We start from the raw sequence: 115,343 nt of genomic DNA on the forward strand, positions 1-115,343 counted from the left end.
ATCGTCGGCTAATCGTCGTAAATCAACCGGCCGGCGCCTTGCAAGGTGTCGACCAGTCTCTTTTTCAATCTATATCACTTTCATCAGGGAGAATCAAAATGGCAGGAGCAATTACCGGTCTGGATACAGGTGCACAAATCGCTGAAATCGAAGCGGCAGCGGCAGCAGAAAACGCCATCAACCTGGCTAACACCCTGGCCAAGGTGCACACGATGGGTCTGAAGGCAGCCAAAGATATCGTCGGCTAATCGTCGTAAATCAACCGGCCGGCGCCTTGCAAGGTGTCGACCAGTCGCCTTTTCAATCAGCATCACTTCCGGCAAGGAGCATCAAAGTGAAACACTCAGCACTTCCAGGTGTGCATGCAGGTGCACAAATCGCTGAAATTAAAGCAGCAGCCCGCGCAGAAAACGCTATCAACCTGGCTAACACTCTGGCCAAGGTCGACACAATGGGTCTGAAGGCCTCCAAAGATGTCGTCGGCTAATCTTCAGGTACTACCGGCCGGCACTCTTCGGCGTGTCGGCCAAGCTCTTTTTTAAAATACAACGCTTTAACCTGGGAGCGTCAAAATGTCTGCAATCCACGGTCTGAATACAGATAAGCAAATGGACATAATCGAAGCTGCTGCGGCGGCAGAGAACGCCATTGACCTGGCCAATACGTTGGCCAAAGTCCATACGATGGGTTTTAAGGCTGCCAAGGATATCGTTGGCTAACGCCCCCAATGCCGGCTTGCCGCTGATGTTCCGGATACCGGCCTGCCTCCTTTGACGATATGCCATTTCCTTTTTTAAGCCATCAATCTCCAATGCCTCTCCGTGTAAATTTATGAGCATAGACCGCCGTGACGAACTGATTCGCGAACTGTGTGCGATTCGGCAAATTGCCGACGTGGATGGTGCGGTGAATTCAGGCTTGCTCGAAATTGACAGTTTCGAAGTGGCAATTGATTATTTCGACGACGACCCGAAAGCCATCTATGTCAATTTCCAACTGGGCATAGTCACGGCCGGCCGTACACTGCGTATCTTCAGATTGCTGCTGGAAGCCAACCTTGCCGTCTATGCGCAAGACCAGGCGCAACTTGGGCTCGAGGTAGATACCGGCGGCATCGTGCTGATCAGCCGGATTGCCCTGGACGATGAAATCGATGGAAAATGGCTGGTCGACCTCATCGATCACTATCTTGAGCATGGCCGTTACTGGCGCGACAATATGTTCCAGGCGCGGGACGACATGTTCGAAAATATCGCCTCTGGAGAATACGTCTGGATTCGCGCCTGACGGTTCCACTTGATGACGAATCACGCGTCAAGCAACTCCCGCCACTCCCATCGCACTGATTACGCGTTGGTGTTCCTGATAGCCATTCACGTCCCCCTATCTGACGCGTCTCGATGCGGAATTTTCTCGCCATTTTTTGCGTGACGCAGGCGTTGCACGCGCTCTTTGGCTTGAACTCAAGGAGCGCTGCTTCGAGTGAGTCGATCATAGTGATATCGCGCACTTCCGTTACCGCCATCCTGGGAAATATTGTCATCCTGTTGTCATCTGTTTCGCTATTTTCCGGATAGTTTCGCTGTCCACTTTTCAACGGCCGGCATCTAGCCGCCAGAATGTAATGTCATCACATCATGGAGTAAAAATAAAATGGAAATCACCAGAAACGCCCCCGCAACATCCCTGCATATCGATACCGAAGCTGCTTCGGAACAGCAAGGCAATGGCGCTGCACGCCGCAGCGGCAGCAGATCGCCAACCCGGGAATCGCTGCCCGGACTTGAGTCGCTTGCCGGTAGCGGCAAGAAAGCAACGAGCAGCAATGTTTTCAGCAGCAAAGGAAGCAGCGCGCTAGCGGCTCTGACAGTTGAACAGGCTCCCCGCAAGAGCGGCGGCCATAAGGGCGAAGCTAGCAATGCCGCTCTTGCAGCGCATCTGAAGAACTCATTCACCCACGCATCGCAGCTCGACGCCAAGATGGATGAAATGGTGGTCAAGGGTAAATTTACAGTCAAAGAAGCAGATACAGTCAAAGTGAAAGATACACTTGACCTGGTGAAATACGTTAAAGGCCAGGTCCAGACATGGTTGAAAAAACCGGGGACCGAAGCTGCGCTCCATACCCAGGCGACCCAGTCTTTCACCCATAAAATCGGCAAAGAAGATTTATTCCCTGGATGCATCCTGGTGCGTAAAGAAAGCATTCCGGAGTCGAAGGCGCATGCGTTTTCCCTGGGATTGCAAATGGTGCCCAATCTGAATGGCATCGAAGACAACCAAGGCGACGACAATTGTTTTCACGTCATGATGTGGGCGCACGATCAGAAAAACCCAGTCAAGACAGAGCTGGATGGAAAAGGCGAAGCGGAACAACTGGAAGCGCGCGGCGGACTCGGCACCTCGAACACCATGCGGGTGCAGGCGTCCTCGATACAGGATGGCCAATACTGGGTCTACAAGCCTACCGACAAGAATGTCGGCGATTGGGCGGCTCAGGCGGGTCAAATGTGGCAGGACGTCCCCTACAGCAAAACCATCCTGGGTACTTCGATGAAACCGGGCGACAAATTTACAAAATTTACCGAGGCGGCCCAAAAGGATATCTTGCAGGTGGCGTCGGATCCCTTCACTCATACTCCGCCGCAGGCGCAAGCGTCGGATGGCAGCCATTTCTTATCCATGACCCCGAAAGAACGTACTCCGGGGGAGATCTGCTCCAGCGTTGCCGTACGCTTGTATCAAGCGGCGCACGCCCAGATTGCGCTGGCCAAGCAGGTTGAAAAAAATCAGGAATTGCCGACGGACGACGAAGCAGAGGCGATGCTGGAAAAAATCGTTTCCGAATTTACGGGATTGATGGCGAACAACGCAGAAGGTGTTTCCCCCAAGAGCGTCGAGCATTTCTGCAAAGTCGGAAAGACGGCGGAAGGCGAACCGCAATTCAATTTCCTTGGCGTATTGACGGTGGATGCAAAGGACGTCTTATATCCTGAGGCCAGGTACGACTCTAACAACAACAGAATTCCTCCAGCGTCGCACTAATCATTGCAAGCATCGCGATCCGATCTGGCAGCCGACCGGTTTTACCGGCGACGTTGTCAGACCGGATCGTCAGTCCAATGCCTGGATTTTATCCTGCCATATATTTTTCTCCCCGATTAAAACCTGCGTGCGTGTACTCTCTACGGTGATATCTGCTCATGTATCATTTCGATGCAGCACCGGATTCAACTTGCCCAATGCCCGGGTGGATCGTTATCCGACCATTTGATTAATAAGAGGATAAAAATGCAACTAGCATGGCTGGAGGATTTTGTCGAATTGGCTCGGACACGCAATTTTTCGCGGGCGGCGGAAAATCGTTTTGTCACGTCCCCAGCCTTCGGCCGCCGCATTCGCGCACTGGAAGAATGGGTCGGCGCGCCGCTGGCGGAACGCAAACAACCGGTTTCCCTGACGCCGGCGGGCATGCTGTTTCTAGACGCGGCGACCCATTCGCTGGATGTCTTGCATGCAGCTCGCGCCCAGTTGCAAAACACCGCGCCGCACGCGGAGGAGACCCTGAGAATTGCGACAGGCCGGACGCTGGCGAAAACCTTTTTCCCGGACTGGTGTGAATCCATCAACCGGCGTTTCGGTCCTTTCCTGGTGTCTCTCAGCACCGGCGGCGCACAGGAAGGGATCATGCGCTTGTCGTCCGGCGACGTCGATTTGCTATTGAGCTACGGCAGTCCGTCTACCCGGCTGTTGATCGATCCGCATCTCTACGAATCCATCTTGCTGGATCACGAAGTGTTGCTGCCCGTCAGTGCGCCAGATGCAAAAGGACGTCCTCAATTTCGCATTTCTCCAACCGGCGATACGCCGATTCCCTGGCTGGCTTATTCTCCATCGCTGACCCTGCGCAGCGTGCTATCCCAGCACTTGGCGGGCCTGCCGCACAAACTACCGCTGCGCATGGTCTGTCAGGCCGATTCTTACGAAGCGATTCTGGAAATGGCCAAGCGCGGCGCCGGCTTGACCTGGTTGCCGCAAAGGCTGATACAGGATGAATTGAAGCAGGGCCACCTGACGGTCGCCGGCGGCGCCAGCATGCGCGTCAATTTCGATATCTCACTGTACCGCTCGCGCCGCAGCAGCAATGCGCGGGTGGATGCGATCTGGCAGGGTCTGTCAGCGGCTGCAAAAAACAATGAATAAATGACATTATCTTCATGACGCGTCGCAGCGCGCAGCGCACCAGTTACGTGCGCCACGGCACCAAATAAGCTCTTTTGCAGCGGTGCGCAGCACCAGTTGCGTGCGCCGCAAATCGGCTACGCCGAATAAGCAGCGATCGCTGCCGAAATAGCAATGAGCGCAAAAAACATCGCCCTACACTTCTCGCTCATTACAATCCCGGAGATATCTCATGTCAGCACAGTTTCATTCAACCGACATAGGCGCAATGCCGGTCGCGAGGCGCAATCCCTGGAAAGAAATTTGCGCAGCCAGCATCGGCAACGCGCTGGAATTTTACGATTTGCTGATCTACGGATATTTCGCGATTGTGATAGGCAAATTGTTTTTTCCCGCCGCGGACGAGACCACGTCTTTGCTGCTCAGCGTCGGCACATTCGGCATTTCCTTCGTCATGCGCCCGCTCGGCGCCGTCATCCTGGGTTCGTATGCCGACCGGGCCGGGCGCAAGGCATCGCTGACGCTGTCGATTCTTTTCATGATGGCAGGCACGGCGATGATTGCCTTCGCACCGACCTATTCCCAGATCGGCATCCTGTCGCCGTTGATCGTCATCGCTGCCCGTATGTTGCAGGGTTTTTCAACCGGCGGCGAATTCGGTGCGGCTACCGCTTTCATGGTTGAGCATGCGGACGCCAAGCGGCGCGGCTTCTTCGCCAGCTGGCAATTATCGACACAAGGCTTGGCCACGGTGCTTGCAGCCGGCGTCAGCGCGCTTCTCAGTTACGCATTGACGGAGAGTCAGTTGGAGGATTGGGGCTGGCGGGTCGCCTTTTGCGTCGGCTTGCTGATAGGACCGGTTGGCCTGTATATCCGCAGCCAGATCGACGAAACGCCGGAGTTCAAGAAGCTTGCCGCCGTCAAGCCGGAGAAATCGCCGTTGAGAGTAGTACTGGTCAACGATCGTTTGAATCTGTTGCTGGGGATCGGCGTGGTTGCCGGGGCGACTGCGTTCAACTACGTCCACAAAGTATACATGCCGACTTACGCGTTGAAGCAATTGCATATTCCAGCGACGTCTTCATTTCTCGGCGCAATGGTGACAGGTTTCATCCTGATGGTGACGGCGCCGATGTTCGGCACACTGTCAGATCGCTACGGACGATTCCGGGTACTGTCAATTGCGATGATGATGATCGGCGCCACTTCGTACCCGCTGTTCCTGATGTTGACCACCTGGCCGACGGTGACGACCCTGATCATGGTGCAGGCGGTAGTCGGCCTGCTGCTCGCCGCATGCCTGGGACCTATACCGGCAATGCTGTCGGACATTTTTCCGACCAGCACCCGCGGCACCGGATTAGCGCTCAGCTACAATTTTTCAGTGACCATATTCGGCGGCTTTTCGCCTCTGATCGTTACCTGGATGATTGCTTTCAGCAACAACAAGATGGCGCCCAGTTTTTATGTCATGACAACCGGGTTGATCAGCATTGTCGCGGTGCTCGCACTGGGCCGCCGGATGGCGCGCCGCAAGTCATTTTAAGATCCCGGTTTCTGTCATTGCTCTTTTATCACTACGCATTCACATTATTTCTGCCGGATCGCCGTGAGCATCCGGCTTTTTTTTCAAGCAGGAGTGGAATCTATGAATACCTTGGAACAAATTCGCGCCAAGTTGCAAGTCTATCCAATGGAGGTGACGTTTCCCGACATCCGCAGATGGCAGAGCGGAAATACCGGCGTGGATTACGTGCATGCATTTGACAGCGGCGTCGCCGGTCCGCACGTGATGATCATGGCCCTAACCCACGGCAACGAAGTCAGCGGTGCGATCGCGGTCGACCAACTTCTGCGCGCCGGATTGCGCCCGCTTAAAGGCCGCGTCACACTCGGTTTTGCGAATGTCGAGGCCTATCATCGTTTCGATAGCAAGATTCCGGACGCAAGCCGTTTTGTCGATGAAGACTTGAATCGCGTCTGGTCGGCATCCCGCTTGGACAGCGGCGGCGACTCCTTGGAATTGCGCCGCGCGCGGGAATTGCGTCCAATCATCGATAGTGTCGATTTTTTGCTGGATCTGCATTCGATGCACGAAGAAGCACCGCCATTATTGTTAAGCGGTCCAATGCAAAAAGGTATCCGCTTTGCTGAGGAAACCGGCATACCGGAACATGTGATCGTCGATGTCGGCCATCCGAACGGAAAACGGATGCGCGACTATGGCGGCTTTGGCGACGCAGCCAGCCCCAAGAATGCGTTGCTGATCGAGACCGGACAGCATTTTTCACTCCGCAGCCGGGACGTTGCACTAGATGCCGCGGCGCGCTTCCTGATCAAGACCGGAGTCGTCGCGGCCACCAAGCTGGACGATTTTTTGACGCCAGGAAAAATCTTGAACCAGCACTTCTTCCAGGTAACTCAGCCGATCGTCGCGGACACGACAGATTTTGAATTTACGCAAGACTTCCGCGGGCTGGAGTTGATCGAGCACGCCGGCACCGTCATCGCGCGCGACGGCGAACGGGAAATTTCCACGCCTTACGACGACTGCGTCATCATCATGCCGTCGCTGCGCCATCTGGCCCCTGGCGTAACGGTGATGCGCCTGGCCAAGGTGCTTGACGACAGATAGCCAGCGACGGCGGCGTTGGGAGCACGGAGAAAATTCTGGCAGATCGGCGGCGGGTTAAAAAATACGAAAAGAAACAGGCGATTATTTCCATTGTTTTGCAAGATTGGAAATCCATTCACATATTCAATGGTAAGAACTCAAAATGCGACGTAGACAGATGATTATCAGATTGGCCGCATCCGCGGCAGCGGCGCATTTATTTTTTTCGGCACATGCCGCCGAGCCGGCCGATATCGTTCTTGGTCAATCCGCTCCGTTAAGCGGGAGCTTCAGTGAAATGGGCGAAGCCTATCGAGACGGCGCACAAATCTACTTTGAAAAAATCAACAAGGAAGGCGGCGTAAATGGCCGGCGCATTCGTTTAATCACTCTGGATGATGGCTATGACATTACACGCGCTCAAGTCAACACCAGAGAATTGATCGAGCAGCACCAGGCGCTGGCGTTGTTCGGCCACATGTTCACCAATACAGTCTTCGCTTCGCTGCCGATAGCCACTGCTGCCGGCGTACCTTATGTAGCACCGTACGCTGGCAATGAGTCGCTATATGCACGGCCTGCAAATCACATCCTGTTCATGACGCGAGCCAGCTATTCCAATGAACTGGACGCTCTGTTGCGCCATGTACAGGCAATGGGATTATCGCGGGTGGCGCTGGCGCGCTACGATAGCCCCGGCGGCCTCGCCTTGCAAAAAGACCTGGAAGAAAAATTGAAAGCAATCAAGCTGGCGCCGGTCGGCGTTGCGACGATGCAGCTCAATTCACAGCAACCGGGCGACGCGGTACTCAAGATAGTAAACATGCATCCGCAAGCGATCATACTCGGCGTCTCCGGCGATGACGCCGTAGCCTTCGTGCAGCAATTCAATCAGGCTGCCAACAAGTTGCCGGTTCAATTTCTGGCGCGCAGTCTTATCGGCGGACATCAACTGGCTGTAAAGCTGGGTAAAGAAGGCAGAGGCATCGTGATATCACAAGTGGCGCCCTCGCCGTTCAATGGCGCGACCCATATCTCCCGTGAATATCAGGCTGCGTTGAAATCTGCGAATGCAGCTGGACGTAATTTGATGGCGAGCTATATCGGTTTTGACGGCTACATCGCAGCGAAAGTATTGGTGGAAGGACTAAGGCGCGCTGGCCCGAATCCCAGCAGGCCGGCTCTGACCAAGGCACTGGAAACGATGCATCACTGGGATGCTGGCGATTTCATCGTGAATTACGATGAAAGCGACCACACAGGTTCGAAATTCGTCACGGTTACGGTGATCGGCGCGGGCGGTCATTTCATCGAATGACCCGGAAAGTGCTGAAACGCCGGCCATGTTTCTGCACTTCCCCCTGGATTGCGATTCAATTCATGAAGAACGCGATGCCCTGGTTTACCGCACACGCATAGCTGATTTGCTCAGCCTTGCGGGTATACGACGGCAGCGAAAATACATCCATCGTAAACGTCACGGCTTGATCCGGCTTGACCTGATAGCGCAGGAACTGCCAGATAGGCTGGCCGTTGCGGTCAACCGTGGCGTGGCCATCGGCGAAACTGAGCGTGCCGTCCGCAAGAATCCGGTATGCGTCAATCTTGAGGCCGCCGCGGACTGTCCCGGGAGATGAGGCGCCGGCGCCAGGAATACATTTGGCAAGATCCAGCACCACCGAGATCGGCGCACCTCGGCCGAGAGCATTTTCCACGTCGGCGACACTTGATAATTGAACTGCCGGATTGGCATGGACGGAAAGCGCAAACGCCATGCCTGAAATTGCGATAAATAGACTGCGATGCATGCAAGCCTCCTCTTCTGCAAGTTATAAAAACGGATGAATCCTAGGGCCTGTTTTTTAGGCCCGTTTTCCAGGCCTGATTCCTAGACCTGTCAACAAGGTGCTGCCTTTATTGCCCGGCCTTTATGCGTCGCACGTTGCTGATATAGCTTGATGCGGCCAGCGGCACGAATCCGGAAAAGCGCGCGTAGCGGTCGCCGTTCTCGAACAGATAGCTGGCGAACGCCGTAACTTCAGGCTTGGCTAATGCCGACTGGGCGATGTACACGTACAGCAGCCGGGTCAACGGCTCATAGGCTCCCGACAGCACCGAGCTTGCATCCGGTATGACGGCCCCTTTTCCGAAATTGACTGGCACCGGACGGACATTTCCCTTGTGCTCGACCAAGGCGCCAAGAGAGACGAAGCCGATGGCGTTGATATCTTCCGATACCGCATCGATAATCTTGTCATGGTCGCTGAATATCGTGGAGTCGCCACGCAAGAAGCCGCGCATGGCATTCACGCGCTCCGTGAAGAACATGGTCGTCCCTGACTTGGTATCGGGCGATACGATTTTCAGCGGCGCATCGTTGTAGGCGATTCTCACCTGATTCCAGCGTGTTATTTTGCCGAAAGACTCGGGATGAAAAATCGATTTCAACTCTGCCATTGTCAAGTCGTTGCTCCAATTGTTCGATTTGTTGACGATCACCGCGACAGCGTCATAAGCGATGGGCAGCTCGATATAGGAAATTTTTTTATCCGCGCACGCTTTGGTTTGCTCGGCCTGTATCTTGTTCGACGCCGGCACGATATCAGCCGCGCCTCTGCAAAGGTCCTTGAATCCGACACTGGTTCCCTTGAATTCGGCCTTGATATCACTTTTACTGCCGCGCTGATATTGCGCAATGGCAGTGGTGATCAGATTTTCTTCCGTATCGGAACCGGAAATACGCACCTCGGCATGCGCCAGTGTCGACATCAGTCCAAAAACAAAAAACAGCGTAGCGCTGGCCAAGCGGAGATACTTGCTGCAAATTTTCATCTTGCCTGCTTTCGTATTATTGATATTTTTCACAAACCCATTTTCTTTTGTCGCATACGCCTGCCCCGCACCAGCCTTGCCTCGGGAGACGAGAAAACATGGGTTCGTGAGCCGCCAGCGCGATGCATAAATAAGTCAGTATGCCGTGGCGGATGTGGAAAGCTATCGGGAAAGGTAGGTTTTTGGGTAGGGGTTTTCCTACGATCTCCGCACCTGTTTGCGGCTGCACCAATCAGGTTCGTGCGCGGCGACAATTATTCGCTTTCCCACGTGCCTGTGGCCGTTCGCGCTGAATAACATGGCTGTTCGAACATTCCAACGTAGCGAAGACCAAGGAGACGCCAATGGGCGCTTGCATTTCCAGAATTTCAGCAGCGCATCAGATGGGCGATGACAGAATTTCGTCGCACGAACAAGTCGAGCGACGGGCGACGACGACCCGCGGCACGATTCGGCAAGCCAGTGTGCCGAACGGACTTCCCCCGGGCAGGAGCCTCGCTGAGCGGACTAAAGCTGCCGCAACCATCCAGGCGCACTGGCGTGGAGGGCAGCAGCGAGACCTCAATGCGAGCGAGGCACAGGGCCACGCGCCTTATCGGAACGAGACGCACTATAAAATGGCCACCAATGGCTATTCGGGTGAGGCGCTGCATGCGGATGGTCCGCATGGCCCGCGCGGCAACAACGGATGGCTGGCCTACGCCTGGGCACATACAGCTCCGCGAAATTCATTGGCGCTGCTTCACAGCTTCCAGAGAAAGGATAAGCTGGCTGAGGCGAAGCAGACCCTCTACAACGGTGTGGAACCGGACGGTGTGATCTATGCCCCGAACGGGACTCACGACATGCGCGTCAACTCGGCATGGATACTGGGATTGGCCCATAACGAGACGCCTGCCGTGATGACGGCCGAACTGGACGATGTGACCGTCGTGCGCAGCCGCGCCCGCAACCATGCGCCTGTAGAGGAGCAGACGACGGACTCGAATCTTTCGGCTCTGGCTCGGGAGGTCGTCGGAATGACGCAGAGCGGGCATTTCCGCGTCGGCGAGCCTCTGCACGAAATGCAAGTGCTCGTTCCCAATCCCAGCGCAGCCAAGGCCACGTTGAACGATTTCAAGACACCTTTCGGTATGCCGCAAGACGAATTGAAGAAAAAGCTTGACGATGCAGGCCTAAACACCAGCGGCCTGAGCGGCTGAAGGGAAGGCCATGTATCGACTTCCATGAAACAGGCGGCTCAGAGGAAGAGAACGGACCGCTGGGGGCGCTCATCGTCCCCGTTGGCGGCGTCCGGTTTGTCACCGAACTGGTCAAGCCGGCGCGCTAACAGCGGAGACCCTATCTCAAGCCTGCCCAGCCAGCGCACCCGATGCACTCATAATTTTGACCAGCATGGACTACGCTGCCGGTCCCCGATTATCCTCCGGTATGTCGATCACGTGATACTCCGCTCCTGCTGCCGTAGGCGGATTGGATTGATGAATCATGTTGCCAACCCTGTTCGCTGCCTCACCAGCTTTATCAATCGCGGTATCAGCCAGAACATCGGTCATTGTCCATGCCGCGAATACCGGTGCGCTGGTGATCGTTCCGACCGTTTCCTGGATGGCAGAGATGCCGGCTGGATCCATTCCCGCCTTTTTCGCTGCGATTCCGGCCACGGCTTTTGCTGCCGACACCCCGGCAAAACCGCCGGCCAGCACACCGTTCGTCAAGATACGCTTGGCAGTCAATAGTTCGCGCGCGCCGCTGAGCGTGTCGGTCGCGATATCCACTGGCAATCTGGCGGCGCGCTTCAATCCATTGATGCCGGCATCGGTCCATGTGGTATTTTCCAGTCTGTCGAAAAGCTCTTCCCAGTCGGGACGGCCGAGCAGATATTCAGGGCCGACACGGTGATTCCGCTCATTGAACGCATTCATGGCGGCATATGCAGCCGCGCCGGCGACGGGACCTCCAGCAGCCGCGATCCAGGAGTCAACCTCAGTTGCCACAGCCGCGCCGGCTTTCTTGGCAACCGCTGGAACGACAGCATTTCGCAGGATGTTGCGTCCGGTATAGGTCTGAAACGAGATCGAAATTTCGAGAGCTTGCTTCATCAGATCGCCTGTTGCCCCTTTTGCTTCAGCCATCACCGGCTCCAGCTGTTCCGTGTCCGCTTTCATCCATTGGGTATTGCCGGTCGATTTCTCCAGGATTTTTGCGCCCACGGTATCTGCTGCGCCAGAAAACACACCGGCAATTGCGCCGCCTTGCGCCGGGGTCTTTGCGGCTGCAGTCAATACCTGCTTGGCGTCCAGCAATCTTGATGCAATCCCGAACGGGACTGATCTCACGTAACCAACGACAACTAGCGCAATGCGATCCATGTTGGTTCCCTTGGACAGGATCTGATGGATAGTTTCAGGCGTTTTGCCCTTTTCATCGAGTCTGTTTGCTCTCTCGTTGATCAGCAATGCAAAGGCTTCATGGTTGCGTTCATTAATATGCGGCGCAAATATTTCTTGCAGCAGCAGTGAGATCGCATCCCTGTTCGAAATCTGGATTACCACCTCTCCCAGCCGAATGTTTTCAGCATCCAAAGGTGCAGTTGGTTCCGCCTCGCCTGCAAGCATGTCTCTCATTTCGATTTCGATATGGGACGCCCCGGCCATTGCCGAGCTTTCCGCGGTGGAAGAAAGAGGTGTCTTCGCAGTTGAGGACGAACCAAAAAAATGTTTTCCGGAGAAAATGGTGGATAGCTTTTTGCGGCTAGCGGCAGTTTTCGGAATCAGCGGCTGCGGAGAACCTTCCGCAATTGGAGAGCCCGCGATTCGGGAATGCGCCAACTGCTCGTCGGAAGTTATTTTTTTTCCCTTGCCTGAGAGGACCTCGATATTCAATTCACCGCTGTGACGCGGTGTCAACGAACCAGCGGTGGCCCGCCCGCTCCCGCTCCTGCTTGAGGATGCTGAAAATCGCCTGCCGCTGTCCGTGCGTCCCTCAAATCCAATACTGGAAGATACTGATATTCTGGTGCTGTCCACTCTTCCTTCATGGCCTATGCTGGAGGACACCGAATGCCGGTTACTACCGGCATTCGGCTCTGCAAGCCGGGTTAGATCGCCTGAGCTCGCCATCGGGCTGCGCGATCTCGACCTTCGGCTGGAACCGCTTGTACTCGTTTCAACATTCTGGGTAGTCTCGGTGCCTTCGGACGCAAGCGTGGGCTGGGACAGGCTTTGTATATGCATTTTTGATGCTCCATAAAAGACCGTCGAGGGTCTGGGTCATGATTTCCCGTCAAATAGTCTCGTCTCTCAATCGATATTCACCATCCGACATTCAATCGCTCGATATTTCTTATTGGAAATTTTTATTGCGTTCTCATGCTGAGACATGTGACCAGCCACCCTCTTCAAGATGCGAAGCAAAGTGGCTCTGCACGAATAGATGCTTAAGATGCCATTAGTGCTTAACAAAGCATCGGAAGCGGGGCAATTTTGAGTGATTGTCAATAATCTTCGGAACAGGCGCGTCCATTTCGCGGCGGTAAATTCCGTTGGACACTTGTTCCGGAATAATCCGCCGAAGCGCCGTGCGGGCTGCCTGGAACTCGTCTCCATAAAACGCCCAAACACCTTTTCGAGAAAAATGCAATGCAGAGCGGAAAAATCAGTGGTCATCACGTCCCCATATCGTCGGAACCGGCTATCGCTACACGGGAAGAGACCGGCACCAATGTCGGCGAGCGCTCAGGCGCACGAGACCGGGAACGCGCAGGGTCGTCGGCGGCGGCACTGGGAGAGTTAGCACGCCTGCCGGCGCGCCAGGCGCAGACGCGGCCGGCATCCTCAGGACGATCGAGGCGCACCGCGTCGCTTCCGCAGGCTCCGGCGGGTAATGCATTGACCGTCGAGGACCACGAAAAAGCGGTGAAGACTGCGCTGAAATATGGCGACACCTGGCAGGCGCTGGTGAATGGATCTATGACGCATATGCTGCAGCGATTGAAGCTCGCTGAAGCGGGTATCAAGTCCGCCGGGGCCGGCCTGGAAGGACTGAAGGGACTGAAAGGGAAAATCGCTGATGACCAATACGAAGAAATAAAAGGCGTCTTTCACGTGCGTCGCGCTCAGTCGGCCGAGTACGGCGTCAATACAAGCTCGGATCAGGTTGCTCAGTGGTCTTGGCAAGGAGCGCAACGCGCCCAAGGGTCTTCATCTCACGGTGGAGAGGAACTGATCGAAACGCAGGAAGAGCTGACCGCCATGGAGCGGGCGCTCAACGAGTTGCAGGGCTTTCGCGAGGTGGTTATGAAGCATGGCGGCATCCTGCACGAATTCGTTCGTCAGTGTGAACAGTCCAAGCCACATGAGAATATGTTGAAGCAACTGTCTGCAGTCAAATCTGGCGGGGCCGCGGCCAAGAAGGCGCTGCTGGCAATCGCCGGTCACGCGGTTACGGTCAACGTCGATCGCCTGGTCATGCTTTGCCTGCGCTCCGGCGGCGCGCAGTATTTCCATCTCATGCAGCGCGTGGTGGAACTCCTGGACGCCATATCCAATCGGCGCAGCGATACCGAGCAGGCGATAAGAACCCTTGAACGAGGTGACGAACTCAATCCAGGGCAGCGGAGCGAGTACCAGGCACTCGCCGCCGCATATGCCGACCAGCTTAACGCGGTAGGAGAGCTTTTTTGCCTGGACGCCGCCAGCATGCTGGAAATGAATGACGACTCCGGGATCTGGCAATATTCGCTGGAAATGGCCCATGCCATTTCCGCGTATCAAGCGTGCTTGCGCGAGGTATGCGAGCCGCACCGCGGTGACACTCCTGCCACAGCATTGCCGCAAGCTCCGTCCGAAAGTTCGGCGAGTTTGGCGGCGAATATGCCAGCATGGCCGACTGCGGCGAGTGCTCCCGCCCGATCGAACAAGGCGGCATCCGGCAAGGCCAGGAAGTCGCACGGACGCGGCAAGCAACTGCTGAAGCAAGCCGCTGCCCGTCCGCCAGCCGTCGCGGCATCGGTGTCTCATGCCCAAGCCAATACTGCCGTATCGGCGCCGCCTGCTGAAATTCCTGCGGAGTCTCCGGCATTGGAGCCGCGCGATGGTCTCCAAGGGATGATCGAGCGGACCTTGCGAAGGTGTCCGATCGACCTTGATGTTGCGATGAGCTTGGGTGGCGATGTCGTCGCCATTGCCCAATCGATAAAGAAGAACACGGGAGGCATTGACGCGCTGAACGGTCCGAGGGACGATCCAATGGATGCAGCTGACTTGGTCCGTTCGTCAGCGCAAAACTGGTTTGGCGACATCGCCCGTCTGCGCGCAACGAGCGACGAGGCACGCAAGTCTCCGGCTGTCGATAAGGCCACCGTCGAATTGCTCGGGAGCCGCTTGCAGGCGCTGGAATTGATCCATCAGGGCATGGACACTCGGGAAGGGGATGCGCTCAAGCGCCACAAATTTCCCAAGGGAAAACACGTGAGCCGCTTGCTGCAATTGGGCGAGATTGAAAGCGTACGCCCCCCGCTTCAATTGCCGTCGGATAAAGATACGCTCTACGAAATACGCATCCAGCCCAAACCGTTGTCTAGCAGCGAACGGGCGGCGCCAGTGTTCCTGCACTTGCATAGCGACAAATACGTCAGTGGCAAGGAGATATTGAAGCTGCCGCTCCGTGCGTTCACGGCAGCGCATCTGAAGACGGATGAACAAAAGAACCTGGGGCAGAAACACGTAGCAATGTGGCGCGCATTGCATAGATACGACAAAAATACCCATAAAGACGACGAAAAGATCCATCGCGGTTATGTCACTTCGGCGTTGCTTGACCAGCTGCGGAGCTGGGTTCATGCCTAGAAGCCGGCGAAGCCCGGTACAGCGGCAAACATGCGCGGAACCAGGATAAACCTGCCGCCGCCGGGTAATGTGGTCAGCACGGTGCACACTTGCGTCCGGGACTGCCACTTGCTCAAGAGATTGGCATTGATGCCGTGGGCCATCGCCACTGCAGCAACCGGGGCGCCTGGCTGCACAAATCCAGGACCAGGCAATATCTTCGATTCGCCCTTCCGATTTATCCTGCTCTCCCGTCACGGCATCAGCACGACGGCCTTCACCAACGAACGAAGTAAAAGCGTGGCCTGGGTGGGCGTCATCAATAGCGCGGACTCTGCATTCGACCGCTGCGACGATCTTTGAACCGATCTGAGACGTTCACTTCGCCAAACGAAACCTCGGTTCGCATTGCCGCGCGACGCTAGGGGGCGTCGACATAGGCTGTCCTTACTCCATCAGGAGATGAACCGAGAACCAGGCTTCCCGGTTTCCCGGTTTCCAGGCGGAACACGATGCGCACCAGGGAGTTCAACCTGACATGTATCCGATATTCCGTGAAAAATGTCTTGGCGCCATGTAACACCGCAACGTAAGCAGGATGTTCAGCAGCAGGCTGATGATATCTTTTCTGATCCAATACCAACGAGGAGACAAGAATGCATAAAAAAGTAACAGACTCAGTCCGATCATATTCAATGCCCCACATATCTCAGGAGGAAGCCACCTCCAGTCGAGAACAGACGCCCCAGTCTAGCCGGCAGAAGTCTCGGCAGAGCACCGATTTCCTGCGCAGCAACCTGCCGCCGGCTCCTCGCCTCAAGGAACGAAGCGATGAAGGCGAAACCAGCCGGCTCTTCGGAGGCAGGTCGTCGGCTCCTGTCTCGGCTCGGTTCGATTCGGCACGCCTCAGTAGCGTGCTAGGCCGCTCGCCCCTCGATCAGCATCAGTCGAGGTCAGAGATCGGCACCCCGGAATCTTCCCACGCCAGCACCAGCAGCACAACCGACCTGGAGTCTGGCGTCGTCGGACATCCCGCAGTCGAACATCAGACGGGGGCAGCCCCAGCTGCGGCCGCGGACGGCTCGGATCTTTCCGCGTCCGAAAAACTCAATGCCGGACTCTCGTCGGTCATGCAGCAATTCCTCGTCAGCGGCGCGAGTTGGGGTATTTCCCGCAAGCTGTTCGAGGAATTCGTTCCGGCAATCGGACAACTGATCGGCGGCAAGACCAGTGCCACCGCAGGTGCCGCCTACGGGCAGATTGCCGGTGCGGCGCTGGGCAACCTGCTTGGTGGCGTCGCACTGGGCGCCACACACTACATGACCGAGCATGGCGTGAAAAAGATCAGGCTCGCCATCGGCAAAGGCAGCGAATATGCGCCCAAGGTCTCCGGCGAAGCGATGAAACAAGCCATTTTCATCGCCACGTTCACTACCTTCATGGCTTGCAAAAGCATGGCAAGATCATCCCTTCCCAAGCAAAAAAACGGAGAAGAGGACGCCGCGCTTGCCTATGCATTGGACATCGCATTTTCAGCGTTCGGCGGCGCCGCCGCAGAGGGCATCACGCAGTCGCTAGCCAAGGGCTTCGGCAAGATCTCGGCGAATTGGTCATGGGACGAGCTCAAATCACGGGTGATCGGAGGAACTGCAGCCGGAGCGGCGAGCGCCATGGGAGACATCAGCACAGACATCACCAAGGCAAGGAGCGATCTTCCCGGCAGCTCGCTCGCCGCAGCCGGCCTGGGCGGCGCGATGAACAGCGTCATGGCGCTGGGATCCTGGTTCCTGGTCCGAAAAGTGATGAACGATCATTACGCGGCCCGAACCTCGCACAGCACTGTGGCATCTGGCGCCACCCAGCCGGAGCCGGGTCGGAACGCAGAAGCAGAGGCGGCGCCGATCAATCCACATGCAGTTTCGCCGGAAGAAATAATGCAATTGGAACAATTCATCAACAGCAGCGCTCCTCTCACGACTGTCAGCGAATCGATGGTGGCCGTCCAGATGGCGGAACAGCTCGCCCGGGAATAATGTGAGCGTCAGCGCAACCTTTCGATTACCCATATCTTTCGGACGCGTGATTGAATCCTGGGGAAGCGCTTATATGGACGGCCCTTGGAATGCAATGCATTAACATGAATGTCGACGGAGGATTGTAGTCTTACATACGGCTTGTTTGCACAGACGTTTTATCCTGCTTGCCCGAGGGTGTTATACGTTTGTGTAAACGGTCAGCCATTAACCGCCCCAAGTCAAAGGTGTGCCGGCGGCATCAATCGCAGTCGTCAGGATGGGATAAGCGGACCCCTGCCGCCATCACCTCTCCGTCTGCGTGCAAGCCGCAGCATTTGTTGTTTATGATCTCGCGCCTGGTCCAGTTCCGCACTGAGGTCGTGGGCATGGCCCTAGGTATATTCTTTCGCCGCATTCCAGACGTAGTCGTTTATCGTGCTTTGCCCAAACTGCTATCGCCGAACAGAATGATTTTTTATTCGATTGAGTAGGCCTCCTTTAGGGGGCTCGTTGAACGCAACTAACACTGGAGATGACTCGTAAGGAAATATTGATATTTCAGTAGGAAAAATGGAATTCACCGTAGGAAATACCTCAATACAGCCGTGAAGATTTGACCGTTACAAGCTTCGCCCGGAACCGCAGTAAACGATATGAATTGACCCCGCCATCATTCACAAATCATGGAGAATTTTTTTGTATGTATTCAAGAAAATTCGCTTGAAATTTAATTCGTGTTTGGTTTTCATGTGAAATAAGAGCCAGAAAGAAAATTGTTGCAAGAATGCTTCTGAATAGGTATGTTGCGCTAAAAAAACTATCAGGAGACAACCATGCTGCGCATTTCCCCTTTGCTATTGGGCCTCATTTTGAGCACCTTTAGCGCATTTTCCGCTGCCGAGAACAAGATCGTCATCGGCCAGTCGGTAGAACTATCCGGGCAGGCAACGGGCAAGGAAAACATGCTCGGTGCCCAGCTGTATTTCAACTGGCTCAATGCCCAAGGCGGTATTCTTGGGCAACAGATCGAATTTATCAGTTACGACGACCAGCGCGATCCACTCAAAACCAAAGAAAACACGCTGAAGCTGATCAACGAACACCACGCGCTGGCGTTGTTCGGCTATCGCAGCACACCGACGGTGGAGGCAATATTACCGCTGCTGGAGAAAAACAAGATTCCCCTTGTCGCCCCTTTTTCGGGTGCGCAATCACTATACAGGCCGACGCATCCCTATGTTTTCAACCTGCGCGCGAGCTATCAGGAGGAAGCGGCAAAAATGGTGGAGTCGCTGGCCACCCTGCAGATAAAAAAAGTCGCCATCCTGCATCAGGACGACACCTTCGGCAAGGACGGTTTGGCCGGATTTGAAAAAAACCTTACCGCGAAGCAGCTCAAACCGGTCATCATCGCCGAATACAAACGCAAGGATTTGAATGTCGACGCGGCGGTCGCCAGTATCGCCGCCGTTAATCCACAAGCGGTGCTGATGGCTTGCACGCCGAATGCCTGTGCCGATTTCATCAAAAAAATGCGCGCATCCGGTCATGCGCCGCAATTCCTGATGCTCTCGAACGTCAATTCGGAAGAGTTCTTTACCTCCCTTGGAAAGGATGGGCGCGGTATCGGCGTCATGCAAGTTACGCCATCGCCGAATAATGTCGGAGTAACAGTCGTACGCGAGTTCCAGCGGGCGCTGAAGACGGCGAGTCATCCGCCACTCGCCACCGATGCGGTGGAGGAAGGATTTATCGCCGCCAAACTGCTGGCCGAAGGTCTGCGCCGCGCCGGCGCCAATCCCAATGCACAAAAATTGGTGGCTGCATTGGAGGCCATGCACGATGTCGATCTAGGGGGTGTGTTCGTCAACTATAGCGCCAGAAACCACGACGGTTCGCATTTCGTTGAGCTGAGCATTGTCGGCCAAAATGGCAAATTGATCAGGTAGTCGATGTGGTCACTCCGGCTGGGATGCACGACAGTCAGGCTCCTCGCCGTTTGCTGCACGGCGCTGAAACATGGGGTATACGACGATTCGGCCTACCGTAGTCCGCCCGCACTCTCCCGTTGCACCTGCTAACGGTGCAATACCGGGGGATGAGAGGGGAAATAGCGCCTTGTTTCATCGAATTTATGATTTGCCGAGCGTTTTATCTGCACTTGTTTCAATTTGGTGGCTTATGCAGAGATTCCTTAACAATTTATTGTCTCAGGACTACATTTCCACATAGCAACAAGTGACAATATTTGACATTCCAATATTGCAAATAAACAAGACAGGCCGATATCGTCAAAAAAATGTCCACTGAAAATGACGATCGGCGTCAGTCAGTACTGACGCCGATTCATGAATGCGATTAGCGGTGCGTGCGAGATGGGTAACGATCTGGGCGCAAAACCACCGAGACAACGCAAGCAGTGCAGGCATTGCGACGGCCAGCGCACCTTCAGCACTTTGCCAAACGCGCCACGCCAGCCCAGATACTGGCACACCAATGGCCAGGATGTCAGCGCGCGCAACGCCGTCACCTGCATCGCAGGGTAATTGGTCAATAGCAATTTCATCGCTTATCCATCAGTGAAAACATGGCGACTGCGCTTGGCATGGCGTGGACGCTGCGCAAATAATACGATTGAGCTATCAAAAGAACTCCTGCTATTTTTTTGCTCCCAGCAGCGTACTGATCAGGCAGGCAATCGCGGTGAAGACGTCCTTAAAACGCCATATCGACCATGGCGGCGTAGCTCCCGCGCCCCTCCCGAGACTGCGACGTTCAATTGAACCTCCTGATCGTTAAGAAGCGCCAGGGAAACGCGCAGGACATCTTTTTAGGGAGTTCCACAGCCCCTTGTCCGCGCATGCCGAAGCAACACAAAGAGCGTTTCGGCGATCCGAAATCTTGGAGCGCCCACCTCGTGACTGCCGACGCACATGGTTTAAGCTTAAGGCGCTGTGCGGCAACCGCAAATCGAAGAATCCTACTAGCTGCACCTAATTGTTCACGACTAGCTTGTGTTTCTGTGCGGTTCACTTGGAATAATCACAGCCATCTCTATCAATCGATAAAAATAGAAACGTATTTTTTCCACGTCTTCGTTCAGTAGCTCAGCCAACTCTGAGGCGCTGGCGCCAACCACTAGCTGCTGAACAGTGCGATCCAAAAATCGCTGCAACACATAATTATCCATCGCATAGTCATTCCGATTTAAGCTAAAGCAGGTGTCGGCACGCGGCAGCAATTTTTTCATGCCGCGATGGTGAAAAACAGAAAGCAGCGGCTTTTGAAATGGCTTTTCTTCGGGGTAGGAAATATGGCTTGTGTTACCCAGATCCTTTAGATCCAGATGAAAATCTCTGCGTAGTGGCATGGCATCCACCGGCAGATAGCGAAACGTCCCGGTAAAGGAGAGGATCAGCCTGGCCACCACAGCTTTGGCCTGCTCAAGATCACTGGTATTGTCCGCATTTATTTGTAACGCGGTTAATACCTGTTCTGAAACGTGCAAGTAATATCGATTGCCATCACCGATATCGATGTGAATCACGCCAGAACGGTACTCTCCCACGCTAGTAAGTACAGCATGCAACGAAAAATCCGACAGTCGACCCCAGATTGCCATCCACACTCCGAAAATAGAAAAACATACAGACGCAACAGGCCCGGAGATAAATTTTGCTTTGAATCTTTGTCACATGCCAACGATTGAATCCACAGGGGAAACATCAATTTTTTCCGAGATTGATATCTGTGGCCGAGCCGGATTCGGGTATCGGGCATGTGGCGGGTTTTGCCAGAGGAACACCGTCCAGTTCATGCATTCCCATCCTCGCAAAGAGCACTCGAATTCAATCCCCCCTTCAGTTCAGCAATTGATAAATTACTGATTTCATGAAGAGTGATCAAAAGGGATGCGCCGACTGCAGTTCGGCTATGGCGAATTTTGCTGATCACCGGCGGCGTCACTTTTAGACAGAGTGAGAGCGCAGCATCGTTTTTCAGTCCTAGTTGGATCATGATGACATCCAGCAATCTGTTCGCACTCTTAACGTATTCACCGACGTCCTCTGTATTTTTAATGGACTGCATTTAGTTTTCAAAAAGAAAATGAATCATGTAAAACTCATAGGCGCGCCCGCATTTCTTTTCAGGAAACCTATCGCGTGTTTTTAGCCGCGGTCGGCAGACATTTCTTCCCGCAACTCTCCAAATGCATCAAGCAATATTAAAATTTCTCAATGGAAATAATAATCAATCTCAGAAATTTGGCATATAAGGAAATCACCATCTTCTTGTAAGCACAATGGGAGTTATCGTCGGAAACTCCTTATTTATCGATCTTGACCGGCAAACAGTTTCAATGCTGCCGATTCAATCTATGCATAGGTCATCGTGAATAGGAAGATCAATGCGATCAAGCCAAGGAAAGCGAGATCGGCATTCCTTGCCACAGCATCTACGACAACATGAAGACTGCCGTGGACAACGTTCATAAAGGTAAAGAACGCAGCGTGAATGCCCGCTTCGCAGCCATGTGCGGCCATTACCTTTTTGAAACGGATTTCTGTGATGTCGCTTCCGGCTGGGAAAAGGGCATTGTCGAAAAAAACGTTCCGGCGGCGACCGAGTCATGGCCCAGGTCATGATGGCCGAAAGCCAACTCTCGAAATGGTCCAGAAAATCCAGGCAGATCAGTAAATTCCATCCTGGCGCCGCCAGAAGACCGAATATGTGGATGCGTATCTGACCTTCCGCCACGGCCCCGAGTTACTACTTGCAAATTGATGGTGTCCGTATATGAACCCCTCGGGCTGGGCCAACGGAGCGGGAGGAAGTGATACGCTTGTGGCGTGAACTCTTGCTGCTGGACCAGGCGGGGTAAAGATGATGGAGAAGAATTTGCTTTTGCCCCCCTGAATGGCATGGAGTTTGCTTGCCGTGGTTCACCACCCCTTCCCGAAAAAATCAAACGAACGTCAACAAGATGCCATACAGCAACAATGTTTCTTAAGAATGCCAGAACAATCTGAAGTAATAAAGGCACTGCGTTGTTGGCTGAGAGCATTCGTATTTCTGTGCCAAATCTCTCTCCCGATGCTCGGAATTTGCCAGCAACTGCCATTGCACTACTACACCCAAGAGGATGGACTACGCAATCTGGGGGTTACCACTCTCGCGCGGCAAGCAAACGGCTATATCTGGGTCGGCACGGAAAACGGCTTGTTCCGCTATGACGGTGCGCACTTTCAGCGATTTGACATAAGCGACGAGACTGGCGCCCTGTATATCGCCGCGCTGCATGTCGATGCAAGCGACCGCTTGTGGATCGGGACATTGAAAGGCTTGTATCAGTTGCAGGGCCAACGGCTCGCGCCCATGCAGTTTAAAAATGCGGAGCTTGCCTTTCATTGGGGCCAGGTTTTTGCCCAGCTTGGCCCCGACCGTCTGCTGGCGTTAAGCCACGACAACATATGGCAGATCACGTCTGCGGACGGCGGGGTGAGCTGGCAGGCGCAACAGTTTTTCAGCGCGAAGCAGTTGTTGCAGCATCCGGAGATGCAAGCTCTTCACAGTGTCCATGTCGGGCCGAAGGGGGATTTGTGGATGGGATGCGACCATTCGCTATGCCATTACGACCAGGGCAAGCTAGTCGTCCTCGGCAAAAAGGACGGCCTGCCGGCCAAGCAATGGGGCGCCTTGCTGCACGACCGCCAAGGGACATTGTGGCTACGCGGCGAAAAACAGGTATTTGCATTAGCCCCCGACACCCGGCTGTTTCTGAATCGCTCGCCACCGCAGAACGAACAAAAGAAACAGGAACGCGTTCCTCTTCTCGCCGAAGACCACAACGGCATGATTTTGAGCCAGCAAGATAGCGGCCTGATCCGCTGGGATGGCCGGAACTGGCAATCCTTCGCCGAAGGCAATGGACTGACCGTGAGCGACGGCATCAGCGCCATCCTGGATGGGGGGAACAACGGCCTCTGGCTAGGATCAGCGGGACGCGGCCTGATTCATTGGCTTGGCTACCCCGACTGGGAAAACTGGACCTCGCGGCAAGGATTGCCTCACAACATTGTATGGTCTTTTTTGCGCGACCAGGCAGGCCGGCTTCATGTCGGCACTCGCTCCGGATCGGCCGTACTGCAGAAAACAGGCGGCTTCTCCACTTTGCAAGGCCGTTACGGCGGCAGCTCGCACGAGTGGATCAGCATGATCGAAGATGGCAAAGGGCGCGCCTGGGCCACCACGCTTTCAGGAACCCTGGTGCGTCGAGAGCCTGGCGCTACGCAAGACACGGTGATTGCCAAGCTGCCCGTGAGTAACGGCATGTTCTTCGACAGATCCGGACAGCTCTGGCTGAACACTCAGCGCGGACTATATGTCATCAGGCATCCCGATGTAAGCAGCTCGCCGCTGCAGGTGAAGGAAATATCGTCGGTGACAGGAGCCGGAGACGTCAATGTTTTCCACGGCTGCCAAAGCGCTTCCGGCGTGCTGTGGTTCGTTTCCGACAAAGGCCTGCTGCGCTTCGATGGCAAGGAATGGAGCAATCCCCGCTTTGCCGGAAACCGCTCTCCTCGGGGAGAGCTGAATACCGTTGCCTGTTCGAGTAAGGGCAATTTATGGCTGGCTAGCCTGGACGCAGGACTTTGGCGTGCTACGGAACAGGATGGCACCTTGGATATCCGTGACATTACCCCCCCGCAGCTGCAAAGGCAAAGCGTTCTGGCGCTGCTTGAAGATAGCCGCGGCTGGCTGTGGGTCTCCAGCGACGCCGGAATCGCTGTATGGAATCGCAATCAATGGCGGTTTTTTAATCAGCAAAGCGGCATGGTCTGGAACGACAGCAATACCGACGCCCTGTATGAAGATGACGATGCTTCGATATGGGTAGGAACCAGCAATGGCGCATCACATATTCTGCGACCGGAATCCCTGTTTTTACCGTTTTCCCTGAACGTATTGGTGGAAAGCATCACCGGCGACGGCCGGCAACTGCCCTCGGACAAGCCCGTTCGCCTACCATGGACATCCGGAGCGCTGAACTTCAGATTCGCAGCGCTTTCGTTTCAGAATCATGAGGCAATCGAATTTCATTATCGAATGAAAGGTCTGGAGCAGGAATGGTCGCAGACCGCCACGCCTGAAGCACGCTACTCCGCTTTGCCGCCCGGCAGTTATCGTCTTCAGGTTACGGCAGAGAACGTTGCCATGCAGACGTCTTCGCCGGCAGTGGAAATTGAAATCGTGATTCTTGCGCCTTGGTGGCAGACCACCTTTTTCTATTATGTCTGCGGCATACTTTTGCTGCTGGTGCCATTCCTGTTGCAGCGCAATCGTATCCGCCGATTGCTCGCTCGGCAGCGCTTGAAGGAACGATTGGCGCGTGAGCGCGCTTATGAACTCGAACAGTCGCGAGAAGAGGAACGCAAGCATCTGACGCGCGAAATTCACGATGAACTCGGCCAATACCTGTCGGCAATGCGCATGGGAGTTTCGGTGATCGGTATCGAGTTCGGGGAGAAAAATCCGGCATTGCAAGGAAAAGTCCAACGGCAAGTATCGCTGGTCGACAGCACCATTAAGATAGTACGTAACATTGTTTCTGCGTTGCGTCCGGCTGCACTGGATATGGGGATGGTGCCAGCGCTGGAATGGCTGGCGAATGAATTTTCGGAAAACACCGGTATTCCATGCATTTTGCACGTCGATGAAAAAACAATCGTCTTGGACGAGAAACGGGCGACGACTTTTTTTCGCATTGTGCAGGAATCCCTGACCAATATCGCTCGTCATGCACAAGCCAGCCAGGTGGAAATCCGGTTGAACAGAAAAGATGCGCAATATTTGCTCGAAGTGCGCGACAACGGCAGAGGCTTTGATACTCTCCTGCGCAAGAAAAATTCGTTCGGTCTGACCGGCATCCGGGAGCGCGCTTTTATGCTCGACGGCAGTGTCGATATCCTTAGCGTAGCGGGTGCCGGCACCACCATCCGGGTTCAGATTCCGGTCGAAGATGGCGGGAAGGCCAAATGAACGGAGTTCGTCGCCAGAAATAGTTCTTCCGAGGGGGCCCTAGCATCATGGCCTGGAAACCGACAAGGTCGACATATGACGGCCAGATACGTGCCGGCAATCAAAACGTCACATCAAGGCGGCGATTTCCATTGCACTCAAAGCGCCGCGATAGATGCGGAAATCGTCCACCAGGCCATTGAAATACGGGTCATTGGCAAACTGCGATCGCCCGATCCAGTTCTGGCCGGTACTGCCCAGGCGGAACGGTGCAAGCACCATCTCGGGGTTCTTGCCGACTACGCTACCGTTGATGTACAAAGTGCCGAGATTGTCCGACAGGGTAACGGCAACATGCACCCATTGTCCGATCGGCATTACTGCATTGCTATCGATCGCCTGCCCGCTGCTGCCGCCATTGACCGTCATCGCAAAGCGCGGGAAGCCACCGTTGCTGCGCGCCGTCAACATCATGAAGTGGCCGGTGCCGGTGCCGAAATCGAACACCCGCGCCCAGTTGCTGGATGCATTCCAATAGACCCAGGCCGCGATAGTGAAATCCGAGACGTCGGCCATGATGCCGGCCGGCAGGCTGACATAGCCGTTGCCGCCGTTAAGCGAAACCGCCCCGCCCTTCTTGCCGCTGGCCCAGGTTGCGCCGTTGACCAGCGTTCCGGTGTGTCCCTGGCCACTGGTATCGGCTGCCTTGGCGCCGCGGCCATCGTCGAACGCCAGGTGCGTTAGCAGCTGCACGGCCGTAATCGCGGTCACCTGGTTGGAGACGGCGGTTTCGCCTGACGGCGTCATTGCTGTCACGACATAGTAGTAGGTGCCGGCCGCAAGACCGTTGTCCGTGTAGCTGAGCAGATCGGTGATATCAGTCTTGACGGTCCGGTAAGGCCCGCCGGCGGTCGTGCTCCGCTTGACGTTATAGCTGGTTGCATACGCCGTCCCCCACCATGACAAAACGACCTGCCCCGGACGCGCAATCGCGGTCAGGCCGCTGGGCGCGGCGCCGCGTGCAATCGGATCGCGGGTGCAGGTCAGCGTGCCATAGCCCAATTGATCGTAACCGCCGCTGTTCGGCCCATAGTTGCCGCCGCCGCCCTCCGGCTGGATCTGCCTGGCGAATTGCGCGGAATAAGGAGCCGCCAGACCCTTACGGTTGACGTAGTGATTGACTACCAGCGCCCAACACGGCCTGACCGTGCCTCGCGCAGCCGTCGACAAGGCGGTTTGATTGACTCTGTCGACATTGTTGTAAGTGACATAGGGCACTGTATAAAACGTATTTCCTGATTCAATCAGATTGGTTTTGGCAACGTATTCGGCGCCGGCAAGGAAGCGGTTATTGTCATAGCCGTAGAGATCAACTCCCTGATTCCAGGCCATTTCGCAGATCGGCCCCATCAATGCGATGCCCATCGTGCTGTGCCCCTGGTCGCGGCCGGCTTCCTGCCACTGCCCCAGATAGCCTGGATGCACATAATAAACGGCTTGCGAGACGGCGCCGTTGCCGGCCCCGTGCTTGAAGTAATCGACCGCCTCGTTAAACATGGCATGATCGTCGCACAATACGCCGATAGCCATGATCGAGGCCATATTGCACAAGTCCCAGTTGGCCCAGTAGTGAGTAACTTCGGTATTGTTGTGACGGATCAGGAAATCATGATTGATCGGGTAAAAGACACGCCGCATCATGTTCTGGAAATTGGCAAGATCGGCAGCAGACCAAGCGCTATAAGAGCGCATGATTTCGGCGGCATTGGCGAATTCGTAGCCATAAATGCCGGCGGCCAGATCGCCATTCGAATTGCCGCCTATTCCTGTCAGCGCCGACCAGGCATTCAAGATAGCCACCGCCTTATCGGCATAGGCGGTGTCACCCGAAATTTTCCATCGCAGTGCACAGGCATAGGCAGCGGCAATGTCGTTGTACAGACGGGGGAAGTTCTGGCTATGCTCACCGTCGCCCCCGCGATAGATCACCTCCTGCGGACGAGGTATCCAGTTCAAGCTGGCATGACCGTTCTCTGTCAGGATGTTCCAGCCATCGATCCATGGCGAAGCTTTCGCCGCCACCTTTTCACGCATCCGGTCAAAGTCGGCCTGGGTATGCAGCAAGCCGGGATGTACAAATGCCTTGCTCGCGAAAGTTGTCGCCGTTCCGGTGGCAGCAGATATGCCGGCAGTACTTGCGCTGCCGGATGCGGGTGCCGCACCCACTTCTCCGTACCCAGCCAACAGCAAGACTCCAAGGCTGGAAATAAAACTGCGGCGCGACATTTCTCCGGGGGGTTTCTCGATGTCCCATTCGTTACTTGCGCTGGCAGATATTTGCTGCATTTCGCCGTTGGCGGGGATATCCGGTTTATTCATATTCTTGCCTGTCGAAGATGTCTTTTGAAAATCGCATCGGATATGAAGCTGGCGACGTCGTGGCGATGATGCTCGGCGCCGTACTCAATTCAATGCCTTGTCTGGATCGGATAATGACGAATGCCAAGGCCAACTCCAATCGGGCGATCCCGAAATGCATGTAGGCATTTCCTTCAAGGCCGCAGATACCCCCATCCCATTTCCGGCTCCCGTGCAACTATCAACATGGCATCAAATCAAAAAGTTGTTCTTCAAATTCAACATATACTCCCGTCAGCCTGTTGACAGGCCGACAGCATTATTCAACAGCCTGCAAATGCATAGCGCCAAGATCGGTCGCGGTTGAACGTGTATCGAGAATCAGTTTTCCCAGGTTTGTGGAAGAATTCGCCGCTACCATCAGAACGCCAACCATGCCCGCTCGGATCAGCAGTACTGGCCCGTGCTCTCCATCGAGAATGATCTGGCGGAGTTGTCCTCGACCAACTTCCTTTGCCGCCTGAGTCGACAGCGCAAGCAGCGACGCACACATCGCACTAAATCGATCTCCGTTAACACCTTCAGCAAAAAAAGATGCTATCAGCAGGCCATCAAACGATATCAATGCACACGACCGCACTTCAGGAGACACTGCCTGAAGATTGCGCAAATGCGTGCGCGCTGTTTTTTTTATCATATCTAATGATGCATTTTTTGTATTCATGTCATGACATTGCAAATGACCATAAAATGCTTTCCATCTCACAGAAGAGGAATTTGAAAAAATTCCTCTTCGTATTGAAAGATGCTTATAGCGACATTTCGATTTCTGGCATGGACATGCGCGCTTTGGTCAGTACCATGCCAAGATTCGCTCCTTTGCGGCATACGAAGCAAGCGACCTGTTCTTGCTTCTTTCCACGCAAGAAGACATGAATCAGATTTTCACTATTGACAATGACTTCCTGGAAATAATGCTGCCCATCTTCGGCGACGCCGCGTGCGGAACGAAACAATTTCTCAATGGCTTGGACATTTGGCCCCTGAAACAGATCGGCAGTTGCTGCTGCAAGCAGCTCAACGACAGAGTTCGGATGCGAATCGACGGATTTGATGCCCAACAACATTCCCGACGAAAGATCGACATAACCGGCAGCGACGCATTCTGGAATGGAGGTGATGGCTTTTTGCAGCATGTTGTCTAAATTACTCACAGCGAAAGATCCTTTAAAAATGGCTGGTTTGAAGTGCTAAATCCCGTGACGGGGAGTATGAAAACGGATCATATGAGGCGGACGTTTGCGGTCTTTCATTTGCGACGATCAACGCAAATTTTTCTAAAAATTCCAACTGGCGGTCGGATTGAACCCATCCTGACTCAATGCGCCTGACAAACTCGAGCGCTTGCAACGCATTGATGTTTCCTTTACCGGCCCAGATCCAGTAAGCGGCCAGGACCGTTCCGGTGCGTCCCAAGCCGGCCAGGCAGTGTATTGCGACAGTCTGAGAGCGGCTAATCAATTCATCGATCATGCGGCACAGGGAGACGGCTTGCGCTACTGTCGGCGGAGCCATATCGGGAATGGGACTGGAGAGCCAATTAATACCAAATTCACCGGCCAGTGCAGTATCAACCGCATTTTCGGTCAGAGAGACGAGATGGGTAACGCCTACCGCTTTGACGGCATCAAAATCATAACGAATGTCATGAATCAGGCCCGGACGCGGCATTCCTCCCAGGCGATCCGGCAACAGCCATCTGAAACCATTTGGGCCGCAGGCGGAACTGATTCTTCTTGTGAGAGCGGTAGCACTACTTGTTACTACTCGCCGCTCACTGAGATGAGCAGCAATAAAATTATCAGAGTGCGCGCCTTCGGGGCAAGAGCCTGTCCGTAAGAACGCTTTGGCAGATAAACTCGATGGATTCGAAAAAAATTTCCCCGATTCCGCTTGCTCTTGAATAACCCGATTGGCTAGGAGTACGATTTGTTCGCCAAGACGCCGTGCTTGCAAAAGGTTATGCAGAACAACCAGCACGGAGCGTTCTTCGCGAATCCGTTCGATAAGCGTCAGGATGGACTCTGCCTGAATCGGATCAAGATCGGCCGTAGGCTCATCGATCATTACAAGCGCCGGATTGGAGATTGTCATCCGCAGGATCCCGATCATGCGCTGGGTTTCAACGTTGAGCTCGATCATCTTCTGCGGCAACACGTCCTGTAGACGTGATAGCCCGTAACGTGCGAGTACGTCCATAAGCAATTCGATCTGCAGACTCTTTGTCAAAGACGAGCGGTTGGGTAATGCAGAGACCAAATTTTCCAGGACATTGGAAATTAACAGCGTCGACTTTTGCATCAACAGGACGGGACGATTATGCGACGTCATTGGTATCCCGTCGTATAGCGCGGTCCCCCATGTACGCAGCGCCGGATTACTGTCATTGAATCCCGCCAGGGTGCGCAACAAGGTCGATTTTCCCGTTCCAGACGGTCCAAGCAACACCGTGCAGCCTTTTGCCGGCAGAGATAAATCTACCGAATGCAATATCACCCGATCGGCAAAGGCAACGCCAAATTTTTGCAAACTCAACGTGTGCGGCAATGCAAAATTCATACGTCGACACCGCTAGGAAACCGCTCACTCATATCCACCATGGCGGTCAGCGCGAGCAATAAAGTTCTTACGTTTTGGGGGTTGCGCGCATCAATCGTCAATATTGGAAGGCCTCCCATATCGTATAAACCGGATCGGTTCTTGATCTGCTCCCGGTAAAGATCGATTGATGAATCCGACGCCACATCGGTGTGCGTCACGCCAACGACCATTGGCCGCCGCTTTCCCCCGCGGCGATCCAGCTGGTCCAGATAATGTGACAAGTCCGCGGCCGGATCGCTGCGACTGTGGTCAATGAGCAAGACGACTCCCTTCGATTGCTGCAAAAGGATATCCCACATGAAATCAAACCGGTCTTGCCCAGGTGCGCCATACAACAATATTCGGTCGCCTTCGCCGAGTTGCATTATCCCCATGTCCATAGCCACGGTCGTATGACTCTTGTACAGTGCGACCTCGTCGGTAGCTTTGGCTTCTGTAGCGACGACTTCAATGTCGCTCATCAAGCGAATCGCCTGGGTTTTACCAGCCCCTGCCGGTCCTAAAAAAAGTATGCTCCATTCCACCGTGATGTTCCTCTCAGGACCTGAACAATCGCTGCCACAATTTTCCGATCAACGAAATCGGGTGCTGCGCACTTGCCATATCTGGCGGCGATGCGCAGATGAGTTCTTTGGTAAGGTCATTTTTCTCAGGCACACCATATGCGACCAGCCTGACATGACCAAATTGCTGCAATACCTTCAATATCGCCCTCGTCTGCACGGGAGAGGCGTCAAGCACTTTGGGGACAAGATAGACCAAGGTCGGTTTGCGCCACAGCAAGGCACAAACACGTGTTACCGGCGCAATCAAGTCTTCCGGGAGGTTGATCAAATCGGGCCATGACGCAAGCTTAATCAGGTCATTCGATTCAACGGTGTCAGAGGGGGAATGACAGGCATTCTGAAACGCGATTTTCCACAGTAATTTGTTGACAGGCAAAGCCCCTTCCGGAACCTCATCGCATTCCATGGCCGAAACTACGACAGCTATGCGCTCTCGAAAATTGATGGCTTGCCAGTCTTGAATATTCGTTATGTAACGCTGCTGCTTGGGATACACGGAGATATCGCCGCAACCATCTATGCAGATTTGCATTGGCATAGTTGAGATCAGAACATCTTTGAGGGAATTGCATAAGGAAAGATGCAGATTGGGCATTGCAGAAGTAATACATCACCGGTTTATGTGATGCCTCTTTCGTTGATTAGTTGGACTGACAGAAGAATAGCCCAACCAATCGACATGAAATGTCGGGAAATCCCTATTTTTACGTAGTCCCGGCAGAGTTTGTCGCAAGTATTTTCTTGTCAATATTCCATGCTCTTAGGCGCGTATCGATATCGCGGTCAATCTGCCCCGGAGAATAGAGAATCAACTCTTGCATACAGCAATTGTCCCATTACTGACATCCAACTTTGTTCAAAGCTGACGTTCGACTATCATTCTTAACAGTTGACAAGAATTTCCCATTAAGAAAGCATGGCAAGGGATTTGTACAGAATCGCTTTTAAAGCCATAACATTGACGCCGCCCGTTTCACAATAGCTGTCGTCAGTTCAGACGAATTTACGCCATTGCATTGCGTGCGAAAATCATTCCAGGGAAACTGCCTTCATGAAAAAAATAATACTTCTTTCGCTTACAGCTATTACTTTCTCTCTGACCGGGTGTGCCTCAGGTCCGCTGAGTTCTCAGGCTGCCTCTACGGTTTCACAAGTCGAAATCTGCAAGGCAACCAATGAACAAGAGATTTCTTCGCTGTTCGACCGCTGGAATAATTCACTTCGAACAGGTGATCCACACAAGGTTGTCGCCAACTATGCCGAAAGATCCATTCTTCTTCCCACTGTGTCGAACAAGCCACGAATAACGGCAGCGGAGAAAGAAGATTATTTTCATCACTTCCTTACCAACAAGCCTGTCGGAAGAATCAACTTTAGCTTTATCGAGATTGACTGCACCACAGCGGTCGACTCCGGTCTATATACCTTCACGTTTTCCGAGACAGGGGATCAAGTCAAAGCTCGCTACACGTTCACTTATAAGTGGGATGGAAAGCAGTGGCTGATTACGAGCCACCACTCGTCCGCTATGCCGGAAAAAATGTGAGTTGCATCTCTTCATTCGAACCGACGTCCTTCGGTAATCCCCCCATTAATGACCGAGGGGTAAATGCCAGATGCAATTAAGGATAATTCATGTCTCTCCGAGAATGTATCGAGCGCATTCTTTCCGGCTGGCGAATTATTTCGAATTTGCATTTATGACCGGTATGCGCCCCGAAGAACTGATCGCGTTGCGCTGGGGTGACGTCGACCTGGTCGACAGAGCTATCGCCGTACTTCACGCGCAAAAAGCCTTCACTTATATGAAGTCGGCAGAGATCTTTGAGAATCCAGTTACCGTAAAACCGTGGCATGACGAGCGCAGCCAACGGGACCATTATTGGAAACCGACATTGAAGAGTTTGGGGAGTCGTGCGCACAGGACATATCAAACCCGCCACGCTTACGCGACAACAGCATTGATGGCCGGCGTGAACCCGACATACATCAGCCTCCAGCTGGGGCATGCAAATGCAAAAATGCCATTTACGGTGTATGCGAAGTGGATTGATTCCGCGGACGCGGCAGGGAGAAAGCAAAAATGGAAGCCGTACTGCGCTTCCATTCCACTGATATTCACTTACAAACAAATTCGAATTTGCCCCGAATTTGTCCCAGCACCCCCGCAAACGTCGAGAATACTGGTAGGCACGATTGGACTCGAACCAACGACCCCTACCATGTCAAGGTAGTGCTCTAACCAGCTGAGCTACGCGCCTAAAGAAGCGAAATTATAATAGCAAATCTCGTTCGTGGCTAGTGTCTTGTGTGGATTTTTTGCAAGATTACTTTTGCGGCAGGTTTTCCGCCGTATCAACGGCCGCCTGACGCCATATGCACGCGCCTTTGGCGTCCTTGTCCAAACCGTTGAGCAGCAATTCATGCTCAGCCAGCTCTTCCGCATTCGCCGTACGCACGACAATCTCGGCCAAAGGCGGCAATTCCATCACCGCGCCGTCGCCGTCCGTAGCACTATGCCCTGCTCCCAAATCGATGCTGAAGCTATTCTGCCCGCGCGTCATCGCCAGGTACACCTCGGCCAGCAACTCCGAGTCAAGCAAGGCGCCGTGCAAGGTGCGGTGGGCGTTGGAGATGCCGTAGCGATCGCACAGGGCGTCCAGCGAGTTGCGTTTGCCCGGGTACATTTCCTTAGCTTGCACCAAGGTATCGATAACACCGGCGATATCGCCCGAAAATGGGCCTTTGCCTAGGAATTTGTATTCGGCATCCAGAAATCCCAGATCGAAGGGCGCGTTGTGGATGATGACCTGGGCGCCGCGGGTGTACTCGCGCAACTCGTCGAATATTTCAGCAAACTTTGGTTTGTCGCTGAGGAAGGCGGTGGTCAAGCCGTGAACTGCCAGCGCGCCTTCTTCCGAGTCGCGCTCGGGATTGATATAGCGATGAAAATTATTGCCGGTCAGGCGCCGGTTCATCAATTCGACACAACCGATTTCGATGATGCGGTCGCCGGTGCGCGGGTTGAGACCGGTGGTTTCGGTATCCAGAACAATTTGTCGCATGGTCACTTAATCGTCAATTCAAACATCACAACATACATAAAAACATGCTCGCAAAAAACGCCGCCAACAACGCGGCATGCCGTTGCGGCTTTATGCAACGGTAGTTACGCCGCGATTGGCGAGCTGGTCGGCACGCTCGTTGCCGACGTGGCCGGCGTGGCCTTTCACCCAGCGCCATTCGATTTTATGCCGGGCCTGTGCAGCATCCAGCGCTTGCCACAGGTCGACATTCTTGACCGGTTCGCGCGCCGCGGTTTTCCAGCCGCGCGCCTTCCAGCCATGAATCCATTCGCTGATCCCTTTTTGCACATACTGGCTATCGGTAAACACGATCACTTCACAGGGCCGTGTCAAGGCGGTCAGCGCTTCGATCACCGCTTTCAGCTCCATCCGGTTGTTGGTCGTATTGCGTTCGCCGCCAAACAATTCCTTTTCCTTGCCATCCGCCACCAGCAACGCACCCCAGCCGCCGGTGCCGGGATTGCCTTTACAGGCGCCATCGGCAAATATTTCCACTTTATCCATACTCGATTGATTCACTTTCACTGCTTTGTTTTAGCGGCGCGCGAAACTACACAACACGCCGCTGGTTGAAGACCAGAGTTTACTACGCTGCTGCTACTCTGCCCCGTTCCGATCCGTCTTGTGAATCTTGTTGGTGGCGGGAACCCCACGCGCGGCCTTGATGACTTGCTTGCTGAAAGCCGGGCCGATCAGGTGCATGCCTTTGACGCGCTTGATCGCCTGCACAATGTATACCGCGCCAAAATACGGCCACCAGCGATTGCCTGCCTTCTCCATGAAACTGAAGCGATGCAACCATTTGCTGCTGGTATGCGGTGGCGCGTAACAGCCGAAGTGACCGCGATTGACTTCCATGTTCAACAGCTTCAGCCAGTCTTTCAGTCGCAGCAAACTGATGAACTCGGCATTTTGCGGCAAGAAATGCACGCCCGACATGCGGCCCGCGGTTTGCCGGATGCCCCACAGGCTGGCTGGATTGAAACCGCAAATGATGACTTGCCCCTCAGGGATCAGCACCCGCTCGACCTCGCGCAGAATCTGATGCGGCTCGGCCGCGAACTCCAGCACGTGCGGCAGCACCACCAGATCCAGGCTTTGCGTGGCAAACGGCAATTCAGCAAAATCATGGGTGACCACCACGCCGGATTGCACTTCCCCAGCCTCAGGCAGACGGCTGTCTGTCAGCCATTTGTGGCGCATCCGGTTCGCTTGCAGGGCCTTTATTTGCGGCACGCCGATCTGCATTGCGTTGAAGCCGAAGATATCTGCCGTCATCGCATCCAGGCGCGCCTGCTCCCACTCCAGCATGTAACTGCCGGTGGGCGTCTGCAGCCAGGGGCCGAGCGCTATAATGGACTTTTCTGATGACGGATATCCCATGCCTGCCTTATTTGATAAATCGTTGAACCAGTCAACATCATTGAACATGCGCGTATTGGCGGTACCGGCGTTTAACGACAACTATCTCTGGCTGATCCACAACGGCCGTCATGCCGCAGTCGTCGACCCCGGCGACGCCCAGCCGATTCTGGCCGCACTCGACGCCCATGGCCTGGTACTTGTCGCTATTTTACTGACACATCACCATGCTGACCATGTCGGCGGGGTACAAACTTTGCTGCAGCACTTTAACATCCCGGTATTCGGCCCCGCCGGTGAAGCCATCGCCGGCGTCAGCCAGCCGCTCAACGAAGGCGATACTGCCGCCATTCCAGAGTTGGGACTGACGCTGTCGGTGCTGGATGTTCCCGGCCATACCAGCGGCCATATCGCCTACGTGGCGCAAGGCCAGCCTTGGCTGTTTTGCGGCGACACGCTGTTCGCCGGCGGTTGCGGACGACTGTTTGAAGGCAGTCCGGGACAAATGGTCAATTCGCTGGCCAAGCTAAGCCGCTTGCCGGGCGACACCCTGGTGTATTGCGCGCATGAATACACCGTCTCGAATCTGCGGTTTGCACTGGCGGTAGAGCCGGACAATGCCGCTCTGGTGGCGCGCATGGCAAGCGAACAAGGCAAGCGCGAGCGGCAACAGGCCACCGTGCCGTCGACCATAGCGCTGGAGAACGCCACCAACCCCTTCCTGCGTTACCAGCAAGCAACCATTCTTGCCAGTCTGCAAGCCAGCGGCCGCCTCGCCGATAAACAGCGGGAAACCGATCCCGTAGCAGCGTTCGCGGCGCTGCGCGAATGGAAAAACAATTACAAATAAATTACAAATAATTCGACAAATATCTGACAAACAAGAACAGCCTATCGTCGTGATTTATTGTTATTGTTGGCAGGATAGTCCTCGCATATCGATTTATTAAAACTAATACCTGATAAATCAATCACTTATCGCATGTAACAGTACAATTTCTGCTTGACGGGAGAAAACTGCCTTACGTACACTGCAACTAATCCATTATTACCGGTTGATGACATCCGGTCACATAAATTGAACCCATGTATCAGCTAAAATTAAAGACCATCGCTTTTGCCGCACTCGCTTTTTTCGGCGCTCCGCTCTTGGCCCAGGCCAACGACATTTCGATCTATACCCCCACTTTCAGCTTAATCGACCCAAACGACCCTAGCGCCGGCATGCTCGGCATGGAGCAGGTCGATATCTGGGCCCGCATACGCAAGGGTTTCGGCATCCCGGATCTGGATAATCCGCAGGTGGTGAGCCAAACCGATTTTTACAGCGCCCGCCCGGAATATTTCGAACGCACCACGGTACGCGCTTCGCGCTATCTGTTTCATGTAGTGCAAGAATTGGAAAAACGCGGCATGCCAACCGAACTGGCCTTGCTGCCGTTCATCGAATCGGCGTTTAATCCGCAAGCCTATTCCAGCGCCAAGGCAGCGGGCATGTGGCAATTCGTTCCAGCCACCGGACGCGATTTCAATCTCAAGCAAAACATGTTCAAGGATGAGCGCCGCGACGTGCTGGCCTCCACCGATGCCGCGCTGACCTATCTGCAAAAACTGTACGGCATGTTCGGCGACTGGCAGCTGGCGCTGGCTGCCTATAACTGGGGCGAAGGCTCGGTACAGCGCGCCATCAACAAGAACCAGGCCGCCGGCCTGCCGATCGACTTCAACAGCCTGGCGCCGCTGATGCCGGCGGAAACCCGCAATTACGTTCCCAAGCTGCAAGCCGTCAAGAATATTATTGCAGCGCCCGAGATGTACAACGTCTCGCTGCCTAAGGTGGACAACCAGCCGTACTTCGTCACGATCGGCAAAACCCGCGATATCGACGTCAAGGTCGCAGCGCAGCTTGCAGAATTGTCGCTGGACGAATTCAGGGCCCTGAACCCGCAGTTCAACCGGCCGGTCATCATCGGCAGCGCCGACACCAAGATTTTGCTGCCTGAAAGCAATGCGGAAAAATTCAAACACAATCTGACCCAGTGGACGCAGACACTGTCTTCATGGACTTCGCACACCGTCAGCAGCGCCCGTGAACGGATTGAAACCATCGCCACCAGATTCGGCACCACACCAGCCGTGATCCGCGAAGTCAACCATATTCCGCCAAGAATGCTGCTGAAGGCCGGCTCCACCATCCTGGTGCCGAAAACCGAAACCGCCAACAGCGACATCACAGCCGAAGTCGCCGATAACGCCACCATGGCAGTGACGCCGGATGCGCCGGAAACCCGCCGCATTTACGTCAAGGTAGGCAAGCGCGACACCCTGGCATCGATTGCCTCGCGCTATCACGTCAGCGTGAGCCAGGTGAAGGCATGGAACGGCTTGCACCATGATGGCGTCAGCCGCGGCCAAAGCCTGCAACTGCAAGTGCCAAACCGTATGCTAGCCTCTGCCGGCGGCAAGAAAGCCGGCCACAACGTTCGCTACCATACAGCAAGCGCAGGCAGCAAGAACAAGGTTGCCGCGAAGAAAAACAGCAAACCCGTGGTTCTGGCCTCATCCAGGAACTCGCGCAGCTGATCCGAGGCTGTAGAAAATGACCCATGGCACCCGCGCGGCCGCGCCATGGGTCATTGCCAGATCCCCGTCGATATCAAAAACACATCGCCCTGAAAAAACCGGCATGGTTGCCGTCTGCGCGGCGAACCCCTACAATCTTGCCCTGTTCGATAAGAACTTCAAGCAGAATATCCGGTGCACAAGCATCACATCAACGCCCGCAATACAAACGGCGCACATCTGGAGTCAATATGGCATTCCTGCAAGGCAAAAAAATTCTGATCACGGGCTTGCTGTCTAACCGTTCGATCGCTTACGGCATCGCTCAAGCCTGCAAGCGCGAAGGCGCTGAACTGGCGTTTACCTACGTCGGCGAGCGCTTCAAGGAACGCATCACCAATTTCGCCAAAGAGTTCGACAGCGAATTGATTTTCGATTGCGACGTCGGCAGCGATGAGCAAATCAACGCATTGTTCGCCGACCTCGGCAAATCCTGGGATCAGCTGGATGGCCTGGTGCATGCCATCGGCTTTGCGCCAAGCGAGGCGATTGCCGGCGATTTCCTGGACGGCCTGTCGCGCGAAGGCTTCAAGATTGCGCACGACATTTCCGCCTACAGCTTCCCGGCAATGGCGAAGGCCGCGCTGCCGATGCTGCGCCCGAACTCGGCACTGCTGACATTGACTTACCTGGGTTCGGAACGCGTCGTCCCCAACTACAACACGATGGGCCTGGCCAAGGCGTCGCTCGAAGCCAGCGTCCGTTATCTGGCGGGATCGCTGGGTCCCAAGGGCGTGCGCGTGAACGGTATTTCTGCCGGTCCGATCAAGACCCTGGCCGCCAGCGGCATCAAGGGTTTCGGCAAGATCCTGGGCTTTGTCGCCGAGCACGCGCCGTTGCGCCGCAACGTCACGGTAGACGATGTCGGCAATGCCGCCGCCTTTTTCCTGTCGGATCTGGCCAGCGGCATCACCGGTGAGATCACCTACGTCGACGGCGGCTTCTCGCACGTGGTGGGCGGCATCGCCGAATAATCCGGCGACTGACGGCGTCGATATGCGCCAGACGCTGCTGCACGAATCTCAGCTCGAAAAACGCCCGGCATCATAGCCGGGCGTTTTTTGTTTGAATTGCAAAGAATCGGGTGTATCTGCGTATGCAAAGCCCAAAATGCACCATAAGCAACGGTACAGCTTCAAATCGGGCCCCAATTCACAGCATTCGCATGAATAAGGTGCGTCAAATGCAAAAGTAATGTATTATTCTGTGCTGCGTTGCAATAACGAGCGCAGACAGTGGATTTTCGGGATACCGATTGATGACGATTTTTGTTCATATCGATTTTCGCCAACGCTGTAAAAACAATAAGTAGCTGCGCAAGCCTAAGCGTGTCCTGGCCTCAAATTGGGACATTGCATTGTAAAAGCCCTCCCGCCTTGTGTGTCGATCCTGACACCGTCCCGGCGCAAAGCTTTTGTGCCGAAATTTCTTTGTATTTGTTTCTTAGTCATTTCGTTGGTTGGCGTTGCTTTTTTGCGTTCGCTGCATTCGTCGCATTCATCGTATACCGATTGTTTGCACGATTTTTTGCAGCTCATGACGCTGCACTTTACGAAAGAAAAAAATGACTTTTGAATCACTAGGCCTCCACACGTCCGTTATCAAAGCACTGACCGAAGCTGGCTACACAAAACCAACAAGCGTTCAAGAACAAGCTATCCCTGCCGCTATCGAAGGCCGCGACCTGCTGGTTTCCTCGCAAACCGGCTCCGGCAAGACTGCAGCATTCATGCTGCCGGCATTACACAAATTCGCTTCGGAGCAAGAAGTTGCTCCAGCTGCAGCTGGCAAGACTCCTAACCAGGAAATGCAAGCCTCCCGTGCACGCGGCGAGCGTCCACGTTTCAAGCCGGCACAACCGAAGATGCTGGTATTGACACCGACCCGCGAACTGGCTTTGCAAGTGACTACCGCTACCGACAAGTACGGTTCGCACATGAAGCGCATCAAGGCGATCTCGATCCTGGGCGGCATGCCTTATCCAAAGCAAATGCAATTGCTGGCCAAGAATCCTGAGATTCTGGTCGCGACTCCTGGCCGTCTGATCGACCATATGGAATCCGGCAAGATCGATTTCTCGCAACTGCAAATCCTGGTGCTGGACGAAGCTGACCGCATGCTCGACATGGGTTTCATCGACGACATCGAAAAAATCGTCGACGCTACGCCTGAGTCGCGTCAAACCATGTTGTTCTCGGCTACGCTGGATGGCGTTGTCGGCAACATGGCAAAACGCATCACCAAGAACCCGATGATCATCCAGATCGCCGGTTCGGCCACCAAGCATGAAAACATTCAGCAGAAGGTTCACTTCGTCGACGATCTGTCGCACAAGAATCGCCTGCTGGATCACCTGCTGCGCGATGTCACCATGGATCAAGCGGTTGTATTCACCGCCACCAAGCGTGACGCCGACACCATCGCCGACCGTCTGAACATCGCCGGTTTCGCTGCTGCTGCTTTGCATGGCGACATGCATCAAGGCGCGCGTAACCGTACCCTGGACAGTCTGCGTCGCGGTCAAGTGCGCGTTCTGGTAGCTACCGACGTTGCCGCCCGCGGTATCGACGTGCCGGCCATCACCCACGTATTCAACTACGATCTGCCGAAATTCCCGGAAGATTACGTCCATCGCATAGGTCGTACCGGCCGCGCTGGTCGTAACGGCGTTGCAGTATCGCTGGTGAACCACGCGGAAGGCGTCAACGTCAAGCGTATCGAACGTTTCACCAAGCAATTGATCCCGGTCGATGTGGTTGAAGGCTTCGAACCAAAGCGTACAGCATCTGCGCCACGCTCGAACCACAAACCAGGCGGCTGGAAACCAGGCGACAACCGCGGCGGCCCAGCTAAACCGGGTGGCCGTACTTTCAGCAAGCCAGGCGCGCCACGCAAAGAAGGCGGCGCTGGCGGCGGTTACAAAGGCAATCGTTCGAACGACAGCGGTGCGCGTCGCTCGTTTGGCGACCGCTAAGCAGCAGTCATTACGCCGGGCAATCCTGATGATCGCCTCGTAATTCCCGCAATAAATGAAAAGGCCGCTGGAAATTTCCAGCGGCCTTTTTTATTGTGCGTCTCGCAAGTCATACATCGTCAGTAATACGCCGTAATCAATACTTCATGTCGACCACCCCAGCATCACAGCCCCCAACGCGATCACCGCGCACGACAATAATCTGCGCACAGTCAGCGCCTCCCCCAGGAACATGCGGGCGATCAGTGCCGCAAACAATACCGAAGTCTCACGCAAAGCCGAAACCGGCCCCATGGGCGCCAGCGTAATCGCCCAGATCACAATGCCGTAAGCCAGCAGCGACATTGCGCCGCCGCCCAGGGCATTCCAGGTTGCGCGTTCACGCAACGCGATCCGCAAGCCGCCGTGCATCGACAGGTAAATCACCAGCAAGGGCAAGCCGTCCAGCAGGAACATCCAGCCGGCATAGGATGCGGCACTGCCGGCCAGGCGCGAACCGAGTCCGTCGACGATGGTATAGCCTGCAATGAAAAGGCCGGTGGTGAACGCCGACAACGGCGCATCCCACTGCCGGCTGCCAGCCACGCTGCTGCCCCGCGTGAACTTGATTTGCGCGAGACTGACGATACCGATCGAAATCAAGGCCACGCCAATCAGCGTCAAGGTTCCCAGCTGTTCGCCGGCAAACAAGGCCGCGCCAAGCGACACCAGCAGCGGCGAAGAGCCGCGCGCAATCGGATAAGACTGGCCGAAATCGCCAGCCCGGTAAGCGCGGACCAAAAAGAGGTTGTAGCCGGCATGCAGCACCACCGACATGAGAATGTACGGCCAGCTGGCCGGCGCCGGCATTGGCGCCCAGAGGACAATGGGAACAGCGGCCACGGCTGAACCTATGGTCATCAAGGTGATGGCCCATAAACGATCGCCGCTGCTTTTCAGCATGGCGTTCCAGGAAGCATGCAGCAAGGCTGCGCACAATACCAGAGCAATCACGCCAGCCGTCATGCGCTAGCTCCGGGGGAACACCTCGAATACCTGACCATGGATTTTGAATGACGGCGCCAGAATGATTGTGCCAAATGGCAAAGCCGTACATTGTAAATGGTATGTCAGGTCTCCGCCTGCGACATATCAGTGGTCACGCGTGCGGCCGGAACTGAGGTAGTCGGCGATCGAATCCTGGGTAACTTCGCCCAGATAGCTGTTGTCCTGGCCGATCACCGGCATCCAGCTGGTGCTGTGCTTGTACATCTTGGACAGCACCACGCGCAGATTCTCGTCGGGCGCAGCACTCACGGCAAACGGCTTCATTTTGCCGATGCAAGCACCCTGCGCGCCACGCGCATCGCGCCTTGCCACATAACCTAATGCATGATTGGCGGCATTGGTGACTGTCACATAACGGTAATCGTGCTCATCCATGATGCCGTATGCGGTCGCCATGCTGGCGTCTTCCCGCACTGTCGCGGAGTTGGCAGCGGCGTCGCCGGCGCGCACCAGCAGCAGACGCTTCAAGGTCGCATCCTGGCCAACGAAGGAACCGACGAATTCATCCTTAGGACGCGCCAGCAAAGTATCCGGATGGTCCACCTGCACCAGTTTGCCGGCGCGGAAAATCGCGATCTTGTCGCCCAGCTTGATCGCCTCGTCGATATCGTGGCTGACCATGATGACGGTCTTGTTAAGCTGGCGTTGCATCTGGAAGAATTCATTCTGGATCGATTCACGATTGATCGGATCGACCGCGCCGAACGGTTCATCCATCAGCAGCACCGGCGGATCTGCCGCCAACGCCCGGATCACGCCGATACGCTGCTGCTGGCCGCCCGACATTTCACGCGGATAGCGTGTCAGGAAGCGCTTGGGATCGAGCGCCACCATCGCCATCAATTCGGTAGCGCGTTCATGGCAGCGTTTCTTGTCCCAGCCGAGCAGGCGCGGCACCACGGTAATGTTTTCTTCAATGGTCATGTTGGGAAACAAACCCACTTGCTGGATCACATAGCCGATTTTCCGGCGCAAGCTGACTTCATCGAGACCCGAAGTATCTTCGCCGTTCAACAGCACGCGGCCGGAAGTCGGCGCGATCAAGCGGTTGATCATTTTCAGCGTGGTGGTTTTACCGCAGCCTGAGGGCCCCAGGAACACGCAGATTTCGCCTTCGGCAACCGTCAGGCTAACCTCATCCACCGCCCTGACTTTGCTACCGTCTTTTTGCGTGAATACTTTACTGAGCTGGTCGAGCTGGATCATGATTTTTGCATTCCTTTCGGTGTAAGCAGCCGCTGCAGGACTTGCAGCAGCATGTCGGCGACCATCGCCAGCAAGCTGATCAGTAGCGCGCCGACTACCAGTTTTTGCATATTGCTTTGGCTGATGGCGTGCAGGATCAGGACGCCCAGGCCGCCTGCGCCGATAATCGCCGCCACTGCCATGACGCCGATATTCATCACCACGGCGGTACGGACGCCGCCCAGGATGACCGGCACCGACAAGGGCAGATCGACCAGCCGCAGCCGCTGCCAGAAGGTCATGCCGATGCCGATGCCGGCTTCCTTGATGCCGTGATCGATGCCATCCAGCGCCAGGTAGGTGTTGCGCATGATCGGCAGCAAGGAGTACAGGAATACCGCTGTAATCGCTGGCAGCGGTCCGAGTCCCTGGCCGAAGCGGGAAAACAAGGGAATCATCAAACCGAACAAGGCGATCGACGGCAGCGTCAGAATCACGGTAGCCAGGCCCATCATCGGACTGGCCAGCCAACGATGGCGAATCATCACAATCCCGAACGGCACGCCGATCAAGATCGCTAGGCCGACGGCAACGCTCACCAGCATCAGATGCTGGATGGTGAGATGCAGGATTTCGGGCCAGGCGCTTAGCAAATAATTAAAGAATGTCATGCGGCGTCCTTATAACAAGCCTTCGGCGCGCAGGAAATCTGCGGCAACCCGGGCTATCGGCAACTGATCGATATCGACCTTTTTATTCATCTCGGTCATCTTGGCGGTATCGATCTTGGCTGACAGCGCGTTCATCTGTTCGGCGAGCTGCGGGTTGGCGTCCAGGATTTCCTTGCGCACTATCGGCACCGCGCTGTAAAAGGGAAAGAAACCTTTGTTATCCTGCAGCAGCTTCAGATTGAAGCCCTGGACCCGGCCGTCTGACGAATAGGTCAGTCCGACATGCAACTGCTCGTTATGCAAGGCGGTATACACCAGGCCCGCATCCATCTGCTTGACCTCGCTGCGGTCCAGATTGAAGCCATACAGCGCTTGCAGCGGCGCCAGGCCGTCGGGGCGCGAAGCAAACTCGAAATCGACTCCCATCAGAAATTTTTTATCGGGATCTTGCTGCCGCGCCTGGTTGATTTTGTGCGCCAGGTCTTCGATGGTATTCAAACCCTCTTCATCGGCGCGCTTCTGCGGCACCGCCAGCGCATAGGTATTGTTCAACGCAGACGGATTGAGCCAGACCAGGTTCCTGGGCGCATCCAGCGCCTTGACCCTTTGATAGGATTGGTCCTGGTCCAGCTTCTCATCTATCTTGTCGTACACAATCAAGGCGGTGCCGGTGTAATCCCAGACGATATCGATCTGCCCGCTTTCCAGCGCCTGCCGCATGATGGTGGTGCCGAGGCCGCTCTTCAGATCGACGGTGTAGCCCTTGGCGTTCAGATATTGCTGCGTCATGGACGACAGAATCAATTGCTCGGTAAAATTCTTGCCGCCGACTACCAGATTGGCCGCGCTCGCTGGCGCCACGCCGAACAGGCCAAGCGTGAAAACCAGCAACGCTGTAATACGTGACGCTGTAATACATCGATTTCTCATGTGTGCTCCCTTTTCAGAATAGGCAGGCATCAGCGCAACAGCCCGCGTTTGCTCAAGTAGGCATTGCTGCCCAGCGCGACGATCGCATCCAGCATCAGCGCCAGCACCGCGGTGGCGGTAGCGCCCAGCAGCAGTTGCCCGTGGTTGTTCAGGTAGATGCCTGGAAAGATCAGGCCGCCCAGGCTTTCGCCGCCGATCAGGATCGACAACGGTGCGGTCCCGACAATGATCGCCAATGCAGTACGCACGCCGCCGACAATGATCGGCAAGGCATTCGGCAGTTCGACCCGCAACAACACCTGCAGCGGCTTCATGCCTATGCCCCTGGCCGCCTCTTTCATGGACGGCGCGACCTGCTTCAAGCCTTCATAGGTATTGCGCACGATAGGCAGCAGCGCCGCCAGCCACAAGGCGATGACGGCCGGCTTGTCGCCGATGCCGAACAAGGCCAGCGCCAGCGCCAGGACTGCCATGGAGGGGATGGTGTTGCCGATATTGAAGATTTGCATCCACTTCTCGGCGTGCCGCGCGAAATATGGCCGGCTCAGCAAGATGCCGGCAGGAATGCCGCACAGCAGCGCCAGCGACATCGACCATCCGACCAGGACCAGGTGACGGCCGGTGTAATACATCAAGTCGCCCTGGTATTGCTGGATGACCGCAGGGCCGATCGACCAGCCGATGGCGGCCACGACCAGCATAGTGATGGCTGCGCCAACCATGGCGTTGCGATAGCTATTCGTCATGCTTACTCCCTTGCATATGCAGCGGCCAGGTCGTGGCGCCCAGGCGTTTGCCTGCGAGCGAGCAACCGGATTTCTTTTCCGCTGCGTAGTGAATGATCGGCGGGCACGGAACCGCAAAGGCGTAGCCGGAACCTGTCAGCGCGACATACAACATCAATTTTTTATGATCTCGTCCGGTCTTCCCGCGGGGAGGACATTGAACAAGCCGACTGCCGCATGGGGCGGCAAAGAATGCGAGAAACTTCTCGACTTTGATGAAACTCCGGCGTTGCCGAAGCGTGAGACAACCCGCTGAGCGAGTCACGAAACCCAACAATGTGCCGTTGAGGCAGCAACATGTTGTTGAGAGTTTGCCATTATAGCCAATTTCCTTGATGACGTCCAGTAATGGGATTGGCGAAAACTATTACCCGAATGTCTTAAGGCTACGATAGCATCGAATTTACCCGATGAATATCGGAAAAACATGGCTTTTACAACAACAAAGATGCGGGAGATAAAAAGGAAAATACCGAGAGGAAAATGCAGGGAGGAAGTACAGTGCGTCAAAAACGCTGCCACGGCTAACCGGCCGCGGCAGCGTCCTCGGGAGGGAGATAGCTTAGAGCGCCTTGCGCAACTGGCTGGCGGCCACAGCCAGTGCGGTAATGCGTGCCCAGTCGCCGGATTTCAACAGTTCTTTAGGCGTCAGCCAGGAGCCGCCGACGCAGGCAACGTTTTTGCAGGCCAGGAATTGCGGCGCGCTATCGAGCGAAATGCCGCCAGTCGGACAAAAGGTCACGTCGCCCAAAGGACCGGCAATCGCATTCAACATGCCGACGCCGCCCGCCGGCACTGCGGGGAACAGCTTCAACTGACGAAAACCGGCTTCACGCGCAGCCATGACTTCGGATGGCGTCATCACGCCTGGCAGCAAAGGCAGGCCGCTAGACTTGGCGGCAGCGATCAAGGCTGGCGTCAAGCCTGGCGAAACGCCGAACACCGCACCCGCATCGCGGGCAGCGACGAACTCGTCAGCCTGGGTCAAGGTGCCGACGCCGACAATCGCACCCGGCACTTGCTCAGCGATGGCGCGGATTGCCGGCAAACCATGCACCGTGCGCAAAGTCACTTCAAGTACGCGAATCCCGCCGGCGACCAGGGCTTTGGCCAGAGGTACCGCATGCTCGATATCGTCGATCGCAATCACCGGAATCACCGGCGATGCACGCATGATGTCTAACAGCTGATTGCCATAAAGGAGATTTGTGGATGTCATGTCGTTGCTTTCTGTGGTTGTTCAGAATGATCGGCGGATACGGTGCCATGCAAAACCGGCGGCAAGCCAAAGCTGGTGGCGCCCTCTTCGGCCGCGCTCACTGTGTGGCGGAACATCGCAAACAGCTCGCGGCCCATGCCAACCTGATTGGCTGACAAGTCGAGCGCCAGCGGCTGGCGCTGCGCCCATTCATCGGCAGGCACCAAGGCTTCCAGTATACCTTGCTCGGCATCCATGCGAATCATGTCGCCGTTCCGCACCAGGCCCAGCGGGCCGCCGGCCAGGACTTCCGGCGTCACGTGGATTGCCGCCGGCACCTTGCCGGAGGCGCCCGACATGCGGCCATCCGTGACCAGGGCCACATGGCGGCCGGCATCCTGCAAAATGCCCAGCGCTGGCGTCAGGGCGTGCAATTCCGGCATGCCGTTGGCGCGCGGGCCCTGATGACTCAATATCGCGACGAAATCGCGATCCAGTTCGCCGGCGCGGAAAGCCTTCATGAACGCTTCTTGCGAATGGAACACAAGCGCCGGCGCCTGCACTACCCAATGTTCTTTCTTCACTGCGGAAATCTTGATGACCGAACGTCCCAGATTGCCGGTCAGCAGGCGCAAGCCGCCGTCGGCAGAAAATGGCGCGGCCGCAGTCCGTAATACCGAGTCGTCGCCGCTCAATGCCGGCGCCGGCTTGAACACCACCGACTCGCCTTCAAGGAACGGCTCGGCGCAATGCGCGCGCAGGCTGTCGCCGAGGATGGTTTTGACATCTTCATGCATCAGGCCGGCATCCAGCAATTCACGAATCACGAAACCGGTGCCGCCGGCGGCGTGGAAATGATTGACGTCGGCGTCGCCATTCGGATAAATCCGGGTAACCAGCGGCACCACGGTAGACAGCGCGTCGAAATCGTTCCAGTCGATGACAATCCCGGCGGCCTTGGCAATCGCCACCAGATGCAGCGTGTGGTTGGTGGAACCGCCGGTCGCCAGCAACGTGACGATGGCGTTGACGATACTTTTCTCGCTGACCACATGGCCGACCGGCAGGTACTGATTGCCGCGGTCGGTGATCTTCAAAGCCTGGCGCGCCGCCTCGGCCGTCAAGGCATCGCGCAGCGGCGTATTCGGGGTGATGAATGCGGAGCCCGGCAGATGCAAGCCGAGCGCCTCCATCAGCATCTGGTTGCTGTTGGCGGTGCCGTAGAAAGTACAGGTGCCGGCGCTGTGATAGGACTGGGATTCGGCTTCCAGCAATTCGGCGCGGCCGATTTTTCCTTCGGCGTAGAGCTGGCGAATCTTCACCTTCTCTTTGTTGCTCATGCCGCTGGTCATCGGTCCGCCGGGGATGAACACGGCAGGCAAGTGACCGAAATGCAGAGCGCCGATCAACAGTCCCGGCACGATCTTGTCGCAAATGCCGAGATACACCGCAGCATCGAACATATTGTGCGACAGCGCAATCGCCGTCGCCATCGCGATCGCATCGCGCGAGAACAAGGATAACTCCATCCCCGGCTGGCCTTGCGTCACGCCGTCGCACATCGCTGGCGTACCGCCGGCGAACTGGGCGACGCCGCCGGCGGCGTGCACTGCATCCTTGATAATTTTCGGAAAGCGTTCGAACGGTTGATGCGCAGACAACATGTCGTTATAGGAAGACACGATCGCGATCGATGAACTTTTATCCTGTTTCAGTCTCAACTTGTCATTGCTTGGAAACGCGGCGAAGCCGTGCGCAAGATTGGTACATGACAGCGCCCCACGCTGTACATCCTGACGGCGCGCGTGCTCCAGGCGCGCCAGATAGGCGCTGCGATAAGGCTGGCTGCGGGCAACGATACGTTCGGTGACTTTGGCGACGCTGGCTTGAACAGACATGGTTTGATCCTTGAAACAGTAGAGATTTGAAATTTTACTACAAAATAACAAGGCAATGCTAACTCACCGCCCTTTTAATCATCATCGCCTGCCCGTATCTGTATTTTTGAAGCAGGCACGTCCCAACCAGGCAACTGCACCATCAGCCATACGACAAACTATAACGATTATCTTGGAGAAATGGCAAGCCATGCGGTTGCCAGAAAGCGCCGAACAATGCTAAACCGACTCCAGGCAGGTATATTACAAAATAATTTGTAGTGAAATTACCGTCAACGTTGTATAGTCGTATAAATTCCTGACCGACAATAAAGACTCCGGATATGCCACAACCAGCGCTTAATACTACCGCCAGCTTTCAAGCCTTGCATGCACATTACGCAGCAGTCAAAGATTTATCGTTGCGCGAACTGTTTTCAGCCCGGTCCCCTTCGTCGCGCTTTGAACAGTTTTCGCTCAAGGCGGCTGGCCTGTTCCTGGATTATGCAAAAAACAATGTCAGCGCGGAGACCATGGCGCACTTGTTTGCCCTGGCCCGCGAACGTCAGGTCGAAACACAGCGCCAGGCAATGTTTGCCGGCGTAAAAATCAACACTACCGAAAACCGTGCGGTATTGCACACGGCCCTGCGCGCACCGAGCCTGCCAGCCCTGGAGCTTGACGGCCAGCACATCAGCGCCGATGTGCACGCGGTCCTGCAAAGAATTCAGACCTTCACCAACGCGCTTCGTTCCGGCGCGTGGCTGGGATACAGCGGCAAGCCGATCACGGACATTGTCAATATCGGCATCGGCGGCTCAGATCTCGGCCCCAAGATGGTATGCCAGGCATTGCGTCCCTATCAGCGTGCCGACCTGCATCTGCACTTCGTCTCCAACGTCGATGGCGACGATCTTGATGCCGTGCTGAAACAAGTCGATCCGCAAACCACGCTCTTCGTGATCGCCTCCAAAACCTTCACCACCGCGGAAACCATGATGAACGCGCATTCGGCGCGCAACTGGTTTTTGCAGAATGCGGCTGGCGCCCGGGAATCCGATCTGCGCAAGCACTTCGTTGCGGTCTCCACCAATGTCGAGGGCGTCACCGCGTTCGGCATCGATGCGGCCAATATGTTCCCGTTCTGGGATTGGGTCGGCGGCCGCTATTCGGTGTGGTCGTCGATCGGCTTGCCGGTAGCGCTGGCGGTCGGCTTCGACCGCTTCAGCGAATTCCTGGCCGGCGCCCACGCCATGGACCAGCACTTCCAAAGCGCGCCGCTGGAACAGAACATGCCGGTGATCCTGGCGTTGCTGGGCGTCTGGTACCGCAATTTCTTCGATTACCGCTCCGTCTCGATTGCGCCCTACCATCAGGATCTGGGAAATTTCCCGTCCTATCTGCAGCAACTGGAAATGGAAAGCAACGGCAAGCGCGTCGGCATCGACGGCCGTACGCTTGAAGCTGCCTCCTGCCCGATCGTCTGGGGCAATGTCGGCACCAACGGCCAACATGCCTATTTTCAATTGCTGCATCAAGGCACTGACATTACGCCGGTCGATTTTATTGCGACCTTGAACGCCAGCCATCAGTTGCCCGGCCACCAGGCCGCCCTGCTGGCCAATTGTTTTGCCCAGTCGGAAGCGCTGATGCGCGGCAAGTACGCGGACGAAGTGCAAGCCGAAATGCAGGCCAAAGGCATGCCGCCGGAGCAGATCGCCGCCTTGCTGCCGCATCGCACCTTCCCCGGCAACCGCCCCAGCAACACCATCTTGATGGAAGCGCTGACCCCCGCCAACCTGGGTGCGCTGATCGCCTTGTACGAACATAAAGTATTCGTCCAGGGCGTTATCTGGGATGTCAACAGTTTCGATCAATGGGGTGTCGAGCTGGGCAAGGTTTTGGCAAGCAATATCTTGAACGAACTGACCACCGCCCCGGCCCCGCAAGGCCACGACAGTTCGACCAACGGCTTGATTGCGATGGCGCGTACGGCTTTGTCGTAACGGAGTTACATATCATTCATACATTCTTGTCGTCCCCGAGATAGCGGGGATGACGAGGGTTTTAAAAAAGCGGCAGTAATTTATAGGTCTCATTTACCATGGCTCTTGCAGAATTTGATTTGGCAATCTTTGGCGGCACCGGCGATCTGGCAATGCGCAAGCTGCTGCCGGCAATGTATGCGCGCGACCGCGCTAACGACTTGCCGCCGGATGCGCGCATCCTGTGCATCGGCCGGCATGACAGCAGCGACGAAGATTTCATCAAGCATGTAGAGCGGGATGCCAAGCCGCACGTCAGCAAGGAAAGCTTCGACGCCGCCGTCTGGCAGCGTTTTTGCAAGCGCATCAAGTACGTCGGCATGGACGCCACCGATGCGGCTGCCTACCAGGCCCTGGTCGAAGCCATGCGGCCCGACCATGCGATTACCAATGTATTTTACCTGGCGACCCCGCCTAGCCTGTTCTCGAAAATCTGCAAGAACCTGGCTGCCAGCGGCCTCGCCACTTCCAACTCGCGCGTGGTGCTGGAAAAACCGCTGGGCCGCGACCTCGCCAGCGCCAAGCAGATCAACGCCGAAGTCGGCCAGGTATTTGCCGAATCGCAGATTTTCCGTATCGATCACTATCTCGGCAAAGAGACTGTGCAAAACCTGCTGGCGCTGCGCTTCGGCAATGTATTGTTTGAGCCGCTGTGGCGCCGGGAGTGGATTTCCGACGTCCAGATCACCATCGCCGAAGAACTCGGCGTCGGCAACCGCATGGGTTACTACGAAACTTCCGGCGCCTTGCGCGACATGCTGCAAAACCATCTGCTGCAACTGCTATGCATCGTCGCCATGGAACCGCCGGTATCGATTACTCCCGATGCAGTACGCGATGAAAAGCTCAAAGTGCTGCGTTCGCTAAAGCGCTTCACGCCGACTACGCTGGCGCAAAACGTGGTGCGTGGACAATACCGCTCCGGCCATGTCGAAGGCGTCGCCGTGCCTGGCTATCGCAAGGAGCCCGACGCCAATCCGCACTCGCGCACGGAAACCTTTGTCGCGTTGAAGGCCGAAGTCGATACCTGGCGTTGGGCCGGCGTCCCGTTTTACCTCCGCACCGGCAAACGCATGGCCGATTCGCTGGCGGAAATCGTGATTCGTTTCAAGACCATCCCGCACTCGATTTTTGCCCAGCCGAACAGCAGCTTCGAACCGAACTGCCTGGTCATCCGCTTGCAACCGGACGAAGGCCTGACCCTGAACCTGATGGCCAAGACCCCGGGCGACGGCATGCGTTTGAAACCGGTTGAGCTGGAACTGAATTTCCGCGAAAGCTTCAAATCGCCGCGCATGGAAGCCTACGAGCGGTTGCTGCTGGACGTCTTGCGCGGCCAGTTGACGCTGTTCATGCGCAGCGACGAACTGGAGGCGGCATGGGAATGGGTAGAACCGATTCTGGAATTCTGGGACCAGGAAGAAGACGATCCTATTCCCTACACCGCCGGCACCTGGGGACCGGCAGCAGCCAGCGCCCTGATTGCCCGCGACGGCTTGCAATGGCGTGAAGAAGCGCTGCCAGAATTGTAACCAGGTCAGGATCTCGAATGACGATGCTACTGGATGCGATCAAGACTCAGATCGACTTGCTGTCAAAGTCGGAGAAAAAAGTCGCGCTGACCATACTCGACAATCCACAGCTGGCGTTGGCGGAAAACATCACTGCCCTGGCAAAGAACGCACAAGTATCGGAACCGACGGTAGTGCGGTTTTGCCGCGCCATCGGTTACGAAGGCTGGCATGATTTCAAGCTGAAACTGGCGCAAAGCCTGGCGGTGGCCCTGCCTGGCGCCAACGAAATGCTGGCGCAGGACGATATCGCCGCCGATCTGGTCAACAAGATTTGCAGCCGCTCGATTAACACCCTGCTCGATCTGCGCAACCATTTAAGCGCCGATGCGATCCAGAGAGCGCTGGATGTTTTGCTCAAGGCGAACAAGATCGAGTTCTACGGCCAGGGCACTTCGGGTATCGTCGCCGCGGACGCACAGCATAAGTTTTTCCGCTCCGGCGTCCCTACCGTCGCCTACTCCGATCCGCATATCCACAGCATCGCGGCCTCGCTGTTGCAACCGGGCGACGCGGTGGTCGCCATCTCGCAGCGCGGCGGCAATGCGGCTCTGTTGCGCAGCGTCCAGCTGGCAAGAAAAGGCGGCGCGGATATCATTGTGCTCGGTCCCAGCGGCACACCGCTGGCGGAACTGGCCACGGTGCTGGTGCCGATCGACCTGAGTTTCAACACCGATCCCTACACGCCGATCTCGGCGCGCCTGGCGCATCTGGTGGTGATCGATATCCTGGCGGTCGGGCTGGCGCTCAAGCGCGGCCCTGAATTCCGCAAGAAAATGCAGAACGCGCAGAAAGCCTTGCAGCAGTTCGACATGCAGTTCGATTCATTTTTTCGCTGATTTTTTTGTTTTTCGTTTTGTTAGCGGCGCCCTGGCGGCAACGACATGCCTATAAAAAATACCTACATGAGACCAGCATCTTCCCCATCCGGCAATGGCAATTACCGCGATCCTGAATTCCTGCGCGACAGGATGCGCCGCGACATCGCCTTCTTTCATCCGCGCGCGATTGATCCCGACGGCGGATTTTTCCATTACCTGAACGACGACGGCAGCGTCTACGATGGCGCCAGCCGGCATCTGGTCAACAGCAGCCGGATGGTGTTTTGCTACGCCCTGGCCTGGCGCCTCGACGGCAAGGAAGAATATCGCGCAGCAGCACGGCATGGCTTGCGCTTTTTACAGGAACGGCATTGGCAGCTATCTTACGGCGGCTACGCCTGGGTATTGGAAAACAATGTAGCCGTCGATCGCACCCAGCATTGCTATGGCCTGGCATTCGTACTGCTGGCGCACGCCCACGCGCTACGCATCGGCATCGACCAAGCAGCCGCAGGTATCGGCGCCACCTTCGATTTGATGGAAAAGCTGTTCTGGTCGGAAACCGACGGCTTGTACGCCGACGAAGCTACGCCCGATGGCGCGGTGTCCTCTTACCGCGGGCAGAACGCCAATATGCACAGCTGCGAAGCGCTGATCGCCGCATTTGAAGCGACTGGCGAAAAACGCTATTTGCACCGCGCCGAACTGCTGGCGCATAACATCACCGTGCGCCAGGCGGCGCTGGCCGACGGCTGGATCTGGGAACACTATCATGCCGACTGGAGCGTCGACTGGGAATACAACCGCCACGACAGCAGCAATATGTTCCGCCCGTGGGGCTTCCAGCCGGGTCACATGACCGAATGGTCCAAGTTGCTGTTGCTGCTGGAGCGCCATCGCGCACATTTACAAGGCGGCGCCGATTGGCTGCTGCCACGCGCCAGAGCGCTGTTCGATGTCACCATGCCGGCCGCCTGGGATCAGGAAGCCGGTGGCCTGGTGTATGGGCTGGCGCCCGATGGCAAGGTCTGCGACAGCGACAAATATTTCTGGGTGCAGGCAGAATCGCTGGCCACCGCAGCGCTGCTGGCGGCACGTAGCGGCGACCCGGCTTATTGGGACAGCTACAGCAAATTATGGGAATACAGCAGCGCGCATTTGATCGACCAGGAGCGCGGCGGCTGGTATCGCATCCTGCGGCAAGACAACCAACGCTACGGACCCGAAAAGCCGCCGCACGGCAAAACCGATTTCTACCACCCGATGGGCGCGTACCTGGAATCGCTGGCGGCTGTCGGTAGTCCGCTTGACTGAGTCACGCTTCAAGCTTAACTAAGCTATTTTCGTATTCTTCATATTAAACATTGCCTGGATGCTGTCATGTCTGAAACAACCCAATCCATCCGCCCCCTCCCGCAATTCATCAGCGCTGGCGAAGCACTCACCGATTTGATACGGGTCGGCGCCGACCAATGGCTAAGCAAGACCGGCGGCTCGACCTGGAATGTGGCCCGCGCCGCTGCCAGCCTGGGCGTTTGCTCGGCTTTCGCCGGCGCCATCAGCCAGGACTGGTTCGGCGATGAACTGTACGCAGCCAGCCTGGCCGCCGACCTCGATCTGCGCTTCCTGCAGCGCGCCGCGCGTTCGCCCTTATTGGCCGTGGTCTATGAAACCACGCCGCCACAATACAATTTCATCGGCGACAACAGCGCCGACCTCGCCTTCGATCCCGGCGCACTGCCCGCCGGCTGGCAGCAGGCTGCGTCATGGGTGCACTTCGGCGGCATCAGCCTGACCCGTGCGCCGCTGGCCGGACGTTTGATCGAACTGGCTGAGGATTTGCATAGCCGCGGCGTAAACATCAGCTACGACCCGAATTTCCGCAATGTGATGGATCAGCGTTACGACCCCGTGCTGAAAAAAATGGCCCAGCTGGCTGACGTTATCAAAGTCTCGGATGAAGACCTGGCCGGCCTGTTCCGCACCGGCGACACCGAGGCCGCCCTGGCGACCTTACGCGGTTTCAATCCGAATGCCACCGTGTTGCTGACCTTAGGCTCGCAGGGCGCGGCGATCCATGCCGGCGATCAATATTGGCAAGTGGCGCCGCCGCCGATCACTGTGGTCGACACGGTAGGCGCCGGCGATGCCGGCATTGCCGGCCTGATCTTCTCGCTGATACAGGAAGCCGCCGCCACGACAACTGCCACTTCATCCAGCCAGCCGCCGGCGCCTGACTGGCTACAGCATCTGCGATTTTCCGTCGCCTGCGGCTCGGCCGCCTGCCTGAATGCCGGCGCCAAACCACCGCAACTGGCACAAGTGCGCACATTGCTGGAAAAAAGCTAGATCTGCCGCCAATTCCCTGGGCAGCCATCCCGATTGCAGCTAAATGTATCAAAATTACTTGTAGTAAAAATACAGATAAAAAAGATTCCACAAGTAAACAAATACAAAAACCGGCAATTAAAGGCACTTTCAATAGACCATTTCGTTGCCACAACTACGCAATACGCGCATGAAAAATTTGCCAGTGCTGTAAATTAGCAACAGAAATATAGTAAAACTACACAAATAAAACAAAAATTTCATAAACCGGTTTACCATCCTTAACAACAAAGAAGTCGGCATCAATTGAACGCAAGTACAAAACACAAGTACCCGCAATAAGCAAAGTCCGATTCAAGAATTTCGAGCTACACAAGACTCGGAAAGCAGTGGTCCACGCCACATTTTTACTTAGGAGATGAAATGAGAAAATCTGTTTTGAAAGCCATGCCTTTGGCCAAGCCACTCGCAGTTGCAGCAGTTCTGGCTTGCGCATTCGCTAGCCAGGCACAAGCGCAAACCAATGTGATCATCTATGGTCGCGTCGATGCTGGCATCAACTACCAAAGCAATCAAGTAGGCAAAGATGCAAATGGCAATACCATCCGTGGCGGCCAATGGGGCGTCGGCGGTAACGAATGGGGCACCAGCATGATCGGTTTCAAGGGCACCGAAGATCTGGGCGGCGGCTTGAAAGCGATGTTCACTTTAGAAAGCGGCTTCCAAGCCGACACCGGCCGTTTCAACGGCACCGGCCTGTTTAATCGTCGTTCGACCGTTGGTTTGAACGGTGGCTTCGGTACTGTGAAAATCGGGCGCGATCTGGCGCTGCCAAGCGACCGGGTATGGAGCATCGATCCTACCGGACAACAGAACATGAGCACGTCGACCTTGTTCAAAGGTCGTAACTGGCCACAAACCAGCAACCAGATTCAGTACATCACGCCAGATATGGGCGGCCTCTACGTGCACCTCATGTACGGCGCCGGCGAAGCTGCAGGATCGACTACACGCGGACCAGCTGGTTCAGGAATTGGCAACAGCACCGGTATCGCAGTTGGTTTCGTGCAGCCTACTTATGAATTGCTGGCGATGTACGATACGGCACATGACGAAAACGGCACTTACGACAGCTTGTTCTCCCGCTCCAAGGAAATCACCGTCGGCGGCAATGTTACATTCGGCGCCGCAAAACTGTACGCCGGCTGGCAAAACCTGTCGGCTCCGGCACAGCCTCTGGCAGCCAGCGGCATGGGCGCAGCCAACAAAGCCAATCAGTTCTGGCTCGGCGCCAACTACCAGCTGACCCCGGCTCTGACGCTGATCGGCGCGGCTTATCACGTCAAGCTTAACCACGACGTAGGCAGCGCAAATCTGTTCATGCTGGGCACCAACTACAGTCTGTCCAAACGGACTCTGCTGTACGCGAGCATCGGTACTATCCGCAATGGTTCGAACACCGATTTCCAGGTTCAAACCGGCGACAGCACCGGCTTGACCGGACAGAACCAAAACACGTTCTACACTGGTATCAGCCACTCGTTCTAAGACAGCAAGCGTCGATGGGCGCGCCGCTTGAGCTCGGCGCACCGATTGACCTTGCCAGCATTACCGTGGTGCCTGCTGCGTAAGCGGCATTAGTGAAAGACGTCCCTGGGTAACTCCCAGATTTTGCCCATTCGCGTGCGAATGGGCATTTTTTATGGGCGCGGGATTTGTCGCACTGTTTGCAAGCTGGCAACCAGAAGCGGCATTGTTTTTACCGTGCCCCTGTGACAGAATCGCAAGGTCATCGCCCGAGCCAAAAGCCAATGCAAGCACTCTCTCCCCAAGAACGATTTTCACGGCCTGCCATCCTGCTGCACTGGGCTATTTTCATATTGGTCGCCCTGGCCTATCTGGCCATCGAAATACGCGGCCCCAAAGGCAGCGCTTCACGCATTTTCTGGACTGCCACCCACTTCTGGGCCGGCTTTAGCGTGTTGATACTCTCTGTCATCCGGGTTGCCTGGCGCAGCTTACGTTCGCCACCACCGCCGGAAACGGATCTGCCGATCTTGCAATTGCTGTCAAAAGCATCGCATCTGGTGCTATACATATTTATCATCGTCCAACCCATACTCGGCATTCTGACCGTGAATCTCGGCGGCCATCCAGTCGACTTGCCCGGGCTAGGCTCGTTGACGGTGATCGGCCCGGACCATGATCTGGCCAAGACAGTGAAAGACATGCACGAAACCTTGGGCAACGTATTTTATGGGGTAATCGGTTTGCACGCCCTGGCTGCGCTATGGCATCACTTTGTAAAGCGCGACAATACCTTGCGACGGATCATCTAGAGCGGAAGATGCGGTGGCGTGTTGGTTCTTTACGCTGCTTATTCTCTTGGCGAAAAGAATAAGCAGCCGTGCAAGTACTAGGGCCTGTTAACATTCAATTTGGGAGTGCGAACGCGCGGCAGGCGTCGCATGCCGTTGTTGCAGGGGGCGGCCATCCGCATCCTTGCCGTAGCACCGCTACGTCGCGTCGCTGCGCCTAGGCACGCAACGCCTGCCGCGCGTTCGCACTCCCAAATTGAATGTTAACAGGCCCTAGTGATTACTTGATATGTGAAATCACATTCGGCGACAAGGTCACCTCCTGATCGGTACGCGCCGATTGCACCGGCTTGCCATCGCCTTCAGCAGTGATCTTGTCGCTGGCTGATTCGCCCAGCGCAGCGATATGGGTCAGGATGCCGCGCTTGGCCTGGCGCTGCAATTCGGCAAACGGGCTGGAACGGTTGAGCGATACGCCCACGGCCAGCACGTCGATCAGTAGCAGCAGCAAGATCCGCGAAACCATCGGAATATGCATCATGCTGCTTTCGTCGTGCTCGACCGCCAGCGTGTAGTGCGCGCGCTTGGCCAGTTGCGAATTGCTTGGAGCCAGGGCGATGATGGTGGCGCCGGAATGCACCGCAACCTCGACTGCCGGCGCCAGATGGCGCAAACGTCCGGAATTGGAGATCACCACGACAACGTCGCTGCTTTTCAGCATGGCGGCAGAAACTTCCTGCAACTGCGGATCGGTATAGGCCGAAGATGGGATCCCCAGGCGGAAGAATTTTTGCTGCGCATCTTCCGCCACCAGGCCGCAGCTGCCGAAGCCGTAGAATTCGATGCGGCTGGCCTGGCTTAATGCTTCGATCACCCGCGACAGGGTATCGGCGTTGAGGTTGTCGCGTACTTCCATCATCGCTGAAATGGTGTTGTCGACCACCTTGACGCCGACATCCAGCGAAGAATCGCCGACGTGAACCTGGCTGTGCGCAACCGGCACCGTGCCCGTGACGCCTGAGGCCAGCTTCAGCTTGAAATCAGCCAGGCCCTGGCAACCCATGGTGCGGCAAAACCGGATCACCGTCGGCTGGCTGACGTCGGCACGTCTGGCGATTTCTGAAATCGGTTCGCTCATCACGGCGCGCGGATGAGCCAGGATCAGGCCCGCAACCTTTTGCTCGGCAGGCGAAAACTGATCGCGCGCCTTACGGATTTTCTCCAGGATAGGCACGGCGTTGCCACCGCCCAGATGTTCGGAAAGAATTGCCGCGACGCCGACAAAGGCCGGATAAGGCGCAGTAATGACAAAGGTCGGGACTTTCGCCAGATAGCTGCTGAAACGCCCTTTGCTTTCGAAGCGCGCCCGAAACGGCGAACGTGCGAAATAGTCGCCCAGGCGCGGCACCACGCCGCCGCCGATATACAGGCCGCCCAAAGTACCCAGGGTCACGGCGACGTCGGCCGCTACCGTGCCCAGCATCGCGCAAAAACATTCCACCACTTCCATGCACAAGGCATCCTCGCCCTGCAGTGCGCGTTCGACGATTTGCGCGGTATGCAAAGGCTCGGGTTTGGCGATTCCCTGCAGATCGGCCAATGCGTGGTAAATCATTTCGATGCCGGGACCGGACACCAGGCGCTCGGCCGAAACGTGCGAATACGTACGCCAGCAATACGCCAGCACCGCCGCCTCGCGCGCATCGCCGGGGGCGAAGGTGACATGGCCGCCTTCGCTGCCCAATGCAATCCAGCGCCCTTCCGTAGGAATCAAACCGCCGACGCCGAGCCCGGTACCGGCGCCGACCAGGCCGATCACGCCGCCGCTCAAGGCCCGGCCAGCGCCGACCTGGATGCAATGCGATTGCTCCAGATGCGGCAAGGACATCGACAGTGCGGTGAAATCATTGACCACCAGCAGCGTGTCCAGATTCAGGCGGCGGCGCGTATTTTCAATCGAAAATTCCCAATGATGATTGGTCATCTTGATGTCGTCGCCCTGCACCGGATTGGCGATCGCGATCGCCGCATGCCGCACTTGCGGACGAGCGCTGGCAGCCACGTTGGAAGTCAGATATGCCTCAACCGCCAGTGCGAATTCAGCATAATCGGCGCAGCGCAAGGTCTGTATCGTGTCGATCTGGCCCGGCGCGCGCTCTAAGCCAAAGCGCGCATTGGTACCGCCGACATCTGCCAGCAGACGGGGGCCATCCAGATAGCTAGTTGCCGAGTTCTCGCTAGCGCTCATGATCGCGGATGAAGACATGGTGTAAAACTTTCACTTGAATGCTAATACTGTTAGTAGGATGTGCGGTAGCGATTTCTTGCACTGCTTGCCGTGCTTTTTGCAACGCTTTTGCCGCACTTCTCAAATTTTTCAATCAGGCAACTCAACGATCTTCCGGCCACTGGGCACCTGCCCGCGCCATCATCGCAAACGACGCTGTCGGTCCCCAGCTGCCTGCCATATAGGGTTTAGGCTGAGACGAACTGCTTTGCCAATGGTGCAGCAGCGGCTCTACCCAGCGCCAGGCTGCTTCCTGTTCGTCGCGCCGCACGAACAAAGACAAATTTCCACGAATTGCATCCAGCAACAAGCGCTCATACGCTTCTGCCCGGCGCTGCTTGAAAGCCTGGTCAAACGCCAGGTCAAGCGCTACCGGCTGCACCGTCATGCCGTCGCCGGGCTGTTTTGCCAGGCAATGCAGTTGAATCGATTCGTCCGGCTGCAGGCGAATCACCAGGCGGTTGCTGCTGCCCCCGGCCTGCCCGCCTGGCATCGGCAAAATGGCGTGCGGGATAGGCCGGAAGGTGATCACGATTTCCGCCGTGCGCTGCGCCAGACGCTTGCCCGTGCGCAAGAAGAACGGCACCCCGGCCCAACGCCAGTTGTTGATCTCGGCATGCAGCGCGACGAAAGTTTCCCTCTGCGATTGGGCGGCCACCCCAGGCTCCTGCTGATAAGCCGCGACCGATTGCCCGTCGACTGCGCCCGACACATACTGGCCGCGCACGGCTTTCAGCTCCATATCTTCCGGCGAAAACGGCTTCAAGGCGCGCAACACACGCAATTTCTCGTCCCGCACCGCATCCGCATCCAACGAGGTCGGCGGCTCCATCGCCACCATGCACAGCAATTGCAGCAAATGGTTTTGCACCATGTCGCGCATGGCGCCGGTGCCGTCGTAGAACTCGCCGCGGCCCTCAACGCCCAGCTGCTCGGCTATCGTCAGTTGCACGTGGGCCACCGACTCGCGCCGCCACAGCGGTTCAAACAGCGAGTTGGCAAAACGCAAAGCCAGCAGGTTTTGCACCGCCTCCTTGCCCAGGTAATGATCGATGCGATAAATCTGGTCTTCGGCGAAGACGCGGGCTACCGCATCGTTGATCGCCCGCGAAGACGGCAAATCATGGCCGAGCGGTTTCTCCAGCACCAGCCGCGCCTGCGACAGATCGATATCGCTGGCGGCGAGATTGGCGCAGATCGGCTCGAACAACGACGGCGAAGTCGCCAGATAAAACACCGACACCGCTTTGCTGGCTGCCAGCGCCTTTGCCAGCAACTGATAACCGGCGCGGTCCAGCAGATCCAAGGGCAAATAAGTGATGCGCGCCAGAAAACTTTGCCAGAGCGCCTCGTCCTGCGCAGCCGCCAGCCCGCCTTTCACATACGGAATGGCGTTCTTGCTGACCCAGGCCAGGTAATCTTCCTGACTGAAATCCTGCTTGGCGACGCAGATGATGCGGCCGTCCTGATGCAACTTTCCTTCCCGATGGGCAACAAATAACGCGGGAAGGATCTTCCGCATGGATAAGTCGCCGGTCGCTCCGAAAAGCGTAAAAGTAAAAGGAGTAGATGGTTGCATCAAAATTTTTGTAATAAATAAAAAACTTATATTGCAATATTAATGTAGCATTACTACAATTACAAGCGGCGAAAAGAGTAATTCCGGTATATTTGCAGGAAAATTCAAGATCGCATGTAGTTTTACTAGTTTTTCCACATGATACACAGGGGCGGTGATTTGCGCAGGATTCAGCTGATGCGCAAGAATGGTGTTCTGCAATAATGAAGCGCCACTGTGTGTAAGCGGGTTTGAAGTGAGAGTAAGGAAGTAGTGCCATTTAGTAGTGCCAAGTTAAGCTCAAGCATGCCTGCAGCCCATCCAAGGTGCAGGCGGGCTTTAGCAAAACTTGCCATCACAGGTAATTAAGTATTCATCGCAGACACAACTCAACCAGGAGACAAGAATGAAACTGAGTCAAATAATAAAATCGGTATTCGCAACTACGGCGCTATTGTCCAGCGCCGCCGCGGTTCACGCGGCAGAAGTCGAAGTGCTTCATTACTGGACCTCGGGCGGCGAAGCCAAATCGGTCGCCGAATTGAAAAAAATCATGGAAGCCAAGGGCGTGACCTGGAAGGATTTTGCAGTTGCCGGCGGCGCCGGTGAAAACGCAACTACCGCGCTGAAAGCCCGCGTCATCGCCGGCAGCCCTCCGACAGCGGCACAGATCAAAGGCCCGTCGATCCAGGAATGGGGCCAGGAAGGCGTGCTGGCCAATATCGATGCTGCAGCTACCGCAGGCAAATGGGATGCGCTGTTGCCGAAAGTCGTCTCCAACACGATGAAGTACCAAGGTCACTACGTGGCGGCGCCGGTCAACGTGCACCGCGTCAACTGGCTCTGGATCAATCCTGAAGTCCTGAAAAAAGCCGGCGCCAAAACGCCGACTACCTGGCCTGAATTCTTTGACGCCGCAGACAAGATCCAGAAAGCCGGTTTTGTCGCTATCGCCCACGGCGGCCAGCCTTGGCAAGATGCGACGGTATTTGAAACCGTTGCGCTGGGCGTAGGCGGCGCCGATTTCTACAACAAGGCCCTGGTCAAGCTCGATCCGGCAACCCTGACCGGTCCAACCATGATCAAGACCTTCGACACGCTGGGCAAGATCAAGGGTTATATCGACAAGAACGCAGCAGGCCGCGACTGGAACCTGGCGACCGCGATGGTCATCAACGGCAAGGCTGGCATGCAATTCATGGGCGACTGGGCGAAAGGCGAATTCACCGCTGCCGGTAAACAACCAGGCAAGGACTACCTGTGCGTAGCAGCGCCTGGCACCGACAAGTCATACACCTACAACATCGATTCGATCGCCATGTTCAAGGTCAAGAATCCTGATTCGCAAAAAGCTCAGCTGACTCTGGCAACCGCCATCATGAGCCCTGAGTTCCAGGAAATCTTCAATTTGAACAAGGGTTCGATCCCTGTGCGTCCTGATATCCCGCGCACAAAATTCGACAGCTGCGCCGTCAAGTCGATGGACGACATGGCTTCGTCCAGCAAAGCCGGCACACTGGAGCCAAGCATGGCGCATGGCATGGCAGTCAATTCTGCGGTGCAAGGTGCTATTCTTGACGTGGTTTCCAAGTTCATGAATTCGAACATGAGCTCGCAAGCTGCGGCACAGGCCCTGGCAAAAGCGGCAAAGACGCAATAAGTGTAATTGCTTGATAGTTGTTGATGTATTTTATTTAATATTATTTAAATATCATTTACACATCATTTGTTCAATAGCGTAACAAGAGCAGGGGCCGAAGCGAGTAAGATCGTCTTCGGCGCCCGCCGCGCATGAAGAAATAGCAGCGCCACTGCTGTTAAGCTGTGCTTCCTAAGCTTTACTTCTTGCGCCGGCTCCGATCCTGCTTCAGGAGACTTGCATGTCCGATCACACCCTCCCCTATACAGCTGCCGCTGTCGGGAGTACAAGCAACACGCCCAAGCAGCAAGGGCGCATTGCGGCAATCGCCGATGCCTGGTTACCACGCATCGTACTGTCGCCCACCATCATCCTGTCGCTGGTCTTTGTATATGGCTTCATTGGCGTCACTGCCTGGTTGTCGCTGACCAATTCACGGATGCTGCCGAACTACGAAATTTCCGGCTTCAATCAATATGTCACGCTGTTCGGCCTGGATCGCTGGTGGGTCGCCGCCGCCAACCTGGGCATCTTCGGCGGCTTGTTCATTCTGTTCTGCCTGGCCATCGGCCTCATCATGGCGATCTTCCTGGACCAGAGAATCCGCGCCGAAGGTGCATTGCGCGCGATCTACCTGTATCCGATGGCGCTCTCGTTCATCGTAACCGGCGCCGCCTGGAAGTGGATTTTGAATCCGGGCCTGGGCCTGGAAAAAATGATGCACGACTGGGGCTTCGCCAATTTCCATTTCGACTGGCTGGTGAATTCCGATTTTTCGATCTATACGGTAGTGATCGCCGGCGTCTGGCAATCCTCCGGATTCGTGATGGCCTTGTTCCTGGCCGGCCTGCGCGGCATCGACGACAGCATCATCAAAGCTGCCATGGTCGACGGCGCCAGCTTGCCGACCATCTATCGGCGCATCGTGATTCCGGCGCTGCGGCCGGTATTCTTCAGCGTGTTGCTGGTGCTGGCCCATATCGCCATCAAGAGCTTTGACTTGGTCATGGCGCTGACCGCAGGCGGTCCCGGAACCTCTTCCGACCTGCCGGCAATTTTCATGTATCAGTTTTCCTTCTCACGCGGTCAGCTTGGATTAGGCGCAGCCTCAGCCATGATGATGCTGGCAACCGTACTGGCAGTGCTGGTGCCCATGATGTACCTGGAAACCAAAGGAGCGCGCAATGGCCGCTAACAGCACCAGCAACACCATCTATAACGAAAACAGCAAGCTCAGCGTCGGCCGCGTAGTGATTTACGGCCTGCTGATTTTGTGCGCGCTATACTATCTGGCGCCGCTGTATGTGATGTTGAGCACCTCGGTAAAAACCCTGGACGAAATCCGTTCCGGCAATTTGCTGTCGTTGCCGATGTCGCCGACCGGCGCTGCCTGGGGCAAAGCATGGAGCACTGCGTGCACCGGTGTCGACTGTAACGGCCTGGAGCCGTTTTTCTGGAACTCGATCAAGATATCGGTGCCGGCCGTCTTGATTTCAACCCTGCTCGGTTCGCTTAACGGCTACGTGCTGGCGCACTGGCGCTTCCGCGGTTCGGAAGTCCTGTTCACGGCCTTGATGGTGGGTTGTTTCATTCCATTCCAGGTCGTGATCCTGCCGATGGCGCGCCTGCTGGGCACCGTCAACCTGGCCAACACCACAACCGGCCTGGTATTTGTCCATATCGTCTACGGTATCGCCTTTACCACGCTGTTCTTCCGCAATTACTACGTAACGGTGCCGGAAGAGCTGGTCAAGGCGGCAAGAATCGATGGTGCGGGCTTCTTCATGACCTATCGCAAAATCATTTTCCCCTTGTCGCTGCCGATTTTCATGGTCTGCTTCATCTGGCAATTCACGCAAATCTGGAACGACTTCCTGTTCGGCGTGGTGTTCGGCGGCTCCGATGCCAAGCCGGTCACGGTTGCGTTGAACAACCTGGTCAATACATCTACCGGCGTCACCGAATACAACGTCAACATGGCGGCGGCGATCATTGCCGCGCTGCCGACCTTGGTGGTGTATCTGCTGGCTGGTAAATACTTTGTGCGCGGCCTGACTGCTGGTGCGGTCAAGGGTTGAGAATAAAATTTAAGGAATGATTTAATAATGGCAAGCTTATCAATTCGCAATGTGCGCAAGGTCTACCCGAACGGCAATGAAGTCCTCAAGGGCATCGACCTGGAAATCGAAGACGGCCAGTTTCTGATCCTGGTCGGCGGCTCCGGCTGCGGCAAATCAACCCTGCTGAACATGATCGCCGGACTCGAAACGGTGTCCGAGGGACAGATCATGATCGGCGACCGCTGCGTCAACGATGTGCCGCCCAAAGAGCGCGACATCGCCATGGTGTTCCAGTCCTACGCCTTGTATCCGACCATGACGGTGCGCGAGAACATTTCGTTTGGCCTGGGCATCCGCAAGGTACCGAAAGCGGAACAAAAGCAGATCGTCGAACGCGTCGCCACCACGCTGCAAATCACGCATCTGCTGGATCGCAAGCCGGCGCTGTTGTCCGGCGGTCAACGGCAGCGCGTCGCCATGGGCCGCGCCATCGCACGCGACCCATCCCTGTTCCTGTTCGACGAACCGCTGTCCAACCTGGACGCCAAGCTGCGGGTCGAGATGCGCGCGGAAATCAAGCTGATGCATCAGCGCCTGGGCAGCACCATCGTGTATGTCACGCATGACCAGATTGAAGCGATGACCCTGGGCGACCGCATCGCCGTGATGAAAGACGGCGTGGTGCAGCAGTTCGGCAGTCCGCAAGAAATCTATGACAACCCTAGCAACCTGTTCGTGGCCGGCTTCATCGGCTCGCCGTCAATGAATTTCATGCGCGGCAATCTGGTGGCGAATGGCCATGGTCCGGCATTCGAACTCGAGCATGCAGGGCAAAAAACCCTGCTGCCACTGGCGCCGGCGCAAGCACAAGATCCGAAAATCGCTTCCTGGATCGGCCGCGAAATCATCCTCGGCATCCGCCCGGAACACGTCACTGACGCTCAAAGCGCACGCGGTTCGGAATCCAATGACAGCCATGGCAACTATCATCCGACCGAAGTCGGCTGCACGGTGGAGCTGACTGAACCTACCGGCCCTGATACGCTGGTGTTTACCAACTTCAATAACGCCCGCGTAACTTGCCGTACGCATCCGCGTGCCGCGGCTAAACCTAAGGATCAGATGCAGCTGGCGTTCGACCTGTCGAAGGCAGTCCTGTTTGATGCCGAGACCGAGGACCGGATTCGCTGATGGCGTGAAGTAGTTCCATGACGTAGGCCCTGATGCAGGCTCGCCAGATCAGAATATAGGATATTGCTGATCTGGCCATCTGCTCGTCGCTCCAACTGTGTTGGGCAAGCATAAATTGCGTAGAATGGCGGGAAAGTATTTCCACTGTCGTTCCGCGCCGCAATCCCAACCAACAGTTCTGTTTTTCTACGCCGCCATGAACCAACTCGAACAACTCAAGCAATTCACCACCATCGTTGCCGACACCGGCGACTTTCAGTCCATCCAGGCGTTTGCGCCGCGCGACGCCACCACCAATCCGTCGCTGATCCTGAAAGCGGTACAGAAGCCGGAGTACCAGCCGCTGCTGAGCCAGACAGTGAAGGCGCACAGCCAGCAATCGACCACCGACATCATCGATCATTTGCTGATCACATTCGGCAAGGAGATCCTGAAAATCATTCCGGGCCGGGTTTCAACCGAAACCGATGCGCGCCTGTCGTTCAATACCCAAGGCACCATAGCCAAAGGGCACGCCCTGATCAAGCTGTATGAAGCCGCAGGCATAGACCGTGAACGCGTGCTGATCAAGATCGCCTCTACCTGGGAAGGCATACGCGCTGCCGAAGTGCTGCAGAAGGCCGGCATCCATTGCAACCTGACCTTGTTGTTTTCATTGCCGCAGGCAATTGCCTGCGCCGAAGCCAACGTGCAGCTGATCTCGCCATTCGTCGGCCGTATCTACGACTGGCACAAGAAATCCAGCGGCCAGGATTACATCGGCGCCGACGATCCTGGCGTGCAGTCGGTCAAACAGATCTACAGCTATTTCCGCAAATACGGCTACGCCACCGAAGTCATGGGCGCCAGCTTCCGCAATACCTCGCAAATCGTCGAACTGGCCGGTTGCGACCTGCTCACCATCAGTCCCGACCTGCTGCGGAATCTGGCGGAAAGCGATGCCCCGGTCAGCCGTAAACTCAGCCCGGAAGCCGCGCAACAGAGCACTCTGGAAAAAATCGACCTGGACGAAACCACTTTCCGCACCATGTTGAACGACGATGCAATGGCGACCGAAAAACTGGCGGAAGGCATACGCCAGTTCAGCACGGACGCAGTCAAGCTGGAAAAAATGGTAGACGCTTTGCGTTGATGATCGCCAGCGCCGGCAGGCACATCGCTGCGATGTTATAAAAAAATGGCCTCAATTCACATTGAGGCCATTTTTTTTCGCTGCTTGCTTATTTATTTGCTTACTTGAACACCACCGTCTTGTGCCCGTTGAGCAAAATCCTGTGCTCGATAAACCATTTCACCGCTCTCGCCAGCACCACGCATTCAACGTCGCGCCCGATTGCGGTCAAGGTCTCAGGTTCCATCGCGTGATCAACCCGTGCCACGTCCTGTTCGATGATCGGACCTTCATCCAGGTCGCCGGTGACGAAATGGGCGGTGGCGCCGATCAGCTTCACGCCGCGATCATGCGCCTGGTAGTAGGGTTTGGCGCCTTTGAAACTAGGCAAGAAGGAATGATGGATATTGATTGCCCGCCCCGTCAGCGCAGTGCACATGGCCGGCGACAGGATTTGCATATAGCGCGCCAACACCACCAGATCGATATTATTGCCCTCGACAATTTCCATCACCCGCGCTTCCTGCGCCTGTTTGGCTGCAGCTGATGCACCTGCGGCCAATGGCAGATGGTGGAAGGGAATGTTATAGCTGGCGGCCAGCTGATAAAAATCCGTGTGATTCGACACGATTGCCGAAATTTCCACCGGCAGCAAGCCGCTCTTGTAGCGGAACAGCAAATCATTCAGGCAATGGCCGATTTTCGACACCATCAGCATCATGCGCGGCTTCTTGTGCGCATCATGCAATTGCCAATGCATTTGCATGGTATCGCCCAGGGAGGAAAATTCTGCCCTCAGGCGCTCGTCGGTAACCGTTGCATCCTCGCAGGAGAAATGCACGCGCATGAAAAACAGTGCGGACTGGGCGTCGCCAAACTGGGCTGAATCGATGATATTGCAACCGTGGTCCGCCAGAAAACCGGAGACGCGATGGACGATTCCGCGCTGATCGAGGCAGGACAAGGTGAGAATGTATTCTGGATAGCTCATGATTTTGTGTGAGGCGGGAAGCGCTTTAGCGTTGAGCCAAAAGCGCTATTGTCGCATGCCTGCCTGCACATGACAAAAAAACCAGGGTGGCTTGGTCGCCACTCTGGTCAATTGGTAAAAACAGCAACGGACAGGCAAAACCAGATAGTCCCGGCCGCTATCCGCGGCCGGTCAGCCTGAACGCTGACCTGGAGTTAACCAGAAATCAACTTTATGCTACCGCAGTAACCGCAGCCGGCTTGGCGCTGGCCGGGCTGCCTGTGCCTACTTGCACTTCGCCGGTCAGTTGGCCGCCTTCTTCGATGACAACCTTGCCATAGCGGATTTTGCCGGAAACCTTGCCGGTCGAATAAATCACCAGCTTTTCGCGGACAGTCAGGTCGCCATCGAATTCGCCGTAGATTTCGGCCAGGTCGATTTCAGCCGAACCCTTGAATGCGCCTTTTTCCGCGATATGAATGACGCGCGAATTCATTGTCGCTTCAACCCGGCCTTCCACCACCAAGGTGTCGCAATCGGTGATCTCAACGCCCTTGAGTTTTATGTTCGGGCCGACGATCAGTTTGCTGCCGACCTCATTGGTGCTCGACGACGAGTGGCTGGCAGAAGTGCTCACAGGAGTGCTAGCCTTTGGAATGTTGGACGTGCCGCCGGAAGTCAGGTTGCTGCTGGCGCTGAATGGTGAATTAGGTGTCGGTGTTTCGCGCTTGCCGCCGAAAAATGTATCTGATTTAAGCATGGGATCTCCTGGATGGTGTTGCGTGCACTAATGGGCCAGCGCTGCCACATAAAAAAATGAAAACAAAATAAGCAAATGACCGGGTGAGACAAAGTTGTAAGACAGAGGTCTCCAGCTTTCGAGAAGATCATCCGCAAAAAGTTCATGCCTAAAATCATTAATTTGTAACTGTCGCTCAGACGCCGCAAGCGGAAAAATCGATTCCATCCGCTTTTGATTATCAATCATTTATCTTCTTCACGTATGAACAATAATCATGAGGCAAACATAAGCCAGCGCTTGATACTTCTATGACAATGCCGGCATGCGCTCCGCCGGCAAAGCGATGGCGGCAATGCGTTACAATCTTGGAATCCATTTCCGTTATCAAGAAAAAATGCGCCAATACCTAGATCTCATGCGTCATGTGCAACAACATGGCACTGTCAAAACCGACCGCACCGGCACCGGCACCCGCTCGGTATTCGGCTACCAGATGCGTTTCAATCTGCAAGACGGTTTTCCCTTGCTGACCACTAAAAAACTGCATCTGCGATCGATCATCCATGAACTGATCTGGTTTCTGGCCGGCTCCACCAACATCCAGTATCTAAAAGACAATGATGTAAAAATCTGGGACGAATGGGCCGACAGCGACGGCAACCTGGGACCGATCTACGGCTATCAATGGCGCTCCTGGCCAACCCCGGGCGGCGAACATATCGACCAGATCAAGCAAGTAGTTGAACAAATCAAGAACAATCCGGATTCGCGGCGGCTGATCGTCTCGGCCTGGAATGTCGCCGATATCCCGCAGATGAAACTGCCGCCCTGCCACGCCTTCTTTCAGTTTTATGTCGCCGACGGCAAGCTGTCTTGCCAGTTGTACCAGCGCAGCGCCGATATTTTCCTTGGCGTGCCTTTCAACATCGCATCCTACGCCTTGCTGACCCATATGATGGCGCAGCAATGCGGGCTTGAGGCAGGCGACTTTATCTGGACTGGCGGCGATTGCCATTTGTATTCCAACCACACGGCGCAAGTCGAAGAGCAGTTGTCGCGCAAGCCTGGCCCGCTGCCGCGCCTGGAAATCAAGCGCCATCCCGAGTCGATTTTCGATTACCGCTTTGAGGATTTCGACATCGTCGATTATCACCCGCAGGCGCACATCAAGGCGCCGGTGGCTGTGTAGTCAGACTTTGGCTTACTAGCTGCCCCGCGTCGGCTCGACAGCGGGTTTGCCGGCAGGCACATCCTGCCAGCCCCCGCCCAGGGCTTTGTAGAGCGACACGGTGGCTTTCAGGCGCTTCAGCTTGATCTGGCCGAGTTCGTTCTGCACTTCCGACAACGAGCGCTGGGTATCCAGCACCGTCATCAGATCCTCGGCGCCGACACGATAGCGAATTTCGGATAGATCGAAAGCAAAGCGTGCCTGCTCCATTTCCGTGACTTTCAGCTGGCGTTGTTCATCCAGGCTGCGGATCTGTCCCAACGCGGTGTCGACTTCGGACAGCGCGGCAATCACGGTCGAACGATAGATCTGCACCAGCTCCTGCTTCTGCGCAAGCGCCAGGTCACGCTGGCTGTTGAGGCGGCCGGCGTCGAAAATAGGCGCGACCAGTCCGGCACCCAGATTGACCAGCATGTTGGGGCCGTTAAACAGCGACAGCAACGCATTGCTTTGGCCGCCGGCCGAGCCGGTCAGACGGATGCTGGGAAACAGGGCGGCGCGCGCAGCGGCGACGTTAGCGTTGGCCGCTGCCAGCTCAGCTTCGGCATGACGGATATCCGGACGGCGCGACAGCAGTTCCGACGGCAAACCCGGGGTTACCTGCGGCAGCAGAATCTTGGCCAGCCCTGGTTCGTTGACCGTAAACGTCTGAGGCGGGCGCCCCAGCAAAATCGCCAGCGCAGTCTGCGCTTCGCGCTCCTGCTGTTTGAGATCGGGAATCACGGCTTTTTGCCCGGCCACCGCCGAGCGCTGCCGCGCCAGATCCAGCGGCGATGCCGAGCCGGCGCGGCTTTGCGCCGCTACCAGTTTCAGCACGCGCTCTGCATTGTCGACGTTTTTCTGGGCGATTTCGATCCGGTCGCGCAGCGATAACACCTGCAGATAAGTCGATACGATACCGCTGGTGACGGTCAACGCCACCGTTTCCCGGTCATAGCGATTCGCTTGCAAAGACGCTTCGGCAGCTACCAGTCCGGCTCTGTTTTTGCCCCAGAAATCAACTTCGTAGCCGATTTCAAGCAAGCCGCTGGTAGAGGTGACGGCACTGCCGCTGGAAGCCAGCGGCAGCGCGCGATTGACGCTGGTTGAAAAGTCCGCGTTCGGCAGCAACGGGGCGCCGGCAATCCGTGCTTGCGCTTCGGCTTGCCGCACACGCGAGATGGCCGCGGCAATTTCCAGATTGCTGGCCTGCCCTTGCGTCACCAGCAGGCTCAACTCATCGCTGCCAAACAGCTTCCACCAGCCGCTGTCGGGCCAGTCCTGCTCGCCGTTGTTGGCGGACAGATCCCAGCTTTGGGGAATTTCGACGCTGGGAGTCGCTTCCCGAATCTGAACCTGGTTTGCACACGCGCTCAGCAACAGCAAGACGCTGGCACAAGCGGCAGCGGCGGGCCAGCGGCGACGAGAGAAATGATCCATATGCAATTCCCTCAACGCGCTTTAGGCGCCGATGCAGCCGGCGACGGCGTGGCATTCATTACCGCCGGCACGGATGTCGGCGCTGGCGTCGCGGCAGCCACCGTGGGGACCGCGTTGACCACTACCTGCTCACCCGGCTCCAGCCCGGACAAAACCTGCGCTATCTGATCATTGCGAATGCCGATTTTTATCTTGCGCGGATTGGCTTGCCGATTCGCTTTCGGATCGGCGTCGGCCACCCTCACCACATAGCTGCCATCGGCTTCCGGCTTGCCTAGCAGCTTCACCGGCAATATCACGGCATCGTGCACCTGCGCCAGCACGAAGCGGACTTGCGTGCTCATGCCGCTCATCAGTTCTTCTTGCGGGTTGTCGACTTCAAACAAGACATTGTAAAAAGTCTGCTTGCCTTGTTCGCCCGAGCCATCGGCAGGCACCGGGATCACTTGCCGCAATTTGCCCGACCAGCGTTTGCCGGGGTAGCCGGGAGTAGTGAAATACGCCGTCATCCCTTTGCGTAACAGCGGCACGTCGATTTCCGCCACCCTGGCCTGCACCGTCAACCGGCTCAGGTCGGCAATCCGCAACAGCGGCACGGTTGTCTGGCCAGGATTGATCATCTGGCCGGTACGCGCCGCGACCGACACCACGGTGCCGCCGATCGGCGCCAACACCTGGGTATGGCTGCGGGTCAATTCGTCGTCTTTCAAGGTCGCTTCGATCTGGCGAATCTGGGCATTGATCGCCTCGACCCGGGCCGATGCGGAATACATGCTCATGCGGCTGGATTCGTAGGATTCCTCGCGCGTGGCGTTCTCCGCTTTCAACTGTGTCTGGCGTTTGAACTGCAATTCGGCAAAATCCAGCTGCGCCCGCTGGTCCGCCAGTTCCGCCTGCAATCTGGCTAGCTGGGCGCGGTTGCTTTCCAGCCGTGCCGAAGGCAAGGTCGGCGTGATCTCGACCACCATCTTGCCGGATTTGACTTCGTCGCCCACCATCACCAGCACGTCCTTGATCTGGCCCGACACCTGGGCCACGACATCGCTGTATTTATGCAATTGCAATTTACCGTTGGCCAACACCGCTTGCTCGATGTCGCCGCGCCGCACCACCTCAGTCTGCAAAGCAAGCGGGATCGGCTTGGGTGCCGGCGGCGGTTTGTGCCAGAACGCTTTCCATACCAGGAATCCCGCTCCCAGGGCAATCAGGAGCGCGAGGATTGCCGTCAGCCAGCGCCGGCCGGTGTGGCTGAAAGCGGCGGGTAAAGCAGATTTGTCGGTCGGTTCAACGGTCATTGGTGCAAACTCAAGGTACAAACTCAGGATTCATCAAATTTCAGTGGCAACGTACAATTTCTTGTTCGCCTTAAGCTAACACAGCCTGCGTCTCGCCCGGCAACTCATCTTCATCTATCTCTTCGCCGAGGAAGCCGCCGCTCTGATGCGCCCACAAGCGCGCGTACAGGCCACCGCGTTCCAGCAAGCTGCGGTGATCGCCCTCTTCGACGATGCGGCCCTGGTCGAGTACGATCAGGCGATCCATGGCGGCGATGGTCGACAAGCGATGGGCAATCGCCACCACCGTCTTGCCTTCCATCAGCCGGTACAAGCTGGCTTGAATCGCCGCTTCGACTTCCGAATCGAGCGCACTGGTAGCTTCATCCAGCAGCAGGATAGGCGCATCTTTCAACATCACGCGAGCGATCGCGATCCGTTGCCGCTGGCCGCCGGACAGCTTGACCCCGCGCTCGCCGACATGGGCGTCGTAACCGGTGCGGCCTTTGGGATCGGTCAGGGTCAAAATAAATTCATGCGCCTCCGCACGTTGCGCCGCCACCAGCATGTCGGCGTCGGTGGCGTCAGGACGGCCGTATAGCAGGTTGTCGCGCACCGAGCGGTGCAGCAGCGAGGTATCCTGCGTCACCATGCCGACCTGCGCCCGCAAGGTGTCTTGCGTGACGCGGGCAATGTCCTGGCCATCGATCAGGATGCGGCCTTGTTCAACGTCGTAGAAACGCAGCAGCAAGTTGACGATGGTCGATTTGCCGGCGCCGGAACGTCCGACCAGGCCGATCTTTTCACCGGGACGGATATGCAGGGACAACTGATCGATCACCGGCCGCTGGCCGCCATAGGCAAAACTGACCCGCTCAAAATCCACCGTACCTTGCTTCACGTGCAGTGGTTTGGCATCGGCCAGATCCTGCACCGCATGCGGGCGCGACAAGGTATTGATGCCGTCCTGCACCGTGCCGACCTGTTCAAACAACGAGGCAAACTCCCACATGACCCAATGCGAGATGCCGTTCAAGCGCAAAGCCATCGCCGTCGCCGCAGCGACCGCGCCGATGCCGACCTGGCCTTGGGTCCATAGCCACAGCGCAGCGCCGGCGGTACTCAGGATCAGCAACATGCTCAAGACATGATTGACGATTTCAAAGCCGGTCACCAGCCGCATCTGGCCATGCACGGTCAGCAAGAACTCCTGCATCGCCGAGCGCGCGTAACCGGCCTCGCGGCCGGCATGCGAGAACAGCTTGACGGTAGCAATGTTGGTGTACGCATCGGTAATGCGGCCCGTCATCAAGGAGCGCGCATCAGCCTGGGCCTTGGCGACCTTGCTCAGGCGTGGCACAAAGTGACGTAAAGCCAGGCTATACAATACCAGCCAACTCAGGAACGGCACCAGCATCCAGCCGTTAAAGCTGCCTACCACCGCCACCATGGTGAAAAAATAAATCACCACGAATACCAGGATGTCGCACAGGATCATGCAGACATCGCGCACCGCCAGCGAAGTCTGCATGACTTTGGTCGCAACCCGGCCGGCGAACTCGTCCTGATAAAAATTCATGCTTTGATTCAGCATCAGGCGATGGAATTTCCAGCGCAGCAGCATCGGGAAATTCCCTGCCAGCGCTTGCTGCTTGAACATGCTTTGCAAGGCGACAACGATCGGACTGGCCAGCAAGATCCCCGCCAGCAAAAGCAGATTCCCGCTTTCATGGGTCCACAAGGTCGACGGCTCGACGTGGCCCAGCCAGTCGACAATCCGTCCCATCATGGCGAACAACAAGGCCTCGAACGCACCGGTAACGGCGGTCAGCAAGGTCATGGCAATAATATAAGGGCGCAAACCCTTGGTGCAGGCCCAGACAAACGCAAAAAAGCCGCGCGGCGGCGGCGTCATGACGGCATCCGGATATGGATGCAACAGTCTTTCGAACCATCCAAACATGGAAATACTCCAAAATAGGCAGGGCAAAAAGCTAGCCCAAGCCCAACAGTATATTGTAAATTTGGCAGGCGCTTCTGAATGCTGCGCGGGGTGGACGCGAATACCCGCGCGTTGTCCGAGACAAGCGTCGTTGTCTATTGGATGTCACGCGCGGGCATTTGTGCCCGCGCTGCCCTCAATGCGAAACTTGCTTTAGTAAGTACGCGTGGCAGGTGCCGGCGGGGTCCACTGATACAACCAGGTTTCACTCAGCGGCTGGCCGTCTGCCGCCAGATAGACCCGCAGATCAATCGGTTCGACGCCGTCATCGGCCGGTTTCAAATCGAACATCGCGCGATAACCGTGGATGGCGTCCAGCGGACGCGCAGAACTGATTTCCACCTTGCCGCGCGAGACGCTGATCATCGCCTTCACCTTGGCATCCTTGCCCAGTAAAGCCAGGTCGCCGCCGGCAAAATCGATTGCAAAACGCCGTGAATAGTAAACGCGCTTCTGGCCGACCACGCCGCCCATGCCGGTGCGGGTCGCCACAACTTGCGCCAGCGGCGGCGAAAACGGCATCTTGCTGCCCCAATGCAGACGATAGGCGAACAAACGTTCCTGCCCGGCTTGCGGCTTGTCGGCGGGATTCCAGAACGCCACGATGTTGTCGAAGGTTTCGTCAGCGGTAGGGATTTCCACCAATTGTATCGCGCCTTTGCCCCAGCCCGATTTCGGTTCTACCCACAAGCTTGGGCGACGATCGTAGAACACGCCGTCATCCTGGTAATGATCGAAATTGCGGTCCCGCTGCAACAAGCCGAAACCGCGCGGACTCTCATCCTGATAAGCGTTGAAACGCAGATGCTCGGGATTGGTCAGCGGGCGCCAGATCCATTCGCCATTGCCGCGCTGCATGGCCAAACCGTCGGAGTCGTGGATTTCCGGACGCCAGTCGTCGCTGGCGCCGATGCGGCGGTCATTCTCGCCGTACTGGAACATGCTGGTCAGCGGCGCCACGCCCATGCGTTCGATGGTCTTGCGCGGATAGAGCGCCACGTCGACATCCATCACCATGGTGGCGGACGGCTGGATTTCGAAGCGATAGGCGCCGGATACGCTAGGCGAGTCGAGCAGCGCATAGACCACCAGCTTGCCGGAATCCTTGGCGGGACGCTCCAGCCAGAAGCTGGTGAAGTTTGGAAATTCTTCTGGCTTTTCCATGCCGCAATCGATGGCCAGGCCGCGTGCCGACAGGCCATACTGCCATTCGGCGCCGACCGCGCGGAAATAGCTGGCGCCCAGAAATGCCGTGATATCGCGCTCCAGGTCGGTATGGAAATTCACCCGGAACCCGGCAAAGCCAAGGTCCTTCGGCATGTGATCGGCCTTCAGGCCGCTCTTGCCATAATTGAACATCGCCGGATCGTAAGCCAGTTCCTGCGCCTGGCCGTTCTTCAGTTCGTAGATCTGCACCGGGCTCTTGAAGAACAGGCCGAGATGGAAAAACTTGGCCTGAAAACGCAGTTTATCGTCACTCCACAAGGCATGGCCGTCACGATAGCTGATCGACTGGTATTGATCCCAGTCGAGCGCCTTGACCTCTGGCGGAATATGGTTTTCCGGTGCTTTATAAGGCTGGCTGGCGAGCTGCCTTGCACGGCCTTTCAGCCAGGCGTAATCGAAGGCTTGCGGCTGCCCCAGGAATTTCAATTGCGCTGGCGCAGCTGCTGCCAGCAGCGAACTTGCAGGGAAGCCGGCGGCAGCAAGTGCCGCCGACGCTTTCAGAAAATCACGTCGTAACATGGTGCTCCTTGATTGATTGAAACGATGGCTGGCTCAAGGCGTTGCGGCCGCTGTAGCAGCTGTAACAGCCAGCAGCGATTGCCAGCGCCGGTTGGCCTGCTCCGAATTCCAGATGTCGAAATGCAGCTGGGACAGCGTCAAAGGATCGTCCAGCAAAGCATTTTTTTGGCGCGGCGACAAGCCGTCCGGGCCGCCCTTCAAGGCGGCCTGAAGCAGCGCCGCACGCGCCGCCAAGGTGGCTGCCGGCACAGCAGGGCGTGCGCTCACCGCCGCACACGCCAGGGCATTCATGACCGGATCGATCACCGCGTCATTAAATTTGGCCAAGACTTTACCGTTGTCGTTATAGACCGTGGTGGCGGCCAGTTCGGCCGGCAAATCGACCTCTTCCGGAATCACGAACAAACGCGCACGGCGGAAGCTGCGGCCGAGCGTAACCCGGCTCGAGAACACCGAGAGCGGGATCGATAGCATCAGCGAGCCGACGATGGGCAGCAACCACCACAGGAATCCCGGCTCCAGCCAATACACGCCGCCGCCCCACAGCAGCCCCAGCAGCGTATGGCCGCCATGGCGGCGAACCGCTTCGCCCCAGCTGGTTTCAGCATCTTCGCGCGGCGGCGACTTCCAGCTGATTGCCCAGCCAAGAAAGGCAGCGATCACGAAGCGCGTATGAAACAGCATGCGCACCGGCGCCAGCAGCATCGAGAACAACAGTTCCATGATCATGCTGGCGGTCAGGCGCAAGGCGCCGCCGAATTCGCGCGCGCCCTTGACCCAGATCAGCACCACGCTCAACACCTTAGGCAGGAAGAGCAAGGTTGCGGTCGCCGTGAACAAGGCCAAGGCGCGCTCCGGATGCCACTCGGGCCAAACCGGGAACAACTGCCCTGGGGTCACGAAATATTCCGGCGCCACCAGCGTGTGCACCGCCAGCAATACCGTCGACAGCATCAGCGACAGGAACCACAGCGGCGCCGACAGATAGGCCATGACGCCGGTCACGAACACCGCGCGATGCACGGCATGCATGCCGCGCGCCAGGAACAGCCGGAAATTCATCAGGTTGCCCTGGCACCAGCGGCGGTCGCGCTTCAGTTCGTCGAGCAGGTTGGGCGGCATTTCCTCGTAGCTGCCGGCCAGGTCGTAGGCGATCCAGACGCCCCAGCCGGCGCGGCGCATCAACGCCGCTTCGACGAAGTCATGCGACAGGATTTCACCCGCCAACGCGCCCTCGCCGGGCAGCGGCGCCAGTGTGCAATGTTCCATGAACGGCCGCAGGCGAATGATTGCGTTGTGCCCCCAGTAATGGGATTCGCCTAGCTGCCAGTAATGCAGGCCGGCGGTAAACAACGGGCCGTATACGCGCGTCGAGAATTGTTGAATCCGCGCGTACAAGGTATCGCGGCCGGCGGCGCGCGGTGCGGTCTGGACAATCCCGGCGGTGGGATTGGCTTCCATCAAACGCACCAGGGTAGTCAGGCAGCTGCCGCTCATGACGCTGTCCGCATCAAGCACGATCATGTAGCTGTAGTTGCCGCCCCAGCGGCGGCAAAAATCATCGATATTGCCGCTCTTGCGTTTGACGCGGCGCCGCCGATGCCGGTAAAAGATCCGGCCGAAGCCGCCTACCGTCTGGCACAAGCTGGCCCAGGCGTCCAGTTCGGCGCTGCAGATATCGCTATCGCCGCTATCGCTCAACACGAAGAAATCGAAACGATCCAGTTCGCCGCTGGCGGCAACCGACTCGTAGGTGGCGCGCAGGCCGGCGAATACCCTGGTCACATCCTCATTACAGATCGGCATCACGATCGCGGTTCTGGCGCTGGCTGGAATCGGTCCTGGCGCGGCATCTTCGCGTGAAATCACGTAACGATCGCTGCCGCGCATCAACACCAGAAAGCCTGCCATGGCGGTCCAGAATCCCGCCGAGACCCAGCAAAACAACAGGGCAAACAGACCCAGCGTCACCAGCTCCAGCGGCTTGTCGCCGTGATACGGCAACACCGCGCTCATGAAATACGTCGCCAATGCAGTCTGCGCCAGCATCAGCAGCAGCAGCACGATGCGCCGCAGATTGCCGCGCGACTTGCTCCGATGCTGATCCTGGCTGTCGGCTTCAGCCACGGGCAATGGTTCCGGCTTTGGCAATTCAGTCGAACGCGGCGCTTTTTTATGGCGCCGCTGCGAGGCGCGCGGACGCAAGTCGAATTTCTTATTCGCGGTTTCTATCCAACGCACCAATGGATTCAAAGTTCCCCATGGATGGGCGACGATCGGCGTCCGCTGCAACGGCGGTGCGATGGCGATGCGGGCGCGGCCGTCGGCATCGGTGCTGATCTGCGGCGTCCGATGCGCTTGGGCCGCGCCGGTTTGCGCAAAAGCCAGTTGCAGCCGGGCCGCCACCGACCCGTAAGCCGGATTGAAGTCAGCCAATTCAGGCAGCGCCGGCGCATCCTGACGCCCGTCCCTGGCCAAAACCTGATGCAAGGCCGTCATCGAGGCATTGCCATGCGCCGCCAGCTGTTCAGACAAATTTGCCCGCCGCTCCGCCGATAAGGGCAAGCGATCGAGATAGCGATCATAGATATCCGGCAGGCCCGTCGCGGGCAGCTGCTTGCGGTCTAGTTGGGCGGTAATATGTAACTCCAGGTTTCAGATAAGGTTGTGCTGCCGCCGCGCAAAAATCCCCGCAGTTCGACCGGCTTGTTGTCTTCGTTGCGGCGCACGCGCACCGTCATGCGCCAGCCGCCGCTAACCTCGTTGCGGAACACCTTGGTCTCCAGCACCTTGCCATTGTCGTCGGCGCTGACCACGCCTTCGGGCTGGACCTTGTCAGACAATTTCTTGAATACCGGACCTTCGAAATCGATTACCAGGCCGATGCTGTTGTCGTCGCTCTTTTTTTGGAAACCGAAGCCGCGCCGGGTCTGCGTCACCCACGACAAAGGCGGCCGCTTTTCGGCTTCCTTCTGCCATGACAAAGTGTATTCCAGATTGAAGGGCTGGCCGACCTTGGGCGCGGTTTCCGGCACCCAGAACGCCACCACATTGTCGTTGGTTTCATCCGGCGTCGGGATCTGCACCAGTTCTACCCTGCCGCTGCCCCAGCTACCCTTGGGCTGGACCCAGGCGCTAGGCCGCTTTTCATATCTGGCGTCCAGGTCCTGGTAACTCGCAAAGTCGCGGTCACGCTGCATCAGACCGAAGCCGGCCGGATTGCTGAGCGCGTAAGAGGTCACCAAAAGCCGCTTCGGATTGACCAGCGGCCGCCAGATCCATTCGCCAGTGCCGGAGGCCACCGACAAGCCATCGGAGTCGTGCACTTCGGGCCGGTAATCTTCGCCTTGCGGGCGCTGGTTATCGCCATGCAGATACATGCTGGTCAACGGCGCCAGTCCTAGCTTGCTGACGTTTTCGCGCAGGTACAGCTGGGCTTTGACATCGACCACGGTATCCGCGCCCGGCTTGAGCACAAAGCGATATGCCCCGGTGATGCGGCGCGAGTTGAGCAAGGCGTAAATGGTCAGTTCCTTGTCGCCGGCTTTCGGCCGCTCGATCCAGAACTCCGTGAAGCGCGGAAACTCCTCGCCCGAACTCAATCCGGTATCGATTGCCAGGCCTCTGGCCGACAGCCCGTAGCCTTGATCCTTACCCAAGGCGCGGAAATAACTGGCGCCAAGAAACGACAACGCTTCGTCCTTATATTTAGCCGTATTCAGCGGGTAATGCACCCTGAATCCCGCGAAGCCCAGCGAACGCAGCTTGTTCGTATCGATTTTGTTGCCGCCATAATCGAAATCATTCGGATCGAAACGGATTTCGCGCACGCTCTCGCCGTTGATCTCGTTGATCTTCACCGGCTGGTCGAAAGAATATCCTTCGTGAAAGAAGGCCAGTTCAAACGGCAGTTTCTGGTTGCGCCAGGTAAATTTTTCCGGACGGAAGCGTATGTCCTTATATTGCTCATAATCGAGATTGCTGATTTCTTTTGGCAGATTGCTCTCAGGCTTACTATAGGATGTTGCCGCAAGAGTCTTTGCCTGTTTGGCAACGGTATTGAAATCGAAAGCGAATGCGTTGCCGCCAACTAACGGCAGTAACATGGCAAGCGGCAAGGCAACTGGCAAGATCGCCATGCGTAGCCGCGCTGGAACGGAGGTGCGCGATCGCGTCCGCTGAAACAAATTTAAATACATTGGATTCCCATCTGACACTGCTGAATTGACCTGCCCGCGCCTACCTGTGCCGGCAGCATCGAGAGCAGGCGGTAGTTTATCAGTGTTCCATCATTTTTTATGTCCATCGAGAAACTAGTAAGCAACGCTTTTTATTAGAGCCGGCACTGAAATCATGCAAGGCTTATGCCATTGCATGACGGAATTGCCAAACCGGCAAATCTGCAGCAGAACGGCAGCATAAAGTGAAAAAGAGGAAAATCCCTGACCTGGCTAACCTTGGCTGAACATCACTTAGCTAGTCTTAAGCTAAGTTATCCAGCCCTGGCATTTAAGAGCAATGACGAGCGCACAAAGTTCCGCCCAAGACTTTATAGTAATATCACTCCTTTTTACCCAAGCCTGCGAATCGGCAGGCCCACGCACCAGCGCCCATGACTTCTCGCCTCACCATTATCGTCGCGACCGACGCTCACAACGGCATCGGCATCCGCAACACCCTGCCCTGGCATTTGCCGGAGGATCTGGCGCACTTCAAACGCACTACCTCGGGCCACCCTATCATCATGGGCCGTAAAACCTTCGAATCGATAGGCCGGCCCTTGCCGCAACGACGCAATATCGTCATCACCCGCAATCCCGACTGGCGTCACGACGGCGTCGAAAGCGCGCCCTCGCTGGCGGCCGCGGCGGCCATGGTTGGCGACGCCGAAGCCTTCATCATCGGCGGCGCCGAAATCTATGCCGCGGCACAGGAATTGACGCAACGCCTGATCATCACCGAAATCAAGCACAGCTTCGATTGCGACGCTTTTTTCCCGGCGCGCGACCCGCAGCAATGGCAGGAAATGTCGCGTGAAACCCATCATTCCGCCGCCAATGGTTTTGACTATGCTTTTGTGGTGTATGAGCGCTGCGCGCCAGGCCTCAGCGTGGTCAGCAGCTGACCGCACCCGTTGACGGAATAGCATCTGTTGTTTTCTGCAGGAATTCCGTCATCTTTATCCCCTAATCCGTGCATATCTGCGAAAATTCGACTTTCTTTTTTGGGCGTTGCCTCCATCTCTGGCAATGTCTGAAGCAGCAGGCTGCATGCCCTACCCAGGCAATACCCCGGAGCGTTTTTAACGCCGGCCGGGACAACGACTTTTAAGCGCCACTTCGATTGGCAGCCTTGTTATCAACCACCGTCTCTTGGAGACCTTGATGAAATTCCGCTTCCCCATCGTCATTATTGACGAAGACTTCCGTTCTGAAAACACTTCCGGCCTCGGCATCCGCGCACTCGCCGACGCCATGGAGACAGAAGGCATGGAGGTATTGGGTGTCACCAGTTACGGCGACCTGTCGCAGTTCGCCCAGCAGCAATCGCGGGCATCGGCCTTTATCCTGTCGATCGACGACGAAGAATTCGGCGCCGGTTCGTTTGAAGAAACCGATCATGCGCTGAAATCGCTGCGCGCATTCGTTGAAGAAATCCGCCACAAGAACGCCGACATCCCGATCTACCTGTACGGCGAAACCCGCACCTCGCGCCATATTCCAAACGACATCCTGCGCGAACTGCACGGCTTCATCCACATGTTTGAAGACACGCCGGAATTCGTTGCACGCCATATCATCCGCGAAGCCAAAGCGTATCTGGACGGCCTGTCGCCGCCATTCTTCCGCGCGCTGGTGCACTACGCGCAAGACGGTTCCTACTCCTGGCACTGCCCGGGACATTCGGGCGGCGTCGCCTTCCTGAAGTCGCCTATCGGCCAGATGTTCCACCAGTTCTTCGGTGAAAACATGCTGCGCGCCGACGTCTGCAACGCGGTTGAAGAACTCGGCCAGCTGCTCGACCATACCGGCCCGGTAGCCGCTTCAGAGCGCAATGCAGCGCGCATCTTCAACGCCGACCATTGCTATTTCGTCACCAACGGCACCAGCACCAGCAACAAGATGGTGTGGCACTCGACCGTAGCGCCGGGCGATATCGTGGTGGTTGACCGCAACTGCCACAAATCGATCCTGCATTCGATCATCATGACCGGCGCCATCCCGGTGTTCCTGATGCCGACCCGCAACCACCTCGGCATCATCGGGCCGATTCCGCTGGAAGAGTTCACGCTGGAAAGCATCCGCAAGAAAATCGAGGCCAATCCGTTTGCGCGCGAAGCTGTCAACAAGAAACCGCGCATCCTGACCATTACCCAATCGACTTACGATGGTGTGATCTATAACGTCGAAACCCTGAAGAACATGCTCGACGGCGAGATCGACACCTTGCATTTCGACGAAGCCTGGCTGCCGCATGCGACTTTCCATGATTTCTACAAAGACATGCACGCGATCGGCAAAGATCGACCGCGCGCCAAGAAATCGATGATCTTCTCGACCCAGTCGACCCACAAGTTGCTGGCCGGCCTGTCGCAGGCGTCGCAAATCCTGGTGTGCGAATCCGAGAGCGTGCAACTGGATCAGGATGCCTTCAACGAAGCCTACCTGATGCACACTTCGACTTCGCCGCAATACTCGATCATCGCCTCTTGCGATGTTGCCGCCGCCATGATGGAAGCGCCGGGCGGCACGGCGCTGGTCGAGGAAAGCATTCTGGAAGCGCTGGATTTCCGCCGCGCCATGAAGAAGATCGACCAGGAATGGGGCAAGGACTGGTGGTTCCAGGTATGGGGACCGAACAGCTTTTCGGAAGATGGCATAGGCAGCCGCGAAGACTGGGTGATCCGCGCTGAAGACGACTGGCACGGCTTCGGCAACCTGGCGCCGAACTTCAACATGCTCGATCCGATCAAGGCCACCATTGTCACGCCGGGCCTGTCGCTGGAAGGCAAGTTCGGCGAGAGCGGCATTCCGGCATCCATCGTGACCAAATACCTGGCCGAGCACGGCGTTATCGTCGAGAAATGCGGCCTGTATTCGTTCTTCATCATGTTCACCATCGGCATCACCAAGGGCCGCTGGAACACGTTGCTGACCGCGCTGCAACAGTTCAAGGACGATTACGACAAGAACCAGCCGATCTGGCGCATCCTGCCTGAATTCGCAGCCGCCAATAACGGCAAGAATGCGCGCTACGAGCGGCTCGGCTTGCGCGACCTGTGCCAGCAGATCCATGAGACCTACAAATCCTACGACGTGGCGCGCCTGACCACCGAGATGTACCTGTCCGACATGCAGCCTGCCATGAAGCCATCCGACGCCTTTGCAAAAATGGCCCACCGCGAAATCGACCGCGTGCCGATCGACCTGCTCGAAGGCCGTGTCACCTCGATCTTGCTGACGCCTTACCCGCCGGGCATTCCGCTGTTGATCCCGGGCGAACGGTTCAACAAGACCATTGTCGATTACCTGAAGTTTGCACGGGATTTCAACGAGAAATTCCCCGGCTTCGAGACCGATGTGCACGGTCTGGTGAAGCGCGAAGTGAATGGCAAGCGGGATTATTTCGTGGACTGCGTGCGGCAGTAAATTCAGCAGTAAGCTTGGAACCGCCTGAAAAACAAAAACCGGGAGGCTCGATGGAGCGTCCCGGTTTTTTTATATTCCTGATGCTGGTCTTACAACGTGGTCTTACAACGGCGCGAACCGCCGTGCGCCATTCTCAAGCAAGCCGTTGAACAGCTCCGCGGGCCTCACCCACAGGCCGGGCGCATGCGGCCACAGGTGTTCATACACCACCATCGCCTCTTCGGTTTCCGAGTGCCTGGCGACACCGATGTAGCGGTACAGGCCGCCCTTGTAATGCCGATGGGTGGCGATTTTCCGTGCCTCTTCTTCAGTCACTCAATTCTCCAACACAGTCAGTGCGCCTGGTAAGGCTGCATTTCGGACGGCTGCCCGTCCGCTTCAAATCGCATTGCGACCACCAGCGAGGTGACGCCGATAGTGCGCAGCGCATCGTAGGTGTCGTCGACTTCCACCTGCAGGTCGGCGCCGGCAGCCAGCGGCTTTTCCGATGAGGCCAGCAAGGCGCCGTCCTTGCCGTACAAATTCACCCGCAAGAGCATTTCGCCGCGCACATCGGCCGGACCGACGACGGCGCTGGCGTCGGAAGATGCAACGCCGTGCTGATCGAGGCCATGGTTCAGCTCGGACATCATCTGCAACGTGAAGTACTCGGCAATGCCGCGTTCCTTGCCGCCATGGAACAGGTCCTGGTAGAGGAAGTGCAGGTCGACCTCGCTGCCATCGGTGACCAGGCAACGCTTGAGTAGCGGTGCGACCTGCTCGGTCCAGCCATGAAAGCGCTCTTCGCGCGCGCTGAAGTAGGCGTCGGCGCCGGCTTCGTCGTCCGGCACCGTATAAAACGCATCGTCGGTCGCCTTGAGGGAAAAGCCCAGCAGGAAACGCAACTCGACCGCATCGTCGTCCGCCGCGAACAGGTTTTCCGGCCAGCCGCTGATGCTGCGTTCGATGGCATCCGTCGCCCCCAGCTTCTTGTCTGCCATGGCGCCGAACGCATCGCGGTTCATTTCAAACAGATGGCTGTAACGGATGCTGTCGATTTCGTCGAGGTGGTAGGCGTGGCTGACCAGCACTACGGTCGCATCCGGCCCTTCCAGCTTGGCCTGCTTGAAGCTGGCGGACAGCGCATCGAATGCTTCCTGGTCCTGGAAGCACTGCTCACGCTTGAGGCCGCCGCCGACGTGCGCGAAGAATGGCACCACGAACGCGTTCAGCTCCAGCACCTTGCCTTCATCGCGCCGCACCAGCAAAATCTCCGAGGCTTCTTCGACCTGCTCTTTCAGGAATTGCCAGGCGTCGAGATCGGCGTACTTGGTGCGCTCAATCGCGTCATACAGAATGTCATCTTTTTTCTGCTGCAGGCTCTTCTTGATGATCTTGTGAAAATCGATGGCGGCCTGCTGCAGTACGGCGCCGGCAGCAACGCCTTCGGCTTCGTCGCCGTCCTGCTCGGCGAGGTCGATCGCCAGGTCGCACAGTTGCTGGGTGACGGCTTCGTCTTTATCTTCGGGGGAAAGGCTGGATTTCCGCGGCGCCGGGCGCTTGTTCTTTGGCATGTCAGGTCTTTGGCAGGGTCACGCCCTGCTGTCCCTGATACTTGCCGCCGCGGTCCTTGTAGGATGTCTCGCAGATTTCATCGCTTTCGAAGAACAGCACCTGGGCGCAACCCTCGCCGGCGTAAATCTTGGCCGGCAGCGGCGTGGTGTTGGAAAACTCCAGCGTCACATAGCCTTCCCACTCCGGCTCGAACGGCGTGACGTTGACGATGATGCCGCAACGCGCATAGGTCGACTTGCCGAGGCAGATAGTGAGTACGCTACGCGGGATACGGAAATATTCCATGGTGCGCGCCAACGCAAAAGAGTTAGGCGGGATGATGCAGACATCGCCGCTGAAATCGACGAACGATTTCTCGTCGAAATTCTTGGGGTCGACGATGGTGGAATTGATATTCGTGAAAATCTTGAATTCATTGGCGCAGCGGATATCGTAGCCATACGACGAGGTGCCGTAAGACACGATCTTGTGGCCGTTAGCCTCGCGCACCTGGCCAGGTTCGAACGGCTCGATCATGCCGGTTTCCTGCGCCATGCGGCGTATCCACTTGTCGGATTTGATGCTCATAGCGTATTTCCTCTTCTGCCTGCAATAGTATGTGATGAATTTGTAACCCGGATTTGGCGCAATTTTACGCGAAAACCCTTTTAAAGCAGCGATTTCACGCCCTACGGCCCGCTTACCGATGCTTACCGGCTCTAACGTTGCATGGTTTCCCAGACTTTCTGCAAGCGCTTGACCGAGACCGGCATCGGCGTCCGCAACTCTTGCGCAAACAGCGACACCCGCAGCTCTTCCAGCAGCCAGCGGAATTCCGCCTGCTTCGGATCCGTCTTGCCGCTCCGGTCTTTTTGCGCACGTTGCCACGGCGTCGCCACCTGCGCCCATTCCGCCATCAGCTTGGCGTCGCGGCTCGGATCGGCGCGCAATTTCTCCAGCCGTACATTCACCGCCTTGAGATAGCGCGGAAAATGGGTCAGGTTGGCATAGTCGTTATCGGCAATGAAACGCTTGCCGACCAGGGCTTGCATTTGCGCCTGGATATCGGCAACCGCCTGCGGATGCCCTTTGGCGCCCTGGAGGCGCTTCGGCAAACCGTGGTACTCGCCCAGGATCAGCGCCGCCAGCCGGGCAATTTCATTGCACAGCAAACCCAGCCGCGACTTGCCTTCATCCTTGCGCTGCGCGAATTCTGCGGCAGTCCTGGGCAGCGGCAGTTGCAGGCAGGCGCGTTCAAGCCCCGCATAAATAATCTGGTCGCGCAGTTCTTCCTGCGAGCCCAAGGCCAGGAATTGCATGCCCATTTGCTGCAAGCCAGGGATATTTTTCTCGAGGAATTTCAATTGCTCCTTGAGTTGCAAGGCAAACAAGCGGCGCAAACCCAGATGATGGACCCGCGCCGCCTCGTTCGGATCGTCGAATACTTCCAGGTCGCAATGCGTCGCCCGGTCCACCAGCGCCGGAAAACCGATCAAGGTTTGCTTGCCCTGCTGGATTTCCAGCAGTTCGGGCAGTTCGCCGAAGGTCCAGCTGGTGAGGTTGCTGAACTGCGCATTGGCGCTGTCGCCGCTCATTGCCGCCGGCTGCGCGCCAGCCCGGGTTGCCGTGGCCGCTGGCGACTTGGTTGCCGAATGCGCTGCTGGCGCCGGTACGCCCTGACTGTTTGCGGCCGGATTGTCGTCGGCGACCGTGACGCTTGCCAGCTTCTGGAAACTTTCGCGCGCCTGTCCGCCAAACTCGGCTTGCAAGGCGGCCAGGTTGCGCCCCATGTCGAGCTGGCGGCCATGCTCGTCCACCACCTTGAAGTTCATCGCGTGATGGGCCGGCAAGGTTTCCTGCTTGAAATCGGTGCTGCGCGTGGCGACGCTGGTTTCGCTGCGGATATCCGCCATCAAGGCATCCAGCAGATTGCCGTGGCCGAACCCATGGCGCGCCTGTATCCGCTCGCAAAAGCCGGCGGCGTAGTCCGGCAGCGGCACGCAATTGCGGCGTATTTTTTGCGGCAGGGACTTCAGCAGCAGATGGACTTTATCCTTCAGCATGCCGGCCACCAGCCAGTCGCAGCGGTCGGCATATACCTGGTTCAACGCATATAAGGGCACCGTCAGCGTGACGCCGTCGCGCGGCGTGCCTGGTTCGAAATGATAGGACAAAGCCATTTCGATGCCGGCCACCCGCATCACCTTGGGGAACAGTTCGGTGGTGATGCCTGCGGCTTCATGGCGCATCAAATCGTCACGGTTCAGGAACAGCAGCTTGGGAGTCTGGACGTTGACATCCTTATGCCATTTTTCAAACGTGATGCCATTGCAGATATCGGCCGGAATCAGCTTGTCGTAAAACGCCGCGATCAGTTCATCGTCGACCAGCACGTCGAGCCGGCGCGACTTGTGTTCCAGGTTCTCGATTTCGCGGATGAGCTTCTGGTTGTGCGCAAAGAATGGCGCACGGGTATCGAATTCACCGCCGACCAGCGCATCGCGAATGAAGATCTCGCGTGCTTCCTGCGGATTGATCAAACCGAAATTGATGCGGCGCTGGCTATATACCACCAGCCCGTACAAGGTGGCGCGCTCCGATGCCGATACCTGCGCCGTACGTTTTTCCCAGCGCGGCTCGCCATACGATTTCTTCAACAGATGGGCGCCGACCCGCTCCAGCCATTCCGGCTGGATCTGCGCAATGCGACGCGCGTATAGGCGGCTGGTATCGACCAGCTCGGCCGCCATCACCCATTTGCCAGCCTTCTTCGACAAATGCGAACCCGGCCACAGATGGAATTTGATGGCGCGCGCACCGAGGTAATGCGAGTCTTCGTCGCCCTTGAAACCGACATTGCCAAGCAAACCGGTCAGCAAGGCGCAATGCAATTGCTCATAGGTGGCCGGCGCTTCGTTCAAACGCCAGCCCTGCTCGCGCACAATCGTCAGCAGCTGCGAATGCACGTCGCGCCATTCGCGCAGGCGCAATTGCGACAGGAAATTGGCGCGGCAGTTATCCATCAGCTGGCGATTGGTTTTCTTGTGTTCGATCGCGTCTTCAAACCATTTCCAGATTTTCAGGTAGCTCTGGAATTCCGATTTTTCATCGGCGAATTTCTTATGCGCCAAGTCCGCCGCACCTTGCGCTTCCAGCGGCCGGTCGCGCGGGTCCTGCACTGACAAGGCGGCGGCGATGATCAGCATTTCGGTCAGGCAGACATTGTCCAGCGCGGCCAGAATCATGCGGCCTACGCGTGGATCGAGCGGCAGCTTGGCCAGCTGGCGGCCGGTTTTTGTCAATGCATTATTGTCGTCAACCGCGCCCAGTTCCTGCAGCAGCTGATAACCGTCGGCGATGGCGCGGCCCGGCGGCGGTTCGATGAACGGGAAAGTTTCGACGTCGGTCAGATGCAGCGACTTCATCCGCAAGATGACGGAAGCCAGCGACGAGCGCAGGATTTCCGGCTCGGTGAATTTCGGCCGCTGCAGATAATCCTGTTCTTCGTACAGCCGGATACAGACGCCGGCGGCGACCCGGCCGCAGCGGCCGGCGCGCTGATTGGCGGCCGACTGCGCAATCGGCTCGATCTGCAGCTGCTCGACCTTGTTGCGATAACTGTAGCGCTTTACCCGGGCCAGGCCGGCATCCACCACATAGCGGATGCCCGGCACGGTCAGCGAAGTCTCGGCGACATTGGTGGCCAGCACGATGCGCCGCGCATTGGACGACTTGAACACCCGCTCCTGTTCCTGCGCCGACAGACGGGCGAATAGAGGCAGGATTTCAACATGGGGCGGATGGTGCTTGCGCAACGCCTCGGCGGTATCGCGGATTTCACGCTCGCCCGGCAAAAACACCAGCACATCGCCGGAGCCGATACGGGCCAGCTCGTCGACCGCGTCCACTACCGCATCCATCAGATCGCGTTGCTCGCGGTCGCGCTGGGCTGCGCTTTGCGGCGCGTTCGGCTTGGCTGCCGCAGCGGCGGGATTGACGCCGCTGCGATCGGCATTGTCGACCGGCCGGTAGCGCACTTCGACCGCATACAGCCGGCCGGAAACCTCGATCACCGGCGCCGGCTTCTCGTTCGTGCCGAAATGGCGGGCGAAGCGATCGGCATCGATAGTCGCCGAGGTGATGATGATTTTCAGGTCCGGACGCTTCGGCAGCAGCTGCTTCAGATAGCCGAGCAGGAAGTCGATGTTCAGGCTGCGCTCATGCGCCTCATCGATGATGATAGTGTCGTACTGGCGCAGCAAGGGATCGGTCTGGGTCTCGGCCAGCAGGATGCCGTCGGTCATCAGCTTGATCCAGGCGCCCTTGCTCAGGGTGTCGTTGAAACGCACTTTGTAACCGACATGCTCGCCCAGCGGCGAGTTGAGTTCCTGGGCGATGCGCTTGGCAGTGGAGGAAGCAGCAATCCGGCGCGGCTGGGTGTGGCCGATCAAGCCGTTCTGGCCGCGCCCCAGCTCCAGGCAAATCTTCGGCAGCTGGGTGGTTTTACCCGAACCGGTTTCGCCGCACACGATGATGACCTGGTTTGCCGCCAGCGCCGCCGAAATTTCAGCGCGCTTGCCGGAAACCGGCAACTCCTCGGGAAACACGATGGGCGGCAGCGGATTGCGCTCAGGCGCCGGCCGCGCTGACTCTGGACGCGATGAAGCAAACCGCGGCTGGGATGGACGGCCAGCAGCATGCTGGGGACTTGGGCGATCTGCTGATCGCGGCGGTTTATTGGATTCTGATACTGACATGAGGATGGAATTATACAGAGCGATATCGATAAATATCGACAAAACAGCCGCTTATCGCCAACTCCGCCAGTATTTACCGTCTCTTGCTGTCCAATGCAATAAAACCATCACTATTTTCGCGCAACCAGGCGTCAGCCGCCGCAATCTCAAGAATTGACTTTGGTGGGCCGGCGCTTGAAGAAATCTACCGCATGTTGCCGCGTCCGGATATTGTTCAGCGTTGTCGCCGGATCAAGGCCGAAGCGGCGCGCCGCCCCGCTCACCAGGCTTTTCTGCAGATCGTTCAGCGGCGTTGACAGCGGGGGTTGCAGCCAATCCGTGCCCGGCGCGGCAATTTGCGGAAGGTCGGTGCGCGGCGTAGCCAGCGTCAATACCTGGGCCAGCGTCGGCGCCGCCGCCACGCGTTTGCTGGGCAACATATCCGAGGCGCCAATCCCGATCCAGTCACGCAATGTCGCGAGTATCGACGCATGGTCGTAAGGCACGCCGGTATCGGAGCGAAACACCGTACCTGCGGCAATATAGGGTGAAACCAGTACGGCGGGCACGCGCACGCCGAAGCGGTCAAAACCGAAACCCGCATCGCCAGGCTCGCTGGCCGCATCCGGCGGCTTTGCGTTGCCCGGAGGAAGCACATGATCGTAGCAACCGCCATGTTCATCGTAGGTAATGATCAGCAAGGTTCTGTTCCAGCCCGGGGACGTACTCACGGCAGTCCAGATCGCATGAAGAAATGCCTCGCCCGCCTGAACATCGTGCGGCGGGTGCTGATCATTCGGTTCCAACAGGAAGCACGGCTCGATAAAACTGTAAGCCGGCAGCGTATCGCTGGCACAGGCGTCGACAAATTCCGTAAAGCGGCTGAAATGCCCGTTAAGCAACGGATCCCACAGCTTGGGAAACATGGTGCGCGTGAGCGACGGCGTCACCAGCGTGTCGCTATAGACAGACCAGCTGCTGCCTATGGCCTGGAACACGTTGTAGATGGTCGGCACATCCCAGTCGAACGGATCCGGCGGGTCGCCATTGTTGATAAGCCCGTTGGAAGTGCCGGCGTGAACGAAGGCGCGATTCGGCCAGGTCTGGCTGGGCACCGACGCGAACCATGCATCGGATACGGCGTATTGTCGCGCCAACGCTGCCAGCACAGGCAGCTGGCTGCAATCGTGGCATTGCATGATTTGGGTGGCGTCGGCGGTAGCGGTGGTGGCATAGTTGAGGACGAAGCCTTGCATCGGCCAAAGCGGTGCCGGCGCCTGGGCAGCAGCGGCGCCTTGCGGACCGTACAACTGATAAGTCACGTTGTCGAAGGTTTCCTCAGGATCGGGATCTGGTGTTGTGCTGCTGGCCGTGCCGCGCCCGACCATGATCTTTTGCGGGGGATCGCCGTCAAAGTAGCCCGAATTCACCGGGTTCCACAAATCGCCATGCAGGCCGTCGAATTGCGCGGCGCTGGTGTTTGGCAAGACCAGCGCCGGTGCGCTGCCGTCCGCATATAGCCAGCCAAGCATATTGTCGAGCGAGCGGTTTTCGAGCATGACCACGACCACGTGTTCGATCTGCGGCAGAATCTTTCCCATAAGCATCTCCTTTTGGAAAAGTGTAGTCACGCCCCCGAGGAAGATCAAGGAAGCGTGTCATCTGCTTCAGTGCAACTGCCATGGACAAGCATCAATTTGATGTAAATTTAACATCAGACATTGATGCAACAGCCGGCGCTTGCCGTCAGGCAGCGCAAACGGCCATGTTCCTGCCCCGATCCCGGCCCGCGATCCAGATGCCAGAACCGTCAGCCGCCCCGCCACATACGCTATAATCGCGGGTTATTGGAAGCAAATACTGCCCAAACAGCGGCAGTAGCAACGCTTGCCGTTTTCCCGTACTCATAAAATTATCAAGGCAGGCGGCCGAGATCGCCTGAACCACGCATCATGCAAGAACCCGTCTCCGAGCAGCCGAACATCGATAGCGCCGACCTCAACGACAACGCCATTGCGCAAGTCTCTAGCGAGCAGATCGCCAGCGAAGTGGCGCGCCGCCGCACCTTCGGCATCATTTCCCATCCGGATGCCGGCAAAACCACGCTGACAGAAAAACTGCTGCTGTTTTCGGGCGCAATTCAGCTGGCCGGCACGGTCAAGGGCCGCAAAAGCGGCCGCCATGCGACTTCGGACTGGATGGACATCGAAAAGCAGCGCGGCATTTCCGTCGCCAGCTCGGTCATGCAGTTCGAATACCGCGACCACGTAGTCAACCTGCTCGATACCCCGGGCCATCAGGATTTCTCGGAAGATACCTATCGGGTACTGACAGCGGTCGACTCGGCCTTGATGGTGATCGATGCCGCCAAGGGCGTTGAAACCCAGACCATCAAGCTGCTCAACGTGTGCCGCATGCGCAATACGCCGATCATCACGTTGATGAACAAGATGGACCGCGAAACCCGCGATCCGCTGGAATTGCTGGATGAGCTGGAATCGGTGTTGAAGATCCAGTGCGCGCCGGTTACCTGGCCGATCGGCATGGGCAAGACTTTCCGCGGCGTGTATCACTTGCTGCGCGACGAAATCCTGCTGTTCGCCGCCGGCAACGACAAGGCCGACCAGACCTTTGAAGTGATCAAGGGCATAGCCAACCCGCGCCTGGACGAAATGTTCCCGCGTGAAATCGAGCAATTGCGGATGGAAGTCGAACTGGTGCACGGCGCTTCGCATCCTTTCGACCAGGAAGCTTTCCTGGCCGGCGTGCAAACCCCGGTATTCTTCGGCTCCGCCATCAACAATTTCGGTATCCGCGAAATCCTCAATGCGCTGATCGACTGGGCGCAACCGCCGGGCTCGCGCGATGCCACCGTGCGCACCGTCGCGCCGACAGAAGCGAGCTTCTCCGGTTTCGTGTTCAAGATCCAGGCCAATATGGACCCGGCGCACCGCGACCGGATTGCTTTCCTGCGCGTCTGCTCCGGCCATTTCCAGCGCGGCATGAAGATCAAGCATCTGCGCCTGAACCGCGAGATCAAGGTGTCGAACGTGGTGACCTTCATGGCGTCCAGCCGCGAACAGGTCGAAGAAGCTTACGCCGGCGATATCATCGGCCTGCCGAACCACGGCAATATGCAGATCGGCGACAGTTTCTCCGAAGGCGAACTGTTGCAGTTCACCGGCATCCCCTACTTCGCCCCGGATTTTTTCCGTTCGGTGCGGATACGCAATCCGCTCAAGATCAAGCAGTTGCACAAAGGCTTGCAGCAGCTCGGTGAAGAAGGCGCGATCCAGGTGTTCAAGCCGGTCACCAGCAGCGATCTGGTATTGGGCGGGGTCGGCGTGCTGCAGTTCGAAGTGGTCGCCAGCCGCCTGCTCAACGAGTACGGCGTCGATGCCGTATTCGAAGGCACCAGCATCAGCAGCGCACGCTGGATCACCTGCGACGACAAGAAAATCCTGGCCGACTTTGAAAAATCATCGGCCGGCCACAACGTCGCTTACGATGCTGCCGGCAACATGGCCTATCTTGCGACCTCGGGCGTGAACCTGCGCCTGACGCAAGAACGCTGGCCGCAAGTGGTGTTCCATGAAACGCGGGAGCATGCAGTCAAGCTGAACTAAAATAAATTTCCTATCAAAAAGCCCCGCCCATACTCAGGCGGGGCTTTTTTTTTGCTTCTTCCCGGATCGCATTGCAATATGCTGCAGGAGATCTCCAGTTTGCATTTCGGAAATCGCAAGAGTAAGCTCTATACAGTCTGAATACCACGAGTCGCAATTCTTTTAAGAAAGCGTACATCATGTTAGTTCAACGTTCGCGTCTGCTCCCCGCCCTAACCGCTTTCCTGTTTTCCACCCTATCCACCGCCCTTCTTACCTGCGCTCCGGCCGGCGCCGCGCTGGCCCAGGATGTCTTGCTGGGCGCCTCCGTGCAACTGACCGGTCCGGTCGCCAACACCGGCCGCTATTACCGCGATGCCTATCAACTCGCGATCGACAAGATCAACGCGGCGGGCGGCGTGAAAATCGCTGGCCAGACACATAAACTGGCGCTCAGGCTCTATGACAATCAATCCGACGTCAATCTCAGCGTGCGCCAGTACACGCGCCTGGTGACAGAGGACAAGGTCAACCTGCTGCTGGGGCCGTTCGCCAGCAATTTTGCGCTGGCCGATTCGGCCGTATCGGAAAAATACAAGATTCCGATGGTCGAGGGCGGCGGCGCTTCGGACCAGATCTTCGCGCGTAAATTCAACTACATTTTCGGTACGCTGGCGCCTGCCAGCAATTACTTCGGCAGCACCGTCGAGATGCTCAAGTCGCTCAAGCCGGAGCCGAAATCCCTGGCCCTGCTGTATGCCGACGACGCCTTCGACGTATCGGTCGCGGAAGGCACGCGGCCCAAATTGAAGCAAGCAGGCTTGAATGTCGTCATGGATGAGCGCTACAGCAGCAACGCCACCGACTTCAACTCACTGCTATCCCAGATCAAGAGCAAGAACGTCGACGTGGTGCTGGTGGCCGGCCACGAAACCGAGATCCTGAATTTCGTGCGGCAGGCCAAGAGCCTGGCAGTGGCGCCGAAACTGTATTCGTTTACGGTGGGCGTGCCGAGCGAAGATTTCCGCAAAGCCTTGGGCAAGGATGCCGACTACGCGTTTGGCATGACAGCCTGGCTGCCGACTGCCACCTTGAAAGACCGCTGGTTTGGCGATGCGCAGCAGTTTGCCAAGGAATACAAGGCCAAATTCAGCTATGACCCGGATTATCATGCGGCTTCAGGCGCCGCCGATGTAGAAGCGCTGGTGCAAGCCATGGAAGACGCCGGCAGCATCGATCCGCAAAAGGTGCGCGACGCATTGGCGAAGATCAGGTTTGATAGCCTGTACGGCCCCATCGCGTTCAATGCGCAGGGACAAATCGACCTGCCGCAAGTTGTGATCCAGGTGCAAGGCGATCAACTGGCTGAAATCTACGGCACCAAGGGTTTCGTGAAACATGCCAAATACCCGATGCCAGCCTGGTCCGCACGCTAAGCCGGCAGGCCATCGGGATTTCAGGTGGAGCTGCTCGCACAGATTCTCGTCAACGGCATTCTGCTCGGCGGGCTGTACGCTGTCATGGCGCTTGGCTTGGCCCTGGTCTGGGGCGTGCTCAATATTGTCAACCTGGCGCATGGCGCCTTCATCATGCTGGGCGCCTATTCGTCATGGTATCTCTACGCCTATGCGCATATTGATCCGTTCCTGGGATTGCCCGTCACCGCCGCCGTCATGTTTATCCTGGGCTACGCGCTGCAGCGCGGCTTGCTCAACCTGGTGATACGGGCGCCGATGTTCAACACGCTGCTGATCACTTTCGGACTGGAAGTGGTGCTGACTTATCTGGCTCAGCTGGTATTCTCGGCAGACTTTCGCACTATCAATCCGCCTTACGCCGGCAGCAGCCTGGCGTGGGGGCCGGTGGTATTCCCGGTGGCCAGGCTGGGCGCGTTCGGCGTCGCCATTACCCTGACGGCCGGCATGTGGCTGTTGCTGCTGCACACGCGGCTCGGGCGGGCGATTCGGGCCACCGCCCAGAATTTGACGGCAGCCCGCCTTTACGGCGTCGAGCCGCGCCATCTGTATGCCATGACCTTCGGCTTGGGCATAGCGCTGGCGGGCGCCGCCGGCACGCTGTATGGCACGGTGTCGCAGATCAATCCGTACATCGGCGCCACGCTCACCGCCAAATCCTTTGCCATCGCGATTATCGGCGGCCTCGACAATCCGCTGGGCGTCATCGTCGGCGGGCTGTTCCTGGGGATCGTCGAATCGCTGACCGCCTTGTATATCGGCCAGACCTTCGCCGACGTCGCCAGCTTCGGCATCCTGGTGCTGGTGCTGATCGTGCGTCCCAGCGGCTTGCTTGGAAAGACCACATGAACAACCTGAAGATGTGGCGCGCGGGCCTGGTAGCGCTCGCTCTGTTGCTGCTGGCCGGCGTTCCCTGGTACGGATCCGACGTGCTGATCCAGTTCGGCATCAATGCGCTGCTGCTGGCGGTGTTGGCGCAAGGCTGGAACATCATTGGCGGCTATACCGGCTATGCTTCGTTCGGCAATTCGGTGTTTTACGGGCTCGGCAGCTACGGCGTAGCGATCGCCATGGTGCAGTGGCAATTGCCGTTCGGCGTCGGCCTGGTCTTCGGCGTACTGCTGGCGATCGCTTTTGCCGTTCTGCTGGGCTTGCCGGTGCTGCGTCTCAAAGGCCACTATTTCGCGATTGCGACACTGGCCCTGTCGCAAGTCATGACCGCCATCGTCGCCAACATCGGGCTGGCCGGCCAAAACATCGGCCTGGTGCTGCCGCCGTTAAACAACGACCGGCTATTCTATGAACTGGCGCTGGGCCTGCTGGTAATCGTCACCCTGACGATCTTCTGGCTGACGCGCAGCCGCTTCGGCTTCGGACTCATCGCGATTCGTGAAAACGAGGAAGCCGCCGCCGTCATGGGCGTCAACACCACCTTGTACAAGGTTCTTGCATTTACGCTTTCAGGCAGCTTCAGCGCCTTGGCCGGCGGCATTCATGCTTACTGGATCACCTTCCTGGATCCGGAGAGCGCCTTCGATATCAGCCTTAACGTCAAGATGATCATCATGGCTGTCTTCGGCGGCCCCGGCACCGTGCTGGGGCCCATCGTGGGCGCGCTCTCGCTGTCTGCCATTTCCGAATTCCTGTCGAGTGAAGTGACCAGCGTCGCCGGCCTGTTTTTTGGCGTCGTCATCGTCGCCGCAGTGGTCATGATGCCGCTCGGCCTGGCCGATATGCTGCGCCGTTTCCGCAAAACCGGCTGGCGTTATTTCATCGAAAATATCCGGAGCCACAGCTTATGACCGCCCTGCTCGAAGTCCGCCATGCCACCCGGCGTTTCGCCGGGCTGGTCGCCGTCAACGATGTCAGCCTGACGCTGGCGCAGGGCGAAATCCTGGGCCTGATCGGTCCCAACGGCGCAGGCAAGACGACCTTGATCAGCCTGATTAGCGGAACGCTGGCGCCGAGCGACGGCGAGCTGCTGTTCCAGGGCGAATCCATCAATCGATTGCCGGCTTTCCGCCGCGCGCGCCTCGGCATTGGCCGCACGTTCCAGATCATGCGGCCGTTTCCAGGACTGTCCGTGCTGGATAATGTCGCCGTGGGCGCTCTCTTCGGCCGCGCCGGCGGCCAGTCGCGCTTGGCACTGGCACGCGAGCAGGCGCGCGCCTGCCTTGAATTCGTCGGACTGGACAAGTACATCGACCAGCGCGCCGATGAACTGGGCGGCCCGGGCCGCAAACGGCTGGAGCTTGCAAAAGCGCTGGCGATGCAGCCCAAGCTGTTACTGTGCGACGAGATCATGGCCGGCCTGACCCACGTCGAGATCGATGAAGTTATCGATCTGCTGCGCAAAGTACGCGAGCTAGGCATCAGCATTCTGGTCATCGAACATGTGATCAAGGCCATCAAAAGCCTGTCGGATCGCCTGCTGGTGCTGCACCATGGAGAAAAGATCGCCGATGGCACGCCCGAGGCGGTGCTGTCGGATCCGGTCGTGGTGCAGGCTTACCTGGGGAAGAAACGGCCATGAGCGTCCCGGCAGATGCGATGCCCTTGCTTAAAGTCGGCAATCTGAGCGCCGGCTATGGCGAATTGCCGGTGTTGCATGGCGTCGACCTGGAAATCTACCCCGCCGAAATGGTGGCGCTGGTCGGCAGCAATGGCGCCGGCAAGACGACTTTGCTGCGCGCCTTATCAGGCATGCTGTCTTGCAGCGGCAGCATTGTCATGGACGGCCGCGAGCTGGTCGGCGTCACACCCGATCAGATCTTCGGCCTGGGCCTGGTGCAAGTGCCGGAAGGACGCCAGTTGTTTGACCGCATGACCGTGCAAGACAATCTGTTGATGGGCAGTTACCGCCGCCACGACAAGACCGCCATCGCGCGCGACCTGGACCAGATGTACGCCATCTTCCCGCGCATGGCGGAGCGGCGGCGCCAGCTGGCCGGCAGCATGTCGGGCGGCGAACAGCAGATGTGCGCCATCGCCCGCGCCTTGATGGCGGCGCCGGTGCTGATGATGATCGATGAAATGAGCCTGGGGCTGGCGCCGGTGGTGACGCAGGAACTGATGGAAGTACTGGCAGCGATTCAGCGGGACGGCGTGACCGTGTTGCTGGTCGAGCAGGACGTGCAACTGGCATTGTCCGGCGCAGACCGCGCCTACGTGATGGAAACTGGCCGCATCGTGCACAGCGGACCTGCAAAAACCCTGATCAACGATCCCGCCGTTCAGCAGGCCTATCTGGGAATCTAGCTGTAGGGTGGGCGCTGTGCCCACCCTACAGCAAGCTTAGGAGTGATCGCGCTGATCAGCTTCTGCGATCGCAGCTTCGCGCATCGCCAGTTCCTGCTCGGAGTCGATCGCCTTGCCATCCAGCTGACGATGCAATTGCGCTTCATCCAGCTCGCCGGTCCATTTCGCCACGACGATAGTCGCCACGCCGTTGCCGATGGTGTTGGTCAAGGCGCGCGCTTCCGACATGAAACGGTCGATGCCGAGAATCAGCGCCAGGCCTGCAACCGGCACATGGCCGACAGCGGACAAAGTCGCCGCCAGCACGATGAAGCCGCTGCCGGTGACGCCGGCGGCGCCCTTGGACGTCAGCAGCAAGACTGCCAGCAAGGTCAGTTGCTGCACCAGCGTCATCGGCGTATCGGTAGCCTGGGCGATAAATACCGCCGCCATGGTCAGGTAGATCGAGGTGCCGTCCAGATTGAATGAGTAACCGGTTGGTATCACCAGGCCGACCACCGATTTCTTGGCGCCCAGGTTTTCCATCTTGCCCATCAGGCGCGGCAACACCGATTCCGACGACGAAGTGCCGAGCACGATCAGCAATTCTTCCTTGATGTATTTGACGAACTTCCAGACGCTGAAACCGTGCACCTTGGCGACTATTCCCAGCACGCCGAAAATGAACAGCAGGCAGGTCAGGTAAAACGCCCCCATCAGCTGGCCCAGCGATAGCAAGGAGCTGATGCCGTATTTGCCGATGGTGAAGGCCATCGCGCCAAACGCGCCGATAGGTGCGACTTTCATGATCAGGCCGACCATGCCGAACAGCACATGCGAGAATTTTTCGACAAAATCGAACACCAGCGTGCCGCGGCCGCCGAACTTATGCAGCGAAAAACCGAACAGTATCGCGATCAGCAACACTTGCAGGATTTCGTTCTTGGCAAAAGCATCGACAAAACTGCCTGGAATGATGTGGAACAGGAAATCGCTGGTCGATTCCATCTTGCCCGGACCGGTATATGCGGCAATGCTCTTGGTGTCGAGCGCGCTCAGGTCGACGTGCATGCCGGAGCCCGGATGCCAGACATTGACCACCACCAGACCGAGGATCAATGCCACGGTGCTCATGATTTCAAAATACAGCAAGGCCAGGCCGCCGGTCTTGCCGACTTTCTTCATGTCTTCCATGCCGGCGATGCCGATCACCACGGTGCAGAAAATCACCGGCGCAATGATCATCTTGATCAATTTGATGAAGCCGTCGCCGAGCGGCTTCATTGCCGCCCCGGTTTCCGGATAAAGATGTCCAAGCACGACGCCGATCACGATGGCGGTCAATACTTGTACATAAAGTGATTTGTAGAGCGCTGGTTTGGCCATATGTCCTCTCCGATTAGATTACGTTTTTTTTAGAATATCGCTGCTGGCCGCCTGCAAACATGACACTGCACGGCCGACGCTGCTCATACCGCTTGCTTTTTCCATCCTGTCGATCCGGCTATCCGCCCCGAATACCGGGACAGGAAAAAACTGAAAAAAGTGCGCCACTTTAGCTGATAACGCTACCATCACTCAAGTTATTTACATCCATCGACATGAAATTGCATTTTATGCAATTATTGTCAACGTGTACTTGCCGCAATCTCTTGGATTGGCACTTTGCATACGAATGCATTCTGTTCTGTATTTGACCGCAAGTAAATTCCTGCATGAGATATTTATCCTGCAAATTTTGAGATGCCCTTGTCACAATGCTTGCGTATTCTGGATAGCGCCTCATATGGTTTAGATTATTTTATTTGCAATTGCATATCTTGTACGAGAGCCGAAATAAGCGTTTTACACAGAACATGGGAAAACAATGGCAACCTTTCCCCTGCTGCGTTTGTCTCAAACAAGCCTGGTCACCGCAAGTCTTTTCATAACAAGGAAGATCCATGACTGAAAACGATGTCCGTAACAACGCCTTTGCGATGCCTATCCATAATCCCGCTTTTCCGCCGGGACCTTATCGTTTCATCAATCGCGAATTTTTGATCATTACCTACCGTACCGATCCGGAAGCGCTCAAGAAAATCATTCCTGCGCCGCTGCAGTTCCTCGAGCCCATCGTCAAGTTTGAATTTATCAAAATGCCCGACTCCACCGGCTTTGGGCATTACTGCGAATCAGGGCAAGTCATCCCGGTGACGCTCGATGGCGTGGCCGGCGGCTATGTCCACAGCATGTATCTGAACGACCATCCACCGATTGCCGGCGGCCGCGAACTATGGGGTTTCCCGAAAAAACTCGGCAACCCGGAGTTGCGCGTGCATACCGACACCCTGATGGGCACCCTGGATTACAGCGACTTCCGGGTCGCCACCGGCACCATGGGCTACAAGCATAAGACGCTCGATAACGCAGCGGTCAAGAAAACGCTGGAAACGCCGGCCTTCTTGCTGAAAATCATTCCGCATGTCGACGGCACACCGCGCATCTGCGAACTGGTACAGTACAGCCTGACCGACATCACCGTCAAAGGCGCCTGGAGCGGCCCTGGCGCGCTCGACCTGCACGCGCATGCCTTAGCGCCCGTCGCCGATTTGCCGGTGCTGGAAGTACTATCTGCAGTACACATTTTGTCCGACCTGACCTTGCCCCTGGGCACGGTCGCCTATGATTATCTAGCTAAGTAACCACACTTCACGTAAATCATCACGCAAATAAGGGAATGCCATGTCACTCAAAGATAAAGTTGCACTGATTACCGGTTCCGCCAGCGGCATCGGCAAGGAAATCGCCATCGAATACGCACGCGCCGGCGCCAAGGTCGTGATCGCCGATCTGGCGCTCGATGCCGCCACTGCCACCGCCAACGAGATCACCCAGTCCGGCGGCATCGCGATGGCGGTCGCCATGAACGTCACCGATGAAACCGAGGTCGACAAAGGCATCGCCGACACCGTTGCCGCCTATGGCAGCATCGACGTCCTGATCAGCAACGCCGGGATCCAGATCATCGCGCCTATCGTCGACTCGACCCTGGACAACTGGAAAAAAATGCTGGCGATCCATCTCGACGGCGCTTACCTGACTACCCGTGCAGCGATGCGCGAGATGATCAAGAAGGGCAACGGCGGTTCCATCATTTACATGGGATCGGTACACTCGCATGAAGCCTCGCCGCTGAAAGCGCCGTACGTCACCGCCAAGCACGGCTTGATCGGCCTGGCCAAGGTGGTGGCCAAAGAAGGCGCGAAAAACAAGATCCGCGCCAACGTCATCTGTCCCGGCTTCGTCCGCACTCCGTTAGTGGAAAAGCAGATTCCGGAGCAGGCCAAGGAACTCGGCATCACCGAAGACCAGGTAGTCAAGAACGTGATGCTGAAAGACACCGTGGACGGCGAGTTCACAACTACCCACGATGTGGCGCAAACCGCAATCTTCCTCGGCGGCTTCGAATCCAACGCGCTGACCGGGCAATCGATCGTGGTCAGCCATGGCTGGTTCATGCAGTAAGTTCGTGCAGTAAGTTCGTGCATTAAATTCACGCAGCAAGAGATAGCGGCTGCCAGCGATAGGCACGAAGGGCGACAAACCTTCTTGCCTTCTTATCAAGCGCAGCCGCACTCATTCCGAGAAGCCATGTTGAGTACACCTGATTACCCGTCGCAAGCGCCCCGCCGTCCACTTCGATTACAGCATTGCCTGCTATGCGCGTTGCTGCTGCTAGGCAGCAGCAATCTGCTGGCTAAAACCGAGTTGTCCAAGCCAGCCGCAGCCGAGACGCCGCCGACGTTTACCAGCCGGCAAGCAGCGTTATCCGCTTTGCCGCCGTTGATGCTGTGGGTAGGAGAGCGGCCCGACGACGTGCGCACCTGGATCGATGGCAGCGCCAGGCAAGGCAAAGGCGCCGCCGACAGTCCGGTGCCCTCCATCCAGGATCAGCGGATGGGTGTCGCGGTGCTCGACACCACCGTATTGTTGCGCGACGGCAGCGCCAGCGTCCGCCGCCGCCAGCAACCGTTGAAACTGCCGCCGGCGTGGTATGCGCAGAACGGCTTGCAGCAAAAAGCGCCGGTTGTCACTATCGTCCATATCGAGATGGCGCGCGCTGCGCATAAGCCGGCCCTGAACGAAAAGCAAAAACGGACCATCGTCAACGCCGTGGTCGCCGCCGCGACACGCAGCCCGAGCCAGGTAGTGCAACTCGATTTCGAAGTCATGCACAGCCAGAAGCCGTTCCTGGCCGATGTCGTCAAACGCAGCCGCGACGCCCTGCCCGCCAACGTGGCTTTGTCGATCACGGCGTTGGCGTCATGGTGCGTAGGCGACGCCTGGCTTGCCGATCTGCCGGCCGATGAAGTAGTGCCGACCGCATTTCACATGGACGGCGAGGCCAAACGCTTGCGCGACGTCCTGGATCACGATGGCCGCTTCCCGCGTCCGGAATGCCAGCCCAGCCTGGGCTTGTCGCTGGACGAACAACCGTGGCCGAGCAAGCTGCGCAGCCAGCGGCTCTACCTGTTTAACCGTAATGCCTGGTCCGGCACACCGATGGCGGGCTGGTCGGTGCGGTTGGGGGCGATTTTTCCCTAGGAGCGCCTTGAGATCCCCCGACCGCCGGTAACCTTCATATCCCGTCATCGCGCCGGAGATAGCGGCATTACAGGCTGGATATTCGCTGTACCACAACCAACAGTTGGCGCTTGCCGCTTAATCTCTACTTTTAGCACGTCTAAAACGGGGGGATTACCGTCCTCGAACTCTTGCGAAGAAGACGCTTTCTTTATCGCAGCAACGGCGTCTTGTGCCCTTGAAAGTTCGAGATGGAGTTGATCTGAGCACCTGCATATTGGGCTACGAAATCAAGCTACTCGTTGAATATCGCGAGCAAGACACGTTTGAGCATTCCCGGCTCGCTTTTATCTGTTGGGCCAATCTTACTTTGAGCAGAAAAATCGCTATCATAAAATGAAATATTGGCGATGTCTTTGATAGGAATTACAACTCGGTAAGCACTTAACCTTGCTGCCCGGTCTCCAGCGCTTGTACCCTTGAAATCACCTCCTACATTGCGTTCCCGTTCTGCTTCAAATTTCTGGTCGAGCGCCTCGTAATGAGCGTTGTAATTAATGTCATGGACCAGTTTTAATGTATCCTTGTCACGGTGCCCACTCAATCCTGGCAGTAACGATATATATTCTTGCTTGAGAAAATCCGCACCACTAAGGGGTACACCGATATATACCTTACGAGAGGCCAAAGTAACCTGGACCAGATCCTGGTCTGCCATTGCTTCAAGAAGCAGTTTTTCAAATGGGTTATTACTTGCTACTTGGATAAGCGCCTTATATTCTTGAATCTTCGAGCGACGCGTCGACCAACCAGCAACGTAGGCCAAACCAACCGTCACGACAGCCCAAAAGAAAAATTTGAGATAGTCATGCGGTAATTTCAATTTATCCAGATCGGTTATGTCTTTGTTGGCCCAGGAAAGCACCATGGGGACAAGACCAAACCAAGCGGTGATCATGTAAATAAAGGCACCAAGACCGGAAAACAAGGTGCCCCATTTGACAACATGAAAGTAGGAATCCCAACCAGTTGATCGACTTTGGGTGTAACGAGCTTTTGGATATTGTGATGAGAAGAAGAAGCCGCTTACCAACAAAATAACCAGTCCGATGGCTCCCATCAGGCCCGAACCTTATTTGACCGCGACATTCTTCAGGGAATGCATTCTTCTAAAAATCTTCTTCACCGCATCTTCATTGCTAAGATTCACGCTGACGACCCCATCTGCAGATACATCGACACGTTTTGTGTTCTCTTCAAGCAACTTCAAAAGTCGAGCAGTTTCATCCGACACATCAGAATTTACAACGCCTCGCCCCGACTTGTCGCCGAGGACTTTCATTAATAATAAATGCATAATTCACCTCCTCTTTAGCCGATTGTACAGAACGTTTCCCAGCCTACTGGGCCGACTTATAGTAACGTATAACCAACTACTGTATTTAGAGTACCCTGGGACGGGGAAATACGGAAATACAAATTTCAGAATGTCACAATAAATTTCCCACAACAACACTTGATGCTACAAAATTGCTACATTCATTCAATAAATCAAGTGTTTATGCGGGTTTTATCCTTAATTCAGTCCAATCCATCATTGGACAGCATTTACCGCAAGGTGGCTCAATTAGACAGCGTCTGCTCATCCTTCATGTGCAAAGCGTTGAGGATATCAATATGGCTCCCGGCGCGCTCCGACAACACTCCGGCCGCAGCCATCGCCATCCGCGTCAGACACTCGGTATCGGCCACATTGAGCACAGGCGGACAAGCATCATCGCCCTCCTCGCGCGCCAGATGGCTTGCATAGATCAGCGACAAGCAGGTTTTGATGCCCTGACTCAGATCCAGCGCAAGCTCTATGAATTGCGCCGATGTGTCGAACCGCAGCCCATCGGCCAGCAATGAAAATGGCCGATGCTCTGACCGAGCGGTTGCTTGCGAAAATTGAGGGGACGTGTTGATGCAAGTCATGACGATCTCCAGAGTTGCGTGAGGCGGCTTTTGCGCTTTTTGCAATTCAGGCTGTCAAACCCGATCCCTTCTTTTTCAGGGATTGATCGACTATAAAGGTTCGTCGATGTGATCGCAATCAGCAATGTGCCTATTCAGCATCAGTCGGACGTGATGCCGGATATACCTTAACCAGCACGATCCGCGGCCCGTTCATTTTCTTGACCACGATATCGAAACCGTCGAATGCGATTTTCTGCCCTTCATGCGGCAGATCGCCGAGCTTGGCCATGATCAGGCCGCCGACCGAGTCGACATCTTCATCGCCGTCGATCACGACGTCGATGCCGAGTATCCGTTCCAGGCTGAAGATCGGCAGGCTGCCCTTGCCCAGCAAGGTGCCGTCATCCAGGCGGCTCCACTCGTTGTCGTTGCGCCGGAATTCATCGCGGATCTCGCCTACCATCGCGCCCAGCAAATTATCTAGGGTGATAAAGCCTTCCGGCTTGCTCCCCCTTTTGCCGATGATGGCAAAATGCGGCGCGCCGGTGCGGAAGCGGCGGAACAGTTCCAGTGCCGCCATGCGCGGCGAGACGTATTCCACCGGCCGCAAATAAGCACTCAGGCTGTCGATCGACTTGCCTTCCTGCTGCGCGATAAACAAATCCTTGAGATGGATCACGCCCAGCACATTGATGCCGCTCTGGTCGAAATAGGGATAGCGGCTAAAGCGGTGACGATAGATGGTTTGCAGGTTTTCCTGCAGGCTGCGCGCCTGATGCAGGGCGGTGATCTCGTTGATCGGGCGCATCAGGTCGGATACTTCAAGCTCGCTGAAATCGAGCGACTGCGCCAGTACCTTCCATTCTTCACGGTTGAATTTTTCACCGGCGTGGCTGCCGCGCAAGATCAACTTCAGCTCGTCTGCCGAATACTGCGCATCGTGGCCGTGAACGCCGCCCAGCCCCGCCTTGCGCAAGATCCAGTTGGCGCTGGCGTTGAGCACCCAGATCGCCGGATACATGGCCCGGTAGAAGCCGTACAAGGGCAAGGCGCACCACAGCCCTATCACTTCGGGATTGCGGATCGCGACGGTCTTCGGCGCCAGTTCGCCGATGACGATGTGCAGGAATGAAATCAGGAAGAAGGCGAAGAAAAACGAAATGCCGTGTATCAGTTCCGGTGAAATGATGCCGACCCAGCCGAACACCGGCTGCAACAAGCTGGCGAATGCCGGTTCGCCGATCCAGCCCAGCCCCAGCGAGGCGAGCGTAATGCCGAGTTGGCAGGCGGACAGATAAGCGTCCAGCTGATGATGCACTATCGCCAGCATGCGGCCGCGCAAGCCTTGCGTCTTGGCGATGGCGCGAATCCGGGTCTGGCGCAATTTGACTAGACCGAATTCGGCAGCCACGAAAAAACCGTTGAGCGCTACCAGAAATAATGCCGCGATAACCAATAACAGGTTGTTCAATGAATCTCTTTCATGGGTAATGACGGATGACAAGTATAGGCGACGATTGCATTTTCAACAAAATCACGAGGAATCCACCTTCTTCCAGGGTTGCTGTAAACGACACCAGGCAAGAAAAACGGGGCAGAGTTTTACGCCATGAAATGGCGTAAAACTCTGCCCCGATTCAGGATAGCGTGCCGCTACAGCGGGATTTGTCGCCTACAGCGTGGTGGCCAGCGCGCACTGGCGATAATGTTCCGCCGCCAGCGCCTGCTGGTCGATCGCCTCGTGCAGTTGCCCCAGTTTCAGATGCGCTTCACGCACCGTGGCTGGCGCCACCGAGTCCGACAGGGCTTGCTCCAGATGGCGCTGGGCCTTGCCCCATAATTTTTGCTTGAAGCAGAAGCTGCCCAGGGTCAACGCCAGCTCGGCATCGTTCGGCGCCGCGATCGCCCAATGTTCGCAATGCTCGATTTGCGACAGCAGCGCAGGCGTAGCTTCTGCAGCGGCGGCGTCGCGATAGACCGGCAACAAACGCTGGTCCCACTCTGTTGCCAGGGATTTCTCGACGATGGCGCGGGCTTCGCCATGCAAACCGCACTTGTTGAAAGCGTTGGCGGCGCGCATGGCGATAAACGGCTTGATCCGGTCTTCGCTCGGCACCGTGGCCCACAAACGGGTAATCGACTCGGCATCGTGGGCCTCGTCCGACAGCAAACCGTCGTAAGCCAGTTCCCGCAAGCGCGTCGACAAGGCTGGATGCAAGGCGTCGTGCTTGTCCAGGTTGCGCACCAGACGCAACACTTCCGGCCAGTTCTTGGCTTGCTGGTTGGCTTTCAAGGCCAACCGCAAGGCGTGGATATGGCGCGTGCCGCGGGCGTTCAATTCGCTGACGGTTTGCAGCGCCGCCTGCGACTTGTGTTCATCCACCAGCAGATCCAGCGTCGTAATCAGGCGCGCCGTTTTCAGCTGTTCGTCCTCTTCTATGCTGGCCAGCCAGATATCGCGTCGCTCCGGTTGCCCCATGCGATGCGCGGCACGGGCGCCGAGCAAGGCCGCCACGCCCAGGTTGTCGGGCAGTTCGGCGGCGCGCGTGGCGGCTTTTTCCGCCTGGCCGAAACGACCCTCGAACAAGGATTTTAGAGCATCGCGCAAAGCATTATTGGCCGTGGTTTCGCGCTTGCGACGGCGATAGCCGATCACGCGTGCCGGCAACTTCTGGGTAACCCGGATCGTCCGGATCAGCACGTACAAGATGATAAACAGAATCGCCAGCGCCACGACGAAAAAATTCAGAGACAGGTCAATCCGGTATGGCGGGAAAAACAGCACCACATTACCGGGGTTGTAACGCGCCACCACAGCCAGGCCGATGGCGACCGCAAACAGGGCAACAAGCCGGAGAAAGAATCGCATAGGACTATGGCTTGCCTTTGTAAGTACGGATCGCCGCCGGACTATCCAGCGCCGGCATGGTGATCGAGAGATTGCTGCTCTGGACCTGCTTCAGCAGAGTCTGTACGGTCTGGGTCTGCTTGGCGCGCGTGTCGAAATACTTGGTGATGGTTTCCTGGGCCGCAATCAGGTCGCTGCGGAATGCCGATTCGTTACGCGACAGCAGGCCGAGACGGGCGTTGAGCAAACGCAGCTTCAGGTTCTCCCTGGCGTAGTAAGCCTGGGTCGGCGACAACAGCAAGGCGTCAGGCGTGTCGACAGTGCGTACCCTGATCAGCTGGCTGATTTCGGTCCACATCTCGCTGCTCCAGCTTTGCCATTTATCCTTCAAGCTGTTCTTCCAGTCGGTCACCACGGCGTCGGCCGCGGCTTGCGACTTGGCGACATTGCTGGCGGCTTTTGGCGCACTGCGGGCTAGCGCCTGGTTATTCGGCTTGCTGACGCCGACGATCGGCTTTTCATCGGACAACAGCGGCATGCTGTCGATCTGGCCGATGATGCTGTCAAGCCGCACCGCGATGCCGGTGACATCCAGCGTCGGCAAGGCTTTGAGTTTTTCGATATCGCTGGCGATGGCGCGGCGCACGATGATGAATTGCGGCTTGTCCGAGCGCGACAGATTCTTGTCGGCATTTTGCAGCGCAATCAGCGCGCCCTGGACGTTGCCGGCCAGTTGCAATTGCTGGCTGGCGGTCGACAGCACGTCTTCAACCTGGGCCAGGGTCCAATCGTCGCTGTTCCTCGACAAATCCTTGTATAACTGCTCGAGCGCCAGTTGCTGGCTTTGCGCTTCGACTTGCTTGCTTTCCAGCACGCTGACCTTGCCCTGCAATTCCTTCGACTCGTCCTGCACCGACTTGACCAGCACCTTGGTCTCGGTATTGGTGCTGTCGCCGACTTGCAGGCGGCGCGCTATTTCCTGGCGCAGCTTGTTGTTCTCGGCGTGCATCACCCACCATTGCGCCGCCAGCAGCAAGGCGAGCAACAGCAAGATGCCGTAGACCAGGCCAAGCGAGCGCTTGCCGTTCTTGCCTTGGTAGACAGCGTAAGGTTGCAGCGCCGGCTGCGAGGCTGACGATGGCGATGTTGTCGCACTGACGGCAGGACCAGCAGGCTGGTTCGATTCTGGAGTGGGTATCGATTCGTTCATAGCGGGAATTGTAACGCGTCGAGTAGCCGTTCGTCGCCTGAGCCGGTGAGAGTCACATCGGTAAATCCAAGCGCATGTGCTGTTTCGGCAATGCGGGCATGTGGGACAAGGAGTTTCTGCTGTTGGATTTTTGCAACACCGGTGCCGCTTTCAAGCGCTTGCACCAGGCCCATCAGATGCCTGAGCGCTTCCGAACTGGTCAGTATCCAGTCGTTTTCGGTATCCAGCAATTGTTGCAAACGGGCTTTCAAGGCCTCATCGAGGAGCGGCGCCTGGCGCCGGTAAGCCGCTACGGCCTGCACCTTGACGCCGGCCGCCAGCAAGCTGTCGGCGAAGAATTCGCGGCCGCTTTCGCCGCGCACCAGCAACACTTGGCGGCCGCGCAGGGCGTTCAGGTCGAGCGCCTGCAGCAATCCTTCGGAATCGGTCTTGGCCGGATCCGGCGGGCTGAAGATGGTGACATTGCGAACCGTCAGGCCATGCCGCGCCAGCGCCGCCCGGCTGCCCTCGCCGACAATCCCGATCGGAATCTGGCGCGGCCAGCTGGCGATATGCCGGAAAGCGGCGTCGATCGCATTCGGGCTGACAAATACCACCAGTGCGTAAGTCTCGATCTGGCTCAGGACGGCTTGCAAGGGCGCGCTGTCGCTCAATGGCAGGATTTCCAGCAAGGGGAAAATCACCGGCTGCCTCCCGCGTGCCGCAATCTGCTGCGCCAGCGCCCCGGCTTGCGCAGCCGGCCTGGTGATGACAATCGGATGCAAGAGTGGGTTAGGTTGCATGACAGCCGTCTACCTGCCGGCATGCGGCAAAATCGCTACGCAGAGACAGTAACACTAGGCGTCCTTGCAGAGCGCGAGAATGGCCGCTGCGTCTTGCGCTTCCAGCGCTGCCGCGATCTGTTCCCCCAGCGCCTCAGGCGCATCGGCCGAGCCGCTGGCGTCGGCAAGCGCCACCCGCAAGCCGTCCGGCGTAGCGATCATCGCCCGCAAACGCATCTGGTCGCCGCTGATGGTGGCAAACGCCGCCAGCGGAATCTGGCAGCTGCCGCCAAAGGCGCGCGACAAGGTGCGCTCTGCAGTCACCGCCAGCGCTGTCGGCAAATGATTCAAGGGTGCGAGTACTTCCTGCAAGTCAGCGCGGTCGGCGCAGATCTCGATCGCCATGGCGCCCTGCCCCGGCGCCGGCAAGCTCTGCTCCGGCTCGATCAGGGCTTTGATGCGCGCGGCCAGGCCGAGCCGCTTGAGGCCGGCGGCGGCCAGGATGATGGCGGCATATTCGCCGCGATCCAGCTTGCCCAGGCGGGTATCGAGATTGCCGCGCAAAGGTTTGATCTGCAGCAAAGGAAAGCGCGCCGCGATCAAGGCCTGGCGCCGCAGGCTGCTGGTGCCGACGATGGCGCCGGCTGGCAATTGTTCCAGGCTGGCGTAGTCATTCGACACGAAAGCGTCGCGTGGATCTTCCCGCTCCAGCACCGCGCTCAGCGCAAAGCCGGGCGGCAATTCCATCGGCATATCCTTGAGCGAATGCACCGCCAGGTCGGCGCGGCCTTCCGCCATCGCCACTTCCAATTCCTTGACGAACAAGCCCTTGCCGCCAACCTTGGACAAGGTCCGATCAAGAATTTGATCGCCGCGAGTGGTCATTCCGAGGATTTCTATATTACAGTCTGGATATAATGCAGATAACCGGTCGCGCACGTGTTCCGCTTGCCACATGGCCAGGCGGCTTTCACGTGATGCAATCACCAACTTGGATGGGGAGGATATTTTAGCCACAGGTTCTTTCAAATTTAGCTATGCAACACAGACGCAGCAAACACAGTCAGGATTGAGCAAAGTTATTTAATCGCTAATCGTTAGTCGCTAACGAGTTCTATCAAAAACGCGTAATTTTTGCGCCGGATTTTAGCATGCGCTCCCTACTGTCCCAGTTGTACTCTCTATATCGAATTATATATAGAGCGCGTTTAACCAGTTACAAGCCCTTCATTCCCACCCCAGAAAAGCTGATTGCACTCGTCCATTATGGCAAAACAATTGAATTCTGCTGTCCAGGTAAAAAAACCCGTTCCCAACAAAGATGCTCCACTCAAAGAAGATATTCGTCTGCTGGGCCGCTTGCTGGGCGATGTGCTGCGCGAACAAGAGGGCGATTCGGTATTTGAAGTAGTAGAAACCATCCGTCAGACCGCGGTGCGCTTTCGCCGCGAATCGGATCCGCAAGCCGGCGCCGATCTCGACAAGTTATTGAAAAAACTCACGCGCGACCAGACCAATTCGGTGGTGCGCGCATTTTCCTATTTTTCGCACCTGGCCAATATTGCCGAAGACCAGCATCACAATCGCCGCCGCCGCGCCCACCTGCTGGCGGGATCGGCCGCGCAGGCAGGCAGTGTCGCGCATGCGCTGAGCAAGCTGGATGACGCTGGCGTATCGGGCGCTACCGTGCGCAGTTTTTTGAAAGACGCCTTGATTTCGCCGGTCCTGACTGCCCATCCGACTGAAGTGCAACGCAAGAGCATCCTGGATGCAGAGCGCGAGATCGCCCGCCTGCTGGCCGACCGCGACCGTCCGCTGACCGCCAAGGAATTACGCGACAACACAGAACTGCTGCGCGGCCGTATCGCCACCTTGTGGCAAACCCGCATGCTGCGGTATACCAAACTGACCGTCGCCGATGAAATCGAAAACGCGCTGTCTTACTATCGCATCACCTTCCTGCGCGAGCTGCCGGCGCTGTACGACGACATCGAAGGCGAAATCGCCACCCAGTTCCCGACCCGCGCACGCCAGGCCGGCGCCGAGCTGGCGCCATTCGTGCAGATGGGCAGCTGGATCGGCGGCGACCGCGACGGCAATCCCAACGTCAACGCCAGCACCATGCAGCATGCGCTGACACGGCAATCCACCACGATCTTCGATTTTTACCTGGAAGAAGTCCACGCCCTGGGCGCGGAATTGTCGGTATCGACCTTGATGGTCAGCGTCAACCAGGAATTGCTGGCGCTGGCGGAAAGCTCGCCTGACACCTCCGACCATCGCTCTGACGAACCCTATCGCCGCGCCTTGATCGGGATTTACGCGCGGCTGGCGTCGACTGCGCGCGAACTGGGCGCCACCAACATCCTGCGCCAGGAAGTCGGCGCCGCCGCCCACTATGCAACGCCGCAGGAATTTACCCGGGAATTGCAGATCGTCGAAGATTCGCTGCGCGCCCACCACGGCAGCGCGTTGATCAAACCGCGCCTGGCGACGCTCAAGCGCGCCTCCGAGATTTTCGCCTTCCACCTGGCGTCGCTCGACATGCGCCAGAGTTCCGATGTGCATGAGCGGGTCCTGACCGAGCTGTTTGCCCAGGCCCAGGTCGAAGGCGCTTACGACAAACTCAGCGAGGAACAGAAGATCGAACTGCTGCTGGCCGAACTGGCCAAGCCGCGCCTGCTGTACTCGCCGTATATCGACTATTCCGATGAGACTGTGTCGGAGCTGTCTATTCTGCGCGCCGCCGGCGAAATGCGGCAACGCTACGGCACGCGGTCGATCCGCAACTACATCATTTCGCACACCGAGACCGTATCCGACCTGCTGGAAGTCTTGTTGCTGCAACAGGAAACCGGCCTGCTGCGTCCCGATACGGGCAAGGGCAAGGCCAGCGCATCCGGCGCACCGGATGTGATGGTGATCCCGTTGTTCGAAACCATTCCCGACCTGCGCCGCGCCGCCGCGATCATGGAGCAATTCATGGCCTTGCCGCCGGTGGCGCGCGTGATCGCCAGACAGGGCCAGCTGCAGGAAGTCATGCTGGGCTATTCCGATTCCAACAAAGATGGCGGCTTCCTGACTTCCAACTGGGAACTGTACAAGGCCGAGATCCAGCTGGTGCGCGTGTTCGATCGCGCCAGCGTCAAGCTGCGCCTGTTCCATGGCCGCGGCGGCACGGTCGGCCGCGGCGGCGGCCCGAGCTACCAGGCGATCCTGGCGCAGCCGCCAGGCACCGTCAACGGCCAGATCCGCCTGACCGAGCAAGGCGAGATCATCGCCTCCAAGTTTTCCAATCCGGAAATCGGCCGCCGCAACCTGGAGCTGCTGGTAGCGGCGACGCTGGAAGCCAGCCTGATGCCGCATAATGCCGACAGCAAGCAGACCAAGAAACTGGGCGAATTCGAGCAATTGATGGATGGCTTGTCTGAGCGCGCTTACCAGTCGTATCGCAACCTGGTCTATGAAACCCCTGGTTTCACCGACTACTTCTTTGCAGCGACGCCGATTGCCGAAATCGCCGAACTGAACATCGGTTCGCGCCCGGCCTCGCGCAAGGCGACCCGCCGCATCGAAGATTTGCGCGCAATCCCCTGGGGCTTTTCCTGGGGCCAGTGCCGCCTGCTGTTGCCGGGCTGGTATGGTTTCGGCAGCGCCATCGAAAGCTGGCTGGAGGAAGGCAAGGACAGCAAGCTCAGAACCCAGAAACTGGCGACGCTGCGCGCCATGTACAAGGAGTGGCCGTTCTTCGCCACCCTGCTGTCGAACATGGACATGGTGCTGTCGAAGACCGACCTGGCGGTGGCCTCGCGCTACGCCGGACTGGTCACCGACCGCAAGCTGCGCAACAGCATCTTCAAGCGCATCGTCGATGAACATGAGCGCACCAGCAGCATCTTGTCGGCGATTACCGGCGCCAAGGACCGCTTGTCTGGCAATCCTCTGCTGGCGCGTTCGATCAAGAACCGCTTCGCCTACCTCGACCCGCTGAATCACTTGCAGGTGGAACTGATCAAGCGCCACCGCAGCGTCACCGCGGCTGGCCGGACTACCGAGGAACGTGTAAAGCGCGGCATCCATTTGAGCATCAATGGCATTGCCGCGGGCTTGCGCAATACCGGCTAGCCTTCTGAATGGGGGTGGCCAGCGCCGCTGACCACCCTTTCCCTGGCCGCTTCCGCATCGAGCGCCGCGCGCAAGCGGGGCAGGCTTTCCGGAAAGTGCAGAGCGATGAAACCGATCATCGCTTCACGGATGGTGCAGCGCAGATCGAACGCTGTACCCGAGTCCTTGGCGCTGACCAGCAGGCGCAATTGCATGGCGCGCTCATTGGCGTCGGTCACATGCAGCACGCAAACCCGGCCATCCCACAAAGTGGATTGCTTGCATACACGCTCGAATTCAGCACGCACGGCCGGCACCGGTACGGCGAAATCCAGCCACAGGAAAACCGTGCCCAGGATGGTTGAGGAAGTGTGGGTCCAGTTTTCAAAGGGATTTTCGATAAACCATTGCAATGGCACAATCAGGCGCCGTTCATCCCATATCCGCACCACCACGAAACTACCCGTGATTTCCTCGACTCGCCCCCACTCGCCATGAACAATCAAGACATCGTCGATGCGGATCGGCTGCGAAAATGCTA

At 57.0% G+C, this 115,343-nt stretch carries 95 protein-coding genes, 1 tRNA gene and 1 pseudogene (1 of these 97 running past the window's edge); 47 read left to right on the forward strand and 50 right to left on the reverse strand.

All coding sequences use genetic code 11. The annotated features are described in order from the left end of the window. From BLV81_RS24065 to BLV81_RS03225, 9 genes are all read left to right on the forward strand, one after another. Positions 1-248: hypothetical protein (locus BLV81_RS24065; RefSeq protein ID WP_218134250.1), on the forward strand; the 248-nt coding region annotated here is incomplete at its 5' end. An 86-nt stretch (positions 249-334) separates the two neighbouring features. After that, positions 335-487 carry a hypothetical protein gene (locus BLV81_RS23855; protein WP_176992726.1) on the forward strand — a complete coding sequence of 51 codons (153 nt, stop codon included), beginning with the start codon at positions 335-337 and terminating at the stop codon, positions 485-487. A gap of 85 nt (positions 488-572) precedes the next feature. Further along, the gene (locus BLV81_RS23860) at positions 573-719 is read left to right on the forward strand and encodes a hypothetical protein (protein ID WP_176992727.1); all 147 of its coding nucleotides are present in this window, start codon (positions 573-575) and stop codon (positions 717-719) included. Positions 720-831: 112 nt separating this feature from the next. Then, complete coding sequence (locus BLV81_RS03200; RefSeq protein WP_092352377.1) at positions 832-1,287, forward strand: CesT family type III secretion system chaperone; 456 nt, start codon at positions 832-834, stop codon at positions 1,285-1,287. Positions 1,288-1,653: 366 nt separating this feature from the next. Further along, positions 1,654-3,045 carry a hypothetical protein gene (locus BLV81_RS03205; RefSeq protein WP_092352380.1) on the forward strand — a complete coding sequence of 464 codons (1,392 nt, stop codon included), beginning with the start codon at positions 1,654-1,656 and terminating at the stop codon, positions 3,043-3,045. A 246-nt stretch (positions 3,046-3,291) separates the two neighbouring features. After that, positions 3,292-4,203 carry a LysR family transcriptional regulator gene (locus tag BLV81_RS03210; RefSeq protein WP_092352382.1) on the forward strand — a complete coding sequence of 304 codons (912 nt, stop codon included), beginning with the start codon at positions 3,292-3,294 and terminating at the stop codon, positions 4,201-4,203. Positions 4,204-4,414: 211 nt separating this feature from the next. After that, positions 4,415-5,728, forward strand: coding sequence for an MFS transporter (locus BLV81_RS03215; protein ID WP_092352384.1), 1,314 nt, complete (start codon positions 4,415-4,417; stop codon positions 5,726-5,728). A 102-nt stretch (positions 5,729-5,830) separates the two neighbouring features. Then, positions 5,831-6,817, forward strand: coding sequence for a M14 family metallopeptidase (locus tag BLV81_RS03220; RefSeq protein ID WP_092352386.1), 987 nt, complete (start codon positions 5,831-5,833; stop codon positions 6,815-6,817). Between the two features lie 157 nt (positions 6,818-6,974). Then, positions 6,975-8,114, forward strand: coding sequence for an ABC transporter substrate-binding protein (locus BLV81_RS03225; RefSeq protein ID WP_176992728.1), 1,140 nt, complete (start codon positions 6,975-6,977; stop codon positions 8,112-8,114). Positions 8,115-8,169: 55 nt separating this feature from the next. On the opposite strand, the gene BLV81_RS03230 is transcribed toward BLV81_RS03225, so the two are convergent. After that, complete coding sequence (locus BLV81_RS03230) at positions 8,170-8,604, reverse strand: VirK family protein (protein WP_092352390.1); 435 nt, start codon at positions 8,602-8,604, stop codon at positions 8,170-8,172. A gap of 106 nt (positions 8,605-8,710) precedes the next feature. Continuing rightward, positions 8,711-9,628 carry a substrate-binding domain-containing protein gene (locus tag BLV81_RS03235; RefSeq protein WP_143036261.1) on the reverse strand — a complete coding sequence of 306 codons (918 nt, stop codon included), beginning with the start codon at positions 9,626-9,628 and terminating at the stop codon, positions 8,711-8,713. A 344-nt stretch (positions 9,629-9,972) separates the two neighbouring features. Between BLV81_RS03235 and BLV81_RS03240 the strand changes: the two genes are divergently transcribed. Continuing rightward, positions 9,973-10,830: a hypothetical protein gene (locus BLV81_RS03240; RefSeq protein ID WP_143036262.1), complete on the forward strand. Its 858-nt coding sequence runs from the start codon at positions 9,973-9,975 to the stop codon at positions 10,828-10,830. 198 nt (positions 10,831-11,028) lie between these two features. On the opposite strand, the gene BLV81_RS03245 is transcribed toward BLV81_RS03240, so the two are convergent. Beyond that, complete coding sequence (locus tag BLV81_RS03245; protein WP_143036263.1) at positions 11,029-12,513, reverse strand: hypothetical protein; 1,485 nt, start codon at positions 12,511-12,513, stop codon at positions 11,029-11,031. Between the two features lie 756 nt (positions 12,514-13,269). Here BLV81_RS03245 and BLV81_RS03250 point away from each other — a divergent pair. The 3 genes from BLV81_RS03250 (at position 13,270) to BLV81_RS03265 (ending at position 19,420) form a co-directional block, all read left to right on the forward strand. Then, the gene (locus BLV81_RS03250) at positions 13,270-15,477 is read left to right on the forward strand and encodes a hypothetical protein (RefSeq protein WP_143036264.1); all 2,208 of its coding nucleotides are present in this window, start codon (positions 13,270-13,272) and stop codon (positions 15,475-15,477) included. 674 nt (positions 15,478-16,151) lie between these two features. Further along, positions 16,152-17,489, forward strand: a complete 1,338-nt coding sequence (locus BLV81_RS03260; protein WP_255364911.1) for a type III effector — start codon at positions 16,152-16,154, stop codon at positions 17,487-17,489. Positions 17,490-18,304: 815 nt separating this feature from the next. Continuing rightward, on the forward strand, positions 18,305-19,420 hold the full coding sequence (locus tag BLV81_RS03265; RefSeq protein ID WP_092352404.1) for an ABC transporter substrate-binding protein: 1,116 nt from the start codon (positions 18,305-18,307) through the stop codon (positions 19,418-19,420). Between the two features lie 380 nt (positions 19,421-19,800). Here the strand turns inward: BLV81_RS03265 and BLV81_RS03270 are convergent, their stop codons facing one another. The 3 genes from BLV81_RS03270 to BLV81_RS03280 form a co-directional block, all read right to left on the reverse strand. Then, a complete protein-coding gene (locus BLV81_RS03270; RefSeq protein WP_255364914.1) occupies positions 19,801-20,037 on the reverse strand; it encodes a hypothetical protein in 237 nt (78 codons plus the stop codon). Positions 20,038-20,478: 441 nt separating this feature from the next. Beyond that, positions 20,479-21,093 carry a DUF4388 domain-containing protein gene (locus tag BLV81_RS03275; protein WP_092352406.1) on the reverse strand — a complete coding sequence of 205 codons (615 nt, stop codon included), beginning with the start codon at positions 21,091-21,093 and terminating at the stop codon, positions 20,479-20,481. Positions 21,094-21,284: 191 nt separating this feature from the next. After that, on the reverse strand, positions 21,285-21,560 hold the full coding sequence (locus BLV81_RS03280) for a hypothetical protein (protein WP_255364915.1): 276 nt from the start codon (positions 21,558-21,560) through the stop codon (positions 21,285-21,287). 347 nt (positions 21,561-21,907) lie between these two features. Here BLV81_RS03280 and BLV81_RS03285 point away from each other — a divergent pair. Together BLV81_RS03285 and BLV81_RS03290 are read left to right on the forward strand one after the other, a co-directional pair. Beyond that, positions 21,908-22,084 (forward strand): annotated as a pseudogene (locus BLV81_RS03285) (IS21 family transposase); the annotation flags it as partial. A gap of 508 nt (positions 22,085-22,592) precedes the next feature. Further along, the gene (locus BLV81_RS03290; RefSeq protein ID WP_255364916.1) at positions 22,593-25,511 is read left to right on the forward strand and encodes a sensor histidine kinase; all 2,919 of its coding nucleotides are present in this window, start codon (positions 22,593-22,595) and stop codon (positions 25,509-25,511) included. A gap of 108 nt (positions 25,512-25,619) precedes the next feature. Here the strand turns inward: BLV81_RS03290 and BLV81_RS03295 are convergent, their stop codons facing one another. From BLV81_RS03295 to BLV81_RS03320, 6 genes are all read right to left on the reverse strand, one after another. Further along, a complete protein-coding gene (locus BLV81_RS03295) occupies positions 25,620-27,776 on the reverse strand; it encodes a LamG-like jellyroll fold domain-containing protein (RefSeq protein WP_255364952.1) in 2,157 nt (718 codons plus the stop codon). 391 nt (positions 27,777-28,167) lie between these two features. Then, a complete protein-coding gene (locus BLV81_RS03300; RefSeq protein WP_092352412.1) occupies positions 28,168-28,572 on the reverse strand; it encodes a roadblock/LC7 domain-containing protein in 405 nt (134 codons plus the stop codon). An 85-nt stretch (positions 28,573-28,657) separates the two neighbouring features. After that, a complete protein-coding gene (locus BLV81_RS03305; RefSeq protein ID WP_255364917.1) occupies positions 28,658-29,062 on the reverse strand; it encodes a roadblock/LC7 domain-containing protein in 405 nt (134 codons plus the stop codon). Between the two features lie 13 nt (positions 29,063-29,075). After that, a complete protein-coding gene (locus tag BLV81_RS03310; RefSeq protein ID WP_092352416.1) occupies positions 29,076-30,467 on the reverse strand; it encodes a phosphatase domain-containing putative toxin in 1,392 nt (463 codons plus the stop codon). Then, positions 30,464-30,970, reverse strand: coding sequence for a GTP-binding protein (locus BLV81_RS03315; RefSeq protein WP_143036266.1), 507 nt, complete (start codon positions 30,968-30,970; stop codon positions 30,464-30,466). The genes BLV81_RS03310 and BLV81_RS03315 overlap by 4 nt, the downstream gene beginning before the upstream one ends. Positions 30,971-31,046: 76 nt before the next feature. Beyond that, the gene (locus BLV81_RS03320) at positions 31,047-31,613 is read right to left on the reverse strand and encodes a hypothetical protein (protein ID WP_143036267.1); all 567 of its coding nucleotides are present in this window, start codon (positions 31,611-31,613) and stop codon (positions 31,047-31,049) included. Positions 31,614-32,126: 513 nt separating this feature from the next. On the opposite strand from BLV81_RS03320, the gene BLV81_RS03325 reads away from it, so the two are divergent. Continuing rightward, the gene (locus tag BLV81_RS03325) at positions 32,127-32,621 is read left to right on the forward strand and encodes an SgcJ/EcaC family oxidoreductase (protein ID WP_092352422.1); all 495 of its coding nucleotides are present in this window, start codon (positions 32,127-32,129) and stop codon (positions 32,619-32,621) included. A 70-nt stretch (positions 32,622-32,691) separates the two neighbouring features. Beyond that, entirely contained in the window at positions 32,692-33,309 is a 618-nt protein-coding gene (locus tag BLV81_RS24390; RefSeq protein WP_092352875.1) for a site-specific integrase, read from the forward strand. Here BLV81_RS24390 and BLV81_RS03335 read toward each other — a convergent pair. The 4 genes from BLV81_RS03335 to BLV81_RS03350 form a co-directional block, all read right to left on the reverse strand. Beyond that, positions 33,260-33,336, reverse strand: a tRNA-Val gene (locus tag BLV81_RS03335). The two genes, BLV81_RS24390 and BLV81_RS03335, sit on opposite strands and share 50 nt — an antisense overlap. Positions 33,337-33,402: 66 nt before the next feature. Beyond that, entirely contained in the window at positions 33,403-34,140 is a 738-nt protein-coding gene (gene dnaQ / locus BLV81_RS03340; protein ID WP_092352424.1) for a DNA polymerase III subunit epsilon, read from the reverse strand. 90 nt (positions 34,141-34,230) lie between these two features. Beyond that, positions 34,231-34,665 (reverse strand): ribonuclease HI, encoded by a 435-nt coding sequence (rnhA, locus tag BLV81_RS03345; protein WP_092352426.1) that lies wholly within the window; start codon positions 34,663-34,665, stop codon positions 34,231-34,233. Between the two features lie 93 nt (positions 34,666-34,758). Beyond that, positions 34,759-35,544, reverse strand: coding sequence for a class I SAM-dependent methyltransferase (locus BLV81_RS03350; protein WP_092352877.1), 786 nt, complete (start codon positions 35,542-35,544; stop codon positions 34,759-34,761). On the opposite strand from BLV81_RS03350, the gene gloB reads away from it, so the two are divergent. From gloB to BLV81_RS03370, 5 genes are all read left to right on the forward strand, one after another. Then, positions 35,543-36,373: a hydroxyacylglutathione hydrolase gene (gene gloB / locus BLV81_RS03355; protein ID WP_255364920.1), complete on the forward strand. Its 831-nt coding sequence runs from the start codon at positions 35,543-35,545 to the stop codon at positions 36,371-36,373. The genes BLV81_RS03350 and gloB overlap by 2 nt on opposite strands. A 236-nt stretch (positions 36,374-36,609) precedes the next feature. Further along, the gene (locus BLV81_RS03360; protein ID WP_092352430.1) at positions 36,610-38,106 is read left to right on the forward strand and encodes a transglycosylase SLT domain-containing protein; all 1,497 of its coding nucleotides are present in this window, start codon (positions 36,610-36,612) and stop codon (positions 38,104-38,106) included. A gap of 16 nt (positions 38,107-38,122) precedes the next feature. After that, the gene (locus tag BLV81_RS23475) at positions 38,123-38,386 is read left to right on the forward strand and encodes a hypothetical protein (RefSeq protein ID WP_143036268.1); all 264 of its coding nucleotides are present in this window, start codon (positions 38,123-38,125) and stop codon (positions 38,384-38,386) included. Beyond that, entirely contained in the window at positions 38,337-39,119 is a 783-nt protein-coding gene (gene fabI / locus BLV81_RS03365; protein WP_092352432.1) for an enoyl-ACP reductase FabI, read from the forward strand. The genes BLV81_RS23475 and fabI overlap by 50 nt, the downstream gene beginning before the upstream one ends. Before the next feature lie 590 nt (positions 39,120-39,709). Further along, positions 39,710-41,119, forward strand: a complete 1,410-nt coding sequence (locus BLV81_RS03370; protein WP_092352434.1) for a DEAD/DEAH box helicase — start codon at positions 39,710-39,712, stop codon at positions 41,117-41,119. A gap of 144 nt (positions 41,120-41,263) precedes the next feature. Here BLV81_RS03370 and BLV81_RS03375 read toward each other — a convergent pair whose 3' ends face one another. The 8 genes from BLV81_RS03375 to edd all read right to left on the reverse strand — a co-directional run bounded on the left by BLV81_RS03375 (position 41,264) and on the right by edd (position 48,833). Further along, the gene (locus BLV81_RS03375; RefSeq protein WP_092352436.1) at positions 41,264-42,124 is read right to left on the reverse strand and encodes a DMT family transporter; all 861 of its coding nucleotides are present in this window, start codon (positions 42,122-42,124) and stop codon (positions 41,264-41,266) included. Positions 42,125-42,250: 126 nt separating this feature from the next. Beyond that, positions 42,251-43,372, reverse strand: a complete 1,122-nt coding sequence (locus BLV81_RS03380) for an ABC transporter ATP-binding protein (RefSeq protein ID WP_092352438.1) — start codon at positions 43,370-43,372, stop codon at positions 42,251-42,253. Continuing rightward, positions 43,369-44,022: an ABC transporter permease gene (locus BLV81_RS03385; protein WP_092352440.1), complete on the reverse strand. Its 654-nt coding sequence runs from the start codon at positions 44,020-44,022 to the stop codon at positions 43,369-43,371. Before BLV81_RS03385 ends, BLV81_RS03380 begins: the two co-directional genes overlap by 4 nt. 9 nt (positions 44,023-44,031) lie before the next feature. Continuing rightward, complete coding sequence (locus BLV81_RS03390) at positions 44,032-44,952, reverse strand: glycine betaine ABC transporter substrate-binding protein (RefSeq protein ID WP_092352442.1); 921 nt, start codon at positions 44,950-44,952, stop codon at positions 44,032-44,034. A 29-nt stretch (positions 44,953-44,981) separates the two neighbouring features. Then, the gene (locus BLV81_RS03395) at positions 44,982-45,653 is read right to left on the reverse strand and encodes an ABC transporter permease (protein ID WP_304441229.1); all 672 of its coding nucleotides are present in this window, start codon (positions 45,651-45,653) and stop codon (positions 44,982-44,984) included. A gap of 34 nt (positions 45,654-45,687) precedes the next feature. Beyond that, entirely contained in the window at positions 45,688-45,852 is a 165-nt protein-coding gene (locus tag BLV81_RS23865) for a hypothetical protein (protein WP_176992730.1), read from the reverse strand. Positions 45,853-46,299: 447 nt separating this feature from the next. Then, positions 46,300-46,956 (reverse strand): bifunctional 4-hydroxy-2-oxoglutarate aldolase/2-dehydro-3-deoxy-phosphogluconate aldolase, encoded by a 657-nt coding sequence (locus tag BLV81_RS03400; protein ID WP_092352444.1) that lies wholly within the window; start codon positions 46,954-46,956, stop codon positions 46,300-46,302. Further along, the gene (gene edd, locus BLV81_RS03405) at positions 46,953-48,833 is read right to left on the reverse strand and encodes a phosphogluconate dehydratase (RefSeq protein WP_092352446.1); all 1,881 of its coding nucleotides are present in this window, start codon (positions 48,831-48,833) and stop codon (positions 46,953-46,955) included. Before edd ends, BLV81_RS03400 begins: the two co-directional genes overlap by 4 nt. 323 nt (positions 48,834-49,156) lie before the next feature. On the opposite strand from edd, the gene pgi reads away from it, so the two are divergent. The 7 genes from pgi (at position 49,157) to BLV81_RS03440 (ending at position 57,916) form a co-directional block, all read left to right on the forward strand. Next, positions 49,157-50,818: a glucose-6-phosphate isomerase gene (gene pgi, locus BLV81_RS03410; protein WP_092352448.1), complete on the forward strand. Its 1,662-nt coding sequence runs from the start codon at positions 49,157-49,159 to the stop codon at positions 50,816-50,818. Positions 50,819-50,916: 98 nt separating this feature from the next. Further along, on the forward strand, positions 50,917-52,389 hold the full coding sequence (gene zwf / locus BLV81_RS03415) for a glucose-6-phosphate dehydrogenase (protein ID WP_092352450.1): 1,473 nt from the start codon (positions 50,917-50,919) through the stop codon (positions 52,387-52,389). 23 nt (positions 52,390-52,412) lie between these two features. After that, positions 52,413-53,267, forward strand: a complete 855-nt coding sequence (locus tag BLV81_RS03420) for an SIS domain-containing protein (RefSeq protein WP_092352881.1) — start codon at positions 52,413-52,415, stop codon at positions 53,265-53,267. Between the two features lie 66 nt (positions 53,268-53,333). Beyond that, on the forward strand, positions 53,334-54,563 hold the full coding sequence (locus BLV81_RS03425) for an AGE family epimerase/isomerase (protein WP_092352883.1): 1,230 nt from the start codon (positions 53,334-53,336) through the stop codon (positions 54,561-54,563). 66 nt (positions 54,564-54,629) lie between these two features. Continuing rightward, complete coding sequence (locus BLV81_RS03430) at positions 54,630-55,598, forward strand: carbohydrate kinase family protein (protein ID WP_092352452.1); 969 nt, start codon at positions 54,630-54,632, stop codon at positions 55,596-55,598. Positions 55,599-56,000: 402 nt separating this feature from the next. Further along, the gene (locus BLV81_RS03435) at positions 56,001-57,125 is read left to right on the forward strand and encodes a porin (RefSeq protein ID WP_092352454.1); all 1,125 of its coding nucleotides are present in this window, start codon (positions 56,001-56,003) and stop codon (positions 57,123-57,125) included. Positions 57,126-57,388: 263 nt separating this feature from the next. After that, on the forward strand, positions 57,389-57,916 hold the full coding sequence (locus tag BLV81_RS03440; protein ID WP_092352456.1) for a cytochrome b: 528 nt from the start codon (positions 57,389-57,391) through the stop codon (positions 57,914-57,916). 259 nt (positions 57,917-58,175) lie between these two features. Here BLV81_RS03440 and BLV81_RS03445 read toward each other — a convergent pair whose 3' ends face one another. Together BLV81_RS03445 and zwf (BLV81_RS03450) are read right to left on the reverse strand one after the other, a co-directional pair. Next, entirely contained in the window at positions 58,176-60,161 is a 1,986-nt protein-coding gene (locus tag BLV81_RS03445; RefSeq protein WP_092352458.1) for a glucokinase, read from the reverse strand. A 124-nt stretch (positions 60,162-60,285) separates the two neighbouring features. Beyond that, the gene (gene zwf / locus BLV81_RS03450; RefSeq protein WP_092352460.1) at positions 60,286-61,761 is read right to left on the reverse strand and encodes a glucose-6-phosphate dehydrogenase; all 1,476 of its coding nucleotides are present in this window, start codon (positions 61,759-61,761) and stop codon (positions 60,286-60,288) included. Positions 61,762-62,146: 385 nt separating this feature from the next. On the opposite strand from zwf (BLV81_RS03450), the gene BLV81_RS03455 reads away from it, so the two are divergent. From BLV81_RS03455 to tal, 5 genes are all read left to right on the forward strand, one after another. After that, positions 62,147-63,400 (forward strand): ABC transporter substrate-binding protein, encoded by a 1,254-nt coding sequence (locus tag BLV81_RS03455; protein ID WP_092352462.1) that lies wholly within the window; start codon positions 62,147-62,149, stop codon positions 63,398-63,400. Between the two features lie 220 nt (positions 63,401-63,620). Beyond that, entirely contained in the window at positions 63,621-64,574 is a 954-nt protein-coding gene (locus tag BLV81_RS03460; RefSeq protein ID WP_255364922.1) for a carbohydrate ABC transporter permease, read from the forward strand. Next, positions 64,564-65,457: a carbohydrate ABC transporter permease gene (locus BLV81_RS03465; RefSeq protein WP_092352464.1), complete on the forward strand. Its 894-nt coding sequence runs from the start codon at positions 64,564-64,566 to the stop codon at positions 65,455-65,457. Before BLV81_RS03460 ends, BLV81_RS03465 begins: the two co-directional genes overlap by 11 nt. 27 nt (positions 65,458-65,484) lie before the next feature. Further along, positions 65,485-66,630: an ABC transporter ATP-binding protein gene (locus BLV81_RS03470; protein WP_092352466.1), complete on the forward strand. Its 1,146-nt coding sequence runs from the start codon at positions 65,485-65,487 to the stop codon at positions 66,628-66,630. A 196-nt stretch (positions 66,631-66,826) separates the two neighbouring features. Then, positions 66,827-67,762, forward strand: a complete 936-nt coding sequence (gene tal / locus BLV81_RS03475; protein ID WP_092352468.1) for a transaldolase — start codon at positions 66,827-66,829, stop codon at positions 67,760-67,762. Between the two features lie 100 nt (positions 67,763-67,862). Here tal and purU read toward each other — a convergent pair whose 3' ends face one another. From purU to BLV81_RS03490, 3 genes are all read right to left on the reverse strand, one after another. Continuing rightward, complete coding sequence (purU, locus tag BLV81_RS03480; protein ID WP_092352470.1) at positions 67,863-68,732, reverse strand: formyltetrahydrofolate deformylase; 870 nt, start codon at positions 68,730-68,732, stop codon at positions 67,863-67,865. 211 nt (positions 68,733-68,943) lie between these two features. After that, complete coding sequence (locus BLV81_RS03485) at positions 68,944-69,471, reverse strand: bactofilin family protein (protein WP_092352472.1); 528 nt, start codon at positions 69,469-69,471, stop codon at positions 68,944-68,946. Positions 69,472-69,498: 27 nt separating this feature from the next. Continuing rightward, the gene (locus BLV81_RS03490) at positions 69,499-69,699 is read right to left on the reverse strand and encodes a hypothetical protein (protein ID WP_092352474.1); all 201 of its coding nucleotides are present in this window, start codon (positions 69,697-69,699) and stop codon (positions 69,499-69,501) included. Positions 69,700-69,847: 148 nt separating this feature from the next. Here BLV81_RS03490 and BLV81_RS03495 point away from each other — a divergent pair, with 148 nt between their 5' ends. Then, entirely contained in the window at positions 69,848-70,642 is a 795-nt protein-coding gene (locus tag BLV81_RS03495) for a thymidylate synthase (RefSeq protein WP_092352887.1), read from the forward strand. A 15-nt stretch (positions 70,643-70,657) separates the two neighbouring features. Here the strand turns inward: BLV81_RS03495 and BLV81_RS03500 are convergent, their stop codons facing one another. The 6 genes from BLV81_RS03500 to BLV81_RS03525 form a co-directional block, all read right to left on the reverse strand. Next, on the reverse strand, positions 70,658-72,100 hold the full coding sequence (locus BLV81_RS03500) for an efflux transporter outer membrane subunit (protein ID WP_092352476.1): 1,443 nt from the start codon (positions 72,098-72,100) through the stop codon (positions 70,658-70,660). Positions 72,101-72,111: 11 nt separating this feature from the next. Next, complete coding sequence (locus tag BLV81_RS03505; RefSeq protein ID WP_092352478.1) at positions 72,112-73,395, reverse strand: efflux RND transporter periplasmic adaptor subunit; 1,284 nt, start codon at positions 73,393-73,395, stop codon at positions 72,112-72,114. A gap of 70 nt (positions 73,396-73,465) precedes the next feature. Beyond that, positions 73,466-75,337 (reverse strand): ABC transporter ATP-binding protein, encoded by a 1,872-nt coding sequence (locus BLV81_RS03510; RefSeq protein ID WP_092352480.1) that lies wholly within the window; start codon positions 75,335-75,337, stop codon positions 73,466-73,468. Positions 75,338-75,529: 192 nt separating this feature from the next. Then, complete coding sequence (locus BLV81_RS03515; protein WP_092352482.1) at positions 75,530-77,122, reverse strand: OpgD/OpgG family glucan biosynthesis protein; 1,593 nt, start codon at positions 77,120-77,122, stop codon at positions 75,530-75,532. 33 nt (positions 77,123-77,155) lie between these two features. Then, positions 77,156-79,774 carry a glucans biosynthesis glucosyltransferase MdoH gene (mdoH, locus tag BLV81_RS03520; RefSeq protein WP_369823805.1) on the reverse strand — a complete coding sequence of 873 codons (2,619 nt, stop codon included), beginning with the start codon at positions 79,772-79,774 and terminating at the stop codon, positions 77,156-77,158. Then, positions 79,747-81,261 carry a glucan biosynthesis protein G gene (locus BLV81_RS03525; protein ID WP_255364924.1) on the reverse strand — a complete coding sequence of 505 codons (1,515 nt, stop codon included), beginning with the start codon at positions 81,259-81,261 and terminating at the stop codon, positions 79,747-79,749. The genes mdoH and BLV81_RS03525 overlap by 28 nt, the downstream gene beginning before the upstream one ends. 473 nt (positions 81,262-81,734) lie before the next feature. On the opposite strand from BLV81_RS03525, the gene BLV81_RS03530 reads away from it, so the two are divergent. Beyond that, the gene (locus BLV81_RS03530; RefSeq protein ID WP_092352488.1) at positions 81,735-82,247 is read left to right on the forward strand and encodes a dihydrofolate reductase; all 513 of its coding nucleotides are present in this window, start codon (positions 81,735-81,737) and stop codon (positions 82,245-82,247) included. A 259-nt stretch (positions 82,248-82,506) separates the two neighbouring features. Continuing rightward, the gene (locus BLV81_RS03535; RefSeq protein WP_092352490.1) at positions 82,507-84,771 is read left to right on the forward strand and encodes an arginine/lysine/ornithine decarboxylase; all 2,265 of its coding nucleotides are present in this window, start codon (positions 82,507-82,509) and stop codon (positions 84,769-84,771) included. 102 nt (positions 84,772-84,873) lie between these two features. Here BLV81_RS03535 and BLV81_RS03540 read toward each other — a convergent pair whose 3' ends face one another. The 5 genes from BLV81_RS03540 to BLV81_RS03560 all read right to left on the reverse strand — a co-directional run bounded on the left by BLV81_RS03540 (position 84,874) and on the right by BLV81_RS03560 (position 92,641). Next, complete coding sequence (locus BLV81_RS03540) at positions 84,874-85,086, reverse strand: DUF1653 domain-containing protein (RefSeq protein ID WP_092352492.1); 213 nt, start codon at positions 85,084-85,086, stop codon at positions 84,874-84,876. A 17-nt stretch (positions 85,087-85,103) separates the two neighbouring features. After that, the gene (locus BLV81_RS03545) at positions 85,104-86,324 is read right to left on the reverse strand and encodes a DUF2863 family protein (protein ID WP_092352494.1); all 1,221 of its coding nucleotides are present in this window, start codon (positions 86,322-86,324) and stop codon (positions 85,104-85,106) included. Position 86,325: 1 nt separating this feature from the next. Next, entirely contained in the window at positions 86,326-86,892 is a 567-nt protein-coding gene (gene dcd, locus BLV81_RS03550; protein WP_092352496.1) for a dCTP deaminase, read from the reverse strand. A gap of 131 nt (positions 86,893-87,023) precedes the next feature. Then, complete coding sequence (gene hrpA / locus BLV81_RS03555) at positions 87,024-91,061, reverse strand: ATP-dependent RNA helicase HrpA (RefSeq protein ID WP_092352889.1); 4,038 nt, start codon at positions 91,059-91,061, stop codon at positions 87,024-87,026. Positions 91,062-91,207: 146 nt separating this feature from the next. Then, positions 91,208-92,641: an alkaline phosphatase family protein gene (locus BLV81_RS03560; protein WP_092352498.1), complete on the reverse strand. Its 1,434-nt coding sequence runs from the start codon at positions 92,639-92,641 to the stop codon at positions 91,208-91,210. 351 nt (positions 92,642-92,992) lie between these two features. Between BLV81_RS03560 and BLV81_RS03565 the strand changes: the two genes are divergently transcribed. The 6 genes from BLV81_RS03565 to BLV81_RS03590 all read left to right on the forward strand — a co-directional run bounded on the left by BLV81_RS03565 (position 92,993) and on the right by BLV81_RS03590 (position 99,378). Then, a complete protein-coding gene (locus BLV81_RS03565) occupies positions 92,993-94,666 on the forward strand; it encodes a peptide chain release factor 3 (RefSeq protein WP_092352500.1) in 1,674 nt (557 codons plus the stop codon). Positions 94,667-94,845: 179 nt separating this feature from the next. Continuing rightward, entirely contained in the window at positions 94,846-96,081 is a 1,236-nt protein-coding gene (locus BLV81_RS03570) for an amino acid ABC transporter substrate-binding protein (RefSeq protein WP_092352502.1), read from the forward strand. 24 nt (positions 96,082-96,105) lie between these two features. Further along, positions 96,106-96,969: a branched-chain amino acid ABC transporter permease gene (locus BLV81_RS03575; RefSeq protein WP_092352504.1), complete on the forward strand. Its 864-nt coding sequence runs from the start codon at positions 96,106-96,108 to the stop codon at positions 96,967-96,969. Continuing rightward, a complete protein-coding gene (locus BLV81_RS03580) occupies positions 96,966-97,922 on the forward strand; it encodes a branched-chain amino acid ABC transporter permease (RefSeq protein WP_255364926.1) in 957 nt (318 codons plus the stop codon). The genes BLV81_RS03575 and BLV81_RS03580 overlap by 4 nt, the downstream gene beginning before the upstream one ends. Continuing rightward, a complete protein-coding gene (locus BLV81_RS03585) occupies positions 97,919-98,653 on the forward strand; it encodes an ABC transporter ATP-binding protein (protein WP_092352506.1) in 735 nt (244 codons plus the stop codon). Before BLV81_RS03580 ends, BLV81_RS03585 begins: the two co-directional genes overlap by 4 nt. Next, positions 98,650-99,378, forward strand: a complete 729-nt coding sequence (locus BLV81_RS03590) for an ABC transporter ATP-binding protein (RefSeq protein ID WP_092352508.1) — start codon at positions 98,650-98,652, stop codon at positions 99,376-99,378. Before BLV81_RS03585 ends, BLV81_RS03590 begins: the two co-directional genes overlap by 4 nt. 36 nt (positions 99,379-99,414) lie before the next feature. Here BLV81_RS03590 and BLV81_RS03595 read toward each other — a convergent pair whose 3' ends face one another. Beyond that, positions 99,415-100,743: a dicarboxylate/amino acid:cation symporter gene (locus BLV81_RS03595; protein WP_092352510.1), complete on the reverse strand. Its 1,329-nt coding sequence runs from the start codon at positions 100,741-100,743 to the stop codon at positions 99,415-99,417. A 557-nt stretch (positions 100,744-101,300) separates the two neighbouring features. On the opposite strand from BLV81_RS03595, the gene BLV81_RS03600 reads away from it, so the two are divergent. The 3 genes from BLV81_RS03600 (at position 101,301) to BLV81_RS03610 (ending at position 103,944) form a co-directional block, all read left to right on the forward strand. After that, a complete protein-coding gene (locus BLV81_RS03600; RefSeq protein WP_092352512.1) occupies positions 101,301-102,041 on the forward strand; it encodes an acetoacetate decarboxylase in 741 nt (246 codons plus the stop codon). Between the two features lie 40 nt (positions 102,042-102,081). Further along, on the forward strand, positions 102,082-102,864 hold the full coding sequence (locus BLV81_RS03605) for a 3-hydroxybutyrate dehydrogenase (RefSeq protein WP_092352514.1): 783 nt from the start codon (positions 102,082-102,084) through the stop codon (positions 102,862-102,864). Between the two features lie 126 nt (positions 102,865-102,990). Then, positions 102,991-103,944: a hypothetical protein gene (locus BLV81_RS03610; RefSeq protein WP_143036269.1), complete on the forward strand. Its 954-nt coding sequence runs from the start codon at positions 102,991-102,993 to the stop codon at positions 103,942-103,944. A gap of 274 nt (positions 103,945-104,218) precedes the next feature. Here BLV81_RS03610 and BLV81_RS03615 read toward each other — a convergent pair whose 3' ends face one another. The 8 genes from BLV81_RS03615 to hemC form a co-directional block, all read right to left on the reverse strand. Then, entirely contained in the window at positions 104,219-105,043 is an 825-nt protein-coding gene (locus BLV81_RS03615; RefSeq protein WP_092352518.1) for a hypothetical protein, read from the reverse strand. Positions 105,044-105,055: 12 nt separating this feature from the next. Beyond that, a complete protein-coding gene (locus BLV81_RS03620; RefSeq protein WP_092352520.1) occupies positions 105,056-105,280 on the reverse strand; it encodes a hypothetical protein in 225 nt (74 codons plus the stop codon). Positions 105,281-105,546: 266 nt separating this feature from the next. Next, a complete protein-coding gene (locus BLV81_RS03625; RefSeq protein ID WP_176992731.1) occupies positions 105,547-105,942 on the reverse strand; it encodes a hypothetical protein in 396 nt (131 codons plus the stop codon). An 85-nt stretch (positions 105,943-106,027) separates the two neighbouring features. Next, positions 106,028-107,350 (reverse strand): hemolysin family protein, encoded by a 1,323-nt coding sequence (locus BLV81_RS03630; protein ID WP_092352524.1) that lies wholly within the window; start codon positions 107,348-107,350, stop codon positions 106,028-106,030. A 201-nt stretch (positions 107,351-107,551) separates the two neighbouring features. Then, on the reverse strand, positions 107,552-108,748 hold the full coding sequence (locus BLV81_RS03635) for a heme biosynthesis protein HemY (protein ID WP_092352526.1): 1,197 nt from the start codon (positions 108,746-108,748) through the stop codon (positions 107,552-107,554). 4 nt (positions 108,749-108,752) lie between these two features. Beyond that, on the reverse strand, positions 108,753-109,937 hold the full coding sequence (locus BLV81_RS03640; RefSeq protein ID WP_092352528.1) for a uroporphyrinogen-III C-methyltransferase: 1,185 nt from the start codon (positions 109,935-109,937) through the stop codon (positions 108,753-108,755). Further along, the gene (locus tag BLV81_RS03645; protein ID WP_092352530.1) at positions 109,934-110,719 is read right to left on the reverse strand and encodes a uroporphyrinogen-III synthase; all 786 of its coding nucleotides are present in this window, start codon (positions 110,717-110,719) and stop codon (positions 109,934-109,936) included. The genes BLV81_RS03640 and BLV81_RS03645 overlap by 4 nt, the downstream gene beginning before the upstream one ends. Positions 110,720-110,773: 54 nt before the next feature. Beyond that, positions 110,774-111,715 (reverse strand): hydroxymethylbilane synthase, encoded by a 942-nt coding sequence (hemC, locus tag BLV81_RS03650; protein ID WP_092352893.1) that lies wholly within the window; start codon positions 111,713-111,715, stop codon positions 110,774-110,776. Positions 111,716-111,964: 249 nt separating this feature from the next. Here hemC and ppc point away from each other — a divergent pair, with 249 nt between their 5' ends. Next, entirely contained in the window at positions 111,965-114,823 is a 2,859-nt protein-coding gene (ppc, locus tag BLV81_RS03655; protein ID WP_092352532.1) for a phosphoenolpyruvate carboxylase, read from the forward strand. Here the strand turns inward: ppc and BLV81_RS03660 are convergent. Beyond that, a protein-coding gene (locus tag BLV81_RS03660) for a mechanosensitive ion channel family protein (RefSeq protein WP_092352534.1) crosses the window boundary here: on the reverse strand, positions 114,820-115,343 show its end. Its footprint extends 586 nt past the window's final position; the window shows 524 of its 1,110 coding nt (coding positions 587-1,110); its start codon lies off the right edge, out of view — the gene reads right to left on this strand; it ends in the stop codon at positions 114,820-114,822. The two genes, ppc and BLV81_RS03660, sit on opposite strands and share 4 nt — an antisense overlap.

It is taken from the genome of Collimonas sp. OK242 (genome assembly GCF_900107095.1).
GTDB lineage: Bacteria > Pseudomonadota > Gammaproteobacteria > Burkholderiales > Burkholderiaceae_D > Collimonas.

Bases quoted from the DNA above. Each gene is read 5' to 3' on its own strand.
- BLV81_RS03515 (WP_092352482.1), bottom strand. From the start codon at position 77,122: ATGTTACGACGTGATTTTCTGAAAGCGTCGGCGGCACTTGCTGCCGCC.
- BLV81_RS03235 (WP_143036261.1), bottom strand. From the start codon at position 9,628: ATGAAAATTTGCAGCAAGTATCTCCGCTTGGCCAGCGCTACGCTGTTT.
- BLV81_RS03570 (WP_092352502.1), top strand. From the start codon at position 94,846: ATGTTAGTTCAACGTTCGCGTCTGCTCCCCGCCCTAACCGCTTTCCTG.
- BLV81_RS03260 (WP_255364911.1), top strand. From the start codon at position 16,152: ATGCCCCACATATCTCAGGAGGAAGCCACCTCCAGTCGAGAACAGACG.
- BLV81_RS03295 (WP_255364952.1), bottom strand. From the start codon at position 27,776: ATGTCGCGCCGCAGTTTTATTTCCAGCCTTGGAGTCTTGCTGTTGGCT.
- BLV81_RS03445 (WP_092352458.1), bottom strand. From the start codon at position 60,161: ATGTCTTCATCCGCGATCATGAGCGCTAGCGAGAACTCGGCAACTAGC.
- BLV81_RS03490 (WP_092352474.1), bottom strand. From the start codon at position 69,699: ATGATTGATAATCAAAAGCGGATGGAATCGATTTTTCCGCTTGCGGCG.
- BLV81_RS03320 (WP_143036267.1), bottom strand. From the start codon at position 31,613: ATGCCAATGCAAATCTGCATAGATGGTTGCGGCGATATCTCCGTGTAT.
- BLV81_RS03220 (WP_092352386.1), top strand. From the start codon at position 5,831: ATGAATACCTTGGAACAAATTCGCGCCAAGTTGCAAGTCTATCCAATG.
- BLV81_RS03530 (WP_092352488.1), top strand. From the start codon at position 81,735: ATGACTTCTCGCCTCACCATTATCGTCGCGACCGACGCTCACAACGGC.
- BLV81_RS03400 (WP_092352444.1), bottom strand. From the start codon at position 46,956: ATGACATCCACAAATCTCCTTTATGGCAATCAGCTGTTAGACATCATG.
- BLV81_RS03375 (WP_092352436.1), bottom strand. From the start codon at position 42,124: ATGACGGCTGGCGTGATTGCTCTGGTATTGTGCGCAGCCTTGCTGCAT.
- fabI (WP_092352432.1), top strand. From the start codon at position 38,337: ATGGCATTCCTGCAAGGCAAAAAAATTCTGATCACGGGCTTGCTGTCT.
- BLV81_RS03470 (WP_092352466.1), top strand. From the start codon at position 65,485: ATGGCAAGCTTATCAATTCGCAATGTGCGCAAGGTCTACCCGAACGGC.
- BLV81_RS03590 (WP_092352508.1), top strand. From the start codon at position 98,650: ATGAGCGTCCCGGCAGATGCGATGCCCTTGCTTAAAGTCGGCAATCTG.
- BLV81_RS03275 (WP_092352406.1), bottom strand. From the start codon at position 21,093: ATGGCAATCTGGGGTCGACTGTCGGATTTTTCGTTGCATGCTGTACTT.
- BLV81_RS03505 (WP_092352478.1), bottom strand. From the start codon at position 73,395: ATGACCGTTGAACCGACCGACAAATCTGCTTTACCCGCCGCTTTCAGC.
- BLV81_RS03205 (WP_092352380.1), top strand. From the start codon at position 1,654: ATGGAAATCACCAGAAACGCCCCCGCAACATCCCTGCATATCGATACC.
- BLV81_RS03390 (WP_092352442.1), bottom strand. From the start codon at position 44,952: ATGAGAAATCGATGTATTACAGCGTCACGTATTACAGCGTTGCTGGTT.
- BLV81_RS03595 (WP_092352510.1), bottom strand. From the start codon at position 100,743: ATGGCCAAACCAGCGCTCTACAAATCACTTTATGTACAAGTATTGACC.
- BLV81_RS03605 (WP_092352514.1), top strand. From the start codon at position 102,082: ATGTCACTCAAAGATAAAGTTGCACTGATTACCGGTTCCGCCAGCGGC.
- BLV81_RS03360 (WP_092352430.1), top strand. From the start codon at position 36,610: ATGTATCAGCTAAAATTAAAGACCATCGCTTTTGCCGCACTCGCTTTT.
- purU (WP_092352470.1), bottom strand. From the start codon at position 68,732: ATGAGCTATCCAGAATACATTCTCACCTTGTCCTGCCTCGATCAGCGC.
- BLV81_RS03325 (WP_092352422.1), top strand. From the start codon at position 32,127: ATGAAAAAAATAATACTTCTTTCGCTTACAGCTATTACTTTCTCTCTG.
- BLV81_RS03455 (WP_092352462.1), top strand. From the start codon at position 62,147: ATGAAACTGAGTCAAATAATAAAATCGGTATTCGCAACTACGGCGCTA.
- BLV81_RS03350 (WP_092352877.1), bottom strand. From the start codon at position 35,544: ATGGGATATCCGTCATCAGAAAAGTCCATTATAGCGCTCGGCCCCTGG.
- BLV81_RS03310 (WP_092352416.1), bottom strand. From the start codon at position 30,467: ATGAATTTTGCATTGCCGCACACGTTGAGTTTGCAAAAATTTGGCGTT.
- BLV81_RS03230 (WP_092352390.1), bottom strand. From the start codon at position 8,604: ATGCATCGCAGTCTATTTATCGCAATTTCAGGCATGGCGTTTGCGCTT.
- BLV81_RS03380 (WP_092352438.1), bottom strand. From the start codon at position 43,372: ATGATCCAGCTCGACCAGCTCAGTAAAGTATTCACGCAAAAAGACGGT.
- BLV81_RS03430 (WP_092352452.1), top strand. From the start codon at position 54,630: ATGTCTGAAACAACCCAATCCATCCGCCCCCTCCCGCAATTCATCAGC.
- BLV81_RS03600 (WP_092352512.1), top strand. From the start codon at position 101,301: ATGACTGAAAACGATGTCCGTAACAACGCCTTTGCGATGCCTATCCAT.
- BLV81_RS03370 (WP_092352434.1), top strand. From the start codon at position 39,710: ATGACTTTTGAATCACTAGGCCTCCACACGTCCGTTATCAAAGCACTG.
- BLV81_RS03485 (WP_092352472.1), bottom strand. From the start codon at position 69,471: ATGCTTAAATCAGATACATTTTTCGGCGGCAAGCGCGAAACACCGACA.
- BLV81_RS03395 (WP_304441229.1), bottom strand. From the start codon at position 45,653: ATGCTGGTCGTGGCCGCCATCGGCTGGTCGATCGGCCCTGCGGTCATC.
- BLV81_RS23475 (WP_143036268.1), top strand. From the start codon at position 38,123: ATGACCCATGGCACCCGCGCGGCCGCGCCATGGGTCATTGCCAGATCC.
- BLV81_RS03640 (WP_092352528.1), bottom strand. From the start codon at position 109,937: ATGAACGAATCGATACCCACTCCAGAATCGAACCAGCCTGCTGGTCCT.
- BLV81_RS03200 (WP_092352377.1), top strand. From the start codon at position 832: ATGAGCATAGACCGCCGTGACGAACTGATTCGCGAACTGTGTGCGATT.
- BLV81_RS03500 (WP_092352476.1), bottom strand. From the start codon at position 72,100: ATGGATCATTTCTCTCGTCGCCGCTGGCCCGCCGCTGCCGCTTGTGCC.
- zwf (WP_092352450.1), top strand. From the start codon at position 50,917: ATGGCTCTTGCAGAATTTGATTTGGCAATCTTTGGCGGCACCGGCGAT.
- BLV81_RS03525 (WP_255364924.1), bottom strand. From the start codon at position 81,261: ATGGCGATCTTGCCAGTTGCCTTGCCGCTTGCCATGTTACTGCCGTTA.
- BLV81_RS03545 (WP_092352494.1), bottom strand. From the start codon at position 86,324: ATGCCAAAGAACAAGCGCCCGGCGCCGCGGAAATCCAGCCTTTCCCCC.
- BLV81_RS03610 (WP_143036269.1), top strand. From the start codon at position 102,991: ATGTTGAGTACACCTGATTACCCGTCGCAAGCGCCCCGCCGTCCACTT.
- BLV81_RS03270 (WP_255364914.1), bottom strand. From the start codon at position 20,037: ATGAAATTGCTATTGACCAATTACCCTGCGATGCAGGTGACGGCGTTG.
- BLV81_RS03250 (WP_143036264.1), top strand. From the start codon at position 13,270: ATGCAGAGCGGAAAAATCAGTGGTCATCACGTCCCCATATCGTCGGAA.
- zwf (WP_092352460.1), bottom strand. From the start codon at position 61,761: ATGCAACCATCTACTCCTTTTACTTTTACGCTTTTCGGAGCGACCGGC.
- BLV81_RS03460 (WP_255364922.1), top strand. From the start codon at position 63,621: ATGTCCGATCACACCCTCCCCTATACAGCTGCCGCTGTCGGGAGTACA.
- edd (WP_092352446.1), bottom strand. From the start codon at position 48,833: ATGTCTGTTCAAGCCAGCGTCGCCAAAGTCACCGAACGTATCGTTGCC.
- BLV81_RS03420 (WP_092352881.1), top strand. From the start codon at position 52,413: ATGCTACTGGATGCGATCAAGACTCAGATCGACTTGCTGTCAAAGTCG.
- BLV81_RS03620 (WP_092352520.1), bottom strand. From the start codon at position 105,280: ATGCATTTATTATTAATGAAAGTCCTCGGCGACAAGTCGGGGCGAGGC.
- ppc (WP_092352532.1), top strand. From the start codon at position 111,965: ATGGCAAAACAATTGAATTCTGCTGTCCAGGTAAAAAAACCCGTTCCC.
- BLV81_RS03535 (WP_092352490.1), top strand. From the start codon at position 82,507: ATGAAATTCCGCTTCCCCATCGTCATTATTGACGAAGACTTCCGTTCT.
- BLV81_RS03465 (WP_092352464.1), top strand. From the start codon at position 64,564: ATGGCCGCTAACAGCACCAGCAACACCATCTATAACGAAAACAGCAAG.
- pgi (WP_092352448.1), top strand. From the start codon at position 49,157: ATGCCACAACCAGCGCTTAATACTACCGCCAGCTTTCAAGCCTTGCAT.
- BLV81_RS03585 (WP_092352506.1), top strand. From the start codon at position 97,919: ATGACCGCCCTGCTCGAAGTCCGCCATGCCACCCGGCGTTTCGCCGGG.
- BLV81_RS23865 (WP_176992730.1), bottom strand. From the start codon at position 45,852: ATGTTGTATGTCGCGCTGACAGGTTCCGGCTACGCCTTTGCGGTTCCG.
- BLV81_RS03495 (WP_092352887.1), top strand. From the start codon at position 69,848: ATGCGCCAATACCTAGATCTCATGCGTCATGTGCAACAACATGGCACT.
- BLV81_RS24390 (WP_092352875.1), top strand. From the start codon at position 32,692: ATGCAATTAAGGATAATTCATGTCTCTCCGAGAATGTATCGAGCGCAT.
- BLV81_RS03565 (WP_092352500.1), top strand. From the start codon at position 92,993: ATGCAAGAACCCGTCTCCGAGCAGCCGAACATCGATAGCGCCGACCTC.
- BLV81_RS03210 (WP_092352382.1), top strand. From the start codon at position 3,292: ATGCAACTAGCATGGCTGGAGGATTTTGTCGAATTGGCTCGGACACGC.
- BLV81_RS03560 (WP_092352498.1), bottom strand. From the start codon at position 92,641: ATGGGAAAGATTCTGCCGCAGATCGAACACGTGGTCGTGGTCATGCTC.
- dnaQ (WP_092352424.1), bottom strand. From the start codon at position 34,140: ATGCGACAAATTGTTCTGGATACCGAAACCACCGGTCTCAACCCGCGC.
- BLV81_RS03265 (WP_092352404.1), top strand. From the start codon at position 18,305: ATGCTGCGCATTTCCCCTTTGCTATTGGGCCTCATTTTGAGCACCTTT.
- BLV81_RS03280 (WP_255364915.1), bottom strand. From the start codon at position 21,560: ATGCAGTCCATTAAAAATACAGAGGACGTCGGTGAATACGTTAAGAGT.
- BLV81_RS03300 (WP_092352412.1), bottom strand. From the start codon at position 28,572: ATGAATACAAAAAATGCATCATTAGATATGATAAAAAAAACAGCGCGC.
- BLV81_RS03385 (WP_092352440.1), bottom strand. From the start codon at position 44,022: ATGACATTCTTTAATTATTTGCTAAGCGCCTGGCCCGAAATCCTGCAT.
- BLV81_RS03435 (WP_092352454.1), top strand. From the start codon at position 56,001: ATGAGAAAATCTGTTTTGAAAGCCATGCCTTTGGCCAAGCCACTCGCA.
- dcd (WP_092352496.1), bottom strand. From the start codon at position 86,892: ATGAGCATCAAATCCGACAAGTGGATACGCCGCATGGCGCAGGAAACC.
- hrpA (WP_092352889.1), bottom strand. From the start codon at position 91,061: ATGTCAGTATCAGAATCCAATAAACCGCCGCGATCAGCAGATCGCCCA.
- tal (WP_092352468.1), top strand. From the start codon at position 66,827: ATGAACCAACTCGAACAACTCAAGCAATTCACCACCATCGTTGCCGAC.
- BLV81_RS03645 (WP_092352530.1), bottom strand. From the start codon at position 110,719: ATGCAACCTAACCCACTCTTGCATCCGATTGTCATCACCAGGCCGGCT.
- BLV81_RS03215 (WP_092352384.1), top strand. From the start codon at position 4,415: ATGTCAGCACAGTTTCATTCAACCGACATAGGCGCAATGCCGGTCGCG.
- BLV81_RS23860 (WP_176992727.1), top strand. From the start codon at position 573: ATGTCTGCAATCCACGGTCTGAATACAGATAAGCAAATGGACATAATC.
- BLV81_RS03635 (WP_092352526.1), bottom strand. From the start codon at position 108,748: ATGCGATTCTTTCTCCGGCTTGTTGCCCTGTTTGCGGTCGCCATCGGC.
- BLV81_RS03510 (WP_092352480.1), bottom strand. From the start codon at position 75,337: ATGTTTGGATGGTTCGAAAGACTGTTGCATCCATATCCGGATGCCGTC.
- BLV81_RS03225 (WP_176992728.1), top strand. From the start codon at position 6,975: ATGATTATCAGATTGGCCGCATCCGCGGCAGCGGCGCATTTATTTTTT.
- BLV81_RS03315 (WP_143036266.1), bottom strand. From the start codon at position 30,970: ATGAGCGACATTGAAGTCGTCGCTACAGAAGCCAAAGCTACCGACGAG.
- BLV81_RS03580 (WP_255364926.1), top strand. From the start codon at position 96,966: ATGAACAACCTGAAGATGTGGCGCGCGGGCCTGGTAGCGCTCGCTCTG.
- rnhA (WP_092352426.1), bottom strand. From the start codon at position 34,665: ATGGATAAAGTGGAAATATTTGCCGATGGCGCCTGTAAAGGCAATCCC.
- BLV81_RS03240 (WP_143036262.1), top strand. From the start codon at position 9,973: ATGGGCGCTTGCATTTCCAGAATTTCAGCAGCGCATCAGATGGGCGAT.
- BLV81_RS03615 (WP_092352518.1), bottom strand. From the start codon at position 105,043: ATGGGAGCCATCGGACTGGTTATTTTGTTGGTAAGCGGCTTCTTCTTC.
- gloB (WP_255364920.1), top strand. From the start codon at position 35,543: ATGCCTGCCTTATTTGATAAATCGTTGAACCAGTCAACATCATTGAAC.
- BLV81_RS03425 (WP_092352883.1), top strand. From the start codon at position 53,334: ATGAGACCAGCATCTTCCCCATCCGGCAATGGCAATTACCGCGATCCT.
- BLV81_RS03440 (WP_092352456.1), top strand. From the start codon at position 57,389: ATGCAAGCACTCTCTCCCCAAGAACGATTTTCACGGCCTGCCATCCTG.